The sequence below is a fragment of the Achromobacter sp. MYb9 genome, assembly GCF_002975275.1.
Classification (GTDB): Bacteria; Pseudomonadota; Gammaproteobacteria; order Burkholderiales; family Burkholderiaceae_B; genus Achromobacter.
The window spans coordinates 114,220-226,805 of sequence record NZ_PCOQ01000005.1; the positions used below are offsets into that span (position 1 = coordinate 114,220).

102 protein-coding genes and 1 pseudogene (2 of these 103 only partly in view) are annotated in these 112,586 nt (G+C 66.5%); 52 read left to right on the top strand and 51 right to left on the bottom strand.

From position 1 onward, the window contains the following. Nucleotides 1–415, top strand: the 3' end of a protein-coding gene (locus CQ050_RS10255) for a LysR family transcriptional regulator (protein WP_105556721.1). It extends 470 nt beyond the left edge of the window; only the last 415 of its 885 coding nucleotides appear in the window; the start codon falls outside the window, past its left edge; its stop codon occupies nt 413–415. Here the strand turns inward: CQ050_RS10255 and CQ050_RS10260 are convergent. From CQ050_RS10260 to CQ050_RS10290, 7 genes are all read right to left on the bottom strand, one after another. Then, entirely contained in the window at nt 408–1,094 is a 687-nt protein-coding gene (locus CQ050_RS10260; protein ID WP_105556722.1) for a GntR family transcriptional regulator, read from the bottom strand. The two genes, CQ050_RS10255 and CQ050_RS10260, sit on opposite strands and share 8 nt — an antisense overlap. A 135-nt stretch (nt 1,095–1,229) precedes the next feature. Further along, nucleotides 1,230–2,216: a tripartite tricarboxylate transporter substrate binding protein gene (locus tag CQ050_RS10265; protein ID WP_105556723.1), complete on the bottom strand. Its 987-nt coding sequence runs from the start codon at nt 2,214–2,216 to the stop codon at nt 1,230–1,232. Nucleotides 2,217–2,271: 55 nt separating this feature from the next. After that, entirely contained in the window at nt 2,272–4,203 is a 1,932-nt protein-coding gene (locus tag CQ050_RS10270; RefSeq protein ID WP_105556724.1) for an acyl-CoA synthetase, read from the bottom strand. A 17-nt stretch (nt 4,204–4,220) separates the two neighbouring features. Further along, nucleotides 4,221–5,354 carry an acyl-CoA dehydrogenase family protein gene (locus tag CQ050_RS10275; RefSeq protein WP_105556725.1) on the bottom strand — a complete coding sequence of 378 codons (1,134 nt, stop codon included), beginning with the start codon at nt 5,352–5,354 and terminating at the stop codon, nt 4,221–4,223. Nucleotides 5,355–5,363: 9 nt separating this feature from the next. Continuing rightward, entirely contained in the window at nt 5,364–6,560 is a 1,197-nt protein-coding gene (locus CQ050_RS10280; protein ID WP_105556726.1) for an acyl-CoA dehydrogenase family protein, read from the bottom strand. Nucleotides 6,561–6,568: 8 nt separating this feature from the next. Then, nucleotides 6,569–7,750: an acetyl-CoA C-acyltransferase gene (locus CQ050_RS10285; protein ID WP_105556727.1), complete on the bottom strand. Its 1,182-nt coding sequence runs from the start codon at nt 7,748–7,750 to the stop codon at nt 6,569–6,571. 54 nt (nt 7,751–7,804) lie between these two features. Then, the gene (locus CQ050_RS10290; protein WP_105556728.1) at nt 7,805–9,928 is read right to left on the bottom strand and encodes a 3-hydroxyacyl-CoA dehydrogenase NAD-binding domain-containing protein; all 2,124 of its coding nucleotides are present in this window, start codon (nt 9,926–9,928) and stop codon (nt 7,805–7,807) included. 164 nt (nt 9,929–10,092) lie between these two features. On the opposite strand from CQ050_RS10290, the gene CQ050_RS10295 reads away from it, so the two are divergent. From CQ050_RS10295 to sodC, 6 genes are all read left to right on the top strand, one after another. Then, entirely contained in the window at nt 10,093–11,022 is a 930-nt protein-coding gene (locus tag CQ050_RS10295) for a LysR family transcriptional regulator (RefSeq protein WP_105556729.1), read from the top strand. A 17-nt stretch (nt 11,023–11,039) separates the two neighbouring features. Continuing rightward, complete coding sequence (locus CQ050_RS10300) at nt 11,040–12,284, top strand: AI-2E family transporter (protein WP_233213942.1); 1,245 nt, start codon at nt 11,040–11,042, stop codon at nt 12,282–12,284. A 3-nt stretch (nt 12,285–12,287) separates the two neighbouring features. After that, nucleotides 12,288–12,722 (top strand): cation:proton antiporter, encoded by a 435-nt coding sequence (locus CQ050_RS31300; protein ID WP_369868265.1) that lies wholly within the window; start codon nt 12,288–12,290, stop codon nt 12,720–12,722. 8 nt (nt 12,723–12,730) lie between these two features. Next, complete coding sequence (locus CQ050_RS31305) at nt 12,731–13,483, top strand: cation:proton antiporter (RefSeq protein ID WP_369868266.1); 753 nt, start codon at nt 12,731–12,733, stop codon at nt 13,481–13,483. Between the two features lie 42 nt (nt 13,484–13,525). Then, nucleotides 13,526–14,854, top strand: a complete 1,329-nt coding sequence (locus CQ050_RS10310) for a DUF445 domain-containing protein (protein ID WP_369868267.1) — start codon at nt 13,526–13,528, stop codon at nt 14,852–14,854. A gap of 148 nt (nt 14,855–15,002) precedes the next feature. Beyond that, complete coding sequence (sodC, locus tag CQ050_RS10315) at nt 15,003–15,527, top strand: superoxide dismutase family protein (protein ID WP_105556731.1); 525 nt, start codon at nt 15,003–15,005, stop codon at nt 15,525–15,527. 44 nt (nt 15,528–15,571) lie between these two features. On the opposite strand, the gene CQ050_RS10320 is transcribed toward sodC, so the two are convergent. From CQ050_RS10320 to CQ050_RS10355, 8 genes are all read right to left on the bottom strand, one after another. Beyond that, nucleotides 15,572–16,195, bottom strand: a complete 624-nt coding sequence (locus CQ050_RS10320) for a glutathione S-transferase family protein (protein ID WP_105556732.1) — start codon at nt 16,193–16,195, stop codon at nt 15,572–15,574. A 113-nt stretch (nt 16,196–16,308) separates the two neighbouring features. Beyond that, complete coding sequence (locus tag CQ050_RS10325; RefSeq protein ID WP_105556733.1) at nt 16,309–17,529, bottom strand: MFS transporter; 1,221 nt, start codon at nt 17,527–17,529, stop codon at nt 16,309–16,311. 119 nt (nt 17,530–17,648) lie between these two features. Next, nucleotides 17,649–18,440: a type I methionyl aminopeptidase gene (gene map, locus CQ050_RS10330; protein WP_105556734.1), complete on the bottom strand. Its 792-nt coding sequence runs from the start codon at nt 18,438–18,440 to the stop codon at nt 17,649–17,651. Further along, nucleotides 18,441–18,686: a ParD-like family protein gene (locus CQ050_RS10335; protein WP_105556735.1), complete on the bottom strand. Its 246-nt coding sequence runs from the start codon at nt 18,684–18,686 to the stop codon at nt 18,441–18,443. Nucleotides 18,687–18,786: 100 nt separating this feature from the next. Beyond that, on the bottom strand, nt 18,787–19,521 hold the full coding sequence (locus CQ050_RS10340; RefSeq protein WP_105556736.1) for a DUF2894 domain-containing protein: 735 nt from the start codon (nt 19,519–19,521) through the stop codon (nt 18,787–18,789). Further along, the gene (locus CQ050_RS10345; protein WP_105556737.1) at nt 19,493–20,143 is read right to left on the bottom strand and encodes an OmpA family protein; all 651 of its coding nucleotides are present in this window, start codon (nt 20,141–20,143) and stop codon (nt 19,493–19,495) included. The genes CQ050_RS10340 and CQ050_RS10345 overlap by 29 nt, the downstream gene beginning before the upstream one ends. After that, a complete protein-coding gene (locus tag CQ050_RS10350) occupies nt 20,140–23,742 on the bottom strand; it encodes a DUF802 domain-containing protein (protein WP_105556738.1) in 3,603 nt (1,200 codons plus the stop codon). The genes CQ050_RS10345 and CQ050_RS10350 overlap by 4 nt, the downstream gene beginning before the upstream one ends. A gap of 10 nt (nt 23,743–23,752) precedes the next feature. Continuing rightward, complete coding sequence (locus tag CQ050_RS10355) at nt 23,753–24,490, bottom strand: DUF3348 domain-containing protein (protein WP_105556739.1); 738 nt, start codon at nt 24,488–24,490, stop codon at nt 23,753–23,755. A 202-nt stretch (nt 24,491–24,692) separates the two neighbouring features. On the opposite strand from CQ050_RS10355, the gene CQ050_RS10360 reads away from it, so the two are divergent. The 3 genes from CQ050_RS10360 (at nt 24,693) to CQ050_RS10370 (ending at nt 27,029) form a co-directional block, all read left to right on the top strand. Next, nucleotides 24,693–25,922 carry a helix-turn-helix domain-containing protein gene (locus tag CQ050_RS10360; RefSeq protein ID WP_105556740.1) on the top strand — a complete coding sequence of 410 codons (1,230 nt, stop codon included), beginning with the start codon at nt 24,693–24,695 and terminating at the stop codon, nt 25,920–25,922. A gap of 31 nt (nt 25,923–25,953) precedes the next feature. Beyond that, on the top strand, nt 25,954–26,586 hold the full coding sequence (locus CQ050_RS10365) for a glutamine cyclotransferase (RefSeq protein ID WP_105556741.1): 633 nt from the start codon (nt 25,954–25,956) through the stop codon (nt 26,584–26,586). Nucleotides 26,587–26,657: 71 nt separating this feature from the next. Continuing rightward, nucleotides 26,658–27,029: a hypothetical protein gene (locus tag CQ050_RS10370; RefSeq protein ID WP_146121019.1), complete on the top strand. Its 372-nt coding sequence runs from the start codon at nt 26,658–26,660 to the stop codon at nt 27,027–27,029. A 53-nt stretch (nt 27,030–27,082) separates the two neighbouring features. Here CQ050_RS10370 and CQ050_RS10375 read toward each other — a convergent pair whose 3' ends face one another. Next, the gene (locus CQ050_RS10375; RefSeq protein ID WP_105556743.1) at nt 27,083–28,837 is read right to left on the bottom strand and encodes an NAD(P)H dependent flavin oxidoreductase family protein; all 1,755 of its coding nucleotides are present in this window, start codon (nt 28,835–28,837) and stop codon (nt 27,083–27,085) included. Between the two features lie 119 nt (nt 28,838–28,956). On the opposite strand from CQ050_RS10375, the gene CQ050_RS10380 reads away from it, so the two are divergent. The 4 genes from CQ050_RS10380 (at nt 28,957) to CQ050_RS10395 (ending at nt 34,428) form a co-directional block, all read left to right on the top strand. Further along, nucleotides 28,957–30,426, top strand: coding sequence for a PLP-dependent aminotransferase family protein (locus CQ050_RS10380; protein ID WP_105556744.1), 1,470 nt, complete (start codon nt 28,957–28,959; stop codon nt 30,424–30,426). Between the two features lie 205 nt (nt 30,427–30,631). Next, nucleotides 30,632–31,756 carry a TRAP transporter substrate-binding protein gene (locus CQ050_RS10385; RefSeq protein WP_105556745.1) on the top strand — a complete coding sequence of 375 codons (1,125 nt, stop codon included), beginning with the start codon at nt 30,632–30,634 and terminating at the stop codon, nt 31,754–31,756. 90 nt (nt 31,757–31,846) lie between these two features. Beyond that, the gene (locus tag CQ050_RS10390) at nt 31,847–32,467 is read left to right on the top strand and encodes a TRAP transporter small permease subunit (protein ID WP_105556746.1); all 621 of its coding nucleotides are present in this window, start codon (nt 31,847–31,849) and stop codon (nt 32,465–32,467) included. Next, nucleotides 32,467–34,428 carry a TRAP transporter large permease subunit gene (locus tag CQ050_RS10395; RefSeq protein WP_105556747.1) on the top strand — a complete coding sequence of 654 codons (1,962 nt, stop codon included), beginning with the start codon at nt 32,467–32,469 and terminating at the stop codon, nt 34,426–34,428. Before CQ050_RS10390 ends, CQ050_RS10395 begins: the two co-directional genes overlap by 1 nt. Nucleotides 34,429–34,434: 6 nt before the next feature. Here the strand turns inward: CQ050_RS10395 and CQ050_RS10400 are convergent, their stop codons facing one another. After that, nucleotides 34,435–35,703, bottom strand: a complete 1,269-nt coding sequence (locus CQ050_RS10400; protein WP_105556748.1) for a hypothetical protein — start codon at nt 35,701–35,703, stop codon at nt 34,435–34,437. Between the two features lie 7 nt (nt 35,704–35,710). Next, nucleotides 35,711–36,751 carry a GNAT family N-acetyltransferase gene (locus CQ050_RS31075; RefSeq protein ID WP_233213943.1) on the bottom strand — a complete coding sequence of 347 codons (1,041 nt, stop codon included), beginning with the start codon at nt 36,749–36,751 and terminating at the stop codon, nt 35,711–35,713. A gap of 141 nt (nt 36,752–36,892) precedes the next feature. Here CQ050_RS31075 and CQ050_RS10415 point away from each other — a divergent pair, with 141 nt between their 5' ends. After that, complete coding sequence (locus CQ050_RS10415) at nt 36,893–37,405, top strand: MarR family winged helix-turn-helix transcriptional regulator (RefSeq protein ID WP_233213944.1); 513 nt, start codon at nt 36,893–36,895, stop codon at nt 37,403–37,405. Next, the gene (locus tag CQ050_RS10420) at nt 37,402–38,187 is read left to right on the top strand and encodes a DNA alkylation repair protein (RefSeq protein WP_105556750.1); all 786 of its coding nucleotides are present in this window, start codon (nt 37,402–37,404) and stop codon (nt 38,185–38,187) included. The genes CQ050_RS10415 and CQ050_RS10420 overlap by 4 nt, the downstream gene beginning before the upstream one ends. An 11-nt stretch (nt 38,188–38,198) precedes the next feature. Here CQ050_RS10420 and CQ050_RS10425 read toward each other — a convergent pair whose 3' ends face one another. Continuing rightward, a complete protein-coding gene (locus tag CQ050_RS10425; protein WP_105556751.1) occupies nt 38,199–38,948 on the bottom strand; it encodes an SDR family oxidoreductase in 750 nt (249 codons plus the stop codon). A 103-nt stretch (nt 38,949–39,051) separates the two neighbouring features. Here CQ050_RS10425 and CQ050_RS10430 point away from each other — a divergent pair, with 103 nt between their 5' ends. Beyond that, nucleotides 39,052–39,969: a LysR substrate-binding domain-containing protein gene (locus CQ050_RS10430; protein WP_105556752.1), complete on the top strand. Its 918-nt coding sequence runs from the start codon at nt 39,052–39,054 to the stop codon at nt 39,967–39,969. An 88-nt stretch (nt 39,970–40,057) separates the two neighbouring features. On the opposite strand, the gene gstA is transcribed toward CQ050_RS10430, so the two are convergent. After that, nucleotides 40,058–40,672: a glutathione transferase GstA gene (gene gstA / locus CQ050_RS10435; protein ID WP_105556753.1), complete on the bottom strand. Its 615-nt coding sequence runs from the start codon at nt 40,670–40,672 to the stop codon at nt 40,058–40,060. Between the two features lie 98 nt (nt 40,673–40,770). Between gstA and CQ050_RS10440 the strand changes: the two genes are divergently transcribed. From CQ050_RS10440 to CQ050_RS10450, 3 genes are all read left to right on the top strand, one after another. Further along, the gene (locus tag CQ050_RS10440; protein ID WP_105556754.1) at nt 40,771–41,649 is read left to right on the top strand and encodes a LysR family transcriptional regulator; all 879 of its coding nucleotides are present in this window, start codon (nt 40,771–40,773) and stop codon (nt 41,647–41,649) included. Between the two features lie 91 nt (nt 41,650–41,740). Further along, nucleotides 41,741–42,172, top strand: coding sequence for a GNAT family N-acetyltransferase (locus CQ050_RS10445; RefSeq protein WP_105556755.1), 432 nt, complete (start codon nt 41,741–41,743; stop codon nt 42,170–42,172). A 54-nt stretch (nt 42,173–42,226) separates the two neighbouring features. Then, on the top strand, nt 42,227–43,021 hold the full coding sequence (locus tag CQ050_RS10450) for a DUF169 domain-containing protein (RefSeq protein WP_105556756.1): 795 nt from the start codon (nt 42,227–42,229) through the stop codon (nt 43,019–43,021). Here CQ050_RS10450 and CQ050_RS10455 read toward each other — a convergent pair. Next, a complete protein-coding gene (locus CQ050_RS10455) occupies nt 43,018–43,923 on the bottom strand; it encodes a LysR family transcriptional regulator (protein ID WP_105556757.1) in 906 nt (301 codons plus the stop codon). The two genes, CQ050_RS10450 and CQ050_RS10455, sit on opposite strands and share 4 nt — an antisense overlap. A 106-nt stretch (nt 43,924–44,029) precedes the next feature. Between CQ050_RS10455 and CQ050_RS10460 the strand changes: the two genes are divergently transcribed. Continuing rightward, on the top strand, nt 44,030–45,208 hold the full coding sequence (locus tag CQ050_RS10460; RefSeq protein ID WP_105556758.1) for a CynX/NimT family MFS transporter: 1,179 nt from the start codon (nt 44,030–44,032) through the stop codon (nt 45,206–45,208). A gap of 85 nt (nt 45,209–45,293) precedes the next feature. Continuing rightward, nucleotides 45,294–45,962 carry an HAD family phosphatase gene (locus tag CQ050_RS10465; RefSeq protein ID WP_105556759.1) on the top strand — a complete coding sequence of 223 codons (669 nt, stop codon included), beginning with the start codon at nt 45,294–45,296 and terminating at the stop codon, nt 45,960–45,962. Between the two features lie 53 nt (nt 45,963–46,015). Here CQ050_RS10465 and CQ050_RS10470 read toward each other — a convergent pair whose 3' ends face one another. From CQ050_RS10470 to CQ050_RS10510, 9 genes are all read right to left on the bottom strand, one after another. Continuing rightward, nucleotides 46,016–46,975 carry a DMT family transporter gene (locus CQ050_RS10470; protein ID WP_105556760.1) on the bottom strand — a complete coding sequence of 320 codons (960 nt, stop codon included), beginning with the start codon at nt 46,973–46,975 and terminating at the stop codon, nt 46,016–46,018. Between the two features lie 79 nt (nt 46,976–47,054). Further along, nucleotides 47,055–47,897 carry an AraC family transcriptional regulator gene (locus CQ050_RS10475; RefSeq protein WP_233213945.1) on the bottom strand — a complete coding sequence of 281 codons (843 nt, stop codon included), beginning with the start codon at nt 47,895–47,897 and terminating at the stop codon, nt 47,055–47,057. Nucleotides 47,898–48,011: 114 nt separating this feature from the next. Further along, nucleotides 48,012–49,310 carry an RNA polymerase sigma factor gene (locus CQ050_RS10480; RefSeq protein WP_105556762.1) on the bottom strand — a complete coding sequence of 433 codons (1,299 nt, stop codon included), beginning with the start codon at nt 49,308–49,310 and terminating at the stop codon, nt 48,012–48,014. Beyond that, nucleotides 49,307–49,714 carry a VOC family protein gene (locus CQ050_RS10485; RefSeq protein WP_105556763.1) on the bottom strand — a complete coding sequence of 136 codons (408 nt, stop codon included), beginning with the start codon at nt 49,712–49,714 and terminating at the stop codon, nt 49,307–49,309. The genes CQ050_RS10480 and CQ050_RS10485 overlap by 4 nt, the downstream gene beginning before the upstream one ends. 19 nt (nt 49,715–49,733) lie before the next feature. Then, a complete protein-coding gene (locus tag CQ050_RS10490; protein WP_105556764.1) occupies nt 49,734–50,144 on the bottom strand; it encodes a YciI family protein in 411 nt (136 codons plus the stop codon). Between the two features lie 483 nt (nt 50,145–50,627). Further along, nucleotides 50,628–50,981, bottom strand: a complete 354-nt coding sequence (locus CQ050_RS10495; protein WP_105556765.1) for a YciI family protein — start codon at nt 50,979–50,981, stop codon at nt 50,628–50,630. Between the two features lie 131 nt (nt 50,982–51,112). Further along, a complete protein-coding gene (locus CQ050_RS10500; RefSeq protein WP_105556766.1) occupies nt 51,113–52,057 on the bottom strand; it encodes an OmpA family protein in 945 nt (314 codons plus the stop codon). Further along, nucleotides 52,054–52,926 (bottom strand): motility protein A, encoded by an 873-nt coding sequence (locus CQ050_RS10505; RefSeq protein ID WP_105556767.1) that lies wholly within the window; start codon nt 52,924–52,926, stop codon nt 52,054–52,056. Before CQ050_RS10505 ends, CQ050_RS10500 begins: the two co-directional genes overlap by 4 nt. Before the next feature lie 179 nt (nt 52,927–53,105). Further along, on the bottom strand, nt 53,106–53,663 hold the full coding sequence (locus CQ050_RS10510) for a GNAT family N-acetyltransferase (protein WP_105556768.1): 558 nt from the start codon (nt 53,661–53,663) through the stop codon (nt 53,106–53,108). A gap of 125 nt (nt 53,664–53,788) precedes the next feature. Here CQ050_RS10510 and CQ050_RS10515 point away from each other — a divergent pair, with 125 nt between their 5' ends. Further along, nucleotides 53,789–55,645, top strand: a complete 1,857-nt coding sequence (locus CQ050_RS10515; protein ID WP_105556769.1) for an NYN domain-containing protein — start codon at nt 53,789–53,791, stop codon at nt 55,643–55,645. Between the two features lie 12 nt (nt 55,646–55,657). Here CQ050_RS10515 and CQ050_RS10520 read toward each other — a convergent pair whose 3' ends face one another. Next, a complete protein-coding gene (locus CQ050_RS10520; RefSeq protein WP_199196780.1) occupies nt 55,658–56,452 on the bottom strand; it encodes a helix-turn-helix domain-containing protein in 795 nt (264 codons plus the stop codon). Nucleotides 56,453–56,550: 98 nt separating this feature from the next. Between CQ050_RS10520 and CQ050_RS10525 the strand changes: the two genes are divergently transcribed. The 3 genes from CQ050_RS10525 (at nt 56,551) to CQ050_RS10535 (ending at nt 57,767) form a co-directional block, all read left to right on the top strand. After that, on the top strand, nt 56,551–56,844 hold the full coding sequence (locus CQ050_RS10525; protein ID WP_105556770.1) for a hypothetical protein: 294 nt from the start codon (nt 56,551–56,553) through the stop codon (nt 56,842–56,844). Nucleotides 56,845–56,941: 97 nt separating this feature from the next. Then, the gene (locus tag CQ050_RS10530; protein WP_105556771.1) at nt 56,942–57,448 is read left to right on the top strand and encodes a DUF523 domain-containing protein; all 507 of its coding nucleotides are present in this window, start codon (nt 56,942–56,944) and stop codon (nt 57,446–57,448) included. Continuing rightward, on the top strand, nt 57,438–57,767 hold the full coding sequence (locus tag CQ050_RS10535; protein WP_105556772.1) for a hypothetical protein: 330 nt from the start codon (nt 57,438–57,440) through the stop codon (nt 57,765–57,767). Before CQ050_RS10530 ends, CQ050_RS10535 begins: the two co-directional genes overlap by 11 nt. Before the next feature lie 31 nt (nt 57,768–57,798). Here CQ050_RS10535 and CQ050_RS10540 read toward each other — a convergent pair whose 3' ends face one another. Both CQ050_RS10540 and CQ050_RS10545 read right to left on the bottom strand, forming a co-directional pair. Continuing rightward, nucleotides 57,799–58,776, bottom strand: coding sequence for a tripartite tricarboxylate transporter substrate binding protein (locus CQ050_RS10540; protein WP_105556896.1), 978 nt, complete (start codon nt 58,774–58,776; stop codon nt 57,799–57,801). 130 nt (nt 58,777–58,906) lie between these two features. Continuing rightward, entirely contained in the window at nt 58,907–59,518 is a 612-nt protein-coding gene (locus tag CQ050_RS10545; protein WP_105556773.1) for a hypothetical protein, read from the bottom strand. Between the two features lie 471 nt (nt 59,519–59,989). Between CQ050_RS10545 and CQ050_RS10550 the strand changes: the two genes are divergently transcribed. Further along, complete coding sequence (locus tag CQ050_RS10550; protein ID WP_255410183.1) at nt 59,990–60,571, top strand: TetR/AcrR family transcriptional regulator; 582 nt, start codon at nt 59,990–59,992, stop codon at nt 60,569–60,571. A 49-nt stretch (nt 60,572–60,620) separates the two neighbouring features. Here the strand turns inward: CQ050_RS10550 and CQ050_RS10555 are convergent, their stop codons facing one another. Together CQ050_RS10555 and CQ050_RS10560 are read right to left on the bottom strand one after the other, a co-directional pair. Then, nucleotides 60,621–61,595 (bottom strand): tripartite tricarboxylate transporter substrate binding protein, encoded by a 975-nt coding sequence (locus CQ050_RS10555; RefSeq protein WP_105556775.1) that lies wholly within the window; start codon nt 61,593–61,595, stop codon nt 60,621–60,623. 148 nt (nt 61,596–61,743) lie between these two features. Then, nucleotides 61,744–62,139 carry a hypothetical protein gene (locus CQ050_RS10560; protein ID WP_105556776.1) on the bottom strand — a complete coding sequence of 132 codons (396 nt, stop codon included), beginning with the start codon at nt 62,137–62,139 and terminating at the stop codon, nt 61,744–61,746. A 109-nt stretch (nt 62,140–62,248) separates the two neighbouring features. On the opposite strand from CQ050_RS10560, the gene CQ050_RS10565 reads away from it, so the two are divergent. Beyond that, complete coding sequence (locus tag CQ050_RS10565) at nt 62,249–63,133, top strand: LysR family transcriptional regulator (RefSeq protein ID WP_105556777.1); 885 nt, start codon at nt 62,249–62,251, stop codon at nt 63,131–63,133. On the opposite strand, the gene CQ050_RS10570 is transcribed toward CQ050_RS10565, so the two are convergent. From CQ050_RS10570 to CQ050_RS10600, 7 genes are all read right to left on the bottom strand, one after another. Continuing rightward, on the bottom strand, nt 63,130–64,524 hold the full coding sequence (locus CQ050_RS10570; RefSeq protein WP_105556778.1) for a M20 family metallopeptidase: 1,395 nt from the start codon (nt 64,522–64,524) through the stop codon (nt 63,130–63,132). The two genes, CQ050_RS10565 and CQ050_RS10570, sit on opposite strands and share 4 nt — an antisense overlap. Then, nucleotides 64,521–65,501 carry an ABC transporter ATP-binding protein gene (locus CQ050_RS10575; RefSeq protein ID WP_105556779.1) on the bottom strand — a complete coding sequence of 327 codons (981 nt, stop codon included), beginning with the start codon at nt 65,499–65,501 and terminating at the stop codon, nt 64,521–64,523. Before CQ050_RS10575 ends, CQ050_RS10570 begins: the two co-directional genes overlap by 4 nt. Next, a complete protein-coding gene (locus tag CQ050_RS10580) occupies nt 65,498–66,487 on the bottom strand; it encodes an ABC transporter ATP-binding protein (protein ID WP_105556780.1) in 990 nt (329 codons plus the stop codon). Before CQ050_RS10580 ends, CQ050_RS10575 begins: the two co-directional genes overlap by 4 nt. Nucleotide 66,488: 1 nt before the next feature. After that, nucleotides 66,489–67,406 carry an ABC transporter permease gene (locus CQ050_RS10585; RefSeq protein ID WP_105556781.1) on the bottom strand — a complete coding sequence of 306 codons (918 nt, stop codon included), beginning with the start codon at nt 67,404–67,406 and terminating at the stop codon, nt 66,489–66,491. 1 nt (nt 67,407) lies between these two features. Continuing rightward, on the bottom strand, nt 67,408–68,325 hold the full coding sequence (locus CQ050_RS10590) for an ABC transporter permease (protein ID WP_105556782.1): 918 nt from the start codon (nt 68,323–68,325) through the stop codon (nt 67,408–67,410). A 63-nt stretch (nt 68,326–68,388) separates the two neighbouring features. Continuing rightward, complete coding sequence (locus tag CQ050_RS10595; RefSeq protein WP_105556783.1) at nt 68,389–69,957, bottom strand: ABC transporter substrate-binding protein; 1,569 nt, start codon at nt 69,955–69,957, stop codon at nt 68,389–68,391. A 107-nt stretch (nt 69,958–70,064) separates the two neighbouring features. Continuing rightward, entirely contained in the window at nt 70,065–70,859 is a 795-nt protein-coding gene (locus tag CQ050_RS10600) for a GntR family transcriptional regulator (RefSeq protein WP_233213946.1), read from the bottom strand. A 201-nt stretch (nt 70,860–71,060) separates the two neighbouring features. On the opposite strand from CQ050_RS10600, the gene CQ050_RS10605 reads away from it, so the two are divergent. From CQ050_RS10605 to CQ050_RS10615, 3 genes are read left to right on the top strand one after another with little or no spacing between them, the layout of a single operon-like run. Continuing rightward, nucleotides 71,061–72,257 carry an alanine--glyoxylate aminotransferase family protein gene (locus CQ050_RS10605; protein ID WP_105556784.1) on the top strand — a complete coding sequence of 399 codons (1,197 nt, stop codon included), beginning with the start codon at nt 71,061–71,063 and terminating at the stop codon, nt 72,255–72,257. A gap of 24 nt (nt 72,258–72,281) precedes the next feature. Then, on the top strand, nt 72,282–73,337 hold the full coding sequence (locus CQ050_RS10610; RefSeq protein WP_199196781.1) for a serine hydrolase: 1,056 nt from the start codon (nt 72,282–72,284) through the stop codon (nt 73,335–73,337). A gap of 34 nt (nt 73,338–73,371) precedes the next feature. Continuing rightward, a complete protein-coding gene (locus CQ050_RS10615) occupies nt 73,372–74,382 on the top strand; it encodes an aldo/keto reductase (RefSeq protein ID WP_105556786.1) in 1,011 nt (336 codons plus the stop codon). Nucleotides 74,383–74,412: 30 nt separating this feature from the next. On the opposite strand, the gene CQ050_RS10620 is transcribed toward CQ050_RS10615, so the two are convergent. Then, nucleotides 74,413–74,985 (bottom strand): TetR/AcrR family transcriptional regulator, encoded by a 573-nt coding sequence (locus CQ050_RS10620; RefSeq protein ID WP_105556787.1) that lies wholly within the window; start codon nt 74,983–74,985, stop codon nt 74,413–74,415. Between the two features lie 214 nt (nt 74,986–75,199). On the opposite strand from CQ050_RS10620, the gene CQ050_RS10625 reads away from it, so the two are divergent. The 5 genes from CQ050_RS10625 (at nt 75,200) to CQ050_RS10645 (ending at nt 83,549) form a co-directional block, all read left to right on the top strand. Further along, nucleotides 75,200–76,381: an efflux RND transporter periplasmic adaptor subunit gene (locus CQ050_RS10625; RefSeq protein WP_369868268.1), complete on the top strand. Its 1,182-nt coding sequence runs from the start codon at nt 75,200–75,202 to the stop codon at nt 76,379–76,381. Between the two features lie 40 nt (nt 76,382–76,421). Then, the gene (locus tag CQ050_RS10630) at nt 76,422–79,571 is read left to right on the top strand and encodes an efflux RND transporter permease subunit (protein ID WP_105556788.1); all 3,150 of its coding nucleotides are present in this window, start codon (nt 76,422–76,424) and stop codon (nt 79,569–79,571) included. Between the two features lie 5 nt (nt 79,572–79,576). Then, entirely contained in the window at nt 79,577–81,064 is a 1,488-nt protein-coding gene (locus CQ050_RS10635) for an efflux transporter outer membrane subunit (RefSeq protein ID WP_105556789.1), read from the top strand. A gap of 142 nt (nt 81,065–81,206) precedes the next feature. Continuing rightward, nucleotides 81,207–82,280 carry a tripartite tricarboxylate transporter substrate binding protein gene (locus CQ050_RS10640; RefSeq protein WP_233213947.1) on the top strand — a complete coding sequence of 358 codons (1,074 nt, stop codon included), beginning with the start codon at nt 81,207–81,209 and terminating at the stop codon, nt 82,278–82,280. Nucleotides 82,281–82,349: 69 nt separating this feature from the next. Then, on the top strand, nt 82,350–83,549 hold the full coding sequence (locus tag CQ050_RS10645; RefSeq protein WP_105556790.1) for a M20 aminoacylase family protein: 1,200 nt from the start codon (nt 82,350–82,352) through the stop codon (nt 83,547–83,549). A gap of 76 nt (nt 83,550–83,625) precedes the next feature. Here the strand turns inward: CQ050_RS10645 and CQ050_RS10650 are convergent, their stop codons facing one another. Next, nucleotides 83,626–84,966 carry an MFS transporter gene (locus tag CQ050_RS10650; RefSeq protein WP_105556791.1) on the bottom strand — a complete coding sequence of 447 codons (1,341 nt, stop codon included), beginning with the start codon at nt 84,964–84,966 and terminating at the stop codon, nt 83,626–83,628. A 77-nt stretch (nt 84,967–85,043) separates the two neighbouring features. Then, nucleotides 85,044–86,681: a GMC family oxidoreductase gene (locus CQ050_RS10655; RefSeq protein WP_105556792.1), complete on the bottom strand. Its 1,638-nt coding sequence runs from the start codon at nt 86,679–86,681 to the stop codon at nt 85,044–85,046. Nucleotides 86,682–86,880: 199 nt separating this feature from the next. On the opposite strand from CQ050_RS10655, the gene CQ050_RS10660 reads away from it, so the two are divergent. From CQ050_RS10660 to CQ050_RS10665, 3 genes and pseudogenes are all read left to right on the top strand, one after another. Further along, a complete protein-coding gene (locus tag CQ050_RS10660; RefSeq protein WP_105556793.1) occupies nt 86,881–87,738 on the top strand; it encodes an IclR family transcriptional regulator in 858 nt (285 codons plus the stop codon). Nucleotides 87,739–87,983: 245 nt separating this feature from the next. After that, nucleotides 87,984–88,082 (top strand): annotated as a pseudogene (locus CQ050_RS31310) (ESPR domain-containing protein); the annotation flags it as partial. Nucleotides 88,083–88,292: 210 nt separating this feature from the next. Continuing rightward, nucleotides 88,293–95,450 carry an autotransporter domain-containing protein gene (locus CQ050_RS10665; protein WP_233213948.1) on the top strand — a complete coding sequence of 2,386 codons (7,158 nt, stop codon included), beginning with the start codon at nt 88,293–88,295 and terminating at the stop codon, nt 95,448–95,450. Between the two features lie 104 nt (nt 95,451–95,554). Here the strand turns inward: CQ050_RS10665 and CQ050_RS10670 are convergent, their stop codons facing one another. Beyond that, entirely contained in the window at nt 95,555–96,100 is a 546-nt protein-coding gene (locus CQ050_RS10670; protein WP_105556795.1) for a MarR family winged helix-turn-helix transcriptional regulator, read from the bottom strand. 49 nt (nt 96,101–96,149) lie between these two features. Between CQ050_RS10670 and CQ050_RS10675 the strand changes: the two genes are divergently transcribed. Further along, the gene (locus CQ050_RS10675) at nt 96,150–97,643 is read left to right on the top strand and encodes an FAD-dependent oxidoreductase (RefSeq protein ID WP_105556796.1); all 1,494 of its coding nucleotides are present in this window, start codon (nt 96,150–96,152) and stop codon (nt 97,641–97,643) included. 157 nt (nt 97,644–97,800) lie between these two features. Next, entirely contained in the window at nt 97,801–97,974 is a 174-nt protein-coding gene (locus CQ050_RS30950; protein ID WP_199196786.1) for a hypothetical protein, read from the top strand. A gap of 60 nt (nt 97,975–98,034) precedes the next feature. Here the strand turns inward: CQ050_RS30950 and CQ050_RS10680 are convergent, their stop codons facing one another. The 3 genes from CQ050_RS10680 to CQ050_RS10690 are packed head-to-tail and all read right to left on the bottom strand — an operon-like array spanning nt 98,035 to nt 102,276. Continuing rightward, entirely contained in the window at nt 98,035–99,243 is a 1,209-nt protein-coding gene (locus CQ050_RS10680) for an MFS transporter (protein WP_105556797.1), read from the bottom strand. Further along, nucleotides 99,240–100,268, bottom strand: a complete 1,029-nt coding sequence (locus CQ050_RS10685; RefSeq protein ID WP_105556798.1) for a methyltransferase — start codon at nt 100,266–100,268, stop codon at nt 99,240–99,242. The genes CQ050_RS10680 and CQ050_RS10685 overlap by 4 nt, the downstream gene beginning before the upstream one ends. A 16-nt stretch (nt 100,269–100,284) precedes the next feature. Then, nucleotides 100,285–102,276: a TonB-dependent receptor gene (locus CQ050_RS10690; protein WP_105556799.1), complete on the bottom strand. Its 1,992-nt coding sequence runs from the start codon at nt 102,274–102,276 to the stop codon at nt 100,285–100,287. A 145-nt stretch (nt 102,277–102,421) separates the two neighbouring features. On the opposite strand from CQ050_RS10690, the gene CQ050_RS10695 reads away from it, so the two are divergent. Further along, a complete protein-coding gene (locus tag CQ050_RS10695; protein WP_105556800.1) occupies nt 102,422–103,345 on the top strand; it encodes an AraC family transcriptional regulator in 924 nt (307 codons plus the stop codon). Between the two features lie 13 nt (nt 103,346–103,358). Here CQ050_RS10695 and CQ050_RS10700 read toward each other — a convergent pair whose 3' ends face one another. After that, nucleotides 103,359–104,537 carry a low temperature requirement protein A gene (locus CQ050_RS10700; RefSeq protein ID WP_105556801.1) on the bottom strand — a complete coding sequence of 393 codons (1,179 nt, stop codon included), beginning with the start codon at nt 104,535–104,537 and terminating at the stop codon, nt 103,359–103,361. Between the two features lie 133 nt (nt 104,538–104,670). Beyond that, nucleotides 104,671–105,099 (bottom strand): VOC family protein, encoded by a 429-nt coding sequence (locus CQ050_RS10705; RefSeq protein WP_105556802.1) that lies wholly within the window; start codon nt 105,097–105,099, stop codon nt 104,671–104,673. Nucleotides 105,100–105,386: 287 nt separating this feature from the next. On the opposite strand from CQ050_RS10705, the gene CQ050_RS10715 reads away from it, so the two are divergent. The 10 genes from CQ050_RS10715 to CQ050_RS10760 form a co-directional block, all read left to right on the top strand. Further along, nucleotides 105,387–105,794 (top strand): carboxymuconolactone decarboxylase family protein, encoded by a 408-nt coding sequence (locus CQ050_RS10715; protein ID WP_105556803.1) that lies wholly within the window; start codon nt 105,387–105,389, stop codon nt 105,792–105,794. Between the two features lie 9 nt (nt 105,795–105,803). Beyond that, complete coding sequence (locus CQ050_RS10720; RefSeq protein WP_105556804.1) at nt 105,804–106,415, top strand: LON peptidase substrate-binding domain-containing protein; 612 nt, start codon at nt 105,804–105,806, stop codon at nt 106,413–106,415. Nucleotides 106,416–106,462: 47 nt separating this feature from the next. After that, the gene (locus tag CQ050_RS10725; RefSeq protein WP_105556900.1) at nt 106,463–107,356 is read left to right on the top strand and encodes a hypothetical protein; all 894 of its coding nucleotides are present in this window, start codon (nt 106,463–106,465) and stop codon (nt 107,354–107,356) included. Nucleotides 107,357–107,523: 167 nt separating this feature from the next. Continuing rightward, nucleotides 107,524–108,204 (top strand): RraA family protein, encoded by a 681-nt coding sequence (locus CQ050_RS10730; protein WP_105556805.1) that lies wholly within the window; start codon nt 107,524–107,526, stop codon nt 108,202–108,204. Continuing rightward, complete coding sequence (locus tag CQ050_RS10735) at nt 108,201–109,403, top strand: aminotransferase class I/II-fold pyridoxal phosphate-dependent enzyme (protein ID WP_105556806.1); 1,203 nt, start codon at nt 108,201–108,203, stop codon at nt 109,401–109,403. Before CQ050_RS10730 ends, CQ050_RS10735 begins: the two co-directional genes overlap by 4 nt. 57 nt (nt 109,404–109,460) lie before the next feature. Then, nucleotides 109,461–110,282 carry an ABC transporter substrate-binding protein gene (locus CQ050_RS10740; protein WP_105556807.1) on the top strand — a complete coding sequence of 274 codons (822 nt, stop codon included), beginning with the start codon at nt 109,461–109,463 and terminating at the stop codon, nt 110,280–110,282. A gap of 22 nt (nt 110,283–110,304) precedes the next feature. After that, complete coding sequence (locus CQ050_RS10745; protein WP_105556808.1) at nt 110,305–110,994, top strand: amino acid ABC transporter permease; 690 nt, start codon at nt 110,305–110,307, stop codon at nt 110,992–110,994. Beyond that, nucleotides 110,987–111,676: an amino acid ABC transporter permease gene (locus tag CQ050_RS10750; protein WP_054421595.1), complete on the top strand. Its 690-nt coding sequence runs from the start codon at nt 110,987–110,989 to the stop codon at nt 111,674–111,676. The genes CQ050_RS10745 and CQ050_RS10750 overlap by 8 nt, the downstream gene beginning before the upstream one ends. A gap of 50 nt (nt 111,677–111,726) precedes the next feature. After that, nucleotides 111,727–112,461: an amino acid ABC transporter ATP-binding protein gene (locus CQ050_RS10755; protein WP_105556809.1), complete on the top strand. Its 735-nt coding sequence runs from the start codon at nt 111,727–111,729 to the stop codon at nt 112,459–112,461. 34 nt (nt 112,462–112,495) lie between these two features. After that, nucleotides 112,496–112,586, top strand: the 5' portion of a protein-coding gene (locus CQ050_RS10760) for a LysR family transcriptional regulator (RefSeq protein ID WP_369868269.1). The gene runs 875 nt beyond the window's last position; 91 of the gene's 966 nt are visible here — the first part of the coding sequence; it begins with the start codon at nt 112,496–112,498; the stop codon falls past the right edge of the window.

Genomic DNA, 112,586 nt, shown 5'->3' on the forward strand with positions numbered 1-112,586 from the left:
CTTTGCGCACCGTTATCTGGGCAATGTGGAGCAGGCCGTTTTCGTGGCGTCGGGGCATCCGCTGGCGGCGCTGGCCGAGGTGACGCGCAGCGATCTGGCGCGTTACCGGCAATTGGTCATGCAGATGGAAGGGGTGGACGACGTGGTATTGAGCCCGGCCGTGTGGCGCACCGACAGCTTCTATAGCATCGCGGGCATGGTGGCGGACGGCCTGGGGTGGGCGATCCTGCCCTTGAACATCGCGGAATACGAGAGCTTTCGCACGACGTTGGCACGCGTGCCCTGCACCGGCCTGTCGCTGCCGATGCTGTCGGTGCGGACGCTATGGCTGCAAGGCGCGTCGCTAAGCACGACGCAAACGTGGTTGCAGCAGCGCATGGGCCAACTGCTGGGGGAACCTGGCGCGGCTAGCTGAGCAGGGCGGTGACGAGGTCGCTGCCGGCCTGGCCCTCGTCCGTGAAGTTCAGCGCCGTCTGGACGTGTTCCAGGTGCTCGTCCATCAGCGCGCAGGCGCGTTCGGTGTCGCCCGCGCGGGCGGCCTCGATGAAGGCATGATGCTCTTGCGACGAGCAACTGGCGTCGTGCGAGCTTTGATACAGCACCGTGATCACGGCGCTGCGCGCGGACAGTTCGCGCAGCATGCCCGTCAACACGGAATTGCCGACGGTTTCCGCCAGCAGGATATGGAAATGGCCCAGCAGATGATTGCGCTTTTGCACATCTCCGCTTTCCAGGGCGCGGCGTTCTTCGGCCAGGTGGGCGTCGATGCGGCGGTAGTCGGCGGCGGTGGCGGTGGCCACGAATTGCCGGGCCAAGGCGGCTTCAAGGATGCGGCGCACGGCGTAGACCTCGCGGGCCTCGTTGGCGTCCGGCTTGCTGACGAAGGCGCCCTTGTCGGGCACGATATTGATCAGCTTGTCTTTGGACAGCATCAGCAGCGCCGCGCGGATCTTGGTGCGGCTGACCTTGTAGACCCGTGCCAGCGCCTCTTCGCGCAGCCGGGTGCCGGGCGGAAGCTTGTGCGCCACGATGGCGGCGGCTACTTCGCGGGCGATATCGTCGGCGCTGGGATCTAGCTGGACTTCCTGGGTCATAGGGCGCGGCAGCGGCTGCCGGGGGGGAAAACGATCGGGCCCCCAGTCTATCAAAAAGCCGAACAGGAACGGCAGACATTTTTTGAATACAAAAATGCCATACCGTCCTGCGCGCCGCCGGTCACGCCCCGCGCCTCAGTTCTTGGCCATCAGCCCCAGGTATTCGATCAGGTCCTTTTCCTTGATGTAGGTGGCCTGGGCCCAGTCTTTGTAGTCCTGGCTATTGCGATAGGCGGGCTGCTGGTTCAGCTGTTTCATGACCTCGACGCTGGCGGGGTCGAACAGGGCCTTCTTGAACGCGTCGTGCAGCGTCTTCACCACCGCCGGGTCCATGCCCTTGGGGCCTGCCAGGCCGTAGGGCGAGGTGGACACGACTTTGTAGCCCAGCTCTTTCGCGGTGGGTACGTCGGGCCAGCGGGTGGTGCGCTTTTCGCCGAAGGTCACCAGCAGCCGCATTTTGCCGGCATCCACGAACTGGTCCCAGCCCGTGGCGTCGCTTTGCGCCATGACGTGGCCGCCCAGCAGCGCCTGCTGCATGTCGGCATTGCCCTTGAAGGGCACATGGTTCAGCTTGACCTTGGCATTGATGGCGATTTCTTCGATGAGCAGATGCGGCGACGAGCCGATGCCGGTGGAGCCGTAATCGATCTTGCCGGGGTTCTGGCGCGCGGCCTCGATATATTCGTTGAATGTCTTGTAGGGCGAGTCCGAACGCACCGTGAAGCCGAAGGTGTAGCCCGACAGGCCGATGATGAAGCTGAAGTCGTTGATAGGGTCCCAGCTGCTCTTCTGCATATAAGGCATGCGCAGCATCGCCAGCGTGTACAGGCTGATCGTGTAGCCGTCCGGTTTGGCGGTGCGGGCCATCGTGGCGGTGCCCAGTGTGCCGCCGGCGCCGGGGCGGTTTTCCACGATGACAGGCTGCCCCAGGTATTTCGAGGCGTCCTGGGCCACGATGCGCAGGTGGCGGTCGGTGGAGCCGCCGGCCGGGAACGGCACGATCAGCGTGATGGGCTTGCTGGGAAACGCGGATTCCGCGCCGGCGGCAAGCGGCAGCGCGGCGCCGGCGGCGGCGAACAGCAGGGCGCCCAGGCAGGCGCGTCGCAGAGGCTTCTTGAGCATGGGGTTGTCTCCAGTGATGTTGTTATGGCTTGTGGTGGCGTGGGACGGCGTCGGCTCAGTCGCGCAAGGCGATTTTCACCGGTAGCCGCGCCAGGGCGTCGCGCAGCTGCTCCTTCAGCGGCGCGGGCGTGCCGGGCGCCGCTTCGACGGCGACGTCCGGTTGCGCATCGGCCAGCACGCGGAAGATCTTGCTGTCTTCCGTCAGGCCAGCCGCTTGCAAGGTGCGCGCCACCACGGCCTCTACCGATACGGCGGTGGCCAGGCGGCGCAAATCGGGTTTGTATATTTTGCCCACGTTGGTCATGGGCATGGCGTCCAGCACGATGACGCGCTTGGGCCGTGCCGGCCCCTCGTCCACATGCGCGGCGGCGTAGGCGACCAGCTCGGCTTCGGTCGCCTGGGCGCCCTCGGCGAGGGTCACGAAGGCCACGGGCAATTCGCCCGCATAGGCGTCCGGCGCCCCGACGGCGGCGCACAGTTGCACGGCCGGGTGCGTGGCCAGCGCATCTTCGATGGTCTTGGGGTCGATGTTGTGGCCGCCACGGATGATCAGGTCCTTGGCGCGGCCCTGCAGATGCAGCCGGCCCTGGTCGTCCATGAAACCCACGTCGCCGCTGATCAGCCAGCCGTCTTCGGTGAAGGCCCGCGCCGTGTCTTCGGCGTCGAGGAAGCCGGGGATCACGTTAGGCGCCTTGAACAGCACCATGCCCGCCACGCCCGTGGGCAGGTCGCGCGCCGCCTGGCCCGACGGAACGTCCAGGCCCACGATCCGTACTTGCACATAGGGCAGCGGGAACCCCACGCAGTTCACGGGAAATTCCGAACCCGGGGGCGTGATGGACGAAATGCCGGCCATTTCGGTCATGCCCAGGCTTTCGTTCACATGCAGCCCGAACAGGCGCTTGAAACGCGCGGCAAGCTCGGCGGGCAGTGGCGCCGCGCCGGTGCGGCAATAGCGCAGCGACGAGATGTCGGCGCCGTCCAGCGGCACTTCCGCCAACGCGGCCAGAATGGTCGGCACGCCTTGCAGCGACGTGGCGCGGTGCTTTTCCACCAGCCGCCAGTAATTGCGCAGCACGTCGCGGTTGCGCAGCAGCATCGTGGTCGGAATGACGGTTTCCACGCCCGCCGACAGAGCGGCCAGCGAGGCGGGCAGCACCCCCGCCACGTGAAACAGCGGGTAGCCGTTGATGACCACATCGCCTGGTCCGGCGTTCTGCAGCTGCACGGCGGCCCAGGCCGTGAAGACCTGGTTGGCGTGGGTATGGATGGCAAGCTTGGGGGCGCCGGTGGTGCCGCCCGTGTGGAAGTACGCCGCGACGTCGCTGGCGCGGATCACGCGTTCGCTCACCAGGCGGTCGGCGGGCTGCGCCGAGCGATTGGCGTTGAAGTCCAGGGCATGGTCGGGCAGGGTGGGGCGGGCTGAAACCGGCTCGTCCAGCGGCGCCACGCGCAGCAGCGTCTGCAGCGTGGGGACGCGTTCGCGCAGCCGCAGGGCCTTGGACCACGTGCCGCATTCGGCGTCGGAGCCGTAGGCGATCAGCACTTTGGCGCGCGCCGTCGTCATCAGGGACGCCAGTTTGTCTTCCGTCAGTAGCGGATTCAGCGGCTGAACGATGCCGGCGGCCTCGCCACCCCACAATGCCAGATGGTATTCCAGGCAGCCGGGCAGCATCACGCCGACCGTATCGCCCGCGCGCACACCCAGGTCATGCAGCAGGTTGGCGGTCTGGTGGATACCGGCCAGCAATTGCCGATAGCTCCAGCGCACGGCCTCGTCGTCGGGATCGGCCGTGCGAAGGAACGTCAGCGCGGTCTTGTCGCCGAAGGCCGCGGCCGAATTGCGGAAGATCTCGTAGGTGCTTTGCACCGTCAGGGTTTCAGCCAGCGGCCGCGCTTGCAGCCGTTGGACGTCGGCGGCGCTGCGCACGAGGAAGGGCGCCGCGAAGGGGCGCGACAAGGGCGGGGCGGTTGGGGCCTGCGTCATGTCCTGGCGTCCTCGATTCAAGCCTGTCCCAGCGCGATATAACGGCGCAGGTGGTGGTCCTCGTCGCCCAATTGATGGTCGATCATCACCAGGCGCTTGGCGTAGTGCGCCAGCGGCAGTTCCCAGGTCATGCCGATGCCGCCATGCAATTGGATGCTCTCTTCGGCCACCAGCGTGCCGATGCGGCCGATGGTGTACTTGGCGGCCGACAACGCGCGTTCGCGGGTGACGCGGTCGGCGTGGTCGAGCGCGGCGGCCGCATTGATCACGGCGGAGCGCGCCTGTTCGATTTCCAGCAGCACGTCCGCCATGCGGTGCTGTAGCGCCTGGAAGCTGCCGATGGGCGTGCCGAACTGGCGGCGCGTGCGCAGGTATTCCAGGGTGGCGTCGCGGGCGCATTCCATGGCGCCCACGGCTTCCGCGCATAGGGCCAGGATGCCTCGTCCCGTGGCGCGTTCCAGTAACGCATGGCCCGCGCCGGTTTCGCCCAGCAGCGCCTCGGGGGCGAGCCGAACGTTGTCCAGGGCGACTTCAGCGGCGCGTCCTCCGTCGATCAGGCCGTAGCCGCGCACGGTAAGGCCGGGGGTGCCGGCGCTGACCAGGAACAGGCTGATGCCGGCGGCGTCGTCTTCCGCGCCCGCCGTGCGGGCGGACACCAGGAACAGGTTCGCGTGCTCGCCCGCGGTCACGACCGCTTTGGCGCCATTGAGCACCCAGCCGTCGCCTGCGCGTTCGGCGCGGGTGTCCACGTGGGCCAGCTCATAGCCGGATTCCGGTTCGGCGTGGGCCAGCGCGGCAGTGATGGCGCCCGCGATCAGGCCGTCCAGCGCCTCGCGTTGTGCCGGCGTGCCGACCGCGGCGATGGCGCTGCCCACCATCAGCGCGTCCAGGAAGGGCTCCACGACCAATCCGCGGCCCAGCGCTTCAAAGACCACCGAGATATCGAAACCCGCCCCGCCCAGGCCGCCGTCGGCTTCGGCGAACAATGCGCCGATGGCGCCCAGTTCGGCGTAACGGCGCCAGAAATCCATGCTGTATCCCTGCGGCGATTGTGCGTGCCGTTCGCGGGTGGCGAAGTCGTATTGCTCGGTGACAAAGCGGCGTAGCATGTCGGAAAGCATGCGCCGGTCTTCGGTGTGTTCAAAGTTCATGGCCGGCCCTTACAGTCCCAGGATCATCTTCGAGATGATGTTCTTCTGAATTTCATTGGAGCCGCCGAAGATCGACAGCTTGCGGTTGTTGAAGTACTGCGCCGCGGCGCTGTCGGCGCCTTCCGGGCCGATGGGGGGCGCGTCGTAGCCCTCATGCAGCGCTTCGGGCACGAAGGGGCGCGCGTAAGGGCCCATGGCGCGGCGGTTCAATGCCGTGATCTCTTGCCGGATCTGCGTGCCGCGGATTTTCAGCATCGAGCTCTCGGCGCCGGGCGCGCCGCCGCCGGCCACCGCCGCCACGACACGCAGGTTGGTGGTGCGCATATTGGCCAATTCAATTTCGACGCGTGCAAGGCGGGCCGCAAAATCCGGGTCTTCGGCCAGCGGGCGGCCGTGCTTCTTTTGCCGGGCGGCCACGGCTTTCAGGCGCTCCAGCGCGGCGGTCGATTGGCCCACGCCGGCGATGTTGGTGCGTTCGTACGTCAGCAGGTACTTGGCGCAAGTCCAGCCACGGTTTTCTTCGCCCACCAGGTTTTCGGCCGGCACGCGCACGTCCGAGAAGAACACTTCATTGACTTCGTGCTCGCCGTCCAGCGTGATGATGGGGCGCACTTCGACGCCGGGGCTGTTCATGTCGATGAGCAGGAAGCTGATGCCTTCCTGGCGCCGGCCTTCTTGCGAGGTGCGCACCAGGCAGAAGATCATGTTGGCGTATTGACCCAACGTGGTCCAGGTTTTCTGGCCGTTGACGATGTAGCTGTCGCCATCGCGGACGGCGGTCGTCTTGACGGACGCCAGGTCCGAGCCCGCGCCGGGTTCGGAGTAGCCCTGGCACCACCAGTCGCTGCCGTCCAGGATGCGTGGCAGCCAGTAGCGGCGCTGCGCGTCGCTGCCGTACTTGATCAGGACCGGGCCCAGCATGCTTAGCCCGAAGGGCACGATGCGGGGCGCTGCCGCCAACGCGCATTCATTGTCGAAGATGAACTTCTGGGTGGCGCTCCAGCCGGTGCCGCCGTATTCGACGGGCCAGTGGCTGGCCAGCCAGCCTTGCTGGTTCAGGATGGCGTGCCATTCGACCATGTCGGCGCGCGTCAGCAGTTTTCCCTGGCCGACCTTGTCGGACAGACGCCGGGGCAGCTTGGCCGCCAGGAACGCGCGCACGTCGTCGCGGAAAGCGTTTTCTTCGGGGGTGAATTCCAGGTCCATGTCGGTCCTTAATAGATTTCAAACAGGCCAGCCGCGCCCATGCCGCCGCCGATGCACATCGTGACGACGGCATAGCGGGCGCCGCGGCGGCGGCCTTCGATCAGCACATGGCCGGCCAGTCGCGCGCCGGTGACGCCGAAGGGATGGCCAAGCGCGATGGAGCCGCCGTCCACGTTCAGGCGGTCCATCGGGATGCCCAGTTTTTCCTGGCAGTACAGCGCTTGCGAGGCGAAGGCTTCGTTCAGTTCCCACAGGTCGATGTCCTGCACCTTCAGCCCGTGGCGGGCCAGCAGCTTGGGCACCGCATAGACGGGGCCGATGCCCATTTCGTCGGGCTCGCAACCGGCGATGGCCAGGCCGCGGAAAGCGCCCAGGGGGCGGATCCCGGCGCGCTGCGCATCGGCCGCTTCCATCAGCACGCAGGCCGCGGCGCCGTCGGACAGCTGTGATGCGTTGCCGGCCGTGACGAACTGGCCGTCGCCGCGCACGGGCGCAAGGCCGGCCAGGGCTTCATAAGTGGTGCCGGGACGGTTGCAGGTGTCTTTGTCCACCGTCACTTCGCGTTCGCTGACGGCGCCGGTGGCGCGGTCGGTGACGGACATGGTGGTGGTGACGGCGATGATCTCTTCGCGATAGCGCCCGGCGGCTTGGGCGGCTTCGGTGCGCGCCTGGCTTTGCGCGGCGAAGCGGTCCTGGGCTTCGCGGCTGATGCCGTAGCGGGCCGCCACGATGTCGGCCGTTTCAATCATCGGCAGGTAGAGTTCGGGCTTGTTGGCGACGATCCAGGGGTCCATGCCGCTGACGCCGTCGTCGCGCGTGCGGATCTGCGACACCAGTTCCACGCCGCCTGCGATCGCGGCGGGCGCGCCGTCCAGCACGATGCGCCCGGCGGCCGAAGCGATGGCTTGCAGGCCGGATGCGCAATAGCGGTTGACGGTGGCGCCGCCGACGCTGACGGGCAAGCCTGCGCGGATCACGGCCTGGCGGCCGATGTTGCGGCCGGTGGCGCCTTCGGGGTAACCGCAGCCGATGAAGGCGTCTTCGATCAGGGCGGGGTCGATGCCGGCGCGATCGACCGCGGCGCGCACCGCGTGGGCGGCCAGCGTGGGGCCTGCGATCAGGTTGAATTCACCGCGCCCCGCCTTGGTGATGGGGGTGCGGGCGGTAGAGACGATAACGGCTTCGCGCATGGGATGTCCTGTGGAATTGGGTCGGATCGAAAGCAGGGAAAGCGGGGCCGCGGATCAGTCTGCCTGGTTGAGGCTGGCGAAGTTGCGGCCGGACTCGGCCAACTGCACGAGCAGCGGCGACGGCTTCCAGAATGCGGGGTCTTCGTGGGCGTAGCCGCGGATGTCGGCCAGTACCTGGTCCAGGCCCACGCTGTCGGCGTAATGCATGGGGCCGCCGCGGTAACGCGGGAAGCCGTAGCCGGACAGGAACACCACGTCCACGTCGGAGGGGCGCAGCGCAATGCCCTGGTGCAGCACGTTGGCGGCTTCGTTGATCATGGCGGCCAGGTAGCGGCGCTGGATGTCCTCGTGCGTGAACGGGCGTGGCGTGACGCCGGCGCGGCGGCGCTCTTCGTCGATGATGGCCAGCACTTCCGGGTCGGGCGTGCCGACGCGCGCGCCGTCGGGATACAGGTAGAAGCCGCGCCCCGTCTTCTGGCCGAACCAGCCGCGTTCGCACAGGCGGTCGGGGATCTGTACATAGCGCAACGCCGGATCGCGCGTGGCGGCGCGGCGCTTGCGGGTCGCCCAGCCGATGTCGCCGCCGGCCAGGTCCGCCATCTGGTAAGGCCCCATCGGGTAGCCGAACTCGCGCACGGCGGCATCGATGTCGTAAGGCGATGCGCCGTCTTCCATCATCATGTCCGCGGCCTGGCGGTGCACGGCCAGGATCCGGTTGCCGATGAAGCCGTCGCATACGCCGGCGCGCACCGGCGTCTTGCGCAGCCGCCGCGCCAAGTCGAAGCCGGTGGCCACCGCGTCCGCGGCGGTGTGTTCGCCGACCACGATTTCCAGCAGCTTCATGATGTTGGCGGGCGAAAAGAAGTGCAGCCCCAGCACGTTGCCCGGCACGCGCGTGGCGCAGGCAATGCGGTTCACGTCCAGGTAAGAGGTGTTCGTGGCCAGCACCGCGCCGGGCTTGGCCACGCGGTCCAGCTGCGCGAAGACGGCAAGCTTGACGTCCATGTCTTCGAACACGGCTTCGATGATCAGGTCGGCGTCGTTCAGCGCGTCATACGTGGTCGCGCCCGTGAAACGCGCCATCCGGCCGTTGCGCTCGTCGGTGGTGATGCGGCCTTTCTTGACCAGCAGGTCGTAGACCTGGGCCACGCGCGCGCGGCCACGTTCCAGCGCCGCTTCGTCCTGTTCGACCATCACGACGGGCAGCCCGGCGTCCAGCACCGACACGGCAATGCCCGCGCCCATCGTGCCGCCGCCCACCACGCCGATCTTGTCCAGCCGGCGGGCGCGTGCTTCTTTCAGTTCAGGGATCTTGGTGGTTTCGCGTTCGGCAAAAAAAGCATGCACGAGGCCGGCCCGCTGCGGGCTTTCCAGGCATTGCAGGAACAGGGTGCGCTCGGTGCGCAGGCCTTCATCGAACGGTTGTTCGATGGCGGCGCGCACGGCCTCGACGATCTTCGCGGGCGAGTACAGGCCGCGCAAGGTCTTGGCGACTTGCTCGCCGGCAGCAGACGCTTCCGCCAACGCCGCGGCCTTGTCGGCCAGCGCGGCGGCGGCATCGCGGCTGCGGCGTGGACCGGCGCCCTCGGCCAGCAACCGCCGGGTGTAGGCAAGCCCCGCAGCCAAGGCGTCGTCACCTTCGCCGATGGCGTCGACAAGGCCGGCCTTCAGCGCGGCCTCGGCGGACAAGTGCTTGCCCGACAGCATCAGATCCAGCGCCGCGCGGGCGCCGATCAGGCGGGGCGTGCGCTGCGTGCCGCCCGCGCCCGGCAGCAGGCCCAGATTCACTTCCGGCAGGCCCAGCTTGGCGGTGGACAAAGCCAGCCGGTAATGCGCGGCCAACGCCACTTCCAGTCCGCCGCCCAAGGCCGCGCCGTGCAGCACGGCCACCACGGGTTTGGCGCTGGCTTCAATCTGGTTGCATACGTCTGGCAGGGCGGGCGGCTTGGGAGGTTTGCCGAATTCGCGGATGTCGGCGCCGGCAATGAAATTCTTGCCTGCGCCCACCAGCAGGATGGCGCGCACCTGCGCATCGGACTGCGCGGCCTGGATGCCGGCCGCGAGATCGCGGCGCACATCGGCGCTAAGCGCGTTGACCGGGGGATGATCCAGCGTGATGACCAGGATGTCTTCGTCGCGGCGCGCGTGGGCAGCGCCGGCAGGGCTCTTGTCCGTCATGGGACCTTGTCTCCAGTGGGGCGTCCGCCGTGGCGGCGCCTGGCGGGCCGGGAACGGCTCGTCTCTTATTTCCTTATTCTTTCCCAGTAAAGATGTCTTGACAATGGCATCGGGAATTGACATGGCGGATAATAAAATTTGACAATAACAGTGGAGGACCTGCTATGGACACCAAATCCCTGACATTGCTGGTGGAAATCCTGGATGCCGGCAATCTCAGCGAGGCCGCGCGCCGCCTGAAAATGACGCGCGCCAACGTCAGCTATCACTTGAACCAGCTAGAGCGCTCGGTGGGCATGCAACTGGTGCGGCGCACCACGCGCCACGTTGAAGCCACCGAAATCGGACTGAAGCTGTATCAGCATGGCCGCAGCATCCAGGACGAACTGGTGGCGGCCCGCGAGTCCGTTGAAACCTTGGGCAAGACGCCGCAAGGCAAGGTGCGCCTGAGCGTGCCCAGCGGCTATGGGCAGTTTGTGATGACGCCGTGGCTGCTGGAATTCAAGCTGGCGTATCCGGACATCGTGCTGGACGTGCTGTTCGAGAACAGCGTGGACGATCTGCTGCGCGACGAAGTCGATATTGCGGTGCGCATCATGTCGGAACCGCCGCAGAACCTGGTGGCGCGTGAATTGGGCAAGGTCCGCTACGTGGCGTGCGCGTCCAAGGCCTACGCTGACTGCCGCGGCCTGCCGCAGCGCCCCGAAGATCTGGCGGGTACGCCCGTGATCAGCGCGGCGGTCATCGGACGGCCGCTGCGGCTGTCGGCCTACTACGGCGGCGAGCCGCGTCAGCAGGTGGTGCTGGAACCCACCGTGATATCGCGCAATTACGCGTTCCTGCGCGATGCGATCCGCGCCGGGCTGGGCGTGGGCGTCGTGCCCGACTATGTCGTGCATGACGATATCGCCCGCGGCGACCTGCTGGCGGCGCTGACCGAATGGCGGTTGAGCATCTTCGGCCGCGGCATGTACATGCTCTATATGCCGAACCGGCACCATCCCCGGGCGATTTCCATGATGATCGAGTTCATCCTGGAACGGGCCCAGCGGGGTCACGAGGGCCAGGCGGGTTTGCTGGCACCGGCGGGCTGAGCGGCCAGGCACGCAACTTGCTGTCCCCATCCCATATCGAATGCGGGGGCAAGATGGAGATCACGACACCGGTGCAGCCGGCGCCGGACGCGGCGGAGCGGGCGAGGCCGACGGAAGCCGCCGCCGGGGACACGGCTGTCCCCGATAAGGTGACGGCCCAGGACGCCGGGTTGATCCCGGATTCGCCGCCCGATACGCCCCATGTGTGGGCACGCGGCGCCTGCCTGACCACGCTGACGGTCCTGGCGGTGTTGTTCACGCTCAAGCTGGCGCAGGAATTCATCGTGCCCGTGGTGATGGCGATCGTCATCGCCTATGCGCTGGACCCCATCGTGAGCCTGATGGGACGCGCCCGGGTGCCGCGCGTGATCGGCATACTGATCCTGATGTTCGCGATCGCCACCGGCCTGGCCGGGCTGGCCTACGTGACGCAGAACCAGGTCAGCTCCATCGTGCAGGCGTTGCCGGAGATTTCGGGCAAGCTCTCGCGTATCCTGGCCGGCGTGTCCAGCGGCGACGGCTCCATTTTTGAAAAGATGAAAGGCGCGGTCAGCCTGCTACAGGACAACGGCGGGATCGTGCCCGGCCGGCAGGTGGTCGTGGCCAAGTCCGATTCCGGCCTGAGCGATTTTCTGCTGTGGGGATCGAAGGGCGTGGCCGCCTTTATCGGGCAGGCCACGATGAGCGCATTCCTGGTGTTCTTCCTGCTGTTGTCTGGCAATGCCTTCAAGCGCAAGTTCGTGAAGGTGGCGGGAACGACCTTGTCGCAGAAGAAAATCAGTGTGCACATGCTGGACCAGATAAACAGCGCCATTCACCGGTACATGGCGATGATGCTGGTGACGAACCTGGCGTTGGGCCTGATGTCGTGGATCGCATTCCGCCTGTTGGGCCTGGAGAACGCGACGACCTGGGCGGTGGTGGCTGGCGCATTGCACATCATTCCTTACTTTGGTCCGTTGCTGACGGCGGTGGGGACGGGAATCGCGGCGCTTATCCAGTTCGGCGAGATCGGCCCGGCGCTGGCGGTGGCCGGCAGTTCGGTGGCCATCGCCTTGTTGATGGGCGTGGTGGTCACGACCTGGATGTCGGGGCGCATCGCCAGGATGAACGCCGTGGCGGTGTTCATGCTGCTGTTGTTGTTCACGTGGCTGTGGGGCGTGTGGGGGACGCTGTTGTCGGTGCCTCTTGCCTTCATCGCCAAGGTGGTCGCCGATCACGTCGAAGGGCTGGAAGCCGTGTCGGAGTTTCTGGGCGAATAGGCAATGAATATCGAAGCGGTCTGGTTTCTGCTGATCGGCGCGTTGTTCGTCTTGATGGTGGTGTCGAAGCGGCTGATCGATGCGCTGCCCATGACGGGGGCCATGGTGTATCTGGGGGTCGGCTTCCTGATCGGCCCGGCGGGCTTGGGGCTGCTGAAGCTGGACCTGTACGGCGATAGTCACTTGCTGCGCCTGGCGACCGAAGCGGCGTTGCCCGTTTCACTGTTCGCCGTGGGCATGCACTTGCGCGTGGCGTGCGGGCACGCGTTGTGGCGCTTGCCCTTGCGCCTGGCCGCCCCAGCCATGTTGCTGACCATCGGCTTGATGACGGCGTTCGGGCTGGGCTTCCTGGGTCTGGACCTGGGCGCGGCGCTGCTCATGGCGGCCGCGTTGGCGCCGACGGACCCCGTGCTGGCCAACGAACTGCGGCCGCGCTGATCTGGGGCGTGGCCGGGGCGGTGGCGATCGGGTGGCTGATGGGCACGCTGGGCGAACGTCTGATCGCCATGCTGCGTATCCGTTACGGCAACGCCTTGGGGCTGGACGAATTCCTGGCGCTGGGCCTGATGGCGCTGTGCTATGGGGCGACGTTGCTTGCCCACGGCTACGGCTTTCTTGCGGTCTTCTGCGCCGGGGTGGCGTTGCGCCAGCAGGAATTGCGCGCCACCGGCAGCGCGCGCAAGCCACGGGATGCCTTGCAGGAAGTGACGCTTGCCGAACAGGAACAAAGCGAACAGGACCCGCGTCTGGCGCATGCGCAATTGGCCGAATCGATGATGGCGACCTCGGTGGGGATGGAACGGTTCGCCGAGTTGGCGCTGATGCTGATCATCGGCTGCGTGGTGTCCGCGCATTGGCGCGAACTGCTGGGTTGGACGCCGCTGCTGGTGGCTGCCGTGCTGTTTGTCGTGGTGCGGCCGGCCAGCGTCATGCTGGCGCTGGCCGGCTCCACGCTTGATTGGCGGCAGCGTGGGCTGGCAAGCTGGCTGGGCATTCGCGGCGTCGGCACGTTCTACTATTTGCTGCTGGGGGTGGAGCAGGCGCCCGATGGGGTGGCGAGAGCACTGGCGCCGCTCTTGCTGGCCACCATCGTCGCGTCGGTGCTGGTGCATGGCATATCGGCCTCGCCCTTGATGGGGTGGTACGCGACGCGCCTGTCGGCGCGAACGCGCCGCGGCAAGACATCGCGGCCCACGTAGGCCGGGGTTGGTATGCTGACGGCTTGCTCCGACGGAAACCCTATGCCCGATACGTCCCGATCTCCGACGCCGTCAGCCCCCCATTCCGCCTTGGCGTCCGACGTGCGCCGGACGCAATTGCGGCGCATGAAGCTTGCCGCGCTGGCCTTGCTGGTTGCCATGATCAGCGGCTTCATCACCAGCCACGTGATGGGCGGGCAGGGCGTGTGGGCATGGGTGCGGGCATTTTGCGAAGCCGCGACGGTGGGCGCGCTGGCGGACTGGTTCGCGGTGGTGGCGCTGTTTCGCCGGCCGATGGGCCTGCCGATCCCGCACACCGCCATCATTCCCAGCAACAAGGATCGCATCGGCGACAACCTGGCCGTGTTCGTCCGCGACCATTTCCTGGACCCGGACACCTTGATGGAAAAGCTGCGGGTGTTTGATCCCGCCGCCCGCCTGTCCCGCTGGCTGGTGCGGCCGCGCCAGGCGCATGCGCTGAGCGACGGCGCCCGCCGGGTGGCCCTGCAGACGCTGGACCTGCTGGACGACCACGCCGTGCGCGGCGTCATCCAGGAGTTCGTGGTGAAGAACCTGCGCCGCTGGGACGCGGCCGGGACGGTGGGCGAGATCCTGGGCCTCTTGACCCGCGACGGGCGCCATCAGGAACTGCTGGATGCGGCCATGGAACGGCTGGGCGGGTACCTGGGCGAAGACGACGTAAAGGAACGCGCATCGACGCTGCTGGTGAAATTCGCCCGCAAGGAATGGCCGCGGATCATCGCGGCCGTCGACGTCGTCAAGTCGGTGGACGGCATTGCCGACAACCTTGCCGACCGGCTGGCCCTGGCGCTGGTGCAGGAGGTGCGCGACGTTCTATCCGAACCCGACCATCCCGTCAGGCGCGACTACGAGGCCTGGGTGCTGAACTACATCGAACGCTTGAAGTCCGATCCGGCCCTGTCGGCGCAGGTCGAAGAACTGAAGCAGCGCGCCATCGACCATCCGAAAGTGCAGGAGTACGTGCAGGGCCTGTGGGATGACATTCACGCGGCGTTGCGGCGCGATCTGTCGAACGAGGAGTCGGCGCTGGCCCGCCATCTGGAAAGCGCCTTGCTGGCGCTGGGCCGCAAACTGGGTGAAGACCCGGGGCTGCGCGACGCCATCAACAACCACGTTCTTGGCAGCGCCCGGCGCCTGACCGGCCGCCTGCGGATCGGCGTGACGGAGCATATTTCGCGCACCGTGAAGCACTGGGACGAGCGCCATCTGGTTGACGAACTGGAACTGAGCGTGGGGCGCGACCTGCAATACATCCGCTTCAACGGCACCTTGGTGGGCGGGCTGATCGGCGTGGCGCTGCACGCGCTGGTGCTGCTGGTCAATCGTTAACAAGGCTGATCGCTTGTATCAGGAATGAAGAATGCTGGCCGACGGGGCGGCGCCGGTGCTATTGTCATTGGCGCCCCGGGCGTGGCCGGCGCAGTCCGCGCCGCGCCGGGCACCCGCACTTCGCGTGCATGATTCCAGGAGGCACTTCATGAAGAAAATCTCGATGCTTGTCGCGGCGCTGGCACTGGCGGGCGCTTCGGGCGCGGCGCTGGCCGAAGACGTCTCGATGTCGTTCCTGACGGCCGACGGCATAGGCAAGAGCGCTGGCACGATTTCGCTGAAGGACACCAAAGGCGGCTTGGAGATCACGCCCAACCTGACGGGCCTGCCTCCAGGCGAACATGGCTTTCACGTTCATGAAAAAGGTTCGTGCATGCCGGGTCCGGTGAACGGTCAGACGGCGCCCGGCGGCGCGGCCGGTGGCCATCTGGACCCGAAGGGCACCAAGGCCCACAAAGGCCCGATGGCGACCGATGGCCATCAGGGCGACCTGCCATTCATCGTGGTGGCCGCCGATGGCACCGCGAAGAAAGCGGTCGTGGCGCCCCACTTGAAACTGGCCGACGTGAAGGCGCGCGCGGTCATGGTGCATGTGGGCGGCGACAACTACAGCGACACGCCCGCGCCGTTGGGCGGTGGAGGCGGCCGCCTGGTTTGCGGTGTGGTGAAGTAGTCGAAGCGCCCGCCCAAACGCGTCGGAAAGGCTGCGACGGCCGCTCAGGCCGTGCCGTTGCGGCCATGCAGCCGGTAGCCTTCCCGGCCGGCCAGCCGGTCGTAATAGGCGGAGACCGCGGGCAGGGCGGGCTTGTCGAAAGGCGTGGCGAACCACCGGTTCACCGATAGCCCGACGGGAATGTCCGCCAGTGAAAACGCATCGCCCGCCACATGGGCGCCGGTCTGCGCCAATTGCTGTTCGAGGATGCCCATGAAGTGCGCCCAGCCCTGGCACGACGCCTGGATACTGGCCGCGTCGCGGTGGTCGGGTGATTGCCGCGCCAACGCCATGAAGGCGTAGCTCCAGGACCGATTCAAGTCGGTCGCCTGCCAATCCATCCATTGATCCACGCGGGCGCGCAGCTGGGGCTCGGCGGGATACAAGTATTGGCCGCCGTATTGCGCGGCCAGGTATCGGATGATGCTGTTCGATTCCCACAGCACGAAATCGCCGTCCTGGATCACGGGCACCATGGCATTGGGGTTCAGCGCGAGGAATCGCGGATCGTTGGTCGGCTGAAAGCCCTTGCCCCAGTCCTCACGGGTGAAGGGCAGGTTCAGCTCGGCGCAGGCCCAAAGCACCTTGCGCACGTTGATGGATGACGCTTTACCCAATATTTTCAGCATCTTGTAGCAGAGCCCGTGAAGAGAATCCGGGCAGTCTAGCGGCCGCCGGGACGGTCCGCCAGATACAGATTGGGGCCGCGCCGTGCGTAACAGCCGCGGATGGCGGGGCGAAGTCAGGCGCCCGCCGGCTGGGGCTGATGGCGAAGCCGCCGCACGGGCGACGCGAACAACACCAGGAATTGCACCAGGAAGCCCGCCGTGGACACCCACAGGCAGGCTTCCAACCCGACCCGCGCGGCAAGCGTGGCGCCGATCAGTGCGCCGACGGGACGGGCGCCGAACGTGGCGGTCAGGATCACGGCGGACACGCGGCCCAACAGCGCGTTGGGCGTGACGGCCTGGCGCAAGGTGGTGGTGGTGATCGTCCAGAGGATGGGGCCCGCGCCGAACAGGAAAAAGCCCACGGCCGCCCACACACCGGACGGAAAGACCAGTGTCGACAGCAAGATGCCGCTTGCCGCCAACGCCGACAGCGGGCCCGAGGCGATCATCGCCCCGAACGATAGCCGGCGCGCCAGCCACGGGGCGGCCAATGCGCCCGCCAACATGCCGCCGCCGTACACGCCCAGCGTGACGCCCACGCCGGCGGCCGACAAGCCCAGGCGTTCGATGGCGTAGACGACGTAGACGGCCTGCAGCACGAACCAGGCGGTATTGAAGAACACGGCGGTCGCCAGTACCGGGCGCAATAGCGGATGCGTGCCGACAAAGGCGGCGCCTTCGCGCAGGTCGGCCAGCACGCGACGGCGAGCGGCCGGCTGAGGGGTGTCGGACGGCAGCCCCGCCAGCAGCACCGCCGCCAGCAGAGACAGCGTCGTGGCGATCACATACGCGACGGGGGCGCCGATCCAGCCGACCAGCGCGCCGCCTGCCGCGGGCCCGGCCGAAAACGCGCTGCTGCGCGCCAGCTCCAGCCAGCGGTTGGCGCTCGCCAGCTCGCTGGCAGGCACCAGCCGGGGCACCAGCGCCGGCGCCGCCACGTTGTAGGCGACCGTGCCGACCGCGCCCAGGAAACCCAGCGCGGCCAGCCAGTTCAGGCTCAGACCGCCCATGCCCAGCAGCGCCAGCAAGCCCAGCAGGCTGGCCGCCCGCACGCATTCGGCCGCCGTCATCAGGGCGCGGCGAGACATCCGGTCCGCCAGCACGCCGGCGGGCAGAGACAGCAGCAGGAACGGCAGGGTCTGCGCGGTTTGAAGATAGCCGGTCTGCGATGCCGTGGCGCCCAGCGCCAGCACGGCGACCAACGGCGCCGCCGCCAAGGCCATCTGTTCGGAAAACTGGGCTGCCAGATTTGAGGCGGCCAGACGGCGGAAAGCGGAGGGCAGGGCAGGCATGGGCGACGCCCGTTCGGGGCGCGGTAAACGGCAAGGGCACGATCATGATCGTGCCCTTGGCGGCCTGCACTCCGTTCCTTGCGCCGGCCTCGCGCTTGCGGGGCCGGCGCCCTGGACGGTCAGGGAATCGGCGGATAGTCGCCGTAGCCGTCCGGCCAGGGGGTCAGCACCTCGTACCCGGTTTCGGTCACGACGACCATGTGCTCCCATTGGGCCGACAACGAGCGGTCTTTGGTGACCACCGTCCAACCGTCGGGCAACTGCTTGGTCGCGGGTTTGCCGGCATTGATCATGGGCTCGATGGTGAACATCATGCCGGGTTGCAACACCAGGCCTTCGCCGGGGCGACCGTAGTGGAGCACTTGCGGCTCGTCGTGATAGATCTGGCCGATGCCGTGGCCACAGTATTCGCGCACGATGCTGAAATGCTCGCGATGCGCGACCGTCTGGATGGCATGGCCGATATCGCCCAGCGTGGCGCCGGGCTTGACCGCCATGATGCCCGCTCGCGTGGCTTCGTAGGTGGTGTTGACCAGGCGGCGCGCCAGGGGGCTGGGTTGTCCCACGTAATACATGCGGCTGGTGTCGCCGAACCACCCGTCCTTGATGACGGCCACGTCGATGTTCAGGATGTCGCCGTTCTTCAGCACCTTGGCTGACGGGATGCCGTGGCAGATCACATGGTTGACCGACGCGCAGATCGTCTTGGGAAAGCCGTGATAGCCGACGTTGGCCGGAATCGCTTTCAGCACGTTCACGATGTACTCGTTGCAGATGCGGTCCAGGTCATCGGTGGTGACGCCAGGGCGCACGTGTTCGCCGATCATGTGCAGCACTTCGGCCGCCATGGCGCCCGCCTTGCGGGCCATTTCGATATCGGCGGCGGATTTGATGGAAACCTTCTTCGCCATTTACGCGGCCTCCTGCTGGGCAGCGTCGGGTAAGCGCCGAGACAGCGACGCGATGGTGAAGCCTTCGCCCTGTTCGATGCGGATCAGCAATTGGCAGATGTCCGCGTGGCGCAGTTCGGGATAGAGCTCGGACAGCATGCCGATGCGCATCCAGTGTTCGGCCTGGGAATTGATCGAGCGGCTGAGGGCGCCGCTGGCGACGCGCAGATTCTCATGCATCTGCTCGGAGATTTTGACGAGACCCATGGTGGGAATGATCCGTATATGGTTTGTATATGGATCATATCTTACTGCGGGGCCGCAGACCGTGCAAATCGGGGGCCAACGGGGCGGCTGCGGTCCGCTCTTAGCGTGTCTTGGCGCGTGTCGGTTTTTTGGCCGGCGCCGCCTTGGCCGTGCCTGTCTTTGCCGTTGCCGACTTGCCGGCGCCCGCGCGAGCGGTCTCTTTCGGCGCCGGGGCCGTGACGGCGTGGAGCTGCTCCATCCACATCAGCGCGTCCGTATACGACAGGAACTGCTGCAGATAGCCCGGCGACAGCTCTCGCATCAACGACAGCGCGCGGTGCACCAGTTGATTGGAATTGAGCGGGCCGGCGTTTTTGTGCACCTGTTCCTGCGACTGGCGCACCTGGCGGTCTGCGCTGACCCGTGACCAGACGCCGCGGAAATAATCCAGCATCTGCACGTCGGGATAGGTGGCCCGCAGGCCCAGCGTGTCGCGCGTCCAGCCGCTGACGCCGCCGGGCGGATCCGGGTCGGCCAGGTAATCGATCAGGCCGGCTAGGGCGCCGGCGCTGCGGGCGGCCTCCGAGGCGCCGGCATCGGCGGCCGCGGAATCGGCCAGGGAATCGGCCTCCAGCCGGCCTTCATAAGCATGCAGCAAATCGGCCAGCCTTGCGTCCAGCAACTGCCGCGCCAGGCCGTCCATCGCCGCCGCGCGCCGGGCCATGGCGTCCAGGAAACGGAAACGCACCGGGTCGACGCGGTCCGCCCCGCTGTCGCGCCAGGCGTCCAGCGTAGCCTGCGCGTCGCGCGCGCCGCCAAAGCTGCCGTCACTGCCCACGCGGCTTTTCCGGGTCATTGGACGGCTTGGGAATCGGCGTGATCTCCACACGGCGGTTCTTGGCGCGTCCCGCTTCGTCGGCGTTCGACGCCACCGGCTGTTCGGAGCCGAATGCGGCCGCGAAGACGGTGGAGGCGGGCACGCCTTCGTCGATCAGCGCCCGCGTGACCGTCAGGGCGCGTTGCGCCGACAAGTCCCAGTTGTCCGCGAAGCGGCGGTTGCCTTCGCGCACCTGCTGGTCATCGGTATAGCCGCTGACCATCAGGATTTCGTCGTGCGTCTTCAGATAGGCGGACAGCGGCTCGATCAGGGATTTCAGGACGTCGCGGCCTTCGGGCTGCAATTGGTCGGAATTCAACGCGAACAGCACGCTGCCGCTGATGCCGATGCGCCCGTTGATCAGTGTGACGCGGCCAGCCGCCAGCGGGCCCGCCAGCGCCTGCTCCAGCGTTTCTCGCCGTTGCGTTTCTTCCTGGCGCTGCTTGACCTCTTCTTCCAGCTGTGTCGAGAGTTGCAACTGCACGCCGATCACGCTGACCAGGATCAGCACGAAGGCGCCCAGCAGCACCGACATCAGGTCGCCGAAGACGGCCCAAACCGGTGCGGTTGCCTCGACGCCGCCATCGATGTCCTCGCTCATGCGGCTTCGGCTCCGGCGGTGGCGCGCTGGATCGCCAGTTGCTGCAGATTTTCGATGATCTGCTTTTGCGACATCAGGCTCAGGTCGACCACTTCACGGGCCTGCGCCACGTAATAGGACAGTTGTTCATCGCCGCGCGCGATGGACTTGTCCAGCGCGGCTTCGATGCGTTGCAGGTGGGCGACGAGCTTGTCGTTGGACTCGCCGAACAGCTGCACCGCGACGCCGAACGATTCACCCAGGCTGGCCACTTCCACGGCGCTGCGGGTGACGTGGGCGGCGACGTCCGTGAGCTTGCCGGTTTCGGCTTCGACCCGGTCGGTGAACTGCGTGCCGACGCGTTCCAGTAGTTCGGCCGACGAGGCGACCAACGCGTCCACGGCCGTGCGTTGCTCGGCCGCAGTGTGGTTCACGGCGGTCAGCAACGTGTCCAGCGTGTCGAGCAGGCGGTTGCGTTCTTCCAGCATGTCGTTGTCGCGCACCATGCTGTCGGACAGCTTCTGGCGCAGTTCGCCGATGACCTCGGCAGCCGCCTTCGGGGCCTCGGACGCGGCTTGCACCAGGCGGCCGATCTCGGCGATGGTGTCGCTGGCGTGCGCTTGCGTCTGCGAGGTGATGTCGTGGGCGGTCTGGGCCAGCGTGTCGCAGATCTGCTGCTGTTGGCTCGCGGTGGCGGCGCCGGCCTGTTCCCATTCCTGGCGCAGCGCATCGGCCATGCCGGCCAGCTTTTCGGTCCAGGCGGCCAGGCGCGCGTCGTCGCTGGACGCCAGCGCGGCTTGCAGGCCGGTGTGCGATTGGTCCAACGCTTGCAGCAGCGCCGCCGAGTGTTGCTCGAACGCGGCGGCGGCGGTTTCCAGGGCTTGGCGGTTGCCGGCGGCCAATTGCTCGCCGACCTGTTCCTGGCGCGTCTGCGCATCGGTCCAGGCCTGCGTGACATGGCTTGCCGCCGTTTCCAGACGGGCGGATACGTCTTGCAGCAGGCCGGCCTGCGCCTGGGTCTGCGTGGTGATTTCACGGGTGGCCTGGGTCAGCGTGTCGCTGAGCGCCTGTTGGCGGTCGGCGGCTTGCACGCCGGCCAGTTCCCATTCCTGGCCCAGCGCATCGGCCATCGCGGCCAGCTTGCCGGTCCAGGCGGACAAGCGTTCTTCGTCCTTCGCGGCCAACGCGGCTTGCAGGTCCGCATGCGATTGGTCCAGCGTGCGCAGCAGCGCGGCCGAGTGCTCGCCGAAGGCGGCGGCGGCGCTGGACAGGGCGTGCTGGTTGTCCGCAGCCAGCTTTTCGCCGACCTGTTCCTGGCGCGCTTGCGCGTCGGTCCATGCCTGCGTGACCTCGCGCGCGGCCGACTCAAGGCGGGCCGATACGGTTTCCAGCAGACGGGCTTGCGCCTCGTTCCGGGTGGCGACGTCTTGCGCGGTCAGGGCCAGCGTGTCGCTGATTTCCTGTTGGCGGACCACAGTATGGTCGCCGGCCGCCTTCCATTCCTGGCCCAGCGCCGCGGCCATCGTGGCGAGCGTGCCGGTCCAGGCGGTCAGGCGTTGTTCGTCCTTCGCGGCCAGCGCGGCTTGCAGGTCGGCATGTGACTGATCCAACGTGCGCAAGAGCGACGTTGCGTGCTGCTCGAAGGCCGCCGCGGCAGTGGTCAGGGCCTGCTGGTTGTCGGCAGCCAGCTTTTCGCTGACCTGTTCCTGGCGGGACAACGCGGTGTTCCATTGGTCGGACACGCGGGTGGCCGCCGTTTCCAGGCGGGTGGACACGCTTTCAAGCAGCAGTGCCTGGGCTTCGGTCTGGGACGTGACATCGCGGGCAGTGCGGGCAAGCGCATCCGACCAGGCGGCCAGGCGCTCGTGGTCCTTGGCAGCCAGTGCGGCCTGCAGGTCGGCGTGCGACTGCTCCAGGGTGCGCAGCAGCGACGCCGAATGCTGCTCGAACGCGGCGGCGGCGGTCGTCAGGGCTTGCTGGTTGTCCGTGGCGAGTTTTTCGCCGACCTGTTCCTGGCGGGAAAGCGCGGCTTCCCAGCGGTCGGACACGTTGTTCGCGGCGGCTTCCATGCGCGCCGACACGCCTTCCAGCAGGCTGGCTTGCGTGGCGGCCTGAGCGTTGATGTCGCGCACGGCTTGCGCCAGCGCGTCGCTGATGGCCTGCTGGCGGTCGGCGGCTTGCGCGCCGGACTGCTGCCATTCCTGGCGCAGGGTGGCGCCCATCGCGCCCAGCGTTTCGGTCCATGCGGCCAGGCGTTGCTGGTCGCGCGAGGCCAGCTCGGATTGCAGCAGCGAGTGCGATTGGTTCAAGGTGCGCAGCAGCGAGGCGGAGTGCTGCTCGAAACTGGCGGCGGCTGCGGTCAGGGCTTGCAGGTTGTCGCCCGCCAGCTTTTCACTGACCCGCTCTTGCCGCGACAGCGCGGACGCCCAGGCGTTGGACATGTCGCCCGACGAGGCTTCCAGCCGCGCGGAGACGCCGTCCAGCAGGGCGGACGAGCGTTGTTCAAAGGTCTGCGCAAAGCGGTCCAGCGACGCGCGAAGGTCCTGGGCCAGCGTCTCGCTTGCCCGCTGCTGACCGGCCAGGGCCTGGCTCCAGATGTCGGCAACGGTGGCGGTGGATGCCTGGAAACCCGAGGTCAGGCTGGCCAACTGCTGCTGCACGGCCTGAGTCACCGTGTCTTGCAGGCTGGCGGTTTCGCGTGACAGGCTTTCCATCGTGGCCTGCACCACGGGCTGCAAGGCCACGCCGGCGGAACGCGCGCTTTCCGCCACGCCTTCCTTCATGGACTGTTCCATCACGGCGGCCAGCCGGGCGTACGCCGCCTCGGCCTTGCCCTGGAACACGTCCTGGCTGGCCAGTTGCCGCTCGTTGATGGCGTGCGTCTGCTTTTCCATGTTTTGCATCATGGATTGCAACCGATCGACCAGCGTGGGCATGGCGTCGGCCTGCCGTTGCATCACTTCAGCCTGCCGTTGCAGCAGCTTGAAGGATTCTTCGCGCTGATAGCTTTGCGAGTACACCCGCAGCGTGGTCGCGATCTTCGTGTCCAGCAGTTGCGCGGCCTGCACGCGTTCGCGGCGGCACAGCGCGGCCAGCAGGCCCAGCATGGCGGAGGTCGCCACGCCGGCGATGGACGTGCCGAACGCGAAACCCAGTCCCTTGACCGGCGCGGCCAACGACGCGCGGATCGCGCCCAGGTCGGTGGCGCTTTCCAGCGCCATGCCGGTGCCGCGCAGGGTCACGACCATGCCCAGGAACGTGCCCAGCATGCCCAGCAATACCAACAGGCCCACCAGATAAGGCGTGAGCGCCGGACCAGGCAGGCCGACTCGCTCGCCTTCCACCCGCAGCCGCGCCGCGTTGCGCAGGCTGGGATGCAACTGGTCCAGCCAGGAACCCAGGCTGGCCGGCGCTTCCGACAGACCGGTGGCCGACCGCGTCAGGCTGGCGGTGGCTTGCTGGTAGCGCAGCAGCTCCAGCGTGCCCGCCAGATAGCAGACGCCGATCAGTAGCGTCACGGCCAGCGCCAGCGGGTTGGTGCCCGCATAGCCCGCGCCGATCCAGCCCACGACGGCCAGACCGGCCAGGAAAACCACGAAATTGATCAGATACTTGGACATAGTGTCCCGGTTAGCTGGCGCGAAGGGCGGCAAGCAGCCCTTCGACCGGTTGTAAACGAACATCCAATTCGGCAAGCAGGACGCTCCGCATATCCTTGCGGAACACGTCCAGCCATGCGCCGGGTGTTATCGGCGCGTCCGTGGCTTCGGCGGCTTCCGCCGCTTCGGCCAGGCGCAGCCGTTCAAAATGGCCGGCAAGCAGCTTGGGGATGACGCCCAACAGGGCGCGCTCCTTGGGCAGCAGGGCGCGGTCCATGATGGCATCCACCACCGCCAGACGCGTCATCTCGCCGTTTTTGGCCGCGACCATCCCGCGCAGGCGACTACGCAGATTGCCCACGCTGGTCTCCATCGTGTGCTGCAACGACTGATAACGCTGCCGGAAATTCGAGTAATCCGCTTCGGCTTCCGCGATGGCCGCCGGCTTCTTGGCCGAGGCTTGTCCGGGAAGAGGCCGTTTGGCGGCCGTGGCCGCCGTGTCGCTGGCAATGGCGTCCGCCAGCGTGGTCCGGACGCGCTGGCACTCGCGTTCCTCGGCATTGCTGAACGTCCGCGCGCCGGGAGCGATCACCGGCGGGCGGGTATTCAAGGCCGCGGACAGCGCGATCGCGTCCGTCCAGCCGAGCCATTGGCTCAGATGGTCAGAAAGCGATTGCCTGGATTCCGGAACGTCGACATCCGTCAGGCGAGTCAGCAAGCGAATGAGCGTCGGGCCGCTTAAACCTGTGCGCTGTGGGGCTTGCAACATACCACCAGAGTCAAAAAGGGGGGAGTTTACACGGTGGGGCGAGGGGAAAGGGGGCGCGGCGGCAGGCGCCGGTTAAAAAATGGGGTCGCATCAATGCCCGGGTGCAACAGTGTGACGGGTCGGGCGGGCGCCGGCGAGGCCTGCGGTGGTAGATTAGTTTCCAGGCCCGGGCCAGCAGGAGCGAGCGCATGGCGGCATTCCGATGGATATTCTGATCTTGAACGCGTCACGCGCGTTGGCTGCGGGTGATCCGATCAGCGCGCTGAACCATGTTGCGTTGCGCGACGACGCGCCGGCACTGGCGTTGCGCGGGATCGCGATGGCGCAATTGGGGGACTTTGCACGGGCCAAGGCGCTATTGCGCCGCGCGACGAAAGCCTTCGGCGCGCAGGACGTCATCGCCCGCGCCCGCTGCGTGGTGGCCGAGGCCGAGGTGGCGCTGGCCTCGCGCGACCTAGCCTGGCCCGAAAAGTCGTTGGCCGCCGCCCGCGCGACGCTGCTGGCGCAGGGCGACACGGTCAATGCCGCGCATGCCGCGCAGCTTCAGGCGCGTCGGCAACTGCTGGTCGGACGGCCCGATGACGCCGGCCAGATCTTGGACGGCGTGGATGCGACGGCCCTGCCCGCGGCATCGCGGGCAATCCATGAATTGATCCGGGCCGGCATCGCATTGCGCCGGGTCCAGGCGTCGGCCGCAAGCGCGGCATTGGCGCGTGCCGCGGGCGCGGCGCGGCAGGCAGGCATTCCGGCGTTATTGGCGGAAGTGGACCAGACGTTCCGGGCGCTGCATGCGCCGGCCGGCCGCCGGGTGTCGCAGGACGGGGTCCACGACATGCCGCTGGGCGAGGTGGAAGCGCTGATGGCGTCAGCGGCGTTGATCATCGACGCATGCCGCAACGTCTTGCGGCGCGAGGGCCGAATGGTGTCGCTGGCCAGCCGCCCCGTGCTATTCGCGCTGGCGCGGATGCTGGCCGAGGCATGGCCGCGGGACGTGTCGCGCGAACTGCTGATCGCCCAGGCCTTTCGGACCGGCTTCCAGGACGAGTCACACCGTGTGCGCCTGCGCGTGGAAATCGGGCGTTTGCGCGCGACGATGCACCCCTTGGCCGGCGTCCATGCGACGAAGCACGGCTTTGTCTTGCGTCCGGAGGGCGCGCCCAAGGTGGTCGTGCTGGCCCGCCCGGTGGATGTGGCGGACCGCGATCAGGCCGCCGTGCTGGCCTGTTTGGCCGATGGGCAGGCGTGGTCGAGTTCCGCCTTGGCGCTGGCGCTGGGGGCCAGCCAGCGCACGGTGCAGCGGGCGCTGGATGCGTTGGCGGCGGCCGGGCAGGCGCAGCCGTTGGGGCACGGACGGGCGCGCCGCTGGATGACGCCGCCGGTGCCGGGTTTCACGACAAGCTTGTTACTCCCTGCGTTGTTGTCCGATCAGTAGCATGAAGTCTCCTACTAACCAGGATGCAATCATGAAACGAACCCAAGCCCAGATCCTCCGTGAATACGGCCCGTTCCCCGGCGTCGACAACGTGCACGGCGTCACGTTCGATGGCGATCAGGTGTGGATGGCCGTGGGGGAAAAACTCGTCTCGCTGGATCCGGCCACCGGCGTCACGGCGCGCGCGCTGGACGTCGCGGCCAGCGCCGGCACGGCCTTCGACGGCAAGCACCTCTATCAAATCGCCGACGGGCGCATTCAAAAGCTGGACCCCAAGAGCGGCCGCGTGCTGGCGACGATCCCGGCCCCGGGCGGTGGCGGCGATTCCGGCATGGCCTGGGCCGAGGGCTCGCTGTGGGTGGGCCAGTACCCGCAGCGCAAGATCCATCAGGTGGATCCCGAGACCGGCCGCGTGCTGCGCACGATTGATTCCGACCGCTATGTCACTGGCGTCACGTGGGTGGACGGCCAGCTTTGGCACGGCACCTGGGAGAACGACGCGAGCGAACTGCGGCGCCTGGAGCCCGCGACGGGCGACGTCCTGGAAAGCGTCGAGATGCCTGCGGGTATGGGCGTTTCGGGCCTGGAGTCGGATGGGGCGGACCGCTTTTTTTGCGGTGGCGGCAATAGCGGCAAGGTCAGGGCGGTGCGGCGGCCCGGGTAGAATCGAGAGGGATCGGGGCTTGTTTTAGCAGGCCCGAAGGGCCTGGCCCTGTACCTCTCACTGGGAAACGCATGAAGCTTGCTCCATTTGGCATTTTCGGAATGGCCGTCATCGGCTTTGCGGCGCACGCCGAGCCGCTGGTCATCCCGACACCGGAGCAGGCGCACGCCGCCGTGGTCACGCTGCTGGGCGACGATCTGCCCGGCATGAAGCAGTCTCAACTGGCCATCGGCACCTGCCTGCCGGCGCCCAATCCGTCGCACAAGGGGCGCGTGTCTTGCACCACGATGCTGCTGATGCCGGCGGGCCGCTCGGAAGCGCCGATGGATTTCTACCAGGACGGCGGCAAGTGGGTGGCGTCGCCGCCCACCAACCTGACATTGCCGTTTCCCGACCCCAAGCTGGCGAACCAGCATTGGGTGGAAGGCCAGGCCAAGCCGTAGCGCCATGCTTGTGCGGCCGCGGGCCATGCGCGCGCAGTTGGCCGCTTGGCCGTTCAGGCCGTGAGCGGACGCAGCAGCACATCCTCGTAGAACGCGCCGATGGGCAAGCGCAGGTCGCGCACCTGGATTTCCAGCACCCAGATGCCGTCGCCCGGCACGAAATCGGCATTCGCCAACCGGTGTTTGCCGTATAGCGCATGCGGAAAATCCGACACCCGGTGCCCGGCGATATCGTGCACCAGCGCGCAGCCGTATTCGTGGGCGTAGACATCGGCCAGGTCATATAGCGCTTGCCCGGTCAGACCGTCAAGCCAGGCCAGGCGCGCGCGCTGGAAGACGTCGCGGGCCGCTTGGGCGCAGCGCTGCCGGTCGGCGTCGGCCCCGGTGACGAAGGTGTCGCCGTAGTCGCCTTCGTAGCCGTCCCAGACGGGGCCGATGTCCACGACGAAGATGTCGTCTTCGCCCAGCGTGCGGCGGCGGTCGGTGGGCTGCACGGCAGGCGACTGCGAGTCGGCGCCGAACCTGACGTAGGTGGGATGCCAGTTGTGCGACGCGCCCATGCGGCGCAAATGCTGGTCGGCCAAGGCGATGGCATCGCCGGTGGTGATGCCGGGCGTTATCAGGGCGGCAATCTCGTGCACGGCCGCCATCGAACGCTGGCGGGCTTGCAGGATGCCGTCCAGCGTGAATCTTTCGCCGACGCGTTCCCAAGGGTGCGGTGGCTGGCGCGGTGTCTGGCTCGGGCGAGAGTCGTCGGCAGGCAAGAACGCTTCGGAATGGAATCGACCTTCCGGCAGGCCCACCGCGCGCAGCCGTGCCTGCGCTGCCCGGACCATGGCGCCATTGCCGCAGGCGTAGACCATCGTGCGTGCCCAGTCATGCCCGGCTTGCGCCGCTACGTCCTGCACATGGCGGCCGGGGGCTTGGCCGGTAGCGGGGTGGCGCGACGATGCGCCCAAAGATCCGTCCGAAGGCCCGTCGCAAGCGCCGCCGGACAGCACGGGATGCCACCGCAACACGCCGTCTTTACCTTGCAGCGCATCCAGCAGGCCGCTGGCGTAGCAATCCTCGGGCTTGCGTCCGCCCCAATAGAGCGTCACGCTTTGCAGGCTTCGGCTGTCCAGGGCGGCCATCAGGATCGGGAACACGCCCGCAAAGCCCGTGCCGGTTGCCAGCAGCACCAGGTGGTCGATGCCGGCGGGTGGCGTGGCGGGCCAGACGCAGGCGCCATGCGGCCCGTCCAGCGACAAGGCGTCGCCGGGCATCAGCGCAGGCAGGATCTGACCGGTGAACGTGCCGGCGGGGGTGCGCCGGATGTGGAACGCCAACCGTCGCGGGCCGACGGCGCCGGGCACATTCGCAATCGAAAAGCAGCGGTGGCTGCCGTCCGCAAGGTGCACGCGCACATGCTGCCCGGGCTGGTAGTCAAAGGGCTCGACGCCCTGGATGTCGAGGATCAGTTCGGTCACCTCCGGCGTCAAGGGCCGGCGCGAGACCACGCTTGCGTGCCGGCGCCGCGGCGTGCTGGCGGGGGCGGTCCAATGCGGAAAGCGCAGCGTCATGTCGCTGACCGCGCGGCATTGGCACATCAGCAATTCATCGGCTGCCGGCACATAGGAAGACTCGTTTGGCGGGGTGATGCGCGTGTAGCGTCCCGCCAGCACCTGCGCCCGGCAAGCGCCGCACTCTCCGCGCTGACAGGAAAACGGGACCGGCGTGTCGACGGCCAGCGCGGCGTCCAGGAGGGGCGTCTGGCCGTCGGTGGCGAATTGGCCGGAAGGCAGGGAGATCGTGTAGGACGGGGGCATGGCGGGTCCGGGGTGGAGGGTGGAAAAGAGAAATCCAGACCTGAATTTATCGATAGAATGGCTTATCCAATAGGGCCATATTCGTAAAAATGAACAAGCCACTTTCAAGCCGGAAGAAATTGGAATCCAGCCTGGACTTGCCGCAAGAGTCGCCCCGCGAGGGCGAATCGAAGCAGTCGTGGGTGTATCGGCAGATTCAGGAGCGGATCTTGAAAGGGGCGTTGGCCTCCGGCGCGCGGCTGCCGTCCACGCGCAGCCTGTCGCAGCGTTGGCGCGTGTCGCGCTCGACCGTCGAGGCGGCCTACGACCAACTGCGCGGTGAAGGCTATACGACAGGCGCCGTCGGCTCGGGTACCTACGTGTCGGCGATCATCCCTGATAACTTCTTCCGCCGAGGCTTGCCAGGCGATTCCGGCGGCCATGCCGCGTCGGAGTCCAAGCGACCCGCGCAGCCCGGGCGCGCCGATACGCCGCGGGCTACGCCCGGGCCCGAACCGCTCTTTGCCGCCCGAACCGCCGACGCGTCGCTGTTTCCCATGGCCACATGGCGCAAGGGCTTGATGACCAGCGCGCAGCGCGTGACGCCAGACCAGTTGGCCAACGAGGAATCGCAAGGCTGGCTGCCATTGCGCGAACAGATCGCGCGCTATCTGGGCACGGCCCGCGGCATCTCGTGCCATGCGGACCAGGTCGTCATTCTGACCGGCATCCGGGACGGGCTGGACCTGAGCGCGCGCATTCTGCTGTCGCGGCAGGACAAGGTACTGGTGGAAGACCCGGGCTATTTGAACGCCATGCCGCTGTTCAGCCAGTTCACCTCGCGAGTCGTTCCCATCGCCATCGACGAACACGGCTTTTCGGTGGCGCGCGCGCGTCGTCACCGCGGCGTGAAGCTGGTGCATGTCACGCCCGCGCATCAGTCGCCCACGGGTGTCACGATGCCGGTCTCGCGCCGCCTGGAACTCCTGGCGTGGGCAAAACAAGCGGATTGTTGGATCATCGAAGACGATTACGACAGCGAATTCAACTACGACAGCGCGCCGCTGGCGGCGTTGAAAAGCCTGGATACGGCGGACCGGGTCATCCATTGCGGCAGCTTCAACAAGACGATGTTCAATGCGCTGCGGATCGGGTATGCGGTGGTGCCGAAACGATGGGTCTCGGCATTTTCCCGGGCACGCCATACGACCGGGCGGTCCAACAGCATGATCGAACAGATGACGCTGGCGGGCTTTCTGGAAGACGGCAGCTTTGCGCGCCATGTCCGCAAGGCGCGGGCGGTGTATGCCCAACGGCGCGACGTGGTGATGCGGTTGCTGGCGCAGGCGGCGGCCGGTGAACCCGTGCGAACCAGCGGCGAGCACGCCGGGTTTCATCTGCTGTGGTGGCTGCCGCCTGGGCAGGATGCGCACGTGTTGCGGGACCGGGCGCGGGCAAGGGGCCTGGCGTTGCAGCCGGTTGCGGACTATTGCCGGCGCGTGGACCTGCCTGCGGGCCTGGTGATTGGCTACAGCGGGCTGGACGAACCGGAAATCATGCGCCAAGGCGCATTGCTTCAGGCATTGCTGGCGCGCCCCACGGCTGGTTAGACCAAAGGCCTAATCCGGCGGTCTAGGGTAATTCCTGACAACAAGCTGATTGTCAGCGCTTAGGCGGAAAGGTTTAATCAGCTCAAAGTTGCAAAGCGGTCGCAGTCCCGGCACCGGGAAGCTCGCAGCAGGCGTTTCTCACGTGTCCATGCAGGTGCAGTCACTACAAGCTGTTCCATGTAGTCCACCAAGGAGACAACAAGCCATGCAACAACCCACGAAACCCCGCCGCAAGTTCATTTCCGGCGCTGCCGCCGCGGGCGCCGCCGCATTGGGATTTCCCGCCGTCACCCGGGCGCAGAACGCGCCTGTTTCCCTCAGGTTCCAAAGCACGTGGCCCGCCACGGACATCTTCCACGAGTTCGCGCGCGACTATGCCCAGAAGGTCAACGACATGGCCGGCGGCCAGTTGAAGATCGAAGTGCTGCCTGCCGGCGCGGTCGTGAAGGCGTTCGATCTGCTGGACGCCGTGTCGGCCGGCACGCTGGACGGCGGCCACGGGGTGGTGGCCTACTGGTACGGAAAGAACACGGCCGTGGCGCTGTGGGGATCGGGGCCGTCCTTTGGCATGGACGCCAATATGCTGCTGGCATGGCACGAATACGGCGGTGGCAAGGAACTGCTGGTCGAGATCCAGAAGGCGATGGGCGTGAACGTGGTGTCGCTGATGTATGGGCCGATGCCGACTCAACCCTTTGGCTGGTTCAAGCGGCCCGTGACCAAGGTCGAGGACGTGAAGGGCGTGAAGTTCCGCACCGTGGGGCTGGCAATCGACATGTACACGGCCATGGGCGCGGCGGTGAACGCCTTGCCGGGCGGCGAGATCGTGCCGGCGCTGGACCGTGGCCTGCTGGACGGGGCCGAGTTCAACAACGCGTCGTCCGACCTGGCGCTGGGTTTCCAGGACGTGTCCAAGATCTGCATGCTGCAGAGCTTCCACCAGAGCGCCGAGCAATTCGAAGTGCTGTTCAACAAGGGCAAGTACGACTCTTTGCCACCGCACTTGAAGCACGTCTTGAGTTACGCGGCCCAGGCCTGCAGCGCGGACATGTCCTGGAAAGCGGCCAACCGCTATTCGCAGGACTACATCAAGCTGCAGAAGGACCACAACGTCAAGTTCTACAAAACGCCTGATGCGATCCTGCAGGCGCAGTTGAAGATCTGGGACGAGATGATCGCCAAACGGTCGGCCGAGAACCCGCTGTTCAAGAAGGTGCTGGACTCGCAGCGCGCATTCGCCGAACGGGTGGGGCGCTGGCATGGGGATGTGTCGGTGAACTACCGCATGGCCTACAACCACTACTTCTCGCGCAGCACCAAACCGGCCTGACGCCTGTCTGCCTGGCCGCCCGCTGGCCCCCCGGGGCCAAGCGGGCGGCGTGTGCGCCCACGGCGCCATGCGTCTTGTCCTGGATGCCCGATGATCCGACTTATACGCTTGATTGACCGCATCTCCACTTTCGTCGGGCAGACGTTTGCCTGGTTGATCGTCGTGCTGGCGCTGCATGTGTGCTGGGAAGTGGCGGCGCGCTATGTGTGGAACCAGCCCAGCGCCTGGGCGTTCGATATGCAGATGATGTATTACGGCATCTTGTTCATGATGGCCGGGGCGTACACGTTGGCCAAGAACGGGCACGTGCGCGGCGACATCCTCTATGGCTTTCTGCCGCCGCGAGTGCAGGCGGGCCTGGACCTGATCCTGTTCATCGTGTTCTTTTTCCCCGGCGTCATCGCGCTGGTGTGGGCGGGCTGGTACTACGCCGGCTACTCCATCGCCATCGGTGAACACTCGTCGCTGATGGCGGACGGGCCGCCCATTTATCCCTTCAAGGCGTTCATTCCCGTCGCCGGCGCCGTCCTCCTGTTGCAAGGCGTGGCCGAAGTGCTGCGTTGTGTGCTGTGCCTGCGGCGCGGCGCCTGGCCATCGCGCGAAGAGGACGTCGAGGAAGTCGACGTGGACAAGCTGAAGAAGATGGTCCACGTGAAGGACGAAGACATCGCCCAATTGGACCGCTACGTGACGCCCCGGGAGCCGCACTGATGAAAATCCACAAGGCGTTGTGGTTTGGCCTGTCGTGCATCGGAATCGTGCTGCTGATGATCGCTTTCCTGACCCCGTGGGGCGATCTCACCACGGGGCACATCGGCCTGTTGATGCTGGCGCTGATCGTGGTGGCGATCATGCTGGGGTTTCCGACGGCGTTCACGCTGATGGGCATGGGGGTGCTATTCACCTTCCTGGCGTACTACATGCAGAGCGCGGACGCGGGGCGGTCCATCGGTCAGACGCTGGACCTGATGGTGCAGCGCACGTATGCCACGATGACCAACGATTCCCTGATCTCGATCCCGCTGTTCGTCTTCATGGGGTATCTGGTCGAACGGGCCAACCTGATCGAAAAATTGTTCCGGTCGATGCATCTGGCGCTGGCGCGACTGCCCGGCGCGCTGGCGGTGGCCACGCTGGCCACTTGCGCGATCTTCGCCACGGCGACCGGCATCGTCGGGGCGGTGGTGACGCTGATGGGACTGCTGGCGATGCCCGCGATGCTGAAGGCCGGCTACAGCGTGCGGCTGACGGCGGGCGCGATCACGGCGGGCGGCTGCCTGGGCATCCTGCTGCCGCCGTCGGTGATGTTGATCGTCTATGGCGCGACGACGGGCGTGTCGGTGGTGCAGCTGTATGCGGGCGCGCTGTTTCCGGGAATCATGCTGGCGGCGTTGTACATGATCTACGTGATCATTGTGGCCAAGCTGCGCCCGGATATGGCGCCGCCGCTGCCGGTGAACGAGCGCGGCGTGCCGCTGTCGCCGGAGACCCGGGCGCTGGCCGCAGCGGGCTACACGCGGGCATTGTCGGGCATGGTGGCCGCCCTGTTCAAGGGCCGCCGCAACCGTGATGTGTCTGCTGGCTTCCTGTTGCGCAACATGGCGACGGCGCTTGCGCCGCTGGCCGTGACGCTGCTACTGGTGGCGGTGGTGCACCATGGCGTGACACGGCCGCAGGTGGAATACGACATCCCTGCGGAACTGCGTCTTGGGTCGGGCGGTTTCGATACGGGCGGGGGCTTGAGCGAGCCGGACGCCGGTGGTCTGGCGGAGCCGCCCTCGGGTGAATTGGCCGAACCGCCGTCTTCGGACGCCGGGGCAACGGGCCTGTCCGAACCGCCGGGCACCCCGGAGGCATCGGGCCCGGCCGCTGGCGCCGCCGTTGCTACCCCGCCTGCTGCCGCCGCTGCCGAATCCGTCCCGACGCCAAACGGGTTCTGGATATTCGTCGCGGTGTGCGCGGTGATGCTGGTGGTGTTCTATGCGGCGCTGACCTGGGCGCGGCTGGAAATCTTCAAGATGCTGATGTCGTCGTTCTTTCCGCTGGCGGTCATGATCGCGGCGGTGCTGGGGTCCATCGCCTTTGGCCTGGCCACGCCCAGCGAGGCGGCGGCCATGGGCGCCATGGGCGGGGCGCTGCTGGCGCTGGCGTACCGGCGCCTGAATCTGCCGGTACTGCGGGAATCGGTCTTCCTGACCGCCAAGACCAGCGCGATGGTGTGTTGGCTGTTCGTGGGGTCGTCGATCTTCTCGGCCGCATTCGCCTTGCTGGGAGGCCAGCGCATCATCGAGGACTGGGTGCTATCGCTGGGCCTGACGCCTATCCAGTTCCTGCTGCTGGCGCAGGTCATTATCTTCCTGCTGGGCTGGCCGCTGGAATGGACCGAGATCATCGTGATCTTCATGCCCATCTTCGTGCCGCTCTTGAACGCGTTCGGCATCGACCCGCTGTTTTTCGGCCTGCTGGTGGCGCTGAACCTGCAAACCGCGTTCCTGTCGCCGCCCGTGGCCATGTCGGCGTTCTATCTGAAAGGCGTGTCGCCGCCGCATGTGACGCTAAACCAGATCTTCCTGGGCATGATGCCGTTCATGGGGATCCAGGTGGTGGCCATCTTCCTGCTCTACATGTTCCCGGGGATCGGGATGTGGCTGCCGACGGTGCTGTATCGGTAGGTTCGGTCACTCGGTGACCAGATACGCCTGTCCCCCCGGGGCTAGATAAGGCGCCAGGTCCTTGAAGGGCACCGTCGCATGGGTGCCCAGGCAGACACCCATCGCATGGCCGATGCCGGAAATCGACAACGTGAGCACGCCGGGCGTTTCCGTGCCCAACGCCAGGTAGCTGGGCCACAGGTCCGAACAGCTTTCCAGGGAATCGTCATCCGTCGCGCCCTTTGCGTTCGCGGCGGCCAGCGGCGCGCGCGTTTTTTCCATCAGCGCCAGCAGGGCTGGGCTTTCCTTGCGCCAGCCGTCTTCGCCGGGCACGTAGGCGTCGAAGACGCGGTTCCAGTCCAGATATTCGCCGCGCAGCAAGTCGAAGGTGTAGGGCTCGAAGTGGTTGTCGGGGTGCGCGCCGCCGCAGTACAGGCTGCCGGATTCGGTCACGGTCATCAACGCCTTGGACAGCCACTGGACGGTGACGGCCTCATCGTCGTAGCTGCCGAGCGTGCCGGCGGCCGGGTTGCCGTCTGTGTAGGCCGACGCCATGCAGGCCAGCGCCGCCAGGTTCATTTGCCAGTGGCGCTGTTCAAGCAGTGCGTTGACGCGGTCGAGGACTTGCGGGTTGGGGTGCCGGCTTAGCCTCGGGTAGGTGAATTTCGTCCGAGGGTCGCGCCACATCCGGTAGGCGACCGCGCCATCGCTACTGTCTTTTCCGACAGGCACGGCATGGCCGGCAAGTTTCAAGGTTTCGTAGGGGGCCGTGCGGTCATTGATGCCGACATTTACGTCGATGCCGCTGCCCACGCCGCCGCTGATCGCCGTGGTGACGGCCTGTACGCTGCCGGGCGCGGACGCGTCGGGATCGTATTCGGCCACGCGGCGCAAGGTAAAGCTGCGCTGCTTGCCGGTGCGGGCGTCGGTCCAACGGCCTTGGTAGCCGCCGGCGTCGCGTTTGCCTTGCCAGGTGGCGGCGGCAATCGCGGCCAGTTCGTCCGATTCCGGGTCCGTGCCGGCGTCGGCCAACGCCTGGAAGGTCTTAGGCTCAATCAGGGCCTGCGGGGTGCCTTTCAACGGAATGTCGACACCGTGCTTCGGATAGAAGTAGCGGCCGGTCAGCATGCCGTTGTCCGCCGGCTTGCTGTCCAGTTCCATCACCACATCGCCCGCGCCTTGCAGCGTTCCCGTGTAGACGACACGCGGGGCCGCATGGGCCGGGTTGCCGGCATGCGCAAGAAGCGCCAACGCCATCGCGGCAAGAGGCAAACGGGGCAGATGGAACCGGATCATGGCGCGGTCAGCCCTGGGATTGGCCGGATGCGGCGGACAGCGTGACTTGCCCGAATGTCATCCATACCTGCGCGGTTTCGGACGCCTGGGCCCGATACGTGCCGCTGGCGTCGCCCAGGCGCATCGCCACGGCCGCGAATTCCCAGGCTTGGGCGTCGTCGCACTGGACTTTGCGGTGGGTATAGGCGGCAAGGCCGTGCGCGCGTCCGAATGCCAGCGCGAGTTGTGCGTGCTCGGACAGTTCGGCGGGCACGGAAGGGTGGTCCCAGCCCCACAGGAAGCTGCCGTCGGCGCTGTTGGACGTGCCGATGATCTGCACCGGCGCCGTCGCGGTGATGCCGCCGGGCAGTTGGAAGACAATGCTGGCGCTATCCATGTCCACCGACCATTGCTCGGCGTCGTCCAGATGCCAGGTGGCGCAATGCGCGCTGGTGGCGGCACGCATGCCCTCCACGCTCTGGGCGATGAAGGCGTGGACGTCGAAGGGCTGGGCGGTGTCGGACATGCGGGTCGGTTCCGTGAAAGGGGATCGGGTCAGAATGATAGGGCAAGATCCGCCGGCGGGCCGCGGCAGCGCGTACACGGCGGTAGGGCGGTCGTAGTGCTGTTCGTGGGCGCTGAAAGCGAAGCCCAGCTTCTCCAGGACGCGTATCGAAGCGTGGTTGCCGGGCCAGACCACGGCCACCAGTTCGGGGACGTCCAGCACGCGCCAGGCATGGCCGCACAGCAGCCGGCCCGCCAGCGTGGCGTATCCATGGCCCCAGGCCGCACGGCACAAGCGGTAGGCCAGCTGGATGCGGCCGCCGTCGCCAAGGGGGACCAGGCTGATCCATCCGACGGCGGCGCCATCGGCCAGGACGGTCCAATGGCCGATGTCGGGAAGTGGTTCGCGCAGCCACGCCAACAGTTCCTGGCGCCGCGCTTCGCTGGCGGGCTTGATGCCCGTGCTGTGCCGCATGACCACGGGATCGGACTCCATGGCCAGGATCATGGGCACATCGTCGATCTGTACGCGGCGCAGGGTTACACAGGCAGTGGTGCGGGGCATGGGCGGAATGGATGCTGAGCGATTCCCGATGATACCGGTACGTGTGGCGGTTTGCGTTTAATTGATTAGGCGCCTTACTATATGCCAATGAACTTGGAAAAAGGAAGATCGCCCATGCCCGACGTGATGCGGACGCCGCCCATGCTTGCACCTAAACACCACGCGCTGCTCGACGAAGCGGCGCGGCGCGGGTTGGCCTCGGCTGACGACATCGGCCTGTGTTTCCAGTTGCTGTCGCTGGCCAACGCCATCGACCGCGATTGCGCGGCCCGCCTGGCGCCGAAGCAGTTGTCGGAAGGGAAGTTCGTGGTGCTGTTCCTGCTGCACGAGCAGGCCGGGGGGCTGTCGCCGCATCAGCTTGCGGACGGGGCAGGCGTGACGCGCGCGACCATCACCGGCCTGGTCGACGGGCTGGAGCGCGACGGCTTTGTGCGGCGCGAACCCGGCCCCGGGGATCGCCGCATGGTCCGGGTAACGCTGACCGCCAAGGGCAAGTCGGCGGCGGCCAAGCTGTTCAAGGAGCATACGGACTGGATTGGTTCGTTGTTTGGCGGGCTGGGCGCGGCCGACAAGGCGCGGCTGAGCGACCTGCTGGCGCGGGTGTGGCATGGCACCGACACCGGCCGCGCGGCGTTTCGGAAGGGGGCGCAATGACCCGGACCGCATCGCCCGCCGCGACAGCCACTGGTCGGGGCGTCAAGGACATCGGGCAAGCCAGGCTGGCGCAGTTGAACGCGGGGGCGCCCGCCACCACGCTGACCGAGTGCCTGGCGGTGGACTTTGCGGCGTTGATGCAGGCGGTGGTCCCGCAAGTGGGCGTCGACGCCATCGCGCAGATGCGCGCGCAGGCAGCCACCGGCATTTCCAAACGCATGGTGGCGGCCGCCCGCATCCTGAGCGCCCACCTGGGCCGGGATGCCGACGCGACATTGATGGCGCACGGCTCCGACACCGTGCGCGGCTGGGCCTGCTTCGTGGTGGGCGCGCAGCCGGACCTGCCATTGCAAGCGCGGCTGGACCGTATCCGCCCCTTGGCCGACGACGCCCATTTCGGCGTGCGCGAGTGGGCGTGGCTGGCGGTGCGGCCGCGTTTGGCCGACGAACTGGAAGCGTCGGTGCAAGCGTTACGACCCTGGACGCGGGATCCCTCCGAGCGCGTGCGCCGCTTCGCCAGCGAATCGCTGCGCCCGCGCGGGGTCTGGTGCGCCCATATCGCGGCGTTGAAGTCGGACCCGGCTATTGCGTTGCCGCTACTGGATCCGTTGCGCGCCGATCCGGCGGCCTATGTGCAGGATTCGGTGGCCAACTGGCTGAACGACGCCAGCAAGGACCAGCCGGCATGGGTGCGCGCCGTGTGCGCGCGCTGGCTGGCCGCTGAAACTTCCGCCGCGACCGAACGCATCTGCAAGCGCGCATTGCGTTCGATCGGGGCCTAGCCGCATCGTCGTCAGAGCTGGCTCATTCCGCCGTCCACGACGATCTCGGTGCCGACGATAAAGGCGGATTCCGGCGCGGCCAGGTGCAGCACGGTGGCCGCCAGTTCTTGCGGTGTGCCGAAGCGGCCCAGCGGGACCTGCGCCTGGATGCCCGCCGCGGTCTTTTCCAGGGTCTCGGCGTCCAGGCCGAGTTTGTCGTAGATCGGGGTCGAGATCGGGCCCGGGCTGACCACATTCACGCGGATGCCGCGCGGCAGCAATTCGGCCGACAAAGTCTTGGCCAATGAGATCAGCGCGGCCTTGCTGGCGGAGTAGATCGACGACGCCGGCATGCCGATGTGGGCGTTGATCGATCCGTTCAGCACGATAGAGGCGCCCGGGTTCATCAGCGGGACCAATGCCTGCAACTGGAAGAACACGCCTTTGATGTTGGTGTTGAAGGTTTGGTCCCAGAGGTCCTCGGTGGCCTCGGCCAGCGTGGCGAACTTGGCAATGCCGGCATTTATGAAGACCGCGTCCAAGCGGATGCCCGCGGTCTGTAGCGCGCCGGCCAAGCCCGCCGCCGCGCCCGCCGCGCCGGCCGTGTTCTGGATGGCCACGGCGCGCGCGCCCAGGGTGGCGCGTGCGGTTTCCAGGGTGGTGGCGTCGCGTCCCGTGATGATGACGCGGGCGCCTTCCGCCGCGAAAGCCTGGGCGGCCGCCAAGCCGATGCCGCTCGTGCCGCCGGTGACCAAAACGGTCTTCTGTTCAAAACGGTTCATGGTTATCTCCTTGGGAGTCGTTCGATAAGGTGTAGCCATAGTGCGCCGAAGGCAGCCCTTTGTCGTACGATCTTTTGAACGAACACGTTCGAAGGAATCGCACATGTTGACGGTCAATGAGCTGGCGCTGCTGGAAGCCATACGCGACAGCGGCAGCCTGTCACGCGCGGCGGTGAAACTGGGGCGCGCGCCATCCTCGGTATCGCACGCGGCGCGGCAACTGGAAGAACGGTTCGACGCGCTGTTGTTCGACCGCCGCCGGTACCGCTTGCAATTGACGCCGGCAGGTCGGTTGCTGGCGGACGAGGCCGCCCGGGTGATGCTTGACGTGTCGCGCCTGACGCAACGCGTAAAACAGGTGGCCAGTGGCTGGGAGGACCGGCTGCATATCGTCAGCGACGAGATCCTGGAATTCGAATTGATGTCGCCTTTGATCCAGGCGTTCGATGGGCTGGATTCCGGCGTGACGCTGCGGTTTACGCACGAGGTGCTGGGTGGTACCTGGGAAGCGCTGCGGGAAGGCCGGGCCGACCTGATCGTGGGGGCCACGAATGAACCCCAGTCCATACCGAATCTGCAGTGGGCGGCACTGGGCGAAATGGAATGGCTATTCGCCGTATCGCGCCGCCACCCGCTGGCCAAGGCGAAAGCGCCCTTGCGCCAGGACCAGATCCAGCAGCACCGTGCGATCGTGGTGGCGGACACGTCGCGGGGTGTGTCCGCGCGCGGCTATGGCCGGGTGGGCGGCCAAGCGGTGCTTGCGGTGCCCAGCATGCGCGCCAAGATCCTCTCGCAGCGCGAGGGCCTGGGCGTGGGATGGGTGCCACGCCACCGCGTGGCCTCTTTGCTTGCACGCGGCGAATTGGTGGAAAAGCAGACCGAGACGCCGCGCGAGCCGAACCTGCTGTATTTGGCGTGGCGGGGCGGGCATGAGGGCAGGGCGCTGCAATGGTGGCTGGAGCAACTGCGGCAGCCCAGAATGGCGCAGGCGCTGATGCGCGGGGTCGACGCTTTCGGCTGAACGCGTCGCCCGGGTTGTTGTTTCGCTGCGCGACGACCTGGCGCATCTGTCGTCTTCTCTGTGCGTTCTGGCCGCCAGCGCCTGACCATCACGTACCGCTGGTAGCGCCTTCGGCCGCCAGCGCCGCCTGCACGCTGGGCCGCTCGCCGATCCGGGTCATATAGGCCGCCAGGGCAGGCCAGCGGGCCAGGTCGATGTCGAAGAACACGGCCCAGCGCAGTACGGTGTACAGGTAGGCGTCGGCGACGCTGAAGTGCTCGTCAAGCAGATACCGGCGCGCGTCCAGCTGGCGCGCCGTATAGTCCAGGCGCTTTTCCAGGCGCGCCTGCCACCAGAGCCTGGCGGCGGCCGGCAGCTCGCGGTTGAACAGCGGACCGAAGCCACCATGGATTTCGGCGCTGATGAAGTTCAGCCATTCTTGCAGGCGGCTGCGCGCCCAACTGCCGTTGGGGGGCGCCAGCCCGGCTTCGGGCTTCTGGTCGGCCAGATACTGGACGATGGCGGGGCCTTCGGTCAGCACCTGCCCGTCATCGCGTTCCAGCGCAGCGACGTACCCCTTTGGGTTGATCGCCAGGAAGTCACCGTTATCGGCGGTGCGCTTCGTCTGGTTGTCCACGCGCACCAGCGTGAATGGAAGGCCTAGTTCGCGCAGCACGATATGGGGCGACAGCGAGCAGGTGTGCGGGGCGTAGTACAGCTTCATGGATGGGCTCTTGAGGCAATGGGACGGCCAGCTTGAAGCTATTCCTGTCATGGGTAAAATTACTTTTCAAGAAATAAGCCATAAGCAAAGGTAATGCCATGATGAACCTGATCCATTGGCGGCTGGTGCTGGCGGTGGTGGACGCTGGCAACATCACGCACGCCGCGGCCCAGGTGGGCATGACCCAGTCCGGCGCCAGCCAGGCGATCGCGCAGCTGGAAGACACGTTGGGCGCGCCGCTTTTCACGCGGGAGCGCCGACAGACCGTACCAACCGCGCTGGGCCTGCGGGTGGCGGACGAAGCCCGGACCATGCTGGGCGCGCTGCATCGCATCCAGACGTTGTCGCGCGAGGCGCGGGGCGCCGCGGGCGGCACGCTGCGGTTGGCCAGTTTCCCCATGGTGTTCTCGACCGTGCTGCCGCCGGTGTTGCGCCGTTTCCGGCAACTGCACCCCGAGATCGATGTGATATCGCTGGAAGCCACCGACGATGAAGTCGAAACGCTGCTGGCCGCGGGCACCGTGGACGTGGGCGTCGTGCTGAATGCCGCGCCGGGCCGGCAAGTATGTCCTTTGGGGCAGGACGAATGGATGGCCGTGCTGCCCGCCGCGCATCCCCTGGCGCGCGCCCGCGGCGCCATCGCTTTGGCGGAGCTGGCGGCTGAACCGTTCGTGCTGGCTACCGGCGGATGCAGCGTGCATGCGCAAACCCTGGCCGCCGATGCCGGCTTGGCGATCACGGACGTGCGGGCCTCGGTCCGCGATTGGGCCAGCGCGTTCGCCCTGGTCCGCGACGGCCTGGGCGTGACGCTGGTGCCTGCACTGACCTTGCCGGAAAGCCGGCGCGGCTTGCGGGTGTTGCGGCTGGCGTCACCGCTGTACCGGTCCTTCGGCCTGGCGGCATCCGGGCAGGCGGCCAACAGTGGACCGGTCCGGGCGTTGTTCGCCATGTTGCAGCGGGATGACAAGGCGGGGTAGGCCGCGCCGGTGGGCCGGCGCGCTTGTCATGGCGCGGACACGGTGCTGTCATACGCTTGCCCGCTTTCTTTGACACCGACTGGAAGCTCTTATGCAGATCCGCACCGCCACGACCCAGGACAGCGCCGCCATCGCGGCATTGCTGACGCAATTGGATTACCCCGGCACGGCGTCCTTTGCGCCGCAGAAGATTGCGCAACTGGCGGCCCACCCCGACGCCTGCCTGCTGGTCGCCGAAGACCAGGCGGGCACCTTGCTGGGCTTCATCGGATTGCATTTCATGATCCAGCTGGCGCTGCCCGGCGATTTTTGCCGCATCACGTATTTCTGCGTCGGCGATCAGGCGCGCAGCGCGGGCGTGGGGCGGCAACTGGAAGCCGCGGCCGAAGAGCTGGCCCGCGCGCGCGGCTGCGACCGCATCGAAGTGCATTGCCATGAACGTAGAACCGACGCGCACCGGTTCTACTACCGGCAGGGGTACCAGGAATCGCCGAAGTACCTGATGAAGCGGGTAAATACGTAAAATCGCCAGGCATCCAACGCGGCATTGCCGCGCACAACAGTCCAAAGGACGGAAATGGAAGAGACAACGCACGACACGCCCCTTGACTGGGCGTCGATGGTCGACGACCTGAACAAGCTGCTGCGGCTGAAAACCACGGTCATCGGCATGAAGTTGTTCGAGGACGAAGCCGCCATGGCGGGCGTGCGTGGCTTGCGGCGGCCGCAGGCCACGCACACGACTGACCAGATCGTCGGCATGGCGGCGCGGCTGGGCTGGACGGTGGGCATTACCGGAGACGACCTTGTTGGCTCGCAATGCCGCGCGGTGGTCGGCCTGGGCCCGCAGGACGAAGCCTGGAAAAGCGGCAAGGATTACGTCGGCGTCTGGCATGCGACCGAGGCGGATGCGCGGGCGCGCCAGGAAGCGCTGTCCTGTGTGCCGGCGGGCAAGTACCGGGGGCTGGTGGTGTCGCCGTTGGCCTCGGGGCGGCTGGACCCGCCCGACATCTGCCTGGTGTACGCCACGCCGGGTCAGATGATCATTCTGATCAATGGTTTGCAGTGGAAGAACTATCGGCGATTTGACTGGAGCGTGGTGGGCGAGACGGCCTGTGCGGATTCCTGGGGCCGAGCGCTGGCAACGGGCGAGCCCAGCCTGTCATTGCCCTGTTTCGCCGAGCGCCGCTATGGCGGCGTGCCCGACGAAGAAATGCTGATGGCGCTGCCGCCGCGCTATTTGCCAGTGGCGATCGCGGGCATGAAGGCGTTGGCGGCCAACGGGTTGCGTTATCCGATTGCGCCTTACGGCATTCAGAACGACGTGCGGGCAGGCATGGGCGTGAGCTATGCGCAAGCGCCCAAAACCTAGCCGGCGTGCCGCAACGCCGCCGCCAGGGCGCGTGCCGCGGGCCCTAGCGGCAGATCGACGCGATGCGCCAGGTACGTTTCGGTGGCGACCTGGCTGGCGCGCCCCAGGCTGTCCGTGGGCAGGCGCAGCAGCCGGCCTTCGGCCAGATCGCGTTCCACCAGCCACAATGGCAGGCGGCCCCAACCCACGCCCGCCAGGATCAGCGCATGTTTGGTGTCCTGGCCACTGACGCGGCACGTCTGCGGCGACAACACGGCGAAGTCGCGGCCTTCGGTCAGGGTGGACGGATCCGACTGCACGATCTGCAAGTGATCGGCCAGCTCGGGCGCGCCCAGCGCGGCATCGGCCGGTGGCCAACGGGCCAGGGGATGGGCGGCCCCAACCACGGCGACCATCTGCACCGAGGACAACGCCTGCACGGCGATGCGGGGGTGGCGGAAATGTTCGCCGGCGATGATGCCCAGGGTGTGGCTGCCGCTCAGCAATGCATCGATGGGGCCTCCCAGCGGCAAGACCGACACGCGGGTGGCGACGCTTGGGTAAGCGGCGCGCATGACATTCAGCGCGGCACCGACCGTGGCGATGGGAAACAGCGTGTCGACCACCAGCGACAGCGCAAGCTCGACACCTTCGCCCAGGCCTTGCGCCCGTGCGCGCAGCGCGTCCACGCGCAGCAGGATGTCGCGGGCATTGGCCAGCAGCGCCTGGCCTTCGGACGTCATGACGGGCCGTCGGCCGCTGCGGTCGAACAGCGTCACGCCCAGTTGTCCTTCCATGGTGGCGATGGCGTGGCTGACCGCCGACTGCACGCGAGACAGGCTGCGCCCGGCGGCGCGGAAGCTGCCGGTATCGGCAACGGCGGCGAACACGCGCAGTTGATCCAGCGTCAGGGCGTCTATCATCGTCTGGCTGATCTATTCAATCGATCGGTCTTATCAAAAGATTATCACTTATCAGGATCGGCGCGGGCAGGCATGCTGTCGGCATCGCATGGGAAGAGAGGTCGGGATGAATCAGCGTGAAACCCGTTGGGCCGGGGTGTTGGCTATCGTGGGCGCGGGTGTGGTGGCGTCGTTGCAGGTGGGCAAGGTCATCATCGCCGCGCCACTGCTGCGCCAGGACATGGGGCTGGATCTGGCGTCGATCGGCACGCTGACTGCGGTGTTTTCGATATTGGGCGTGATAGGCGGAATTGCGGCGGGCGGCGTGATCGCCCGCTTCGGCGCTCGGCGCATGCTGCTGCTGGGCCTGGCGGCGACGGCGATGGGCACGGCTGCGGGCGCCACGGTGCCGGGCTACGGCGTCCTGCTGGCATCCCGCGTAGTCGAAGGTTTGGGGTTTCTGATGATTACGGTGGCCGGGCCCGCTGCCTTGCAGCGCATGGTCTCGGCGTCGAACCGGGATTTCGCCTTTGCGCTCTGGAGCTGCTATATGCCCGCCGGCATGGCGGTTGCGATGCTGGCCTCGCAGGCCTTCGACCAGTGGCAGGCGTACTGGTGGTGCGCGGGTGCGGCGGTGCTGGTGGCGCTGACCTGCGTGGCGGCGCTGGCGCCGGCCACCCCAGGCAGCGCCAGCCTGTCGTGGCGCGGCTTGCGGCAAGACACCGCTGATACACTGGGTGCGGCGGGCCCGGTGCTGCTGGCGCTGTCGTTCACGCTGTACAGCGTGATGTTCTTTGCGCTGTTCACCTTCCTGCCGGTGCTGCTGATGGAGCAACTGGGGCTGACGCTGGCGCAGGCGGGCCTGTACAGCGCGATCGCCAGCGCCGCCAACATCATCGGCAATCTGGGCGCGGGCATGCTGCTGGCGCGCGGTTGGCGGCGGTCGACGCTGATCGCCACCGCCAGCGTGACGATGGGCGTGGTGGCGTTGTTGATCTTCCGGTCGGTGTTGCCGGCGATGCCAACCTTCCTGCTGTGCGTGCTGTTTTCCGCGGTGGGCGGCCTGATTCCCGCGACCCTGCTGGGCACTGCGCCGCTGGTGGCGCCGCGCCCCGCGTTGACGGCGGCGTCGGTGGGGCTGGTGATGCAGGGCAGCAACCTGGGGCAGGTCATCGGCCCGGTCACGGTGGGCGGGGTGATCGACCGCTACGGCTGGGCGTCGGCGTCCTACGTCGTGCTGGCGGCGGGCTTGGGCGGCGTGGCCATTGCCGCTTGCTTGCGCAAGGTGCGCGCCGCGCGCTTGTAGCTGGCTTGGCGCCACCCGCCGAAAGGCGGTTGGCGCAGCGTCATGAAGCAGGCCTATCATGGAGGTCGATTCTGTTGGAGCCGCCATGCACACGCCTGCCACCCGCCTCGTGATCTTTGATTGCGACGGCGTACTGATCGATAGCGAAATCATTGCGGCGCGCGCCCAGTCGCGCGCGCTGGCCGAACACGGCATCGCCATCACCCCGGAAGACGCCGCCCGCCGGTTTGCCGGCATTCCCGACGTTGACATGTGGCAGACGCTGCAAGTGGAAAACGCCTGCACCTTGCCCGACGGTTTTGCGCGGCAATACGCCGACCGCCTGGAAACCACGTTCCGGCAAGAGCTGCGCGCGTTGCCCCACGTGCACGAAACCCTGGCGACGCTGCGGGCGCGCGGGCTGGCGCTTTGCGTGGCCTCCAGCAGCACGCCGCCAAAGCTGGAAGCCGCGTTGAAGCTGGTGGGGTTGTGGGACGCCTTCGCGCCCCATGTGTTCAGCACGGCGCAGGTGGCCAAAGGCAAGCCGGCGCCCGACGTCTTTCTGTTCGCGGCGCGCCAGATGCGCACCGCCATCCTGGACTGCGTGGTGGTTGAAGACAGCGTGCCGGGCGTGCGCGCCGCCCGCGCCGCGCGCATGCGGGCCGTGGGCTACGTGGGCGCATCGCACAACGGGCCGGACCAGCGCCAGCGCTTGCTGGCCGAAGGCGCGTCCGTGGTGATCGACGATCTGAGCCAATTGCCCGATTTGCTGTAGCCGGCCGCGGCGGCCGGGCGCTTTGATCGGCCGCTATGATCAGACCGCTTCGATCAGACCGCCAGGGGCACCGGTTCCGGCTTGACGCGCACCGCGCGCAGCACGCCAACCACCAGGCAGGCGATACCCGCCATCGTCAGCGGTTCGGGCATCGTGCCGCGCAGGATGAAGGCGTAGGCCAGCGCCGCCAGCGTTTCGAACACGATCAGTTGGCCGGCCAACGCGGTGGGCAGCCGTTGGCTGGCCTCGTTCCAGCACAGCGTGCCCAGCCAGGACGCAAACAGGCCGATGATGATCATCAGGCCCAGGAACACCTCTGGGCGCGGCCCCAACGGCATGGCGAAACCGCTGCCCGTGGCGGCCATCCCGCCCCACAGCAAGGCGTAGCCCGCAAGCGCAAGGGGCAGGGTGGCCACCCCCTGGGCCGTGGCCCAGGTGCGGGGGCTGCGGTCGGGATGCGCCCGCAGCCAATCGGCGTTGTGCAACGGATACCAGGTCCAGCAGGCGACGGCGCCCAGCGCCAGCAGCGCGCCGACGGCATAGCGCGACAGATCGGCATCGGCGTCCTGGCGCAGCGCTTGCAGCTCGACCTGATTGACGCAGCCGATGCCCAGCGCGATCAGGGCCAGCGACGGCGCCAGCCGCTTCCACGGTAGTTTGCCGTCGCGGCGGGCATTGCGCAGGTTGGCGCAGACGGCGATCACCACGGGCAACGTGCCGATGATCATGGTGGGGACAGGGCCGCCAGCCCGCTGGATGGCGCTGGCCAGGCACAGGTAGTACAGCAGGTTGCCGATGGCGGCCAGCTTCAGGGCCTCGATCCAGTCGGCGCGGGTCAACAGCCGCAGCCGATGGCGATCCAGCCACGCCAGCGGCAGCGCGATCAGGCCGAACGCCAGGTAGCGCGCTACCGATTGCAGCGCGGCCGGATATTCCGGCAACAGCAGGGGCCCCACGAATACCAGCCCCCACATCAAGCCGGCGGCCAGGGCATACAGGGTTCCCGCCCACATACATCGCTCCAGATGATCAATGCAGGCAGTCTAGCCACGCCCGGACGGGCGGGTCTTGTACCAGATTGCGGTGGGGCGGCTAGCTGCGGACTTGCTTCTGGTAGCGGGCGGGCGTGACGCCGTAGCGGCGCGAGAACGCGCGGGTCAGGTGCGCCTGATCGGTCAGGCCTGCGGCCAGCGCCACCTGCGCGGGTTCGACACCGGCCGCCAACAGGCGCTTGGCTTCGAACAGCCGCAGCGCCATCAGCATCTGTTGCGGCGTTGCGTGGTGCTGTGCCTGGAAGCTGCGCAGGAAGTGGAACGGGCTCAGTCCCGCCACGGACGCCAGTTCTTCCAGCGTCAGGCGGCGCGACAGGTGGGCGCGCAGATAGTCGATGACGGGGGCAAAGCGTTGCGCGCCTTCGTCCGGCGTGGCGCGCGGCACTTGCGCGTGGCGGCGGAATTCGGCCAGCAGCAGATACAGGGCGCTGTCGAAGGCCAGCGGTTCGCGTGCTTGCCACAAGGCGTCGAGCAACGCGGTAACCCGTTGCGCGCCGGCGCTGTCATGGCCGACGGCCGTGTCGAACCACCAGCCGGATTCGCCGGTGACCCGCGCCACCACGTCCGGATCGATATAGGCCATGCGGTAGCGCCAGCCCGTTTCGGTTTCCGCGCGGCCGGTGTGCAATTCATCAGGATTCATCAGCACGACCGACCCGGACGGCGCCAAGTGATCCGCGCCCCGGTAGCGGAACCGTTCGACGCCGGATTCGATGGCGCCCAAGCCGTAGGCTTCGTGGGTGTGGGGCTCGAAGGCGTGGCGCACGATGTGCGCGCGGTACAGCTCTACGCCAGGCTGGTGGGCGGCATGGCGAAATTCGGCGCGGTCATTGGGATGATCGAACGCCGCCGGCACGCCCGCCAGGACGGGCGCGCCCGGCATGGAAGCAGCTGCGGGATCGGGGCACATGCCTGTGATTTAAGCATGCGGGATAGCGCCGAGGAAGGTCGGGGCGTCGGCGCCCATGTGCGCCGAATTTCTCGCCACGGGCGCGTGTCACGCTTTGACGGAAGGCGGAGGCTGCGCTTGCATGTCGCGGGCGCGCGCCAGCAGCAGTTCGCGTTCGCGCGCGTTGCGCGTCATGCAGGCGGCGCGTTCGAATTCCGTATAGGCCTCGGCGTGGCGGCCCAGTTTGGCCAGCAGGTCGCCGCGCACGCTGGGCAGCCAATGGTAGTTGGCCAGCGTGGCGTCGGCCGACAGGGCGTCGACCAGGTCCAGCCCGGCCTGCGGGCCGAACGCCATGCCGACGGCGACGGCGCGGTTCAACGCCACCACGGGCGACGGCCTGACCTGCGCCAGCGCGTCGTATAGCGCCACGATGCGCGGCCAATCGGTTTCCTGGGGCGTGCGGGCGCGCGCGTGGCACGCGGCCAGCTCTGCTTGCAACGCATAAGCGCCCAAGGCGCCGCCTTGGGCGGCCGACCGCGCCAGCGCCGCCAGCCCGCGCCGGATCAGCAAGGGATCCCAGCGGCCGCGGTCCTGCTCCATCAGCAGTACGGGCCGGCCTTGCGCGTCGGTGCGTGCAGGCAGGCGGGACGCCTGCAGTTCCATCAGCGCCACCAGGCCATGCACTTCGCTTTCGCCGGGGGCCAGTTCGGCCAGGATGCGGCCCAGGCGCAGCGCTTCATCGCACAGCGCCGGGCGCATCCAGTCGTCGCCCGACGTCGCCGAATAGCCCTCGTTGAAGATCAGGTAGATGACTTCCAGCACGGAAGCCAGGCGGGGGCCACGATCTTGTTCGCGGGGAACTTCAAAGGGCACCTTGGCTGCCGTCAGGCTGCGCTTGGCCCGCACGATGCGCTGGGCGATCGTGGATTCCGAGGCCAGGAAGGCGCGGGCGATTTCGGCCGTGGAAAGCCCGCCCAGCAGCCGCAACGTCAGTGCCACGCGAGCCTCGGTGGACAATACCGGATGGCAGGCGGTGAAGACCAGGCGCAGCAGGTCGTCGCCGATGTCGTCCTGCCGGGCGGCATCCAGCGCATCCACGAAATCGGGCTCTACGTCAGCCTGCAATGCCTCCAGCTCGTGGCCGATCTGATCGTGCTTGCGGGTGTGCAGCGCGTCCAGGCGCAAGCGATCGCGGGCACGGTTCTTCGCGGTGGTCATCAGCCACGCTCCCGGGTTGTCCGGCACACCCGTGTCGGGCCAGCGTTCAAGGGCGGCCACCAGCGCGTCCTGCGCCAGCTCTTCGGCCAGGCCGACGTCTCGCACCAACCGCGCGACGCCGGCAATGACGCTGGCGGCTTCGATCCGCCAGACCGCCTCGATGGCCCGATGGGTCTCCGTCAGGCTCATGCGCCGGCGGCCTCTTCGGGTTCCATGTAAACCAGTTCCCAGATGTGGCCGTCCAGGTCTTCGAAGGCATGGGCGTACATGAATCCATGGTCTTGCGGCGGGCGCGGCGTGGTGGCGCCGGCGGCCAGCGCCCGGGCAATCAGGCCGTCGACTTCGGCACGGCTCTCGCATGACAGGGCGATCAGCACTTCGTTGGCCAGGGCCGCGTCGACCAGCGGCTTGTCGGTGAAGCCCTGGAAAAAGTCCTTGGTCAGCAGCATGGCGTAGATGTTGTCGCCGATGACCATGCAGGCGCCCTGGTCGTTGGTGAATTTTGGATTGAAAGTGAAGCCCAGGCTTTTGAAGAAGGCTTGGGACTTCTGCATGTCGTCGATAGCGAGGTTGATGTAGATTTGCTTGTGCATCGTCGTGCTCCGGTGGGGATCAGTGGCTGGCGCCGGGAATGTCGCGAAAGCGGTCCACGGCTTTGCTGGGCGCGAAATCTTCCAATTCGTACAACTGGCGCACTTCGATGGCGCAAGGCTGGCCGATGAAAGGCTCGGGAAAGCGCAGCGCCCACTGCATGGCTTCTTCGCGCGAGCGCACCTGGATCATGGTGTAGCCGGCGATCAATTCCTTGGTTTCGGCAAAGGGGCCATCCACCACCGTGCGCTGGCCACCGTCGTATTGCACGCGCCACCCATGGGACGAGGGCTTCAATCCGTTGGCGTCCAGCAGCACGCCGGCCTTGGCCAGCGCTTCGTGATAGGTCGCCATCGAGGCAAGCAGGTCTTCTTCCGGCATCAAGCCGGCTTCGCTGTCGGGCGTGGCGCGGACGATGATCATGAATCGCATCTGAGTTTCTCCTGGGGTCTGGACATCGCAGCCTGGGTTCCGGGTTGGGTTCCGGGTTGAGATTCGGGCTTGTACTGGGACGACGAACGGGACGACGCCAGATCGACAAAGAATTTTCAGGTCTAGGGTAAATACCAGGTTCTGGGCCGCCCCGGAACGGTAATGCAGTCTGTTACGAACAACCGGACCTGGTTGCAGGCGCCTCTCCTACACTCGCAGCGTCTTTTTCCAAGCGAGTATTGATATGAGAATGTTGTGTGGTCTGGCCTTGGCGGCCATTTTGCTTTCTGGTTGTGCCGTATATACGCCCAGCGGGTCGGTGGTGATCGATCCCCACGACGGCGGTGGCGGCCGCGGCGGCTTCTGTCCGCCCGGACAGGCCAAGAAAGGGAACTGCTGACCCGGTAAGCCAAGGCCGGCCCGGCATTGTCGGGCGGGTTTGCCCAGGCGTTGCTTGATGGAGCGTTTCGCCGGGCGGGACGCCTACATGAAGCATGGGCCCAGTTCGCGGACCTCGACCGTCGCCCATTGCGCGGCCGGGCATTCGGCGGCCAGGGCCAGCGCCTCTTCGCGGGTGTCGCACGTCAGCAGGAAGAACCCGCCGATCATTTCCTTGGCCTCGGCATAGGGGCCGTCCACCAGCGTGCGTTCGCCATCGCGGATTTGCAGGCGCACGCCTTCGGATTCGGATTTCAGGGACTCGGCCTGTGTCAGCAGGCCGCGCGCTTTCAAGCCTTCGGCGTAGCGCACCATTTGCGCATAGGCGTCGCGGCCTTCCTCGGGCGTGCGTTGCGCGCGCTGGCCCACGGGTTCGACGATCAGCAAGAGGTAGGACATGGGGAGGGTTCCGGTTCGGCTCACGATGGCGGTTCCAGAGAGCTTACGTCAGTCTTCCCGGAAAATCGATCCGGCGGGCCGTGGCGTTCGCGCCGGCGGGGCCGTCCCCGGCCGCCGCCGACTCGCCCTGTTCAGGGCGCCTTGGCAACGGCCTTGACCGCGGCTTGCGCTTCCTGCACGGGGGCTTGTTTCGGCGCGATGTCCATGATCAGCTCGACGCGCCGGTTGGCGGCGCGGCCGGCGGGAGTGTCGTTGGATTCAATGGGCCGGGTTTCGGCGTAGCCCACGGCGCGCAGCCGCTGGGCCGACACCCCGTCGCGCACCAGTTCGCGCAGCACGCTGGTGGCGCGGCTGCTGGACAGTTCCCAGTTGGACGCGAATTGCCGAGTCTGGATCGGCACCGGGTCGCTATGGCCTTCTACCGACACCTGGTACTCGTTCTTGGTCAGGATCGCGGCCAGGCGCTTGATGACATCCAGGCCGGCGGGACTGAGCGTGGCTTGGCCCGAGGCAAACAGCAGTTCGTTGCTGATGCGGAAGCTGACCGACTGCTCATTAATGATCACGTCGACCGATTTGCCCAGGTCGCCCAGGCCCAGGGATTCCTTGGAAGGCGCCTTGAGCGGCGGGGCGGCGTCGGCCACCTTCACGCCCTCGTCGGCGGCCGGGGCCTCGGCGGTGGGCGCTTCGGCGGGCGGTTCCGCCCAGCTGGCCGGGATCGGCGTCGTGTCGAATTCCGCGTATTCGCCGTCATACTTGGGCAGGCCGCTGGTGGCCAGCGTGCCCACCAGTTCCACCGGCGTATCGGACGCGGCGGGGGCCTGGCCGTGCAGACGCGCCACGGCCAGCATCACCACCAGCATGGCCAGCAGCAGGGTGATCAGATCCAGATAGCTCAGCAGCCAGTTTTCGGCATCCTGCTCCACGGTCTCTTCGACGTGCCAGCGGGCGTAGCGGTCCTTGCGGTCGGTCTGGCTGGGGCGCCAGCCGCTGTTGTCCGCCGCTTTCTGGGCGCGCAACTGGGCCTGGCGGGCCTGCTCGATCCGCTGCGCCAGGGAAGGGGAAATCAGGCTCATTGGCGCGCGGCCGCCGGACGGGTGATGGACACGGGCTGAACGGCGGGCTTGACCTGACCTTCGGCCTTGGGCTTGGGCGCGGTCGTAGCGGCCACGCCGCCGTCGTGGATTTCGTCTTCGACGTGCATCACGAAGGAATTCAGCGTTTCGCGCACGACGGCCGGGCCGCGTTTTTCGCACATCATCGAGATGCCTTGCAGCACCATGTTCATCGACTCGATGCGGCGGGCGGTGCGGCGCTCGAGCTTGAGAGCGATCGGCTTGCAGACCAGGTTGGCCAGCAGAATGCCGTAAAAGGTCGTCATCAGGCCCACCGCCAGGTGCTTGCCGATCATCGTCATGCTGCCGTCGCCCAGCACGGCCATCAGGTTGATCAGGGCGACCAGCGTGCCCAGCATGCCGAAGGCTGGGGCGAAGGTGGCCATGACGCGGAACATCTGCGCTTCGGCCTGTTCGCGGGCGCGCAGGCGGGCGACGCGCCATTGCAACACTTCGATGATCTGGTCTTCCGGGGTGTTGTCGATGATCAACTGCACGCCGGTGCGCAGGAACGGGTTCGACACCTTCTTGAGTTCCTGCTCGACCTTGTGGACGTCGGTGTTCATCCACAACTGCGCCATCGCCACCAGTTCTTCGATGTCGCGTTGCTGATCGTGCTGATCGTTACGGAACACGGTGCGCACCAGCTTGAAGATGCGAAGCACTTCGGCAAGCGGGTAGGCAATGAACAGGGCGGCGCAGGTGCCGCCCAGGACGATAGCCAGGCCCGGCAGGTTGAAGTACATGCTGGCGTCGGTGGCGGACAGCGCGACGACGATAAGCAGGGTAAGCAGGCCGACGACGGCGCCGATGACGGAAGACGGATTCATGGATCTTGCCCGAAAGGGAAGGCACTCCGCGCGCGGAATGCTGGATTTTCGGGGAATTCTAGCCAGGAGCCGCCGGGGTCAATCCGTCGGAAAGCAGGGCGAAAGGGCCGGTAAGCGCCGGCTTAACCTGTTAGCCGGCCCTTGCCGCGGGGGCAGGAAATGGGGGCGGATTCAAGGCGTCAGGCTTGGCGCTGACGCCGGGCCAGCCATTCGTCGCGGGTAATCTCCCAGATCTCGGCCGGTTGGCGGCCACTGACGAAACCGCGTTCTTCGACGCCCACGATGCGCATCCCGCTGCGCTCGGAAATCTTGCGCGACCCGGTGTTGGCGATGGCCTTGGGCGCTCGCAGCAACGGTTTGCCCAGCACATTGAACCAATAGGCCGTAACGGCTTCGCTGGCTTCGGTCATGTAGCCCTTGCCGTGGTGGGCGGGGTCCAGCCAGAAGCCGCGGTTGTTGCCCGAGTCGTCGTCCATCAGGCTGACAACACCGATCAGGCGGCCGGGAGCGTCCAGCGTGCGTACGGTCCAATGCCATTGTTCGCCCCGGCGGATGGCGGGCAGCGCCACATGCTCGATGTAGTCGCCGGCGGCGTTTTCCGGATAGGGCCACGGCACCTGATCCGCCAGGAAACGCACGACCTCCCATTGGGGAAAGATGCGCTGGATGGGCTCGGCGTCGTCCATGTCAAGGGGCTGCAACGTCAGGCGGGCGGTGGTCAGGGCGGGGTAGGTCATGGTGTGTGCGGGGCACGCCACGGCAGGGGCCGGCAGGGGCGCTGAAGGTGATGTAGCCGGATATGTATATCATGAGCGGTATCTGGCGGTCAGCCGTTATCGCCGCCGCAGCATTGGAGAACCCCATGAATACCCCCAACGAAAACGTCAGCATGGCGCTTTTCTGCGACTTCGAGAACGTAGCGCTGGGTGTGCGCGACACCAAGTACCAGAAGTTCGACATCCGGCCCGTGCTGGAACGTTTGCTGCTCAAGGGCAGCATCGTGGTCAAGAAGGCCTATTGTGATTGGGAACGCTATAAGGAATTCAAGGCCCCCATGCACGAAGCCAATTTCGAGCTGATCGAGATTCCGCATGTGCGTCAGTCGGGCAAGAATTCGGCCGATATCCGGCTGGTCGTGGACGCGCTGGACTTTTGCTACACCAAGTCGCACGTCAACACGTTCGTGATCATCAGCGGCGATTCCGATTTTTCACCGCTGGTGTCCAAGCTGCGCGAAAACAACAAGAAGGTGATTGGCGTGGGCGTGAAGCAATCCACGTCCGACCTGCTGATCGCCAACTGCGACGAATTCATCTTCTATGACGATCTGGCCCGCGAAGGCCAGCGTACCGCCGACGCGCGGCGCGACACCCGGGGCGGCGCGAATGCCGGCCAGCGCCGGACGCCGGACGAAGAGCGCCGCCGCAAGGAAGAGCTGGAAGCCCGCAAGACCCAGGCCGTGGAAATGGTCGTCGAGACATTCGAAGCGCTGATGGCCGAACGCGGCGACAGCGGCAAGATCTGGGCGTCGGCGCTGAAGGACGCGCTGAAGCGCCGCAAACCGGATTTCAACGAGTCGTACTACGGCTTCCGCGCCTTCGGCAATCTGCTTGACGAGGCGCAGTCGCGCGGCTTTCTGGAAGTCGGCCGTGAAGAGAAGTCCGGCACCTACGTGTATCGCGACAGCGCAGACGGCGCAGACAGCGCCGATAGCGCGCCTGCCGCAGGCCGCGCAGGCCGCAACGGCGGATCGCGATTCGCGCGGGGCCGCCAGGCGGCGGCGCCGGCGGACGCCGATGTCGAGGTCGATGCCGACGACGCGCAAGAGGGCGCGCAAGAGGGCGCGGCGCCCGAGGAAGCCAATCCCCGTCCTTCCCGCAGATCGCGCGGTGGCCGCAAGTCGGGCCGAGGCGCCAGCCAGCATGCCGAGCAGGGCGTTGCCGAAGCCGCCATTGCCGCCACGTCCGACGTGGCATCCGATGAGCCGGTCACGGTGCCCCTGGCGACGCAAGCCGGCGTAGCCATGCCGCCCGCGGCGCCGTCCGGGACCTTTGTTCACGCCGAAAAACAGGCTGAAGCGAACCGGCAGGCCGAAGCGAACAGACAGGCCGAAGCCAACAAACGGGCCGAAGCTGAAAAACAGGCGCAAGCCGATAAGCAAACTGCCGAGGAACTGGCGAAGGAAGCGGCCAAGCTGGAAGCCATGCGCGCGGACGCGTTGGCCCGGGCGCAGGCCCCCAAGCCGGTCCAGGCCTCGCGACTGCCTCCCATGCCCACGCCGTTGCCCCAGGCACGCCAGCCGATTCCGGCCGTGGACATCGCCGAATGGACCTTTGTCGAACCTGCCGTGGAAACCCGCCGCGAGCCCGCCGGGAAGGTGCCCGCCAAGGCAGCGGACCCGTTCGCCGGCGCTCCGGCCAGGACGGTTGAAGAGGCGCCGGCCACCCCGGCGGTCAAGCGCGCCGCCACCCGTAGTCGCAGCGCCACCAAGACGGCTGCGGCCAAGACCGGCGAACGCGAAACGGCCCGGACGTCGAAGGCCGCTGCGGTTGCCGAACCGGCCAAGGCAGGGACGGCGTCCGCGCCGCAAGCTGAAGCGGCTTCCGAGCCCGCCAGCAAGACGGCCACCAAGGCGCCGGCCAAGACGGCCAGCAAGACGGCAGGCAAAACCGCAACGCGCGCGCGCCAGCCGCGCAAGACGGCCGCCTCGGAATCCTGAGGCGCGCTCGGTTCAGATCGCCGGGCCGCGGTAGCGGCCCGGCGTGACGCCTAATTCGCGTTTGAACATGGCGATGAACGCGCTGACGTTGTCGTAGCCCAATTCCAGCGCCACGGTGGTGACCGGTGCGCCGGCGGCCAGCATCTCCTGCGCCCGCATCAGCCGCGCTTGCTGACGCCATGCGCCAAGGGTCATGCCGGTGTCCGCCAGGAAACGGCGCGCCAGCGTCCGCGGCGCCATACCGATCACCTTGGCCCAGGCGTCCAGTTGCCGCGTATCGGACGGTTCGTCCGATAGCGCCAACGCCAGGCGTCGTAACCGGCTATCGCCGGGCAGCACCAGCGCCGTGCCCGCTTGCGGCAAGGTGCGGATTTCTTCCCGGATCAAGGCTTCGATGTGGCGGCGCGCGGTGTCAGGTGCGCCGTCCTCCCACGAGGCGGCGCGGTCCACCGCGGCCACCAGCAGGGCGGAAGCCCGCAGCAGGGTGGGCGACGCCGGCAGGCCGGCGCAGGCGGCCGGACTCAGGTAGGCGCTGTAGCCGGCATACGGGCCATGCGACAGCAGGCCATGCGGCTGATCCGGCGGAATCCAGACGGCATGCAGCGACGGAACCACCCATTGCATGTCCCCCGCGTAGACGGTCAGCAAACCCTGATAGGCGCCCAGCAGTTGCCCTCGCGCATGCCGATGCATGGCCGTGTCGCGCAGTGCGCCGTCCTCGCGGCGGACGGCGATCAGCCGGGGGCCGCGCCGCGACCGCGCTCGTTCGGGCGCAAGCAAGGGCAGGGGGGAAGCCAGGGAAGACATGTGGCAGAAATACCGTATTGATCGTAAGAAACGACGCAGAATTGCCAAGCCGGGACGTCTATCGTAGCGCTTGTGTCCAACACAGTCAGGAGCGACAGATGCAAGCACAAGACGTTTTGCCGGATGGCAGGGATCAAGGAACCTTCAACGGCGTTGCCGTGCGCAAGGGAACGGTGGGCGCCTTTCTGGCGAATGCGCGGGTGTGCCTGGACGCCTCGGCGGCGCCGCAGGCTGTCGCAGCGGCTCGGCGGGATATCCGGGACGCGCTGCCGGCGCTACGCGCGCTGGGCCTGTTCGACATTCTGCAAATCCAGGATGCGGGCCTGCGCGCCTGGGTCCGGGAAGCGGAAGCCGAAAGGAAAGCTGAAGCAGGCCGGCGCCAGGGCGGTTAAGCGCCGGGCAAGCGCGGCCCGGTGGTCTATGATTCCTCGTTTTCCACCTGCGCCGCGGCTTGCCGCCCGCCCTGGGCGTCGTGCCCGTCGGATTTTCATGCAATACGTATTGATCAGTTCCTGCCTGTTGGGCAATCCCGTGCGCTACGACGGACGCGGCGTGCCCCATGGCGATGCCGTGCTGACGCGTTGGCTGGCAGAAGGCCGCGTCGTGCCGGTCTGCCCCGAAGTGGCGGGCGGCATGCCGATTCCCCGGCCGCCTGCAGAGATCGAACCCGGCAGGGCGGCCGCCGCCGTGCTGGACGCGGGGGCGCGGGTCGTGGCGGTGACGGGCGAAGACGTCACGCAGCCCTTCGTGCAGGGCGCGCACGCGGCGCTGGCTGCCGCGCAGGAACACGGCATCCACGTGGCGGTGCTGAAAGAAGGCAGCCCGTCCTGCGGCAGCGGCTATGTGTATGACGGCCATTTCGCGGGCCGGCGCCAGCCGGGCGTCGGCGTGACGGCGGAACTGCTGACCCGAGCGGGCGTACGGGTCTTCAGCGAAAAGCAATGGGCCGAGGCCGCGGCCTGTCTGGCGGCATGGGAGGCGCGGCATGTGGATTAGCGCAGGCGTATTGATGTTGGCGGTGGTGGCTGCGGCCTTCGCCTGGCGCGCGGGCAGGCTTTCCGGACCGTCGGCTGGCGTGGGCGGCGTTCGCCGGTGGCCGGCGCGTATTGCCGCCGCGCTGTTCCTGCCGTTGTCCGCATGCTTCTTCTACGCCTGGTACGCGTTCTACTGGAAGTGGGATTTCAACGAACTGGGCCGCTACTACGACCCCATCGACCAGGTGGTCTACACGTCGTCCGGCTTCGTGTGGGTGGTGCCGGCGGCCTTGCTGCTGGCCGCCGGGCTGCTGTGCGCCTGGCGCGGCTGGCGGCCCTGAATCGGGCTGAACCCGCGCTGCGCCGGGCGGGTCATTCGCTGCGGATATTCGCCGCTTTGACGATCTTGCCGTTGTCGGCATATTCCCGCCGGACCTGTTCCGCGAACTGCTCCACGCTGCCGGGCGACATGATGTTCAACGCATCGGTCAGGGGCTTGCTGATGTCGGGCATGGCGGCCACCTTGTTGATCACCACGTTCATGCGCAGCCGGAAGTCGGCGCTGGAGCTGCCCGGCGCAAAGAAGCCGAAGGTGGACGTCATGTTGGCCATGGGATAACCCAGCTCCGCGAACGTCGGCGTGTCGGGCCTTGCGGGCAGGCGCGCCGGTGACCCTACCGCCAGGAGCTTGAGCTTGCCTTCGTCGATCAGCGTGTTGATGGGGGCAGACGCGTTGACCAGCATCAACGTGAACTGGCCGCCCAGGGCGTCCGGCACCATCTGCGCCATGCCTTTGTACGGGACGTGGGTGATGCGCACCTTGGCCTGGCCGTTGATCTGCTCCAGCATCAGGTGGCCCAGCGACCCGACGCCGGCTGTTGCCAGCGACAGCCCGTCGGGGTCTGCCTTGGCCTGGGTCAGCATGTCCTTGAAATCCTTACCCGTGAATTTCGGCCCGCCCACCAGGTACACCGGCGAATACATGACGGCGGCCACCGGCGCCAGGTCTTTCAACGGCTCGTACAGCGTTTTCATCACGTGGGGCGACAGCGTCACCGGGCTGACGGCGGTAAAGCCCAGGGTGTTCTCGTCGTGCGCGCGCGCCACGGTGTTCATGCCGATCATGCCGCCCGCGCCGCCACGGTTTTCAACGACGGCAGGCCGGCCGAGTTCGACGGCAAGCTTCTGTGCGAAAGCGCGCGCGGTATTGTCGACGATGCCGCCCGCGCCATAGGGCACCACAATGGTCAGCGCGGGCGACTTGGCGTCGGGCTGGGCGTGTACCGCGAATGAGGCGGCGCAGATGGCGCTGAATGCGCACAGGCCGGCGAACCGCTTGAACTTGAGCATGGCTTCCCCTTGATGCCCGGCGCCGCATTGGACGGCCGTGCGTTCCGGCGGCCGTCCAATGCGGCGCGCCGGCATGCAGTGTGTGCAGGCCGGCGCGTTGGGGCAATCGGGAATATCCGGGGTTGCGGCGTCAGTTGGCGCGGTAGCCGCGGCTGGTCATGCAGGAATCCAGGGCGCTGTTGTAGGAATCCACCATGATCTGCGTGGTCCATTGCGAGATGGTGGCCGGGTCGTAGCCGCTTTGGTTCATGGCCCAGCGTTGGCAATCGGCCGTGGCGTTCGCCTGCGCCTGATTGACCTTCGGCGCGGCCTCGTACTCCACCGGCGCGTATTGCGGTTGGGGCTGAGGTTGCGCATAGGCGACGGGGGGCGCGGCATAGACCGGCGGCGTGTCGTAGACCGGTTCGGCATACACGGGAGGGCTGGTATAGCCGACGCCGGGCGAAGCGTAGACGCCCGTCTGCGCATAGGTCGGGCCCGAGTCCGCCGCCAGCAGCAAGCCGACCGCCGCCAGCGCGAATGCGCCACCCACCCACCATCCGGCCGAACTGCTGCCGCCGCCACCATGGTGGCGATATCCGTCGCCGCCGTGATAACCGCCGTGGTAATTGCCGCCGCCATAGCCGCCGTGGCCGCCACCGTAGCCGCCTCCCCAACCGCCGCGTCCGCCCGCCATCGCGGGCGCGCTTGCCATGGCAAGCGCCAACGCCGCGACGAGCATCCGGCCTGTAAACCGTTTCATGATCGTGCTCCTGAACGCCTTGCGCAGGCACATTGCATGGCGCAAAGCGATACCGTTACTTTACTGCCGCGAATGCCCTAAAAGTTGTTGCAAAAGCTACGGGCATTTCAACTCGCTTCAGCGCATGTTGCAGGAACGCGACCCGCCGGCGACAACGGGGGCGGCCCATTTGTCGCCAAATTGCGACGATGCATTGTTCAACGTTTCGTAAGTCACGTAACCGGTCCGTGGGACGGTTTCGTTTCAGAAAACGGACTCCCCACCGTGCCGCCTGCCGGATCGGCCGTGCGGGGCGAACGGCGCCCACCGCAACAAGCGTAACGATCGTGATTTCACGCTGCCGGGCGGGCCGGTGAAACAGTGGCGGAAAGCCATGAACGGTAGTACTTTCTCGCGATGATTACGGCACGACCCACTTCTTTATCGCAAGACAAGCGTCTCACGAAAGGTGAACGCACACGGTTACAGCTTCTGGAGGTTGCTGCGGCGGAGTTCGCCGAGCGCGGATTCCAGCAGACACGGATCAGCGACATCGTCGCCCGCGCCGGCGTGACCCAGCCCGTCTTTTATCAATACTTCCCAAGCAAGCAAGCCGCCTATGATGAATTGGTGGGCATGTTCGCGCAGCGCTTGCGGCAAGCCATCAGCCAGGCGCGCTTGCCTGCCGAACTGGACGGCTCGGAACTGGCGGACCGCATCCGCCGAGGCGTCCGCGCGCTGCTTGCCATCTTGCAGGAAGACCCCAACCTGACCCGCATCGGCTTTTTCCAGGTGGCGGCAGCCGAAGCGCTGAAGGACGAATTGGTGGCGATGATCGCCGACAACGTCCGCGCCGAGCAGCAGGCAGGCCTGTTTCGGACGACGATCCCGGCGGACTGGTTCGCGCAGTCGCTGATGGGCATCATCGAACGCTTCACGCGCCAAATGCCAGACGCCGCGCAGCAGCAGGCCTTGGCGGCGTTCATCACCGACTTGTTGCTGGACGGCATACGGGGACCCGACCCCGGCCCGGATTGTCGCCCCGACCGGCAGCCGCCACGTCAAGCCTCCTAGCCGGAGGCTTTTTTTTGCCTGGGCCGTGCCCAGGCAAAAAGCGCTCGTGTTATTCGACCCGCGCCCCGGATGCCGCCACCAGCTTGCCGGCTGCCTCCCAGTCGGCCTTCAGCAGTTCCTGGAACTGTTCGGGGCTCTTGGCGCCGGTTTCGACACCCAGGGATGCCAGGCGCGCCTGCACCTTGGGGTCGGCCAGCACCTTGTTCACCGCCGCGTTGATCTTGTCGCGTTCGGCCGACGGCAGCCCGGCCGGCGCCAACAAGCCCAGCCAGGAATCGAAGGCATAGCCCGGCAAGCCGCTTTCGGCGACGGTGGGCAGGTCGGGTGCGAAACGCGAACGGGTCTTGCCGGTGTAGGCCAGGAAGGTCACGCGCGGGTCCTGGCGGTAGGCCGTGACGCCGATGGTGGCCGCCGTGACCGCCTGGACGCGGCCGGCCAGCAATTCCGTGACGGCATCGCCCGTGGATTTCATGGGAATGTGCTGCATCTGCGCGCCGGCGGCGGCCAGGAACGACGCCATGCCCAGATGGGAGGCGCTGCCGTTGCCGGCCGAGGCATAGTCGTATGCGCCGGGCTTGGCTTTGATGGCCTGGATGAACTCGGCCGGGTTCTTCACGTTCAAGCTGGCGGACGCCAGGATGATGTAGCCGGTGTTGCCCAGATAGGCCACGCCGGTGAAGTCCTTATAGGGATCGTAGCTGAGGTTCTTGTACAGATAGCCGGCGATGTGATGGCTGGCCGCGGCCAGCACCAGCGTGTTGCCGTCCGGCGCGGCGCGGGCGACTTGCGACGTACCCACGGTGCCGCCCGCGCCTGCGCGGTTTTCCACCACGATGGACGCGTTCAGCGCCTGGCCTAGCTCGTCGCCGATGGCGCGGGCGATGGTGTCCTGGACGGCGCCGGTGCCGTAAGGGACGACGATGCGCACGACGCGTTGCTGGGCTTGGGCGAGGCCGATGCCGGCGACGGCCAGCGTCAGGGCAAGCAGGGTGCTGCGGCGTACCGCGAGAAATCGGAAGGGCATGAAGGCGGCTCGTATCGAAGGCGCGCATCGGCGGAATGCCGACGCGACGGGACGGCGTTGGACTCTAATGATTCCCGCCGCTTGCGCCAACGATTTATTCCCCGCTTGCATATAGCCGCAGGGGATATGGCGAACCGGGCCGCGCGCTTCAGGCCCAGGTCTCGTGCAGATGCGCCCAGAGCGGCGGGCCGTCGGCGCCGGCGATGAACAGGACGGTGGCGCGCCGCTGCGTCGCGCCATTACGCCAGGCGTGCCGTTCGCGGTAGCTCAGCAGCACCGAGGCGGCGTCCGCGTGCCGTACTGCCATCTCATCGATGCCGATCTTCAAGCCGGGGCGCGCACCGCGCAGGCCGGCGAACAAGGCCGGCAGCGCGTCACCGGCCAAGCGCTGGCCATCGGTCGTGATCATGGTGAAGCCAGGCGCGAAGCCGGACAGCAGTTCCGCCAAGGCGTCGTCGGGTGCATCGGGCTGGCCGATCCATTGCTCGATCAAGGCGTGAGCGTCAAGCGTCAGACGCAGGCAGGTGGCGGGCAGATCGGTCATAACTGGCTTCATCGGCGAAAGGGAGGGCCATTCTAGGTGGCGTGTGGTGCCGAAAAAAGACCCTATTGGCAGATATACTGTTCGTGTTTTTTTGACAATGAGGCGCGCCATGATCAACCTGAATCGTCTGTCGATGTTTGTCGCGGTCGTGGAAGCTGGCTCGTTCACGGCGGCGGCCGACACATTGGGCGTCACCAAGGCGGTGGTCAGTTTCAATCTCAAGCAGTTGGAACGAGAGCTGGGCGTGGCGCTGCTGACCCGCAGCACCCGGCGGCTGGCGCTGACCGAGGCAGGCGAAGGCTTCTATGCCGAATGCGCGCGTCTGCTGCGCGAGGCCGAGGCGGCCGTGGACCAGGCGCGGTCGGGGCAGGCCACCCTGTCGGGCAGTTTGCGCGTGACCGCCACGGTGGACTATGGCAACCGGATCGTTGCGCCGGCGTTGGCGGCTTTTGCTCGCCGCCATCCGGCGCTGCGCGTCAGCTATCAGGCCAGCTCCGCGCACGCCGACCTGATCGGCGACCGGCTGGATCTGGCGATCCGCGTGGGCGCCCTGGCGGATTCGAGTTACCGCGCAACGCCGATCGGTGAATTCAAGCTGCTGTTGGTGGCCAGCCCCGCCTTGCTGGCGGCTCATGGCGCGCCGCGCACGCCGCAGGCTCTGGCCGCGATGCCGTGGCTGGCGAACCGTCCTGGCCGCAGCGGCCATTGGCGCCTGACGGACGGCAAGGGCCGCGAGCACGCGCTGCGCGTCGCGCCCGTTGCGCATGCCGACACGGCATCGGCGCTGCTGGCATTTGCCGAGGCGGGCTGCGGCGTGGCCGCGTTGCCCGACTGGCTGCTGGAAGAACCCCTGGCGCGCGGCGTGGTGCAGCGGGTGTTGCCGTCGTACTCGCTGCCGCCGCAACCGGTGTTCGCGGTCTATCCCGACACCCGCCACATCAGCGCCAAGGTCCGGCGCTTCATTGATTTCCTGCGTGCGCCCGAACGGCCTTAGCGTGCCACGGCGGGGGTGCCGCCGGCGCCCAGATCCCAGTACAAGCCCGTCATCAAGCCCAGCGCCTGCCGAAGCAATTCCGGCGGCAGGTGTTCATTGGGCGCGTGCTGCGAGCAGCCGGGATACGAATGCGGCACCCAGATCGTGCGCAGGCCCAGCACATCCGTGAAGATGTCATTGGGCAGCGAGCCGCCCAGGTTGGGCAGCAGGGCGGTCTTTTCGCCGGACGTGCGTTCCAGCGAATTCACCGCCCATTGCACCCAGTCGTCGTCCGGGTCGATACGGGTCGCGCAGAACATGGATTCTCGCGTGAGCGAGATCTTCACCATCGGGAAACCCTGGCGGTCCAGATGCCGGCGCAACGCCGGAATCAGGTCGTCCGGGTTCACGCCCACCACGAAGCGCAGCTGGCAGCGAGCCCATGCTCTTGGCGGGATGGCGTTGACGGGCGTGTCCGGGTTGCCGGTCTTGTAGGCCAGCACCTCGAAAGAACACCAGCCGAACACGCGTTCGGCCGGCGACAGCCCCGGCTCGCCCCATTCCGGTTCGATCTCGGGCCCGTCCGCGCCGCCGTCCACCTGGCAATCGGCCAGCGCCCGGCGCACGGCGGCCGGCAGTTCGGCCGGCACCCATTCGGGGATGCGGATCTGGCCCGTGGGCGAGACGATCGTGGCGATGGCGTGCGCCAGCTGGATGCCCGGGTTGGAGATCAGCCCGCCCCAGTTGCCGGAATGGTGGCCGCCGGCGCGCGCGTCGATGCTCAGGTCGAAGTTCAGGCTGCCGCGCGCGCCCAGGAAAATGGTGGGCCGCCTGGCCGCCAGGCGCGGGCCGTCGGAAGCAATCAGCAGGTCGGCGGCCAGCATGTCGCGATGTTCGGCGCACAGTTCCCGCAGGCCCATCGAGCCGGTCTCTTCGCCCATCTCGATCAGGTACTTGGCGTTGAAGCCAAGCTTGCCGCGGGTTTCCAGCACCAGCCGCAGGGCCTCCATATTGATGGTGTGCTGGCCTTTGTTGTCGGCGATGCCGCGGCCATACCAGCGGCCTTCGGCTTCGGTCAGCGCCCAGGGCGACAGGCCGTCCTTCCATTCCTTTTCCAGACCGCGGATGACGTCGCCGTGTCCATAGCCCAGCACGGTGGGCAGGGCGGGGTCTTCGATGCGTTCGGCATACAGAAAGGGGGCCAGCGCCTTGGGATGGGTCAGCGTGCGGCAGGTGAAGCCCAGGGCTTCGAACGCGGGGCGGATCTCGGATTCCAGATAGTCGGCCAGCACCGCCGCGCGGTCCGGGTTCTGGCTTTCCGTGGGCAGCGCCAGCCGGCGCGCCAGCAGCGCGCGGAAGGCGCCCGAATCAAAACAGTGTTCCGCTTGGGCGATGGCTTGCTCACGGGTCATGATGGTCGGGCTCCGTCGGGATGAGAGGAAGAAGTCGGGTACAGGTGGCAGGCCACCACGGATTCGTCGCGCAACGCCAATGCCGGCCGGTCGGTCTTGCATTGCGCCATCGCGGACTGGCAGCGTGGATGGAAGGGGCAGCCTGGCGGCGGATGCAAGGGGTCGGGAAAAGACAGGCCCAACCCCATGTCGGGGATGCCCAGGCCCGGCTCCGGCGTCAGCACCGAGGCCAGCAGCGCCTGCGTGTAAGGATGGCGGGGGGCGTGAAACAACTGCGCGGTGGGCGAAGATTCCACGACGCGTCCCAGGTACATCACGGCGACGTGCGTGGCGATGTGCTCCACCACCGCCAGGTTGTGGCTGATGAAGACATAGGTCAGGTTGAATTCGCGCCGCAGGTCCATCAGCAGGTTCATGATCTGCGCCTGCACCGAGACGTCCAGCGCCGAAGTGGGTTCGTCGCAGATGACGATCTCGGGGTGCATGACCAGCGCGCGGGCGATGGCCACGCGTTGCCGCTGCCCGCCCGACAGCTGACCCGGCGTGTTGTGCGCCAGGCGCGCGGGCAACCCCACGCGTTCCAGCATCTCGATGGCCTTATGCAGCTTGGGGTTGGGGATGCCGTGCACTTCCAGGGGCAGCGACACGATGGATGCGATGGACCGGCGCGGGTTCAAGGACGAGTACGGGTCCTGGAAAATCGGCTGCACGCGGCGCGCCAGCGCGCGGCGGTCCATTTGGCGGATATCCTGGCCGTCCAGCTTGATCACGCCCTCGGTGGGGGGCGTCAAGCCCAGCAGCATGCGGGCCAGCGTGGATTTACCGCAGCCGGATTCGCCCACGATGCCCAGCACCGCGCCCCGTTCGACGGCCAGGTCCACGCCATTGACGGCATGCAGCGTGCTGCGCGGCTTGAACATGCCCGCGCGGATCGAAAACTGCCGGCTGACGGCATCGGCTTGCAAGAGCGCGCTCATGCCGGGACTCCTTCTTCTTGGCGGATGCAGCGCCATTGCTGTTCGGGCGGGCGGCCATGAACGGGGATCGTGTCGCGGCACTGCGCTTGCGCGTGGCGGCAGCGGTCGGCGAAAGCGCAGCCGCGCAGGTCGCCCACCAGTGACGGCACGACGCCGGGGATGGTGCCCAGCGATTCGCCGGGCGGCGTGCGTCCGGGCACGGGGATACAGCCCAGCAGTCCCTGGGTATAGGGATGGCGTGGCGTGGCGAAGATGCTTTCAACCGGACCTTCCTCGACGATCTGGCCTGCATACATCACGGCGACCTGCCGCGCGATGCGCGCCACCACGCCCAGGTCGTGGGTAATCAGCACCATGGCGATGCCCAGTTCCGCCTGCAAGTCCGCCAGAAGGCGCAGGATCTGCGCCTGGATGGTGACGTCCAGTGCGGTGCTGGGTTCATCGGCGATAAGCAGTTCGGGGCCGCACATCAGCGCCATCGCAATCATCACGCGCTGACGCAGGCCGCCCGACAACTGGTGTGGGTACTGCGTCAGCCGCTGTCCGGCGGACGCAATACCGACTTTCTCCAGCAGTTCAACGGCACGGTCGCGTGCCTGCTGCTTGCTGGCATGGCGGTGGTGGATGTAGTGCTCGGTCAGTTGTTCACCGATGGCGTAGGCGGGATTCAAAGCCGTCATCGGCTCCTGGAAGATCATCGCCATCTTGCTGCCGCGCAGGGCGTTGATGCGGCGGCCGCGCGCGGCGGACAGGTCTTCTCCCAGCACCGACAGCCGGCGCGTGCTGCGCGTGGCGGCCTTGGGCAGCAAGCCCATGATGGCCAGCGACGTCATCGACTTGCCGCAGCCCGATTCGCCCACCAGGCATAGCGTTTCGCCGCGCCGAACCTGAAAGGACACATCACGCACCGCATGCAGCGGGCCGCGTGGCGTGGCGATGTCGACGGTCAGCCCTTGCACGTCCAGGACGATTTCCTTGTCGTTCATGTCAGGCCCTCTCTTCAGGCGTCAGCAGTTGGTGCAGCCCGTCGCCGGCCAGGTTGATCGCGAAGATCAGCAGCGCCAGCGCCGACCCCGGAATGGCGATGAGCCAGAACGAGAAGAACATGTAGGCCTTGGCCTCGGAGATCATCAGGCCCCAGGACGGCAGCGGCGGCTGCACGCCCAAGCCCAGGAATGACAGCGAGGCCTCCAGCAGGATGGCGCTGGCGGCTTCCAGCGTGGCGATCACGATCAACTGCGGCACCACGTTGGGCAGGACTTCGCCCCAGACGATGCGCCAGGTCGATGCGCCGGCGGCCTGCGCCGCGGCCACATATTCCAGCGACCGTACCTGCTGGGTGGCGCTGCGCATCACGACGGCGTAGCGGTCCCATTTGAGCAGGCCCAGCACCAGGATCACCACCCACAGCGACCCGCCGACGATGGCTACGGTGGCCAGCGCCACCAGAATGACGGGCATCGACAGCCGGGTCGTTATCAGGAAGGACACCGCCATGTCGACCTTGCCGCCAAAGTAGCCGGCTGCCATGCCCATTGCCGTGCCGATCAGCCCGGAAATCAGCGCCACGCTGATGCCGATCAAGAGCGAAATGCGAGCACCGTAGAACAGCCGGGACAGGTAATCGCGGCCCAGCTGGTCGGTGCCCAGCGGATGCAGCCAGGTGCCTTTGTCATACCAGACGGGCGGCGCCGTGCGGTAGGCCAGGTCCTGGAAGTAGGGGTCGTGTGGGGCGATCCACGGCGCCAGCAGCGCAATCAGCACGATGATGAGCAGGATGCCGCCGCCGGCCAACAGGGCCTTGTTGCGGCGTAGCCGGCGCCACCGGAGGGTGGAGGCGGACAGTTCCAGCGGGGCCGGCGCGGGGGCGCCGGGCGCGGCGGGAGTCAGGATAGGCGTATTCATGTCAGGACACCCGGATGCGCGGATCCAGCCACGCGTTGGCGATATCGGCGGCAAGCGTCAGCAATACGTACAGTACGGACAGCAGCAGCACGATCAACTGCATGACGGGGTAGTCCTTGTACGTGATGCTCTGGTAGGCCAGGTAACCCAGCCCGTCCAGCGCGTAGATCGTTTCGATGACGACCGAGCCACCCAGCAGGTAGCCCAGCTGCACCGCGGCAAGCGCCACCACCGGCACGATGGCGTTGCGCAGCGCATGCTTGAAGATGATCTTGCGCGCGGGCAGCCCCTTGGCGCGCGCCGTGCGGATATAGTCGGCGCCCAACACTTCGATCATGCCGGCGCGGATCAGCCGCATGAAGGCCGGCGCCACGTAGTAGCCCAGCGCGATGGCCGGCATCACGAAATGCTGCCAGGTGCCGCTGCCCGACACGGGCAGGATGCGCAGCGAGATCGAGAACAGCATGATCAGGATCAGCGCAAAGAAGAAGTTGGGCAGCGCCTGGCCCAGCACGGCGATGGCCAGGCAGATGCGGTCGATCAGGCTACCTTTATAGAGCGCGGCCAGCACGCCCAGCGGAATGGATATCAGCAGTGCGAACCCCAGCGCGCCCATGCCCAGCAACAAGGTGGTCTTGAGCTTGGACAGGATCAGCGGGCCCGCTTCCGTCTTGAAATACACCGACGTGCCGAAATCGCCTTGCAGGATATGCCAGAGCCAGTCGGCGTACTGCACCACAAGGGGGCGGTCCAGGCCGTAGGTCTTGCGGATCATGTCGATGTCCGCCTGGCGCGCGCCTTCGCCCGCCAGGGCCAGGGCCGGGTCGCCGGACAGATGCAGCAGCAGGAACGCCAGGATTGAAACGGTCAGCGCCACCAGCGCCGCCAGGCCCAGGCGCCTGATCGTGAAATAAAGCATAGGACTTCCTCTATCGTTTCACCGCCCCGGGCCGGCGCAAGACCCGCCCGGGGCAACCCTGCGTTACTTCCAGCTCATGTCCCAGAAGCGCACGAGCTCGTCCGAGTAGGGCTTGAAGTTCACGTCCTTGGTGGCGACGTAGTAGGCGGGCAGCGTCCATAGCGGCACCGCGTAGGCCTTCTGCGCGATCAGGTCCAGCGCCTCTTTGTAGGCGGCCTTGCGCGGGGCGGGGTCGATCGTGTGGTCGCCCTTGTTGAGCAAGTCGCGCACCTTCGGGTCGCGCGTGACGTCGTCGTTGCCGAAGGCGAAGTACACCGGCGTGGACGCCGAGACGTCGTTGACCAGGTTGGAGCCCCAGGTCTGGTGAGTCAGCGATGCCTTGTTGGCGCGGATCATGTCGCGCATGGCGGCGTACTGCAGGTAGTTCAGCTTGGCGCGGATGCCCACCGCCTGCAGGTAGTTGATGATGGCTTCGGTCTGGTTGCGCTCTCGGTACGCCACGATGTCGATGTCGAAGCCATTGGCATAACCGGCGTCGGCCAGCAGCTTCTTGGCCAGCGCCGGGTCGTACTTGTAGGTGGGCGCGCCGTCCTGCGTGCAGCCCACTTGCGACGGCGTGCAGATGGTGTTGATCAGCCCGCCGCCTTCGCCCACGATGTTCTTCAGCATGGCGTCGCGGTCGATCGCGTGGATGATGGCTTTGCGGACGCGTTCATCCTTGAGCTGGGGCGCAGGCGTGCCGTCCTGGATGTTCATCTGCATGAACACGATGCGCATCGTGTTGCCCGTGACCATCTGCAGGTTGGGCATCTGGCCCAGTTGTTCCGCCTGGTCCTTGGGCACGCTCATGATCAGGTCTTCGCCGCCCGAGATCACTTCGGCCATCTGGGTCTGGCGGTCGGGGATGAAGCGAATGACCACGCGGCCGATCTTCGGCTGCGCCTTCGGCGAGTCCTTGAAGTAGTCGGCGTTGCGCTCCAGCGTGATCGACTTGCCGGGCTGGTAGTCGGTGACCTTGTAGGGGCCCGAGCCCACCGGCTTGGCGTTCATGCCCTTGGGGCCGACTTCCTGGTAATACTTGGCCGGATGGATGGCGGCGGTGGTCGACAGGTATTCCTTGGCGCCGGGGAAGGGCTCCTTGGTGGTCAGGCGCACCTTGTACTTGTCGATCTTCTCGACCTTGTCGATCCAGGCCACGTTTTGCTGCGTGACGGCCTTGTTCTTGGGATCGGCCACGTAGTTCAGCGTGTACACGACCGAGTCCGCGTCGAATTCCTCGCCGTTATGGAATTTCACGCCTTCGCGCAGCTCGAATTCCATCGTCTTGTCGTCGACCTGCTTCCAGCTCTTGGCCAACTGGCCCTTGTACTCGTTGGTGACGGGATCGCGGTACAGCAGCGTGTCCCAGACGTTGGCGGCGATGATGACGCCGATCCGCACGTTGTTGAAATACGGGTCCACGCTTTCCGGCGCCTGGTCGTAAGCCATGCGCAGGGTGTCGTCCTTCTTGCCGGCCAGCGCGGGCTGGGAGGCAAGCGTGGCGCAGGCCAGCAAGGCGGCGGCCAGCGCGCGAAGGGCAGGGGTGCGGCGGAACGGCAAGGGTGAGACGGGTGTGAAGCGACAATCAGCCATGGTGAAGGCTCCTCTGGAAGGCACTACATGTACTGCGTATCCATCATCTCGCTCCGGGCCGCGCCACCCTGGTTCTTATCGTTATCGTCCGTGCGCCGGGAATCGCTTCAACCGGAATCGGACGACTGCGCGGTCGCGGGGGCCTGCCCTGCGTTCAACGTCTTCAGCGCGGCCTCGCACTTGCGCTGCAAGTGCTGCCGCATGATGCCCGCCAGCCGGTCCGCGTCGCGCGCGTTCAGGGCGTCGGCCATTTCGATGTGTTCCCGCATCGCCAGATCCCATTTCTGGCGGTTTTCGTTCGACACAAAGCGCAGGTTCTGCACACGAGCGTTCTGGGCGTCGTACAGCTGCTTGAGCAGGCTGTTGTGCGAGGCCAGGCTGATGCGTTCGTGGATTTCGCGGTTGGTGCGGAAGTACGTGGGCAGGTCGTGGCGGGCGTGGCTGGCCATCATTTCGTAGGTCAGCGCGCGGATTTCCGCAATTTCGACATCGGTCGCCCGTTCGCAGGCCAGCCGGCATGACATGGCTTCCAGTCCGCCGATAACCTCGAAGGCTTCGCGGATATTCGCCTCGGACAGCGCCACCACCTGGGCGCCCCGGTTCGGCTCGATCTGGACCAGCCCCTCGGCGGCCAGCACCCGGAACGCTTCGCGCATCGGGGTGCGCGACACGCCAAGCAGGTCGCACAGCGCGCGTTCGTTCAGACGGGAGCCGGGCGGAAATTCGCCCTGGATGATGCGTTCGCGCAGCTGGCCTGCCACCGCGCCGGGCAGGGTGCGGCCGTTGCCGGCGGCGCGCGCCGCCGGGCGCGGGGCCACGGCGGTCGGCGTCGCGCCAGCATCGGCGGAACCCGCATGCGCCGGCCCGGCCAGATTCGGCATCAGGCTAGGATTGCTGCTCATTTGTATACCAACTTTTCCCCGTATTTTTCTAGACTATAAACCTGCGGCAAGCGGATCAATCATGGGTGTATACCCTAGGTTATCGATGTAAAAACAATGGGATAGAGTGGCGCATGCCGCAAGTCTGCCTGCGCGGCAAACATCGTTCGCCTGTCGCGCGTCTTTCGTTGGTATACAAAAAATTCCACTCTGGGGCTACGCATGATTACCCTGAACTCCCATCCGTCCGGCCGGCATTTTCTGCAGATTCCGGGGCCGACGAATGTGCCCGACCGCGTGCTGCGCGCTATCGACCAGCCCACCATCGACCATCGCGGGCCGGCGTTCGGGGAGCTGGGGCTGGCGGTGCTGGCCGGCATCAAGCAGGTCTTCCAGACGCAGTCCCCCGTGATCATCTTCCCGTCGTCGGGCACCGGGGCATGGGAAGCGGCGCTGGTCAACACGCTGTCGCCCGGCGACCGTGTGCTGATGGTGGAAACCGGCCATTTCGCCAGCCTGTGGAAGAAGCTGGCGGGACGTCTGGGGCTGGAGGTGGACTACGTGGAAGGCGACTGGCGGCATCCGGTGGATCCCGCCGTGATTGGCGCGCGCCTTGCCGCGGACGCGGAGCACCGCATCAAGGCCGTGTGCGTCGTGCATAACGAGACCTCGACCGGCGTCACCAGCGACATCGCCGCCGTGCGCGCCGCCATCGACGGCGCGTCGCATCCCGCGTTATTGATGGTGGACACGATTTCGTCGCTGGGGTCGGTCGACTACCGGCACGACGAATGGGGGGTGGACGTGACGGTGGCCGGCTCGCAGAAGGGCCTGATGCTGCCGCCGGGCCTGGCGTTCAACGCGGTCAGTGCACGGGCGCTGGCCGCTGCCGACACGGCGCGCCTGCCGCGCGCCTACTGGGACTGGCGCGACATGCTGGCGGCCAACGCCAACGGTTATTTTCCCTACACGCCGTCGACCAACCTGCTGTACGGGCTGCACGAAGCGCTGGCCATGCTGCAAGCCGAGGGGTTGCCGCGCGTGTTCGCCCGGCACGAACGCCATGCGCGCGCCACGCGCCTGGCCGTGGCGGGCTGGGGGCTGGAACTGCTTAGCCTGGAACCGTCGGCGCACAGTCCCGCGCTGACCGCCGTGCTGATGCCGCAAGGCCATGGCGCGGATGCGTTGCGCAAGGTCATCCTGGACCGCTTCGACATGTCGCTGGGGCAGGGGCTGGGCAAATTGACCGACCGCGTCTTTCGCATCGGGCACCTGGGCCATTTCAATGACCTGACCCTGTGCGGCACGCTGGCCGGGGTCGAGATGGGCCTGGCGGCCGCTGGCGTGCCGCACCGCGCCGGCGGGCTGCAGGCCGCGATGGAATTCCTGGCCAGGACGCCCCAGGGCGCCACGGCCTGACCCACCACAATAACGAGGGAAACGATGAACGCGCTTATGCAGCAGGCGATCCAATTCGCCAATGAACACGAATCCACCTGGGACCGCAGCGTCAACGGCAATTTCGGCGTGCACCTGAACGATCCGCCGCCCTGGAACCGCCTGCTGGGCCCGATCCATGACCGTGGGCCGGTGTCGGGCGTGGTGGTGGTTGACGGCAAGACGGTCGCGTCCTGGGGCGAACCCGATCGCGCCGACCTGACCTTCAGCGTCGCCAAGCTATATCTGGCGATATTGGCGGGTGTGGCGCACGACCGGGGCCTGCTGCCCGATGTCGACGAGCCCGTGGGCAAGCGGGTGCCCGGCATCGGCTTTGATGACGGCCAGAACGCCGACATCACCTGGCGTCACCTGTTGCAGCAGACGAGCGAATGGGAAGGCGAGCGCTTCGGCGTGTCGGACCAGGCGGATCGCTATCGCGCCGTCACGTTCGGCGTGCCGCCCGACGGCAAGAAGGGCGACGCACGTCCGTTGCAGCGCCCCGGCACGTACTGGGAATACAACGACGTGCGCATCAACCAGTTGTCCTACGCGTTGCTGCACTTGTTCCGCAAGCCGCTGTCGGACGTGTTTCGCGAAGCCGTCACGCGCCCCATCGGCGCCAGCGAAAACTGGCAATGGGTGGGTTACGACACCGCCTGGGTCGAGATCGACGGCCAGCGCATGCCGTCGGTTCCCGGCGGCTCGCACTGGGGCGGCGGCATGTCCATCAGCGCGCGGGACCAGGCGTTGATCGGCCAGATGCTGCTTGACGACGGCCAGGCCAACGGCAAACAGATCCTGTCGCGCGAGTGGATTCAAGCCATGCGCACGCCGTGCGCCATCGCGCCGTACTACGGCTACCTGATCTGGCTCAACCACGAAGGCCGCGTGTTTCCCAGCGTGCCGGCCACCAGCTTTTTCGGCGTGGGCGCGGGCAGCTCGTTCACGTGGGTGGAACCGGAACGCAAGATGGTGGTGATCGTGCGCTGGCTGAATTCGGCCCATGCGGATGCCTTGTTCGGCAAGATCCTTGCAGCGGTGGACGCGCCACAGGCGTAACATTCTGAGCTCTCACCGACCAAGGAACGATGCCATGAACTACCGCCGACTGGGAACCAGCAATCTGCGCGTGTCGCCGCTATGCCTGGGCACCATGATGTTCGGAGAACAGACGCCTGACGACGAGGCGGCGCGCATTGTCGCGTCGGCGCGCGACCATGGCTTGAATTTCATCGATACGGCCGACGTCTACAACGAAGGCCGTTCGGAACAAGTCGTGGCCAAGCTGCTGCAAGGGCAGCGCCACGACTGGGTGCTGGCCAGCAAGATCGGCAACCCGGTGGGCAAGGGGCCGAACCAGGCGCACTACTCGCGCCAGTGGCTGATGCGTGGGGTGGAACAAAGCCTGTCGCGCCTGGGCACGGATTTCATGGACATCCTGTACCTGCACCGCGACTACCACGAGGAAAATCTCGAAGAGGCGCTGTGGGCGCTGGGCGACCTGATCCGGTCGGGCAAGCTGCGCAGCTTCGGCTTGTCCAATTTCCGCGGCTGGCGCATCGCCGAAGTCATGCGCCTGTGCGAAAAGATGGGCGTGCCGCAACCCGTGGTGTGCCAGCCTTACTACAACATGCTGAACCGCGGACCCGAGGTGGAAATCCTGCCGGCCTGCAAGCATTACGGTCTGGGCGTGGTGCCGTACAGCCCCATCGCGCGGGGCGTGCTGACGGGCAAGTATCTGCCCGGCCAGGCGCCTGCCGCCGACACCCGCGCCGGGCGCGGCGACCGCCGCATCCTGGCCACGGAGTTTCGCGAAGAATCGCTGCAGATCGCGCAACAGCTGGTGCGGCACAGCGCGGCGCGGGGCGTGCAGCCGGGCCATTTCGCCACGGCCTGGGTGTTGGCCAATCCGGTCATTACGAGCGTGATCGCGGGCCCGCGCACGCTGGCGCAGATGGACGACTACTACGCCGCGCTGGACGTGACGATCACGGCCGAAGACGAAGCCGTCGTGGACGGCTGGGTGACGCCGGGCCATGCGTCCACGCACGGCTACAACGACCCCAACTACCCGTTCCACGGGCGGCCCGTGGCAGTTGCATAACGGCTCGCGCCCGGGTTTCCGGGGCGCGCCTCAGGCCGAGGCGCGGACCGGTTCTGCTGCGATACCGTGCAGCATCATCTGTTCGACCGCGGTGGCGATGCCTAGCCGGGCGACGCGTCCGCGTCGTTCGGCGTCCATCATGCTGGTCAACACCCCGAAGAACATTTCCGCCAGCGCCGCCGCCGTGATGTCCACGCGGAAGGCGCCTTCACGCTGTCCGCGCAGGAAGAACGCATCCATGGATTCCAGGTAACCCGACCAGCTGTTCATGATGTCGGGTTGCTGCTCGTTATCGGGCTTCCAGTTGTACATCAGGAAAGCCGTCAATTCCTTGTGAGCCAGGTTCTGATGAATCAGGTTCCGCAACGCCTCGCGCGGGGGGGCCGTGTCCAGATGCGAGTCCGCCAGCGCCTTCTTCATCACATGAGCGCAATGGGTCGTCAAGCGCAGGACCAGTTGGTCCCGCGTCTGACAGAACCGGTACAGCGTCGCCTTGCTGACGCCGACTGCCTTCGCCAGTTCCTGCAAGGTGGCCCGCGGCTGGTCGACCATTGCCATGGCCAACGCCACTAGTAGCTTCTCGTGCCCCGCCTCGTCAGACATGTTCCGTCCCTGTTCTTGTCTCGAACTTGATAGGCGCTATTGAATCACGGGCGATTCACTTTGTACAAATTCTGGCTGAATTGGCAAGTAAAAACTTGTTAAGTCCAGTGCAACGAACTTCACAGAATCATATGAATCATTATTGATTCAAAATGAACTCCAAGGTACCATCAGCGGCTTATTGAATTCAGGTCGCCGCGGGCGGGGGGTATCGATGATGAAGAATCAAACCAGGTGGCAGTGGCCCCTGACAGCGTTGTTGGCGTCCATCGCATTGGCGGGATGCGGCGGAGACCAGGATGCGCATTCGCAGGCGTCGGCGCCGCGCCCGGTGCAAGTGCTGTCGGTACAACCCGAGCGCTACGCGCTTACCAGCGCGCTGCCGGGGCGGGTAGAACCGATGCGCGTGGCCGAAGTTCGCGCCCGCGTCGCGGGCATCGTGCTTAGCCGCAATTTCGAGGAAGGCGCCGACGTGAAGGCGGGCGACGTGCTGTTCCGCATCGATCCGGCGCCATTCAAGGCGGCGTTGTCGCGTGCCCTGGGAGACCTGGCCAAGGCGGATGCCGCCGTGTCGGATGCGCAGGCCATCGTCAAACGCTACACGCCGCTCGTCAAGATCGAGGCCGTCAGCCAGCAGGATTTCGATACTGCCACCACCACGCTAAAGAGCGCCCTGGCCGCGCGCCGGTCCGCGCAGGCGGATGTGGAAACCGCGCAATTGAACTTGGACTACGCCACGGTCAAGGCGCCGATTTCGGGCCGCATCGGCCGGGCCCAGGTCACCGAGGGCGCGCTGGTGGGCCAGAACGAGGCCACGGTCATGGCCAAGATCCAGCAGTTGGACCCTGTCTACGTGGACTTCACCCAGCCCGTGGCGGACATGCTGCGCATGCGCGCCGCGTTGCAGGATGGCAGCCTGGGGCAGGGCGAGGGCGCCAATATCTCCATCACCATCGACGGCACCGACCAGCGTCGCAGCGGCCGTCTGCTGTTTTCCGACATTGCGGTCGACCGCGGCACGGGGCAGGTGTCCGTGCGCGGCGAATTCGCCAACCCCGATGTGCTGCTGCTGCCCGGCATGTATGTGCGCGTGCAGACGCGGCAAGGCGTGGACCCCGAAGCCATCCTGGTGCCGCAGCGCGCGGTGTTGCGCAGCACCGATGGCAAGCCGCAGGTCATGGTGGTGGGCAAGGACGAGGTCGTGGAATCGCGTCTGGTGCAAACCGGCACGATGCGCGGCAGCGATTGGCACATCGTCGATGGCCTGAGCGCCGGCGACCGCGTCATCGTGGGCGGCGTCAACGCCGCCGTGCCTGGCCAGAAAGTCAGCGTGACGCCAGCGGCGCAGCCGAAGGTCGCCGCCGCCACCGAGGCCGCGGCCCCGGTTGCGAACTGACCGGCAGCCCGTGCCCTGCATGCATTCCCAAGGATAGATCATGTCCAAGTTTTTCATTGGCCGCCCCAATTTCGCGTGGGTGGTGGCCATCTTCATTTCGCTGGCGGGCCTGCTGGCGATCCCGTCGCTGCCGGTGTCGCAGTTTCCGGTGGTGGCGCCGCCCCAGGTGACGATCTCTGCCGTCTATCCGGGCGCATCCGCATCGGTGCTGGTCGATTCGGTGACGAGCGTCATCGAGGAGGAATTGAACGGCGCCAAGCACATGCTGTATTACGAGTCGTCCAGCAGCTCGAGTGGCAGCGCGGAAATCACCGTCACGTTCGAACCCGGCACGGACCCCGACCTGGCCCAGGTGGACGTGCAGAACCGCATCAAGAAGGCGGAAGCGCGCCTGCCGTCCGCCGTGACGCAGCAGGGGCTGCAAGTCGAGCAGGCCAGCTCCAACTTCCTGATGATCTACGCCCTGACCTACAAGGGCGATGACGCGCACAAGGACGTAGTGGGCCTGTCCGACTACGCGGCGCGCAACATCAACAACGAGATCCGCCGCGTCGACGGCGTGGGCAAGGTGCAGTTCTTCGGGGCCGAAGCGGCCATGCGAGTCTGGATCGATCCGCAAAAGCTGCTGGGCCTGGGCCTGTCGGTGGCCGATGTCAACGCCGCCATTGCCGCACAGAACGTGCAGGTGCCCGCCGGCAGTTTCGGCAGCCGCCCCGGTTCGCCCGAACAGGAACTGACGGCCACGCTGGCCGTGAAGGGCATGCTGGATTCGCCGGAAGAATTTGGCCGGATCGTGCTGCGCGCCAATGCCGACGGCTCTTCCGTCCACTTGGCTGATGTGGCGCGGCTGGAAGTGGGCCGCCAGAGCTACGACTTCGAAACGCGCCTGAACGGCAAGAAGTCGGTCGGCGCCGCCGTACAGCTGGCCCCGGGCGCCAACGCGATCGATACGGTCAAGGCCGTGAAGGCGCGCTTGCAGGAGCTGTCGGCCTCGTTCCCGGAAGACGTTGCGTTTTCGGTGCCGTTCGACACGTCGCGCTTCGTCAGCGTGGCAATCGAAAAGGTGGTGCACACCTTGCTCGAGGCAATGGTGCTGGTCTTCCTGGTGATGTTCCTGTTCCTGCAGAACATCCGCTATACGCTGATCCCGACGATCGTGGTGCCGGTGTGCCTGTTGGGCACCTTCGCGGTGATGTCGGTGCTGGGTTTCTCGGTGAACATGATGACGATGTTCGGCATGGTGCTGGCAATCGGCATCCTGGTGGACGACGCGATCGTGGTGGTCGAAAACGTGGAACGCATCATGGCCGAAGAGGGCCTGCCGCCGCGCGAAGCGACCATCAAGGCGATGGAGCAGGTGTCGGGCGCCATCGTCGGCATCACGCTGGTGCTGGCCGCCGTGTTCCTGCCGCTGGCGTTCATGAGCGGTTCGGTCGGCGTTATCTATCAGCAGTTTTCGCTGTCGCTGGCGGTGTCGATCCTGTTCTCGGGCTTCCTGGCGCTGACCTTCACGCCGGCGCTGTGCGCCACGTTCCTCAAGCCCATTCCCAAGGGGCACCATGATGAAAAGAAAGGCTTTTTCGGCTGGTTCAATCGTCGCTTCAACCACCTGACCACGCGCTTCGAGGCGCTGAATTCGCGGCTGGTCAAGCGCACCGGACGCTACATGGTGATCTACGTGGCGATCGTGGCGGTGCTGGCCGTGCTGTACGTGCGCGTGCCGGAGTCCTTCGTGCCGCCTGAAGACCAGGGCTATGTCATCGTCGACATGCAGTTGCCGCCGGGCGCCACCCATACCCGCACCGACAAGGTCGTGGCCGATGTTGAGCAGCACCTGATGTCGCTGGATGCCATGGGCGACGCTTTCACGGTGATGGGCTTCAGTTTTTCGGGCACGGGCCAGAATGCGGGCATCGCCTTCCCGTCGCTGAAGGACTGGTCCGAGCGCGGCAAGGGCCAGGCCGCCACCGACGTGGCCAATAGCGTGAACGCGCGGTTTGCCGCCATCGATGACGGCACGGTCATGGCGGTCAACCCGCCGCCCATCGAGGGTCTGGGCAACTCAGGCGGCTTTGCACTGCGTTTGCAGGACCGCGGCGGCCTCGGGCGCGCGGCCCTCACGGACGCCCGCAACCAGTTGCTGGCCAAGGCCAACAGCTCGCCGATGATCGCCTACGCCATGATGGAAGGGCTGGCCGACGCGCCGCAGTTGCGCCTGGACATCGACCGCCAGAAGGCGGAAGCGCTGGGCATCGGCTTCGACACCATCAGCACGGCGATCTCGTCGGCCTACGGGTCGGCCACCATCAACGACTTCGCCAACGCCGGGCGCTTGCAGCGGGTGGTGGTGCAGGCGGACGTGCGCGACCGCATGACGCCCGAGAGCATCCTGATGTTGAACGTGCGCAACAAGTCGGGCGGGATGGTGCCGCTAAGCGCCTTCGTGCAGACGGGCTGGGAGACCGGGCCCGTGCAGATCTCGCGCTACAACGGCTATCCGGCGTTCAAGATCGCGGGCGACGCCATGCCCGGAAGCAGTACCGGTGAAGCGATGGCTGAAATCGAGCGCATCGTGTCGGAGCTGCCCAGCGGCATCGGCTATGAATGGACGGGCTTGTCCTATCAGGAAAAGTTCGCGGGAGCCCAGGCGCCGATGTTGTTCGCGCTGGCCTTCCTGGTCGTGTTCCTGCTGATGGTCGCGCTGTATGAAAGCTGGGCCATTCCCGCGTCGGTCATGCTGATCGTGCCGATCGGCGCGCTGGGTTCGGTTCTGGCGGTGACGGTGCTGGGTATGTCGAATGATGTGTATTTCAAGGTCGGCCTGATCACCATCATCGGCCTGGCTGCCAAGAACGCGATCCTGATCGTGGAGTTCGCCAAGAGCCTGCGCGAACAAGGCCATTCACTGATGGACTCCGCCATCCAGGCCGCCAAGCTGCGCTTCCGGCCCATCGTGATGACGTCGCTGGCGTTCATCCTGGGGGTGGTGCCGTTGGCGTTGGCCAGTGGCGCGGGCGCGGCTAGCCAGCGCGCGCTGGGCGTCGGGGTGATTGGCGGCATGCTGACCGCCACGTTGCTGGGCGTGATCTTCGTGCCCATCTTTTTCGTGTGGGTGCTGTCGCGGGTGTCGAAGCAGGGCGGCCAGCCCGCATCCGACGTCTTGCCGTCCCCGCGCACGGCCCAGGAATGACACTCATGATGCAAACCTATTTCCCTTTGCGCCTTGGCGCCCTGACCCTGAGCGCCGCGCTGGCGGGATGTTCGCTGGCGCCGGTCCATCAACGGCCTGACGCGCCCATCCCGGCGCAGTATCCGGCGTCGTTGAATCAATCGGCCGCGCCCGCCGGGCCGTCGGCGGCCACCACGCTGGACTGGCAGTCGTTCGTGACCGATGCGCCGCTGCGCCAGTTGGTGGCGCTGGCGCTTGAAAACAATCGGGACTTGCGCCAGGCCGTGTTGAACATCGAAGCGGCGCGGGCGCAGTACCGGATCGAGCGCGCGGACCGCTTGCCGGGATTCAACGCCCAGGGCAGCGGTACGCGCCAACGGGTGCCGGGCGACTTGAGCAGCACGGGCAGCGCTGGCGTGCAAAGCACCTATCAGGCAGGGATCGGGCTGACGGCGTTCGAGATCGACCTGTTCGGGCGCGTGCGCAGCCTGTCGGACGCCGCGCTCCAGGAATACCTGGCCACCGAAGAAACCGCCCATGGCACCCGGATCAGCCTGGTCGCCGAGGTGATCCAGGCGTATCTGACCCGCGACAGCGCGCAGCGCCGTCTTCAAGTTACGCGCCAGACGCTGGCCAGCCGCGAATCGTCGCTTGAACTGATCGTCAAACGGCGTCAGGCCGGGGCGGCCACGGCGCTGGACTACCAGGAAGCGCTGGGCTTGGCCGAGCAGGCGCGGGCGGAGCTGGAACGAATGGACCGGGAGGTGCGCCAGGCGGGCAACGCGCTGGCGCTGCTGGTGGGCGTCAACGACCTGGGCCCGTACCTGCCTCGGGACCTGGCGGCGTCACCCGTGCTGCTGCAGGAAATCGCGGCGGGCGCGCCGTCCGAACTGCTGGAACGCCGGCCAGACATCCTGGCTGCCGAACACCAGCTGCAGTCGCGCAACGCCAGCATCGGTGCGGCCCGCGCGGCGTTCTTTCCCAGCATTTCGCTGACCGGCCTGTTCGGCTCTTCCAGCGCCGACCTGTCCAACCTGTTCGACGGGGGGCAGCGCGCCTGGTCCTTCGCGCCACAGATCACGCTGCCGATCTTCGCGGGCGGACGCAACACCGCCAACCTGGACTTGTCGCACGTGCGCAAGGACATCGCGGTGGCGGCGTATGAAAAGACCATCCAGACGGCGTTCAAGGAAGTGGCCGATGCGCTTGCCGCGACCGATACGCTTCGGCGCGAAGAGGCGTCGCGCCGCGCGCTGGCCGAATCCAGCCAGGAAGCCATGCGCCTGTCCGAAGCCCGCTACCGCGGCGGCGTGGACAGCCACCTGCGCTACCTGGACGCCCAACGCAGCGCATTCACCGACCAGTTGAGCTACATCGAGGTCAGCACCCAGCGCCAGATCGCGTTGGCGACCTTGTTCAAGGCGCTGGGCGGGGGATGGCCGGGGGCGCGGCCTGCGGAACAGGCGGCGGAGCGGGGCGCAGCGCCTGCGGCGGACGGGGCGGGGAAGGGATGATGTAGCCCCATTTTCCATAAATCTCGATAAAAATAGTTGACGTCGAGATTTGTGCTGCTTATCGTAGAAAAAAAGCGCTGCCAGATAGCCGGCTGCCACTTCCTGGCCTTGCGCCGGCGGCAGGCGCACGAGGAGACAAGCAGTGATACGTCCATGCGACAGCCGGCCCTGCCGGCAGTTATCCCGCGCGGCGTCGCCGCGTGCGGGGCGGATGCGGGCGGTGTGTTTCGGCACGCCGCGCCGTGGCTTGCAGTGGGTGTGGGCCGGCCTGGTCGCCTGCGCCGCTTTGGCGGCAGGCACGCCGGCCCAGGCGGCGGATTGGCCTGCGCGGCCGATAACCATCGTGGTCAACGGCGGCCCGGGCAGCTTGCCCGACCTGTTCGCGCGGCCGTTGGCCGAGCGGCTGCATCACGCCTTTGGGCAGCCTGTCGTCGTCGAGAACAAGCCTGGCGCCGGCGGCCTGCTGGCCATGCAGCAGCTTAAGTCGGCACCGCCCGACGGGTACACGCTGGCGCTGGTCACCAACGCCCACCTGGTGTGGAACCCCTACATATTTCCCGCGCTGACGTATGACCCCGTCCGCGACGTGGTGCCGGTCAGCCCGCTGGCCGTCATCCCGATGGCGCTGACGGTCAACGACAAGGTGCCCGCGCAGTCGTTGGCGCAGTTGTTCGGGCTGGCCCGCCAGCAGCCGGGCCGGTTGAACTATGCGTCTTCGGGCAATGGCAGCCCGCCCCACGTGCTGTTTGAAATGCTGCGCGAACAGGCGGGCGTCGACATCATGCACGTGCCGTTCAAGACGGGCACCGGCGCGCTGAATTCGGTGCTGGCGGGCGACACGCAGATGTACTTCGGCGGTACCGCGTTGGTCGAGCCCATGGTCAAGGAAGGGCGCCTGCGCGTGCTGGCCATCAGCGATGCCGTGCCCGATGCGGCCTTCGGCCGCGCGCCGACGCTGGCGCAGCAGGACTTCCGCGGCTTCGAAGGCGCGGTGTGGCTGGGGGTGGCGGCGCGCGCCGGCACGCCCGACGCTATCGTCCAACGCCTGAACGCCCAGATCGGCCGCGCGCAGCAGGACGGCGCCATGCGGCAGATGTACGCCAGTCACGGCTCGCTGCCGTACCATCTGGACGCGGCCGCCTTCGCGCAGCGCGTCGCCGATGAGCGCAAGGCGTCCGGCCCCGTGCTGCGCAAGCTGGGCATCAAGCCCGATTGACCTTTCCTCTTTCCCTTTTTCCTCGAACCTGGAATCAACGGCGCCGTGCGCGGCGCCGAACCCGCAGCCATGAACCTGATTGAAGAGATTGTTGAACACGCGCCCGCCATTCGCGACATCCGGCGTGATATCCATGCGCATCCTGAACTGGCGTTCGAAGAGAACCGCACGGCGCAACGGGTGGCCGAACTGCTGGAGGGCTGGGGCATCCCGCTGCACCGTGGTTTCGGCAAGACCGGGCTGGTGGGCGTGATCCGCAACGGCACCTCGTCGCGCACGCTGGGGTTGCGCGCCGACATGGACGCGTTGCCGATGCAGGAGGCGAACCAGTTCGCGCATGCCAGCAAACATGCGGGCGTGATGCACGCGTGCGGGCACGACGGCCACACCGCCATGTTGTTGGGCGCTGCCCAGTATCTGGCCCAGCATCGCAATTTCGACGGCACCGTGTACCTGATCTTCCAGCCGGCCGAAGAACGCGGCGGCGGCGCGCGCGAGATGATGCGCGACGGCCTGTTCGAGAAATTTCCCATGGAGGCCGTGTTCGGCATGCACAACATGCCAGGCATCCCGGAGGGCTGTTTCGCGTCGTCGCCCGGCCCGGTGCTGGCGTCCAATAGCGAATTCCACGTGACGATACGCGGCAAGGGCGGCCACGCGGCCATGCCGCACCTGGCGGTCGATCCGATCCCGGCGGCGGGCCAGATGATCGAGGCTTTCCAGACCATCATCAGCCGCAACAAGAAGCCGCTGGAGACGGCCGTCATTTCCGTGACCACGCTGCGGGCGGGCGAGGCCGTCAACGTCATTCCGGATACCTGCGAACTGGGAGGAACGGTGCGGGCCTACACGGCCGAAACGCTGGATCTGATCGAGAGGCGCATGGGCGAGGTGGCGCGGCACGTGGCCGCCATGTTTGGTGCGGAATGCGATTTCGTCTTCACCCGCCACTATCCGTCGACCATCAACCACGAGGCCGAGACGGCCTTCATGCGGGAGGCGCTGGCGCAGGTGGTCGGCGCCGAGCGGGTGATGGCCCAGACGCCCATCATGGCGGCGGAAGACTTTTCCTTCATGCTGGAAGCCGTGCCCGGCAGCTACTGCTTCATCGGCAACGGCGACGGCGGCCATCGTGAGTTGGGCCATGGCGAGGGGCCGTGCCTGGTTCACAACACCAGTTATGACTTCAACGACGCGCTGTTGCCCATCGGCGCCAGCGCGTTCGTGAAGCTGGCCGAGGCCTGGTTCGCGCAGCCCCGGCGCGGTTGAACCGGCGGGGCAGCGATGCTGCGGCGACCCGGAGCCTGTGGCCGCCGCGCGCTTGATCCGTCGGCGCGGGGCCGCCTCAGGCCTTGCGCAGGCCGGGGCGGGCCAGCGGCGGCGCGGCATGGCTGACGGGTTCGTCCGCCGGCCGGCCGCGCCCGATCAACCACGCGCACAGCGCCGATACCAATCCCGCGAACAGCACGTACAAGCAGATCAGCCACGGCTGGCCATTACCGGTCTTGAGCAGCGCGGTGGCGATGATGGGCGTGATGCCGGACGCGAAGATGCCCGAGAACTGGTAGACGAAAGAGATGCCGGTGTAGCGCACCTTGGCGTCGAATAGCTCGCAGAAGAGGGCGGCCTCGGGCCCATAGATGGCTGCGTAGAAGATGCCAAAGGGGATGATGATAGCCAGCCAGATCAGCATCACGCTGCCTTCGCTATGCAGCATCAGCCAGAACCCGGGGAACGAGGCCGCGGCCGTGATCAGCGAGCCCCAGAAATAGACGCGCGTGCGGCCGATGCGGTCGGACAGCCGACCAAAGAACGGGATGAAAAAGCACATCACCAGGGCTGCCGCCATCACGCCCGTCAACGCCTCGGTGCGGGTGATCTGCACCGTCTGCGTCAGGTACGAGATCGAGAACACGCCGAACACATTGAAGAACACGCCGTCGATATAGCGGGCCCCCATGCCCTTGAAGACATTGCCGGGGTAGCGCTTGAGCATGTCGAAAAAAGGGATGCGGCTTTCGGCGTTGCTTTCCTTGACGGCAGTGAATTCCGGGGTTTCCTTGATGTTCAGCCGGATGTACATGCCCACCAGCACCATCGCGGCCGACGCCAGGAAGGCGATGCGCCAGCCCCAGGCCATGAATTGCGCATCCGTCAGCAAGGTGGACAGCAGCGCGACGGTGCCGGAGGCCAGGCACAAGCCGATCGCCAGCCCGATCTGCGGCAACGATGCATAGAAGCCTTTCTTGCCCGGCGGCGCGTATTCATAGGCCATCAGCACGGCGCCGCCCCATTCGCCGCCCAGGCCGATGCCCTGGAACACGCGCAGCAGCAGCAACAGGATGGGCGCCCAGACGCCGATGGTGTCGTAGGTGGGCACCAGGCCGATCAGGAACGTGGACACGCCCATGATCATCAGCGTCATGACCAGCATGCTTTTGCGGCCGATGCGGTCGCCGAAATGGCCGAAGATCAGGCCCCCCAGGGGCCGCGTCACGAAGCCGACCGCGAATGTCGTGTAGGCCAGCATGGTCGAGACCAGCGGGTCGCCGGTGGGGAAGTACAGCTTATTGAATACGATGCCCGCCACGACACCGTAGAGGAAAAAGTCGTACCACTCGATCGTGGCGCCGATCAGCGACGCGGTAACGACACGGCGTACTGCGGCTTCGTTTTGCTTGGCCATTTCAGTCTCCTTTGATGGGGGGGCGGGGCACTCTGCGTTGCCGTTCGCCATGCTTTCCTGCGGGGTTTTCCTGCGCGTTACGCGGCGACCAGTTCGGTCTGCCGCGGCGTTGCCTTCAGATCCTCCAGCATGAAGCCGGCCGCGCGTTCGGCCAGCATCACGACGGGCGCGTTGGTGTTGCCCGAAACCAGTGTCGGCATGATGGAGCAATCCACCACCCGCAAGCCGGCCACGCCATGCACGCGCAAGCGTTCGTCCACCACGGCCATCGGATCGCTGCGCGGCCCCATCTTGGCCGTGCCGGAAGGGTGAAAGATCGTGGCGCCGTATTCGCGGCAGAAGTGGAGGATCTCGTCGTCCGTGCGCACATCGGGTCCCGGGCGGAACTCCCGCTTCATCAATCCGGCCAACGGTTCGGACGCGGCCAGCCGGCGGGCATAGTTCACGGCGGCGACCGTCATGCGGCGATCCCGCTCCGTCGACAGATAGTTGGGCTGCATGGACGGCGCATCGAACGGATCGGCGCTGCGCAGGCGGACCTGGCCGCGCGACGACGGGCGCAGCTGGCAGACCGAATACGTGCAACCCGAGAACGGGTGCACCTTGCCCCCGGCCAGATCCGCCGACAGGGTCGCGAAGTGGAACTGGGTGTCGGGGGTGCGGCTGGCGGGGTCCACCCGGCAGAACAGACCGCCCTGGTTGATGCCGACGGCCAGCGGCCCGCTGCGGAACAGCAGCCATTGCAGCCCCATGCGGGCGCGGCCGGAGAGCGTGCGCAACTGGTCGTTGGTGGTGATGGGCCGCGTCGTCTCGTAGATCAGCCTTATCTGCAAATGGTCTTGCAGGTTTTCGCCGACGCCGGGCAGATCGCGCACCACGCCGATGCCGAACTGGCGCAGCAGCGCCGCCGGCCCGACGCCGGACAATTGCAGAAGTTGCGGCGACTGCAGCGCACCCGCGCACAGGACCACCTCGCGCCGTGCCCGCAGGGTGCGGACCTGGCCGTCCTGCCGATACCGCACGCCGCAAGCGCGGCTGCCTTCGAACAGGATGGCCATGGTGTGGGCGCCGGTTTCCACGCGCAGGTTGGGGCGCCCTTCGGCCGGGCGCAGATAGGCGACCGCGGTCGAGCAGCGGCGGCCATTGCGCGTGGTCAACTGGTAGTAGCCGACGCCTTCCTGGTCGCCCGTGTTGAAGTCCTGGACGTGCGGAACGCCTTGGGCACCGGCGGCCGCGATCATCGCCTCGACCAGGGGATGCGGCGTCTTGATCGACGTGGCGTTCAAGGGGCCGTCCACGCCCCGGGTGGGGCCTGCACCCAAGTCGTTGTTTTCCAGTTTTCGGAAGGCGGGCAGGCAATCGTCCCAGCTCCAGCCGGGATTGCCGGCGCGGGCCCAGGCGTCGTAGTCCTGCCGCTGGCCGCGGATATAGATCAGGCCGTTGATCGCGCTGGATCCGCCCAGGGTGCGGCCACGCGGCCAGTAGATGCGCCGGCCCAGCATGTTGGGATCGGGGTCGGTGTAATAGCCCCAGTTCACGACCTTGTGGAACATCGTCTTGCCGTAGCCGATGGGAATGTGTATCCAGGGATAGCGATCCCGGGGGCCCGCCTCCAGCAGGCAGACGGAAAGCGCGCCATCGGCGCTCAGCCGGTTGGCCATTACGCATCCGGCCGAGCCGGCGCCAACCACGATGACATCCACGGTGTCGGTCATGTTGCCTTGCCTCCCTGTTGCCGTCCGCCTTCGCCACGTCGGCGGACGGCGCGTTTTCCCTGCTTGCCGCGGCGGGGCGCACTTATATACTGGTTCGGTTCCGGCATCCGTTCGCAACGCGGCGCGCGGGCCGGGGATCTGTGGCGATTCTAGAAAGCTGTCGCGTCGCGCAAAGCACAACACGCGTGGAGGCGGACAAATGGAACGGAACATGCAACTTCGGTTTCAAAATCGCAGTGCAGCATCGGTGCAGGCTTCGGCTGAAGCGTCGGCCGACGCGCCTGGCGCGCAGCAGGAGGCCGCGCGATCGCTGCGTGCCCTGGTGGTGCTGGAACATTTGGCGCGGGCCCAGCATCCGCCCACGCTCGCGCAGTTGGCGCAGCGCTTGGACATGCCCAAGACGACGCTCATGCGCTTGCTGGCTGCCATGCAGCGCGCCGGCTTCGTCGCGGCAACACCCACCGAACACGGCTTCGTACCCGGGCCGCAGGCCACATCGCTGGCGTTGTCCACGTTGCGTGCCTCGGCGTTTACGCGGGCGTGCCGGGCCGTGTTGGCGCAATTGGCCGGTACGCTGGGCGAAACCTGCAACCTGACCGCGCCGGACGGCGACCGCGTGATCTACATGGAGCGTGTGGAAACCACCGAACCGCTGCGCCTGTTCTTTGCGGTGGGCAGCCATGTGCCGATGCACTGCACGGCCAGCGGCAAGCTGTTCCTGGCATCGATGAACCGGCTGGAACGCGGCCGCGTGCTGGCGCGCCTGCCGCTGACGCGCAACACGCCGCGCACGCTGACCGATCCCATGCAACTGGAAGAAGAACTGGAACGGCTGGCGGCCCGCGGCATCGGCATCGACAACGAGGAGTTCGTGCGCGGCATGAGCGCGGTGGCGGTGCCCGTCAAAGATGCGGAAGACCGGGTGGTGGCGGCTGTGGCCTGCCATGCGCCCACGGCGCGCGTCATGCTGGATGACTTGTTGCGTGCGGTGCCCGTGTTGCAGCGCGCCGCGCAATCGCTGCATGACGTGCTGGCCCAGCATCGGCCGGGCGGCTAGGGCAGCAGTAGCAACCTGTTCGCCTTCGCCGCCGACGGCAAATCCGAGCGCGGCTGAACTCACCCGCTTCACACGGGCCACCACGCGGAGGTGGCCAAGCACGGAAATACCAAGAATGAGGGATATGCAAAGCTAGACGCAATCTTTCTAATTGTAATTCCCGGGCTAGCCTTCTTGCGCCAGCGCGAATTTCAATTGCTGCTTGCAGAGGTTTTCCTGCGGGCAACCACAACATAGAACCGCCCATGAACCGCACTTATCGCATTGTCTTCAACCGTAGCGTGGGTTTATGGCAGGTGGCAAGTGAGCATGCAAGAGGGCAGGGCAAAAGCGGCAGCCAGACCCGGCGCGTGAACGACACGGGTTCGGGGGCGATAGACACCCATCGTGCGGGCATCTCTCAGCGATACGCACCGGCGTTCATACCCAGAGTCCTTGCGGCCGCCACGGTGTTTGCCGCTTGCGGGATGCCTCCAGCCGCGATAGCGCAAACCATCGTCGGCTCGGGCGACATTTTTCCCGATCACCCGGCGAACTGGGAAAGAGCTGTCGACATGGTCATCGGCGACACGGCTTCCGGCACACTGCGAATATCGGATGGAGCGCCCCTGAACAACACCCACGGCGTGGTGGGCAAGGAGGCGACCGCCAGCGGCACGGTCTATGTTTCGGGGTCAGGCAGCCGCTGGTCACTGGGTCAGACGCTGTCCATCGGCTACGGCGGTACGGGCACGTTGAACCTCTGGAACTATGGGCGAGTGCAGGTCTTGGGCTCAGGAACCGTGTCGCTGGCTAAAGCGGCAACGGCGACCGGCACCATCAATATCGGCGCGACGCCCGGCGCGGCGCCAGCGGCCCCGGGCCAGCTACTGGCGAAAGAGGTCTTCTTTGGTGCGGGCACGGCCAAGTTGAATTTCAATACGAATTCGGTTGTTGATTTCGCTGCCAGCCTGAGAAGCGACAGCTCAGGCATCCACGAACTCAATCAGTACAGCGGTACCACGCGCCTGCTTGCCAACAGCACCGATTTTCTAGGCAAAATCAACGTGACCGGCGGCGAGCTGCAGATTCTGGACAAGCTGGGTTCCGGTGAAAGCACTATTTCGGGAGCGGCCATCCCCGCGACGGTCACGGTGGATGGCCTGAATGCCGTCTGGGCGAATTCCGGCAATTTGTTCGTCGGCAAGACGAGTACGGGTGCATTGGCGGTGACCAATGGCGCCCAGGTCAATAATCTGTTTGGCACGGTCAGTGCGCTGCAGAACGGCCCGGCGCAAGTCACGGTGTCGGGCGGGGGGGCAGTCTGGCGCAATAGTCATGCGCTTAGCGTCGGTACGCAGGGCGGACAGGGCAAGGTATCCGTCGAGGCGGGCGGTAGTCTGTTCAGCGCCGACGCGTATCTTGGCAGCAACACAAGCGGCGTAGGCACTGTGTCGGTGGCAGGTTCCGGCTCGTCCTGGCATAACGACGGCGCTCTGCGAGTGGGCGACCTCTCTGGTCAGGGCAGCCTGTCTGTTTCGGCAGGAGGCGTCGTGAGCAACCGCGGCGCCTTCATCGCAAGCATGGGCGGCACCGGCAAGGTGACCGTCACCGGAACAGGTTCCGAGTGGTCCAGCACGGCACCCGTGTATATCGGCTATGGCGTGGGCGCAGCCAACGGCACGTTGACCATCGCGGACGGTGGCACGGTCACAGCTGGCGTGGCAGGCTCGCTGGCCGCCGTGGAGTTGGTGAGCAATGCGTTCCCGTTCCCGCCCAGCACCGCCACCCTCAATATCGGTGGTGAAGTCGGCTCGGCTGCGGTTCGAGCCGGCACGCTCAATGCGGCCGAGATCACATTTGGCGCAGGCATCGCCAGCTTGAACTTCAACCACACCGACACGGAGCTTAAATTCGCGCCAGGCGTGCGCAGCGTGGGCGCTGGCCAGCATCGCCTGAATCAAGTGGCCGGAACAACGGTATTGACGGGTAACAGCGCCGGTTTCACGGGTAAGACGACGGTGTCGGGCGGCAAGCTGGTCGTGCTGGACACGCTGGGCGGGTGGGCCGACGTGTCAGGGGGCACCTTGCAGTATGGCGACGGCATCATCGGCGCGGCGAACCTTCTCTCCGGCAACCTGAGCGTCGCCGGTAACCTGGGCACGCTGTCCATCCAGGGGCCTGCGACGCTGCAGGTGATGGGCGACCTTGCGATGGCCGACAACACCCTGTTGGCGGTCGGGACAGGCACGGCCGGCCCCGCTTTGCAGGCCGTTTCGATGTCACTGGGCGCCGGCACGGTGCTCAACCTGAGCGGCATTGCCGACGAAAGCCAGCTAGGGAAGGTGCTGATCGCTACCCAAGGCGGTATTCAGGGCGATTTCACGACGGTGAACGTCAGCGGCTTCACGAGCGCGGTGGACTACCTGACCATTCATACGGGCAAGTCGGTCGACAACCGGCAATACCTCGCCACCTACGACCTCAGCTGGACCGCCAAGAACAATCTGCGGCACGGCACCTTCACGCTGGCTCAGTCGACCGACCTCTTCAATGTGGGCGCAGCGCTTGGCGATCAGACGGCCAACGCGGCGACGGGCTGGAACGGCACGACCTTGACCAAGGCCGGCGCGGGCACGTTGGCGCTGGACGGTGACAATACGTACACGGGTGGCACCGAGATTCGCCAGGGGACGCTGTTGGTGTCAAAGGACGCCAACCTGGGCGCGGCGAGCACCGCGCTGGCCATGACGGGCGGGACCTTGGCGACGCGGGGGAGCTTCAGCTCGAACCGGCAGATCAGCCTGTTGCAGAACGGCACGCTTGACGTTGCCAGTGGCACGAAACTGGATTGGACCGGTGTGATCACGGGCGGCGGGGACCTGATCAAACAAGGCGCGGGCACGCTGGTACTGACCGGCGCCAATACCTACGGCACCACCCGCGTGCAAGCCGGCGGGCTCATCGGCAACAGCACGTCGATCCGTGGCGATCTACATAACGACGGCACGGTCATTTTCGATCAAACGTGGAACGGCAGCGTGTCCGGCGCGCTGATCGGCGCCGGCGCCACCGTGAAACGCGGCGCGGGCATCCTGACCCTGAATGGCCTGAACACGCTGAACTGGAACATCGAAGCCGGCACGCTCGCAAGCGACGTGACCCGCTACACCGCCAACGCCACGATCGGCGCCGCAGGCACGTTGCGTTTTGATCAAGCCACCGATGCGGACTATGCCGGCAAAATCTCCGGCAGCGGCACGTTCGAGAAAACCGGCGCGGGCGCATTGCGCCTGAATGCGGACAACAACGCCTTTACCGGCACGACGCGCGTCTCGAGCGGCACACTGGTCGTGGCCAACAAACTGGGTGGCAACGCGGAGGTGTCCAGCGGCCGCCTGCACGTGACCGGCATCTTGAGCGGCAATGCCGCCATCGGCAACAACGTCATCCTGTCGGGCACCGGCACCATTGGCCAGAACGTCACGCTAGCGGGCGGCGTGCTGCAAGGCACGCAAGGCAGCACGCTGAAGATTGGCGGCAACCTTACCCTGGATAACGCCAGCCGGGTCAACGTGGCGCTGGGCCGCGCCGCGTCCAATACGTTGTTCGATGTGGGCGGCAACCTGGCCTTGGCCGGCACGCTGAACATCACCGACCAAGGCGCATTCGGCGCAGGCGTCTATCGCTTGTTCGACTATCGCGGCGCACTGACGTCCAACACGCTGGCCATCGGTACCGCGCCCACAGGCATCACGGCCAATGACCTGCGAATCCAGACCGCCGTCAACGGGCAGGTCAACCTGATGTCCACCGCGGGCGCCACGCTCAGTTTCTGGGACGGCAGCGATCCCGCGCGGCGCGATGACGGCGTCATCGATGGCGGTTCGGGCACATGGCGCACCGACGGGCTGAACTGGACCAACGAGGACGGCACGCTGAACGGCCGCTTCCAGCCCAACCCGACTTACGCCGTATTCCAGGGCGCGTCCGGCATCGTGACGGTGGACGCGGCGGCGGGCGGCGTGGGCGTGACGGGCATGCAGATCACGTCGAACGGCTATCGCGTTGAAGGGGATTCGATTGAACTTGCCGGCGGCGCGGAAACCATTCTGCGCGTGGGATCGGGCAATGCGTCGGGCGCGGCGACCTCCGGCACCATTGCATCCAGCCTGACGGGCGCCAGCAAGCTCGTGAAGGCCGACTTCGGCACGCTGGTGCTGGCGGGCAACAACACCTATACGGGCGGCACCGAAATCCGCACGGGCACGTTGTTCGTGTCGTCGGACGCCAACCTGGGGGCATCAGCAGGCGCATTGACGTTGAACGGCGGCGCGCTCGCCACCACGGCCAGCTTTGATTCGGCGCGTGCCGTGACGCTGGCGCAAACCGCTGATATCAACGTCGCGGCAGGCACCACGTTGGGTTTGCAAGGGGACATCGGCGGCACGGGCAACCTGCAAAAGTTCGGCACCGGCACGTTGACGCTGACCGGCGCCAACAGCTACGGCAACACGCAAGTGCTGGCCGGCACGCTGGTGGGCAATGCGGCCTCGATCCGCGGGGATCTGCTGAACCACGGCGCGGTCGTGTTCAACCAGGCCACCGACGCGACCTACGCGGGTTATGTGTCGGGCACGGGCACGATGGTCAAGCAAGGCACGGGCGTGTTGACGCTGACCGGCGTCAACGCGCAAGACTGGCGCATCGATGCCGGCACGCTGGCCGTCAGCGCCGGCCGCTACACCAGCAATACCACGATCGCCTCGGGCGCCGAGGTGCGCTTCAATCAAGCCAGCAGCACGTCGTTCAGTGGCATGCTGGCGGGCGCAGGCCAGGTCACCAAGACCGGCGCGGGCATGCTGCAACTGCTGGGCGACAACAGCGGCTTTGCGGGCCGGACGCAGGTTCAATCCGGCATGCTGTGGGTGTCGGACAAGCTGGGCGGCTCGGCGTCGGTCACGGGCGGGCGTCTGCATACCGATGGCGTTCTGGGTGGTGACGTCACGGCAAGCGGCGCGGGCATACTCTCGGGCGCGGGCCGTATCAACGGCAACGCCACGCTGACTGGCGGCGTACTGGAAGGCGTGCAAGGTCAGACGCTGGCATTTGGCGGCGACCTGACCCTGTCCAGCGCCAGCCAAGTGAATGTGGAACTGGGCAATGCGCCCGGCACCGCCTTGTTCACGGTGGCAGACAACCTGACGTTGGCCGGCAGCCTGAACATCAAAGATCAAGGCGGCTTCGGCGCGGGGGTTTATCGCCTGTTCGACTACGGCGGCAGCCTGACGAACCATGGCTTGGCCATCGGCACCACGCCCGCCGGCGTCTCCGCCAGCGCGTTGACCCTGCAAACCGCAGTTGGCGGCCAGGTCAACCTGGCCTCGACCTCCGGCGCAACGCTGAGCTTCTGGGATGGCGGCAACACCGCCGGCCACGACAACGGCGCCATCGACGGCGGGTCGGGCACGTGGCGCGCGGATGGCCGCAACTGGGCCAACGTGGACGGCACGTTGAACGGCGTCTTCCAACCCAATCCGACGTTTGCCGTTTTCCAGGGCATGGCCGGCACGGTCACGGTGGACACCTCGGCCGGGGCCATCGGGGTCACGGGCATGCAGATTGCCACCGATGGCTACCGCATTGAAGGCGATGCCATTGCCCTGCAAGGCGCGGGCGGCGAGAGCATCATCCGCGTGGGATCGGGATCGACGGCGGATGCAGGCATGGTCGGCACCATCGCCGCCCGTCTGACGGGCGCCAGCAAACTGGTCAAAACCGACTTCGGCACGCTGGTGCTGGCAGGCGACAACACCTACTCCGGCGGTACGGAGGTGCGCGCGGGAGTCTTGTCGGTCGCCCGCGACGCCAACCTGGGCGCCGCGGCAGGCGGTCTTACGTTGAATGGTGGCACGCTGTCCACCAGCGCCAGCTTCGAGACCGCCCGCAGCGTCATGCTGGCCCAATCCAGCCGTATCGCGGTGGCATCCGGTACGGACTTCGGCCTGACCGGATCCGTCACGGGCAACGGCGATCTGGCCAAGACGGGCGCCGGCACGCTGACGGTGTCGGGTGACGGCAGCGCCTACACCGGTAGCCTGCTGGTGCAGGCAGGGGCGTTGAACGTCGCGTCGACGGGCAAGCTGGGCGGTACGTTGACGCTGGCCAGCGGCGCGCTGTTGCAAGGCGCGGGCCAAGTGGGTTCGACCACGCTGCAAAACGGCGCCACCCTGGCGCCGGGCAATGTCGCGGGCGCCTTGAACGTGGCGGGCGACCTGACGTTCATGCCGGGTTCCGTCTATCAAGTGGCGGCCGACCCGGCATCGTCTGCCAGCGCCCGCGTGGCCGTCAGCGGCGTCGCCAATCTGGCGGGCTCCGTCGTGCATGTCGGACCGGAAGGCGGTTTTGACACCACGCGCCAGTACACGATCCTGAGCGCGGGCGCCATCAACGGTCAGTTCGACAACGTGTCGTCGAACTACGCGTATCTGGATCCCGCATTGCGCTACGGCGCACAGGACGTCATGTTGCAACTGGGTCGCAAGCAGGTTCCCGTCAACCCCGCGGACCCGGGCACGCGCCCGATCACCTTTGCAGACGCTGCGCAAACCGCCAATCAGCGCGCCGTCGCCAATGCGCTGGAAACGCTGCCCTTGGGCAATGCGCTGCAAGAGTTCATCCTGACCTTGCCCAATGGCGCACCGCCTGCGGTGTTCAACAACCTGTCCGGTGAAGCGCATGCCAGCGTCGCCTCCAGCCTGATGGGCGCCAGCACCACCACGCGTACGCTGCCGCTGTCATACCTGCGCGCCAATCTGAACGCGGGCATGCGCCCCGGCGCACCGACGGCGCAGGCGGGCGGCAGACTGTCCGCGTCTGCCTTGCCGTCGTCGAACGCGCAGCCCGCCTGGGCAGAGCTCGTCGGCAATTGGCAAACGCAGAAAGCCACTGGCAACACCGCGCAAGTTCGTCAGCACATCGGCGGCGTCTTCGCTGGCGCCGACCATGCGGTGGGCGATGGCTGGCGGGTAGGCGGGGCCGTCGGCTACACCGACAGCAAGATCCGGGTGGATGACCGCGCGTCGCAGGCCGATGTGTCCGGCTACAGCGCAGCCATCTATGGCGGCAAGGCCTTCGAAGCGGGCGCAGGGAAGTTGAACTGGCTGGTCGGCACCTCGTACACCTGGCACGACGTGAGCACCGAGCGCTCCGCCACGGTGGCGGGCGTCTCGCAAAAGCTGACCGCCGACTACGGCGCCAGCACCACCCAGCTCTTCACCGAACTAGGCTATGCCTTGCCCTTGGCCGACCGTGCGACGATCGAGCCTTTCGCGGGCCTGGCCTGGAGCGACCTGCGCACGCGCAGTTTCTCCGAGTCAGGCGGCTCGGCGGCGCTGCGCGGTCAAAGCAGCAACAACCAGCAAACCACCAGCACACTGGGCGTGCGTGCGCAGACGGACTTCACGCTGGCGGGCGCCGAAGGGCGCTTGCAGGCGACGCTGGGCTGGCGCCATGCGTTTGGCGACGTGCTGCCGCAAACCCGCATGGCGTTTGACGGCGGCCAGGCATTCACCGTGTCGGGCTCGCCCATCGCCCGCAATGCGGCGTTGGCCGAGTTGGGGGCCGAAGTGGCGGTGTCGCGCAACGCGTCCGTGGGCGTGAACTACAGCGGGCAGTACGGCGGGGGTAACCGCGAACACGCGGGGTCGTTGAACGTGCGCTGGCGGTACTGAGGGCGGTTGGATGAGCGCGCGCGGACAACGGCACTTCGATGAATTTTCAGTTTGTCGTCCGCCAGCGCACTGCGGATGGTGTTCGTCATCGTTGCCGTCGAGCATTACTCAGTGACAACCACGCTGTTCCCGGCGGCCGGAACCTTGGCCGTGCCGGGCTCGACACCTCCCGCCCGTGTGCCCAGCTCCAGCGCTTCTGCGAACTTGCGCATCAAACGCACCAGATCCGTGATGTCTTCTGCGGGCCATTCCTGGAAGATCCCTCGTGCCAGGCGCTCGCGGGCCTGGTCAATCTTGTCGGTCACGGCCTTGCCTTTGGAAGACACCACCGTTTCGCGCATCCGGCGATCACCCGAGTTTTCGTGCCGCGTCACCATCTCCATCCGTTCGAGCTTGGCGACCTGGCGGCTGATCGTCGTGTAATCCCTGCCCAGGCGATCTGCCAGATCCACCACGCCGATCGGGCCCACCCGTTCAATCACCACCAAGAGGCGAAAGAGCGCCTGGTTCAGCTGCACGCCGGCTTCCGCGATCAGCCGTTCGTCGTTGCGAGGGCGGTTCATCACGCTGACGATCGAGATCAAGGACCGATGGAGATCCTTCATCTGCGCCGAGATATGTGTATCTTGCACTTTCTTTTTGCTGGCCATAGACTGTGCTCCTGATATGTGCATCTTACACATAATTTGGAGAAGTGATATGCGTGAGCCCGTTGATGTGCTGATCTGCGGTGCCGGTGCGGCTGGCCTGACTCTGGCAATAGAACTGGCGCGGCGCGGCGTGCGCTTTGCCCTCATTGAAAAACTCGCTTCTCCTTTCCTGGGCTCGCGCGGCAAAGGGATTCAACCGCGCACCCAGGAGGTCTTTGAAGACCTGGGGATCCTGGACCGAGCCATGGCCGCGGGTGGTATCTACCCCATGGTTCGCAAATACTCGGCGGACGGCAGCCATGAGGACCAGGAAGTGACGCGTGCTGCCGAACCTACGCCTGCCGAGCCCTATCCGCTTCCGCTGATGGTGCCGCAGTTCAAGACCGAAGCGGTCATGCGAGAGCGCCTGGTCGAACTGGGCCATGCGCCGGAGTTTGGTGTCGAGCTGATCGGGATGGTGGTCGACGCCGACGGGATAGAGGCCATGCTTGCCACCCCGGAGGGCAAGCAGACGCTGCGCGCCCGCTACCTGGTGGGTGCCGACGGCGGGCGCAGCCTGGTGCGCCGCACCCTGGGGATCGGCTTCCCCGGCAAGACCCTGGGCGTGCGGGCAATCGTGGCGGATGTCGTGCTGGAAGGGCTATCGCGCGACAGGTGGCACCAGTTCGACGGCAACGGCGCAGGTCCCCTGGCGATCTGCCCGCTCGCGGGCACTGACCTGTTCCAGATCCAGGCGCCGGTTCCTCTTGAGGGCGACATCGACCTTTCCGCTGCCGCGCTGACCGAACGCGTTGCCCTGCACGCCGCGCGCACGGACGTCACGGTTCATTCGGTTGCCTGGTCTTCGACCTACAACATGAATGCCAGGCTCGCCGATCGTTACCGGGAAGGCCCCGTGTTCCTGGTCGGCGATGCGGCGCATGTCCATCCCCCCACGGGCGGACAAGGCCTCAACACCAGCGTGCAGGACGCCTACAACCTGGGCTGGAAGCTGGCGGCCGTGCTCGCCGGCGCGCCCGAGGCGCTTCTGGAGACCTACGAAGCCGAACGCCGACCCGTGGCCGCGGACGTGCTGGGCCTGTCCACGCGGCTGCTTGCGGGTTTCAAGACCGGGGACAACAGGCGGACCCGTGAAGTCCAGCAACTGGACATCGGTTATCCCGCCTCGCCGCTGTCGCTTCCGTCGCCGGCCGACAGCAGACTTGTCCCGGGCCATCGCGCGCCCGATGCCATTGTGCGTGGCGCAGGTGGCAGCCCAACGCGGCTGTTCAACCTGTTCAAGGGCACGCACTGGACCTTGCTGGTCAACGGCCGTTCGACCTTTGCGCCAAGCGCCGGCCTGCACATCCACAGCATTGGACCCGGCATGGAGATCGAAGATTGCCTGGACCAGTTCGCCAGGTTCTACGGCCTTGCCGAGGGCGCTGCCGTGCTGGTCAGGCCGGACGGGTATCTGGCGGGCATCTCTGCCGGGGATGGGGCGGCAGTCCTGCGAGCGCACCTCGACCCTTACTGCAAATTAGGTGGAAACCCGCGTTTGTAAGGAACTTGGCGGTAAAATCTGGATGCAGAGAGCCGGTGCGTTTTAACCGCAGAGCGCAAGATGGAATCGAGCATCACGCTCGTCGGAAGCGGGCTGGTGGTTTTCGTGGCCGTCACGGCTATCGTTCGTTTGTCTTTGCCTGGCCCAGGTGTAGTAAATGAAGCTGCTGAAGCAGCGTTTTGAGGAAATGATGAATTTTTGGGTCCCTGTAGTCTTCGGTACGTTCAAACTTCTGGTGTTGGGTACGGGCATGTTTTTCGCCATTAAGTCTCACTACGATGGAGAAAAAAAGGATAAAGCGAAGAAGGAAAAGGAGATGAAAGCACCGTAGGGAAGACCTCGTTGGCGGGAGTCGTAACCAGCGCCGATGCACGCCAAGGGTTGTCGTCGGCTACAAGTTCAACATCCGCGCCGTGCGCAACGCCAGCAGCCACACGCCCGCCGCCGCCACACCCAGGGCGGTCAGCATCCATGCCTGGCCCGCGGCATCCATCAGCACGCCGGCGGCCAGGGGCGCAAGGATCCGGGTCAGCGAGAACACGCTGGACTGGATGCCGTAGTCCAGCGCCTGCAAGCCAGGGCGCGCATGCGACATCATCAGACTGAAGGCCAGCGCCGCCATGGCGCCCATCGCCGCGGCGATGCCCAGGGCGCAAGCGATCAGCACGGGCGGCGGGGCCTGCAGCCAGACGGCAGCGGCCAGGCCAAGCAATGCGGCGCAACTCGCCGCCGCATGCCACGGTACCGTCAGGGCGGGACGCAAGCGCTTGCTGGCGCGCGCGGACAAGGCGCTGGCCGCCGCGCCGACAGCGCCGCCCGCTACGCCCACCAGCCAGGCCACGCGTTCGGGCGCCAGCCCCTGATCCAGCAGTAAGGGCTTCAGATAGAACCAGCCAGATCCAATGAAGGGGAACAACAGCGCCAGCAAGGGCAACCAGCGGCGAGTGCTGTCCAGGCGGAAGTAGGCCATGAGCGACGCGGTGGCGAGCGGGGCGCAGGTCGCCGAAGGCGTATCGGGTTCGCGGCGTTCTGTCACGAACGCGGTCAGTGCCGCGCCCAATATGAGCGCGCCGGCCATGATCAGAAAGGGCGCCTGCCAGCCCCAGCGCGCATGGGCGACCAGCATCAGGCCGCCGCCGGCAATGGCGCCCAGGCACAGGGCCATGGATCGGATGCCGCCGGCCCATGCACGTTCGGATGCGGGCAGGACGCGGATTGCCAGCGCATTGACGGGCACGTCGGCCCAGGTGCCCGCTAACGCGGCAGAGGCGGCCAGGGCGAACAAGATCCGCTTGTCGTCCAGCAAGTCGCGCCAAGCCAGCGCGCCCAGCACCGCCGCATAGGCCAGCAGCAGGCAGACCGCCCAGGCGCGATAGTTGCCGCGTGGCCGTCCCGGGCGGTCCAGGGGCAGGGCGAACAGGAATTTAAAGACGGTGGGCAGACTGGCCAGCTGGAACAGCCCGATGGCGGTGCCCGACCAACCGTGCTGGCGCAACACCAGCGGCAGGCCCAGCCACAAGTAGACGCCCGGCGCCGTCAACGCCAGGTTGAGCCAGCCGAACAGCGCCTGACGCAAGCCGTTGCGGACGGCGGGGCTCATGCGGCGGCCTTGCGAGCCGTCAATACATGCACCGGGGCCATCGGAAAACGGTCGGAATCAAAGCCGCGTACGTCGCGGTAGCCGCCGTCTTGCAGCATTCGGGCCAAGTCGCCCGCGCGGGTGACGCGCCGGCCCAGCAGCAGCATCGGCAGGTAATAGGGCAGAACGCGCGCCGCGGCATGCGCGTCGGCGGGAATCTCGGCATGCGCCATCACCAACTGCCCGCCGGGCGCCAATGCATCAAGCATCTTGCGCAACGTGGCGGCCGGGTCCGGCAGGAAATGCAGGACCGACGAGCACCAGATCAGGTCATAGTCCTGGCCAATCGGGTCCGCTGCCAGGTCTCCGCCCATCACCGTCATGCGGCCGGCCAAGCCGGCCTGCGCGATGTTCTCCTGCGCGACCGCGGCGGTCTCGGGCCAATCGAACACCACGCCGGTGGCGTCGGGGCTGTCCTGGACGAGCGCGATGCCGATCAGGCCGGGGCCGCCGCCCAGGTCCAGGATGCGGCGGGCCTGGGCCGCGTCCGGGACGCAGGCGATGGCGTCGCGCGCCGCCGCGACGGCGATGGCGCGCTGTTCCTGCCCGATCTGTACGCGCGCCGCGTTGGCCCAGCCAGTGGCGTTGGTCTGGACGTAGGGATCGGGCGGTGGGCTGTCCAGGTCCAGGAGTCCGTTCAGTTGTTCGCTGAAGTCCAATAGCGAACGGCGCCGGTAGCGCCAGGCATCCGCGCAATAGCCGGGCTGGCGCTGGCAGAAATACGCCTGTGCGTGGGGCCGGCACCGGTAGCGCACGGGGTCGCCATCGATACGATGCAGCAAGTCCAGGCTCCACAGCATATCCAGCAGGTGCGCGGTCTGCTCGGGACGCAGGGCCAGTGCCTGGGCCACTTCCTCGGCGCTGGCGGGATCGGCCAATTGTTCCAGCACGCCGCGGTCAAGCGCGGCATCCAGCGCCGCGGCCTGGACGGATGCGGCGGCCAGGTTCCAATAGCGTTGCAGGGGTAGGGAATGGTCGGTATGCATGGTGGGCGGGTCCTTGTCAGATGCGCCAGGTGAATCGCACGCCGGCTTCGCGCGGCGGGCTGTAGACGGTGACGATGCCGTTTTGATAGCCGACGGCGTCGTAGCGGCGGTTGGCCAGGTTATTGACGTAAGCGGTGATCTCGACCTGCTGCACGGTGACGCCGGCGGCCAGATTGACCAAGCCGTAGCCATTGCGGGCATAACGGTTGGCAGCGTCCAGGTAAACGCGGCCGGTGCCGGTCAGCGACGCTTGCGCGTACCAGCCGGCGGGTGCGTCATAGCGGGCGCTGACGTAGCCGTTGACACGCGGCGCAAAGGGATTCTGATTGCCGCGGTAGTCTGCCGCGCCGTCCATGAAGCGCGAGAACCGCGTGCGGTTCAGGCCCAGCCCGGCCTGCATCGACCAGCCGTCTCCCAGCAGGTATTCCAGTTCGAACTCGGCGCCGACGGAGCGTGCCGATGCGGCATTGGTTACGTAGACCAGCCCGGGCAAGGGCATTTGCTGCACTTGCATGTTCTTGACCGTCATTACGTAGACCGCGCCGGAATAGCGCAGGCGGGTGCCCGGTAGCCAGCCCTTGGCGCCGACTTCGTAAGCGCGCAGCGTTTCGGGCTGGTAGGGGGCGTAGTTGGCGGCGGGCGAAAAGACGTTGAAGCCGCCCGCACGGAATCCGTCCGACACGGACGCGTAGACCTGCTGGCGCGGTGCGAACGCGTATTGCAGCGCGATGCGCGGAGTGGTGCGGGTCCAGTCGGCCCGGCGCGGCGAATTGCCTTCCGGGCGGAAGCGGATCCGGTCGCGTTCGACGCGGGCGCCGGCTTCGATCGTCCAGCGTTCCGCCAGCGGTACGGTCCAATGGGTGAATGCGGCGGCGGAATCGCCGCGCAAGTTGACGATGCTCTCCGTCAGGCCCCGCGGCATTTTCTGCGTGTTGCGCAGGTCGTGGTCATCGCTATCCGCATATAACCCGGCCAGCCAATGCGCGCGCTTCCAATCGCCTTCCAGCCGCAGTTCTTGCGACAGGTTGCGCAACTGATGGTCGCGCTGAATGTGCAACAGATCGGCCGGTTGGAAATCGGTGTCTTGCTGCACTCTGTCGCGGAAGTCGTTCCACGCCGTCACGGACGACAGGCGCAGGCCCGAATCGAAATCATGGCGCACGGCCAGCGACGCGCTGCGGCCGATGGATCGGTTCCAGCTGGGTGTGCCCGAGGCCACCGTGTCGCGCGGCGCGGCCGGCGCTCCCCATCGGGCCGCGCCGTCGCGGTAGTCCGCCTGCGCATAGCGTAGCGTGGCGTCGGTGCGGGTCGAAGGCGTCCACCGCAACGCGATTTTGCCGTTGCGTAGCTCGCGGTCATCTTCGCGCCGGCCGGTGTAGGTGTTGTTGATGAAGCCGTTCTGGCTGCGCCAGGCGCCGGCTACGCTCGCGTATAGCCTGTCTTCGATCACGGACCCGCTCAGGTCGAAACGCATCACACGCAGGTCGCGGCTGCCGACTTCGGCCGACACCTGGCCGCGCAACGTGTTGTCCGGCTGACGGGTGTAGACGTTGATGACGCCGGCCTCGGCGTTGCGGCCATATAGCGTGGACTGCGGGCCGCGCAGCACCTCCACGCGGTCAATCGCCAGCAACGGGTCGTCATACCCTTGCGCGGTCAGCGTGGGTACGCCGTCCACCACCAGCAGGGTCGATGTGGAGAACGAAAAGAAGTTGGCCGACAGCCCGCGCATGACGGGCGAGTTCACGCCCGCCTGGCCGAAGGGCTGAAAGCTGAGCCCGGGCGTGATGGTTTGCAGGGATTCGACGTTTTGTATGCCCTGCGCCTCGAGCGTGTCGCCGTCGAACACCGAGAGACTGCCCGGCACATCTTCCAGCGTTCGTTCCTGTTTGTCGGCGGTAACGGTGATGGCGGGAAGTTCGGCGGCGGGCGTCGCCAGGGCGGCAGGCGAGGCGGCCAGGCAGAGCAGCGCCCAGGCTGCGGGCATGAAAGAAGAGGGCTGGATCATCGGTTTCCTGTGCGGACTTCGCGGCCGCTATCCTTGTGCGGCCGTCCCGAAGATGGTATTTCTTTATGCGAACAACTATCATTCACATTTATGTGCATTCCGGATCCATCCGTATGCAAAACGGCACCGGCGCGGGAAATTCTTCATGGTCATGCGTGTTTCGTCTTTGCTTGCCCAACCGGGCAAGAGTCCCCGTCCAGGCTGGCAGCGCGTTGCGTTGCCGCAAGAACTGGGCGATTGCCGCGTGGACCGGCTGGAGCTGGATGACGGCTTGACGTTGGTGCATTCGCAGTACACCCCGCTGCGCGACCTGGTCGAAGAGAACGCCGCCGGTTACGGCGGCCGTACGCTAGTGATCACGCTGGCGATGCAGGGCGTGTCGGCCTATCGGGGCGCGGATGGCGCCAGCCTGGATTTCCGCGGCGGCCACACAACCGTGACGGCATTCCGACGCAGCCAGGGGGAACGTTGCTATGCAGGCGGCGCCACCGTGTCGCAATTGCGTTTGCTGGTCGGCGAACCGGTGCTGCGCCGCTACGCGGGGCATGAACGCGCCGAATACCTGATGGGCGGAGGGGAGCTGCGGCGCCTGGCGCATGGCAGGACCTCGCCGGATCTGGTCGCCGCGTCCAAGGAACTGGCCTCAGGCGCTGACCCCTTGGACGCCCATATCCGTGCATTGACATTGTTGTCCCGGCAACTGCGCGGCTTGGCGCCCGAACCCGAGCCGGGGGGACTCAGCCAGGCGGACATCGGCCGGCTGGAAGCGGCGCGGGCATTGATGCAGGATCAGATGGACCGCGACCTGACGGTGCAATACCTGTGCCTGGCCACGGGGTTGAACGAGTTCAAGCTGAAGGAGGGGTTTCGCAAGCTCTACGGCACCAGCCCGCACCGGCTGCTGACCGAATTGCGGATGCGCCGCGCCTGGGAACTGCTGGAGACCGGCTGCCAGGTGGCGCAGGCCGCGTATCGCGTGGGCTACCGGCATCCTGCCAACTTCAGCGCGGCATTTGCGCGTTTCCATGGCCGTGCGCCGAAGTCGGTGTTCGGCAAGCGGCGGGGGTGACGCCGCGCCAGGCTCAATGTACGGCGTGCACCGCGCGGCGCCGGGACACGCTTTCCCAGACGGCCACCAATATCATGATCAGCGTGGTCAGGCCGCCCACCATCAGGTTGTCGGTCACGTAGGCCACGGGCGCCAGTACCGCCAGCAGCGCAAGGCCCACCACGTGCGACAGCGGAAAGCGGGCGTACACCACCGTCTTGTAGATGCCGTTGCCCAGCAGGTATAGCGCCGGACCGCCTATCAGCGCCGCGGCCGCCGGCGTGGCGATGCGGCCGTCGGGGTGCAGGATGACCAGTTCATTGGCCACCGCCGACACAATGACGCCTGCGATCAGGATCACATGCACATAGTGGAAATAGGCGCCGATGCGGCCCGGGTCGGAAGCATGCACGATGGCTTCGCTGCCGTCCTTGCTGCTGGTGTCGAAATACACCCACCACATCGCCGCCGTGCCCAGGAAGGCAACCAGCAGCGCGATCAGCGTGGGGGCGTCCCAGTGGGGATGCTCGCCCAGCGTGGCGCCCGTGATCAGCAGGGTTTCGCCCAGCGCCACGATCACGAACAATTGGCACCGTTCCGCCAGGTGGCCGCCTTCGATCGTCCAGTCGCCGGTGTAAGACCGCCCCATGCCAGGCAGGCGGAAGCCAAACATCGGCGAGATGTATTCGCAGGCCACGGCCAGCGCCCACAGCGCCAGGCGCGCGTCACTCGATGCCAGGCCGCCCGCGATCCAGAGTACGGCGGAAATGCAGAGCCACCCCAGCATGCGCCGGAAATTGTCCGCCAGCGGATGGTTCGGCCCCAGGTGCAGCACGATGAACACGGTGCGCCCGACCTGGAGCAGCGCATAGCAGACGGCGAAGATCAGGCCGTTGTCGCCAAACGCGCTGGGCAGGACGGCGGCGGCGATCAGGCCCACCAGCATCACGGCGAACAGCATGATCCGCATCGGGATGGCGTCCGGATCGAACCAATTGGTGACCCAACAGGTGTACTGCCACCCCAGCCAGACCGCGAACCACAACACCAGCGTATGCATCGCGCCCATCAGCGTCAGGTCGTGCAGCAGGCTGTGCGACAGCTGCGTCACGGCAAAGACGTAGACCAGGTCGAAGAACAGTTCCACATAAGTGACGCGGGCTTCGTGGCCGTCCCGGCGGCGAAGCAGCGTGGCGGTGGCAAGGAAGTTCATGGCGGGCGCGTCCGGTAGGGGGGGCGCTGCCAGATTACTGCAAGGCGCGGGCGAGGCAATGTCAATGATTCAAAAGCGGTGCCGGGCGTCGCGCGGACGCGACGGCGGGCGCGCCGTCCGGCGGATACCGGCCTTAATGGGTCTGCCGGCCGCCGCTGACCATCCATCGCGTTCCGAACCGGTCCACAAGCGCCCCATACGCCTCGGCCCAGAATGTCTTTTGCAACGGCATGGTGACCGTGCCGCCGTCGGACAATTGGTCGAACACGCGTTGCGCATCTGACACGGTGGGGTAGGCCAGCGACAGCGCCATGCCTTTCTTGCCGGGATAGGGGTGTCCGGCCGTGGCATCGCTGCCCATCAGGGTCTGCTCGTCCAGCGCCAGCCGGGCGTACATGATGCGTTCGGCGTCTTCGGCGGACAGGGCAGGCATGGCGGCGTCGGCTGGGGCGTCGGCGTAGCGGATCATGGCTTCGATCCGGCCGCCCAGGACGCGTTCGTAGAAATGCAGGGCGTCGGCGCAGTTGCCGTCGAAGCTGAGGTAGGCGGAGAGTTGGGGCATGATGTCTTCCTGGTGGGGCAGGGCAGGCGCCGGGGCAGCCGTTGCCGATCTATGATGGAAGGCCCGGCTCGTGATACCGAAGGAGCCCGTCCATGCAACAAGGTAGCTGCCACTGCGGACAGATCAGGTTCGAAGTCGATGGCGATGTGTCGCGGGTTCTGAAGTGCAACTGTACGCACTGTAGCCGCAAAGGCTATTTGTTGTGGTTCGTGCCGCGCGCAGTCGCGCATCACGTCGCCCACGCACAGCCTTTTGTCTGAACCTTGAACGATTTTAAGGAACCACGCATGAGCACGGTCAAATTGCTGTCGGACGAAGAGGTCCGCAAAAGCCCCGAGGCGTGGGCGGTGTTCGAAGACATCCGCGCCACGCGTAAATCCGATTTCGTGAACAATTTCTGGCGTGCCCTGGCCAACGATCCGGCGCAGTTGCAGCGCGTGTGGGCGCAGTTGAAGCAGGTGATGATGGCTGAGGGCGAACTGTCGCCGCTGGTGCGCGAAATGATCTACATCGCCGTGTCCACCGCCAACGGGTGCTCATACTGCGTGCATTCGCACACGGCGGCGGCCAAGGCCAAGGGCATGACCAACGGCCAGCATGCCGAACTGCTATCGGTGATTGGCATGGCGGCGCAAACCAACGCGATGGTGACCGCCATGCAGGTGCCGGTGGACGCCGCTTTCGAGGTCAAGTAGGAGGCGGCCATGGCGCTGATCCCGTTGTTCCCCTTATCCAACGCGCTGTTTCCCGCCGGGGTGCTGCACCTGCGGATCTTCGAGGTGCGCTATCTGGATATGATCCGCCGCTGTATCGCGGAAGGCAGCGAGTTCGGCGTGGTCGGGCTGTTGGCGGGCAGCGAGGTCCGATCGCCGGAAGGCGTCGAGACCCTGGCGCCCGTGGGCACGATGGCGCGCATCGCGTCATGGGATGCGCCAATGCCGGCGTTGCTGCAGCTGCGCTGCATCGGCACCGGGCGTTTCCGGCTGCTTTCCAGCGAGGTGGCAAAATACGGTCTTTGGATGGGCAGCACCGAGCCCATCGCCGACGATCCGCCCACGCCCGTGCCGGCGGCCATGCAGTCCAGCGCCGATGCGCTGGGCCGTCTGGTGGCGCAATGGCAGCAAGACGGCGTGCCCACCGAAAGAATGCCTTTGGCGCCACCGTACCGGCTGGACGACTGCGGCTGGGTGGCGGACCGCTGGTGCGAACTGCTGCCGTTGCCGCCGGACGACAAGGCCAGGCTGTTGGGCCTGACCGACCCGGTGGCGCGGTTGGCGGCCATTCAGGACCTGCTGCGCGGCCAAGGGCTGGCATAGCAGGTGGTTTTTTTGGAAACGCCGGGCGAGTAACCTTTTTGGACATCATGGATATCAGGATTGACGAGGGCCTGCGCGCCTATATAGACCCTTTGACCGAAGACGAGCACGAGGCGCTGGAACGCAGTCTGCTGGCCGAGGGGTGTCGCGACGCGCTGGTGCTGTGGGGCGACCTGCTGGTGGATGGGCACAACCGCTACGCCATCTGCCAGAAACACGGCATCGAATTCCAGACCCGCCAGAACACCACGTTCAAATCGATCGAAGACGTGCACCTTTGGATGATCGAAAACCACCTGGGCCGGCGCAGCGTGTCGGACTTCCAGCGGGGCGTGCTGGCGTTGCGCAAGAAGGAAATCCTGCTGGCGCGCACGCCTCCAGAAGGCAGCGCGCCGCCCGACGCCGGGTCGGCTGACGCCGCATCGTCTGATGGTTCACCGCCTTGGGACGAGGATGCTGCTGGCGCCGACGGCGCGCCACGCCTGCCGCCGAATATCTCCTGGACGCCGCCCGTGCCCAGCCGCCAGGCGCTGGCGCGCGCGGCGCGCATCAGCAGCAATACGCTGGGCCAGATCGAAAAGATCCAGAAAGACGCCGCGCCGGAATTGGTGCGCGCAGTGAAAGAGGGCGCGATTTCGATCAATGCCGCCGCAGCGGTGGCGTCTTTGCCCGCCGAACGCCAGGCGGCGGCCGTGGCCGGCGGCAAGAAAGAACTGCAGCAGGCCGCGCGCGAAGTGCGCCTGGCCAAGGCGCCGCCGCCCCGCGAGGCCCCGCCCGAGGTGCCTATTGAAAGTATCGCGGACCTGCCGGCCGAAGTGGCGCGGCTGCGCGGTGTGCTGGCGCGTTTGACGGACGAGCGCGACCAACTGAAGAAGAAGGTGATGCACCTGACGGTGGCGCTGGCGGAAGCCCGCAACGGCAGCAGCGGCGGCGACGATTAAGACCAGGCGCGGGAAGGAATGCACGAATAAGGGATAACCCTTATCGATATTATGTGCGAAAAAAATTCCTGGATCACTGGGAATTTATATCGTTTTGAGGAAAGGCATGGCGGGCTTTGTAATGCATGTTCGCTTAATCGCTTCACGCATTCATTCCTGACTTCCTTATGACTCCCATCGGTTACCGCATTCTTTCCCGGCCCGCTCCGGCCGTCGACGCTGACGTGCTGGCGGGCTTTGCCGGCATCGGCTCGGCTCAGATCAGCGACTGCATGAATCGCCTTTATGGCGTCTCGGGCCTGCGCCCGTTGCATGCCGGCACGCGTCGCACCGTGGGCCTGGCGCTGACCGTCAAGACCCGTCCCGGCGATAACCTGATGATCCACAAGGCGATTTCGCTGGGTGGCGCGGGTGACGTGATCGTTGTCGACGGCGCTGGCGACACCAGCAACGCGCTGGTCGGCGAACTGATGATGATGGATGCGCAATCGCGCGGCATCGAAGGCTTCGTGATCGACGGCGCCGTGCGCGACCTGGACGTCTTCGCCCAGGGGGAATTCGGCTGCTTTGCGCGCGCCGTGTCGCACAAGGGACCGTACAAGGATGGCCCCGGCGAAATCAATGTGCCCGTGTCCGTGGGCGGACAGGTGGTCAACCCCGGCGACGTGGTCGTGGGCGATGCCGACGGCGTCGTGGTGATCCCGGCCGAATTCGCGGTGGCCGTGCTGGCGCTGGCGCAGAAGAAGGAAGCCGACGAAGCCGTGGCCAAGGAAAAGCTGCGCGCCGGCACCTACACCAAGCCGTGGCTGGAAAAGACCCTGGCCGAGAAGATGGGGGCCGCCAAATGAGCATCGTCGCCGACCGTATCAAGCGCATCAAGCTGTCGCCCAGCGTCGCCGCGCGCGCCATCATCGCCGAACTGCGCGAACAAGGCCGCCGCATCATCGACCTGACAATCGGCGAGCCGGATTTCTCGACGCCCGAGCATATCCGTGTGGCGGCAACCGCGGCCATGAACCGTGGCGAAACCAAGTATCCGCCCGCCCAGGGCACGGTCGCCCTGCGCCGCGCCGCTGGCGTCCATCTGCAAGAAGCGACGGGGGTGGACTACCCCGCCGCGCGGATCATCGTCAGCACCGGCGCCAAGCAGGTGATCTTCAATGGGCTGGCCGCCACCTTGAACGAGGGCGACGAGGTGTTGATCCCCGCGCCGTTCTGGGTGTCGTACCCGGACATGGTGCTGGTCAACGGCGGTGTTCCGGTCGCCGTGCAGACGTCGCCCGCCACCGATTACAAGGTCACCCCGGAAGCACTGGAGCGCGCGATCACGCCGCGCACCAAATGGCTGATGATGAATGCGCCCAGCAACCCCACGGGATCGGTCTACACGGCCGATGAGCTGCGCGGCCTGACCGACGTGCTCAAGCGCCATCCGCACGTCTGGCTGATGACCGACGACATCTACGCCCGCTTGAACTTCACGGGCGAAGCCACCGTCCACCCCTTGCAGGTCGCGCCCGAGCTGGCCGCCCGCACGCTGGTGGTCAATGGCGTGTCCAAGGCTTATGCCATGACGGGCTGGCGCATCGGCTACGGCGCGGGCCCGGATGAACTGATCAAGGCAATGGCCATCCTGCAGTCGCAAAGCACGTCGGGCGCATCGTCCGTCAGCCAGGCGGCGGCGCTGGAGGCGCTGTCGGGTCCGCAGGACTGCGTGGCCGAATTCGCCCGCATATTCCGCGAACGCCGCGACCTGGCGATCGCCGAATTGTCCGGCGCGCCGGGTTTGGCGATTGTCGTGCCGCAAGGCGCGTTCTACGTCTTTCCGGATTGCTCGGGCCTGCTGGGCAAGAAGACGCCCGCGGGCGATGTGATCGCCACCGACACCGACCTGACGCACTACCTGCTGCGCGAGGCCGGCGTGGCCGTCATCGATGGCCACGCGTATGGCGCGCCGGGCACCTTCCGGCTGTCGTTCGCCGCGTCCCTGGACGATATCAAGCAGGGATGCGCCGCTATCCGCGAAGCCTGCGCCAAGCTGGCCTGAGGCTCGCGTCTTTCATTCCAGTACGACCACCACACAAACAGACAAGGGGAATCAACCATGAAACGTCACTCTCTCTTCGCGGCCTGCCTGGGGCTGGCCACGTTGGCGCTGGGCGCCGCTGCCCAGGCCGACCAGGTCGACGACATCAAGGCGCGCGGCGAGCTCGTCTGCGGCACGCTTGGCACCTCGCAGCCGTTCAGCTTCCAGGACGGCGCCACGCGCCAATTGGTGGGCTATGACGTGGACGTGTGCAAGCTCGTTGCCGACAAGCTTGGCGTCAAGGTCAACTACAAGCTGCTGTCGGTGGCGGCGCGCGTGCCGGAACTGAACGAAGGCCGTGTGGACATCCTGGCGGCCAACCTGGGCTATTCGCCCGACCGCGCCGAGCAGATCGCCTTCAGCCACGCCTACTACGTCAGCCCGCAGAAGCTGTTGGTGCGCAAGGACTCGGGCCTGGATTCGGTTGAAGCCCTGAACGGCCGCCGCATCGGCGCCACCAAGGGATCGAGCTCGGAGCGCGAGATCAAGCGCATCCTGAATAAGTCGCAGGTCATCGGCTACGGCGACAGCTCGGCCACCTATCTGGCCTTGCAGCAAAAGAAAGTGGACGCGCAGTTCGCCTCGGAACTGGTGCTGGTGCGCCTGGTGCTGCAAAGCCCGCCGACCGCACCGGTCAGCGTGATCCCCAAGTCGGTGTTCGACGAGCCCTGGGGCCTGGGCGTGCGCAAGTCCGAACCGCGTTTCCTGCAAACGGTGAACCAGGCGCTGGACGAAGCGGAAACCTCCGGCGCGGCCGCCAAGCTGTTCAACAAGTGGTTCGGCCCCGATACGCCGTACAAGCTGGAGCGCAGCTTCAAGATCGGCCCCATCGCCGGCTAGGCTGTCGGAGATCGATCGCTTTATGAGCCTACTTGACGCTTCCCAATACCAGCTGCTGCTAAGCGGCATGGTGGTCACCGTGCAGCTGTTCCTGGTTGCCTGGGTCATGGCCTTCACCATCGCGGTGACACTGGTGGTGGTGCGCGCCACCAACCTGGCGCCGTGTCGCTGGGTGGTGGACGCCTATGTGGAATATCACCGTAACGTGCCGCTGCTGGTGCAGGTGTTGTTCTGGTATTTCGGCATGCCCGAATTGCTGCCCGAGGGCTTCCGGATGTGGCTGTACGACCACAACGCCGAGATGTCGCTGGCCGCGATCGCGCTGGCGCTGGGGTCGGCCGCCTATATCGCGGAAGACATCCGCAGCGGGCTGCGCGCCATTCCCGGCACGCAGTTCGAGGCGGCCCGCGCGCTGGGCGCCAGCTACCTGCAATGCATGCGCTTCGTGATCGTGCCGCAGGCCGTTCGCATTTCGATACCGCCGCTGGTGGGACGTGCGCTGCTGCTGTTCAAGAACACCAGCGTGGCAATGGCGATCGGCGTGATGGAGCTGACTTATCAGGCCCGCGAGATCGAAAACGAAACCTATCGCACTTTCGCCACGTTCGGCGCGGCGACGATCATGTACCTGCTGGGATCTTTCCTGATCATGGCGGTGGGATCGCGCATCTACGCCCGTTATCGTCTGAACCGCGGAGGCCACGGTGCTTGATCTGCTCTTGCAATACTGGCCGACGCTGCTGGTCGGGCAATATCCCAACGGTCCGCTGGGCGGACTGGCGCTGACGCTTATCCTGGCGGCGCTGGGCCTGGCGATGTCGATGCCGCTTGCGCTCTTGATCGCGCTGGCCCGGGTCAGCCCGTTTGGCTGGCTGCGCGTGGCCAGCAAGGCACTGGTCAACGTCGTGCGCGGCATGCCGTTGCTGATGCTGATCTTCTGGGCCTATTTCGTGGTGCCCAAGCTGACCGGGCAGGTCGTCAGCGGCTTCTGGACGCTGATCTTCGCACTGGTGGTCTATGAAAGCGCGTACCTGTCGGAAGTGATCCGTTCGGGTATCGAGGCGGTGCCGCGCGGCCAGATCGAGGCGTCGCGCTCGCTGGGCGTGGGTTACTGGACGACGATGCGCAAGGTGGTCTTGCCGCAGGCGCTGTTCAACGTGCTGCCCAGCATGACCAGCCAGTTCGTGTCGACCATCAAGGAAACGTCGTTGGGCTACGTCATCAGCGTGAACGAACTGACCTTTGCGGCCAATCAGGTCAACAACCTGGTGCTGACCCAGCCGCTGCAGGTGTTCGGCATCCTGGCCATTATCTATTTCCTGGTGTGCTTCAGCCTGAGCCGCGGCTTGAGCTGGCTGGACTTGCGTATCCGCCGCTCGCGCGCCATGGCTTAGGGGCCTGTGCGAGGCTCCTTTTAGTGTTATCAGGCCCTACGGGAACAAACATGATCAATCTTGAAAAAGTGAACAAGTGGTACGGCGCGCATCATGTGCTGAAGGACGTGGACCTGTCGGTGGCGCGTGGCGAAGTGCTGGTGGTGTGCGGGCCGTCGGGGTCGGGCAAGTCCACCATGATCCGCACGATCAACCGTCTGGAACCGATTGAAAAAGGCCGCATCCTGATCGACGGCGCGGACATCTACGCCAAGGGCGCCAACCTGAACGCGCTGCGCCAGAAGATTGGCTTCGTGTTCCAGCAGTTCAATCTGTTTCCGCACATGAGCGTGCTGGAAAACGTGATTTTCGCGCCGGTCAACATCCGCAAGCAGCCGCGCAAGCAGGCGATGGAGCTGGCGCGCGCCCTGCTCGAGCGGGTGGGCCTGGAACACAAGATCGACGCCTATCCGGGCGCCTTGTCCGGCGGCCAGCAGCAGCGCGTGGCGATCGCCCGCGCGCTGGCCCTGCAACCGCCGGTGATGCTGTTCGACGAGCCCACCAGCGCGCTGGACCCGGAGATGGTGGGCGAGGTGCTGCAGGTGATGAAGGGGCTGGCCAAGGACGGCATGACGATGGTGTGCGTAACCCACGAAATGGGCTTCGCGCGCGACGTCTGCGACCGGGTCGTCTTCATGGATGGCGGCGAGATCCTGGAAATGGATACGCCCGAGCGCTTCTTCAGCGCGCCGTCCCATCCGCGCGCGCAGCGCTTCCTGGCCGACATCCTGCATCCGCGCGGCTGAGGTCGCGGCGGCGATGGTAAGGTTGGGGGTTTCCATGCGTTTCGCCTCGACCGCCGCGATGTACACCCTTAAACAGCTAGAGGCTTTCTACTGGAGCTCCGAATTGGGCAGCTTCAGCGCGTCGT

Excerpts from the sequence above, each read along its gene's own strand:
- CQ050_RS10260 (WP_105556722.1), bottom strand. The coding sequence starts at position 1,094 with ATGACCCAGGAAGTCCAGCTAGATCCCAGCGCCGACGATATCGCCCGC.
- CQ050_RS10265 (WP_105556723.1), bottom strand. The coding sequence starts at position 2,216 with ATGCTCAAGAAGCCTCTGCGACGCGCCTGCCTGGGCGCCCTGCTGTTC.
- CQ050_RS10270 (WP_105556724.1), bottom strand. The coding sequence starts at position 4,203 with ATGACGCAGGCCCCAACCGCCCCGCCCTTGTCGCGCCCCTTCGCGGCG.
- CQ050_RS10275 (WP_105556725.1), bottom strand. The coding sequence starts at position 5,354 with ATGAACTTTGAACACACCGAAGACCGGCGCATGCTTTCCGACATGCTA.
- CQ050_RS10280 (WP_105556726.1), bottom strand. The coding sequence starts at position 6,560 with ATGGACCTGGAATTCACCCCCGAAGAAAACGCTTTCCGCGACGACGTG.
- CQ050_RS10285 (WP_105556727.1), bottom strand. The coding sequence starts at position 7,750 with ATGCGCGAAGCCGTTATCGTCTCTACCGCCCGCACCCCCATCACCAAG.
- CQ050_RS10290 (WP_105556728.1), bottom strand. The coding sequence starts at position 9,928 with ATGACGGACAAGAGCCCTGCCGGCGCTGCCCACGCGCGCCGCGACGAA.
- CQ050_RS10295 (WP_105556729.1), top strand. The coding sequence starts at position 10,093 with ATGGACACCAAATCCCTGACATTGCTGGTGGAAATCCTGGATGCCGGC.
- CQ050_RS31300 (WP_369868265.1), top strand. The coding sequence starts at position 12,288 with ATGAATATCGAAGCGGTCTGGTTTCTGCTGATCGGCGCGTTGTTCGTC.
- CQ050_RS10310 (WP_369868267.1), top strand. The coding sequence starts at position 13,526 with ATGCCCGATACGTCCCGATCTCCGACGCCGTCAGCCCCCCATTCCGCC.
- sodC (WP_105556731.1), top strand. The coding sequence starts at position 15,003 with ATGAAGAAAATCTCGATGCTTGTCGCGGCGCTGGCACTGGCGGGCGCT.
- CQ050_RS10320 (WP_105556732.1), bottom strand. The coding sequence starts at position 16,195 with ATGCTGAAAATATTGGGTAAAGCGTCATCCATCAACGTGCGCAAGGTG.
- CQ050_RS10325 (WP_105556733.1), bottom strand. The coding sequence starts at position 17,529 with ATGCCTGCCCTGCCCTCCGCTTTCCGCCGTCTGGCCGCCTCAAATCTG.
- map (WP_105556734.1), bottom strand. The coding sequence starts at position 18,440 with ATGGCGAAGAAGGTTTCCATCAAATCCGCCGCCGATATCGAAATGGCC.
- CQ050_RS10335 (WP_105556735.1), bottom strand. The coding sequence starts at position 18,686 with ATGGGTCTCGTCAAAATCTCCGAGCAGATGCATGAGAATCTGCGCGTC.
- CQ050_RS10340 (WP_105556736.1), bottom strand. The coding sequence starts at position 19,521 with ATGACCCGGAAAAGCCGCGTGGGCAGTGACGGCAGCTTTGGCGGCGCG.
- CQ050_RS10345 (WP_105556737.1), bottom strand. The coding sequence starts at position 20,143 with ATGAGCGAGGACATCGATGGCGGCGTCGAGGCAACCGCACCGGTTTGG.
- CQ050_RS10350 (WP_105556738.1), bottom strand. The coding sequence starts at position 23,742 with ATGTCCAAGTATCTGATCAATTTCGTGGTTTTCCTGGCCGGTCTGGCC.
- CQ050_RS10355 (WP_105556739.1), bottom strand. The coding sequence starts at position 24,490 with ATGTTGCAAGCCCCACAGCGCACAGGTTTAAGCGGCCCGACGCTCATT.
- CQ050_RS10360 (WP_105556740.1), top strand. The coding sequence starts at position 24,693 with ATGGATATTCTGATCTTGAACGCGTCACGCGCGTTGGCTGCGGGTGAT.
- CQ050_RS10365 (WP_105556741.1), top strand. The coding sequence starts at position 25,954 with ATGAAACGAACCCAAGCCCAGATCCTCCGTGAATACGGCCCGTTCCCC.
- CQ050_RS10370 (WP_146121019.1), top strand. The coding sequence starts at position 26,658 with ATGAAGCTTGCTCCATTTGGCATTTTCGGAATGGCCGTCATCGGCTTT.
- CQ050_RS10375 (WP_105556743.1), bottom strand. The coding sequence starts at position 28,837 with ATGCCCCCGTCCTACACGATCTCCCTGCCTTCCGGCCAATTCGCCACC.
- CQ050_RS10385 (WP_105556745.1), top strand. The coding sequence starts at position 30,632 with ATGCAACAACCCACGAAACCCCGCCGCAAGTTCATTTCCGGCGCTGCC.
- CQ050_RS10390 (WP_105556746.1), top strand. The coding sequence starts at position 31,847 with ATGATCCGACTTATACGCTTGATTGACCGCATCTCCACTTTCGTCGGG.
- CQ050_RS10395 (WP_105556747.1), top strand. The coding sequence starts at position 32,467 with ATGAAAATCCACAAGGCGTTGTGGTTTGGCCTGTCGTGCATCGGAATC.
- CQ050_RS10400 (WP_105556748.1), bottom strand. The coding sequence starts at position 35,703 with ATGATCCGGTTCCATCTGCCCCGTTTGCCTCTTGCCGCGATGGCGTTG.
- CQ050_RS31075 (WP_233213943.1), bottom strand. The coding sequence starts at position 36,751 with ATGCCCCGCACCACTGCCTGTGTAACCCTGCGCCGCGTACAGATCGAC.
- CQ050_RS10415 (WP_233213944.1), top strand. The coding sequence starts at position 36,893 with ATGCTTGCACCTAAACACCACGCGCTGCTCGACGAAGCGGCGCGGCGC.
- CQ050_RS10420 (WP_105556750.1), top strand. The coding sequence starts at position 37,402 with ATGACCCGGACCGCATCGCCCGCCGCGACAGCCACTGGTCGGGGCGTC.
- CQ050_RS10425 (WP_105556751.1), bottom strand. The coding sequence starts at position 38,948 with ATGAACCGTTTTGAACAGAAGACCGTTTTGGTCACCGGCGGCACGAGC.
- CQ050_RS10430 (WP_105556752.1), top strand. The coding sequence starts at position 39,052 with ATGTTGACGGTCAATGAGCTGGCGCTGCTGGAAGCCATACGCGACAGC.
- gstA (WP_105556753.1), bottom strand. The coding sequence starts at position 40,672 with ATGAAGCTGTACTACGCCCCGCACACCTGCTCGCTGTCGCCCCATATC.
- CQ050_RS10440 (WP_105556754.1), top strand. The coding sequence starts at position 40,771 with ATGATGAACCTGATCCATTGGCGGCTGGTGCTGGCGGTGGTGGACGCT.
- CQ050_RS10445 (WP_105556755.1), top strand. The coding sequence starts at position 41,741 with ATGCAGATCCGCACCGCCACGACCCAGGACAGCGCCGCCATCGCGGCA.
- CQ050_RS10450 (WP_105556756.1), top strand. The coding sequence starts at position 42,227 with ATGGAAGAGACAACGCACGACACGCCCCTTGACTGGGCGTCGATGGTC.
- CQ050_RS10455 (WP_105556757.1), bottom strand. The coding sequence starts at position 43,923 with ATGATAGACGCCCTGACGCTGGATCAACTGCGCGTGTTCGCCGCCGTT.
- CQ050_RS10460 (WP_105556758.1), top strand. The coding sequence starts at position 44,030 with ATGAATCAGCGTGAAACCCGTTGGGCCGGGGTGTTGGCTATCGTGGGC.
- CQ050_RS10465 (WP_105556759.1), top strand. The coding sequence starts at position 45,294 with ATGCACACGCCTGCCACCCGCCTCGTGATCTTTGATTGCGACGGCGTA.
- CQ050_RS10470 (WP_105556760.1), bottom strand. The coding sequence starts at position 46,975 with ATGTGGGCGGGAACCCTGTATGCCCTGGCCGCCGGCTTGATGTGGGGG.
- CQ050_RS10475 (WP_233213945.1), bottom strand. The coding sequence starts at position 47,897 with ATGCCGGGCGCGCCCGTCCTGGCGGGCGTGCCGGCGGCGTTCGATCAT.
- CQ050_RS10480 (WP_105556762.1), bottom strand. The coding sequence starts at position 49,310 with ATGAGCCTGACGGAGACCCATCGGGCCATCGAGGCGGTCTGGCGGATC.
- CQ050_RS10485 (WP_105556763.1), bottom strand. The coding sequence starts at position 49,714 with ATGCACAAGCAAATCTACATCAACCTCGCTATCGACGACATGCAGAAG.
- CQ050_RS10490 (WP_105556764.1), bottom strand. The coding sequence starts at position 50,144 with ATGCGATTCATGATCATCGTCCGCGCCACGCCCGACAGCGAAGCCGGC.
- CQ050_RS10495 (WP_105556765.1), bottom strand. The coding sequence starts at position 50,981 with ATGTCCTACCTCTTGCTGATCGTCGAACCCGTGGGCCAGCGCGCGCAA.
- CQ050_RS10500 (WP_105556766.1), bottom strand. The coding sequence starts at position 52,057 with ATGAGCCTGATTTCCCCTTCCCTGGCGCAGCGGATCGAGCAGGCCCGC.
- CQ050_RS10505 (WP_105556767.1), bottom strand. The coding sequence starts at position 52,926 with ATGAATCCGTCTTCCGTCATCGGCGCCGTCGTCGGCCTGCTTACCCTG.
- CQ050_RS10510 (WP_105556768.1), bottom strand. The coding sequence starts at position 53,663 with ATGACCTACCCCGCCCTGACCACCGCCCGCCTGACGTTGCAGCCCCTT.
- CQ050_RS10515 (WP_105556769.1), top strand. The coding sequence starts at position 53,789 with ATGAATACCCCCAACGAAAACGTCAGCATGGCGCTTTTCTGCGACTTC.
- CQ050_RS10520 (WP_199196780.1), bottom strand. The coding sequence starts at position 56,452 with ATGTCTTCCCTGGCTTCCCCCCTGCCCTTGCTTGCGCCCGAACGAGCG.
- CQ050_RS10525 (WP_105556770.1), top strand. The coding sequence starts at position 56,551 with ATGCAAGCACAAGACGTTTTGCCGGATGGCAGGGATCAAGGAACCTTC.
- CQ050_RS10530 (WP_105556771.1), top strand. The coding sequence starts at position 56,942 with ATGCAATACGTATTGATCAGTTCCTGCCTGTTGGGCAATCCCGTGCGC.
- CQ050_RS10535 (WP_105556772.1), top strand. The coding sequence starts at position 57,438 with ATGTGGATTAGCGCAGGCGTATTGATGTTGGCGGTGGTGGCTGCGGCC.
- CQ050_RS10540 (WP_105556896.1), bottom strand. The coding sequence starts at position 58,776 with ATGCTCAAGTTCAAGCGGTTCGCCGGCCTGTGCGCATTCAGCGCCATC.
- CQ050_RS10545 (WP_105556773.1), bottom strand. The coding sequence starts at position 59,518 with ATGAAACGGTTTACAGGCCGGATGCTCGTCGCGGCGTTGGCGCTTGCC.
- CQ050_RS10555 (WP_105556775.1), bottom strand. The coding sequence starts at position 61,595 with ATGCCCTTCCGATTTCTCGCGGTACGCCGCAGCACCCTGCTTGCCCTG.
- CQ050_RS10560 (WP_105556776.1), bottom strand. The coding sequence starts at position 62,139 with ATGACCGATCTGCCCGCCACCTGCCTGCGTCTGACGCTTGACGCTCAC.
- CQ050_RS10565 (WP_105556777.1), top strand. The coding sequence starts at position 62,249 with ATGATCAACCTGAATCGTCTGTCGATGTTTGTCGCGGTCGTGGAAGCT.
- CQ050_RS10570 (WP_105556778.1), bottom strand. The coding sequence starts at position 64,524 with ATGACCCGTGAGCAAGCCATCGCCCAAGCGGAACACTGTTTTGATTCG.
- CQ050_RS10575 (WP_105556779.1), bottom strand. The coding sequence starts at position 65,501 with ATGAGCGCGCTCTTGCAAGCCGATGCCGTCAGCCGGCAGTTTTCGATC.
- CQ050_RS10580 (WP_105556780.1), bottom strand. The coding sequence starts at position 66,487 with ATGAACGACAAGGAAATCGTCCTGGACGTGCAAGGGCTGACCGTCGAC.
- CQ050_RS10585 (WP_105556781.1), bottom strand. The coding sequence starts at position 67,406 with ATGAATACGCCTATCCTGACTCCCGCCGCGCCCGGCGCCCCCGCGCCG.
- CQ050_RS10590 (WP_105556782.1), bottom strand. The coding sequence starts at position 68,325 with ATGCTTTATTTCACGATCAGGCGCCTGGGCCTGGCGGCGCTGGTGGCG.
- CQ050_RS10595 (WP_105556783.1), bottom strand. The coding sequence starts at position 69,957 with ATGGCTGATTGTCGCTTCACACCCGTCTCACCCTTGCCGTTCCGCCGC.
- CQ050_RS10600 (WP_233213946.1), bottom strand. The coding sequence starts at position 70,859 with ATGAGCAGCAATCCTAGCCTGATGCCGAATCTGGCCGGGCCGGCGCAT.
- CQ050_RS10605 (WP_105556784.1), top strand. The coding sequence starts at position 71,061 with ATGATTACCCTGAACTCCCATCCGTCCGGCCGGCATTTTCTGCAGATT.
- CQ050_RS10610 (WP_199196781.1), top strand. The coding sequence starts at position 72,282 with ATGAACGCGCTTATGCAGCAGGCGATCCAATTCGCCAATGAACACGAA.
- CQ050_RS10615 (WP_105556786.1), top strand. The coding sequence starts at position 73,372 with ATGAACTACCGCCGACTGGGAACCAGCAATCTGCGCGTGTCGCCGCTA.
- CQ050_RS10620 (WP_105556787.1), bottom strand. The coding sequence starts at position 74,985 with ATGTCTGACGAGGCGGGGCACGAGAAGCTACTAGTGGCGTTGGCCATG.
- CQ050_RS10625 (WP_369868268.1), top strand. The coding sequence starts at position 75,200 with ATGATGAAGAATCAAACCAGGTGGCAGTGGCCCCTGACAGCGTTGTTG.
- CQ050_RS10630 (WP_105556788.1), top strand. The coding sequence starts at position 76,422 with ATGTCCAAGTTTTTCATTGGCCGCCCCAATTTCGCGTGGGTGGTGGCC.
- CQ050_RS10635 (WP_105556789.1), top strand. The coding sequence starts at position 79,577 with ATGATGCAAACCTATTTCCCTTTGCGCCTTGGCGCCCTGACCCTGAGC.
- CQ050_RS10645 (WP_105556790.1), top strand. The coding sequence starts at position 82,350 with ATGAACCTGATTGAAGAGATTGTTGAACACGCGCCCGCCATTCGCGAC.
- CQ050_RS10650 (WP_105556791.1), bottom strand. The coding sequence starts at position 84,966 with ATGGCCAAGCAAAACGAAGCCGCAGTACGCCGTGTCGTTACCGCGTCG.
- CQ050_RS10655 (WP_105556792.1), bottom strand. The coding sequence starts at position 86,681 with ATGACCGACACCGTGGATGTCATCGTGGTTGGCGCCGGCTCGGCCGGA.
- CQ050_RS10660 (WP_105556793.1), top strand. The coding sequence starts at position 86,881 with ATGGAACGGAACATGCAACTTCGGTTTCAAAATCGCAGTGCAGCATCG.
- CQ050_RS10665 (WP_233213948.1), top strand. The coding sequence starts at position 88,293 with ATGGTCATCGGCGACACGGCTTCCGGCACACTGCGAATATCGGATGGA.
- CQ050_RS10670 (WP_105556795.1), bottom strand. The coding sequence starts at position 96,100 with ATGGCCAGCAAAAAGAAAGTGCAAGATACACATATCTCGGCGCAGATG.
- CQ050_RS10675 (WP_105556796.1), top strand. The coding sequence starts at position 96,150 with ATGCGTGAGCCCGTTGATGTGCTGATCTGCGGTGCCGGTGCGGCTGGC.
- CQ050_RS30950 (WP_199196786.1), top strand. The coding sequence starts at position 97,801 with ATGAAGCTGCTGAAGCAGCGTTTTGAGGAAATGATGAATTTTTGGGTC.
- CQ050_RS10680 (WP_105556797.1), bottom strand. The coding sequence starts at position 99,243 with ATGAGCCCCGCCGTCCGCAACGGCTTGCGTCAGGCGCTGTTCGGCTGG.
- CQ050_RS10685 (WP_105556798.1), bottom strand. The coding sequence starts at position 100,268 with ATGCATACCGACCATTCCCTACCCCTGCAACGCTATTGGAACCTGGCC.
- CQ050_RS10690 (WP_105556799.1), bottom strand. The coding sequence starts at position 102,276 with ATGATCCAGCCCTCTTCTTTCATGCCCGCAGCCTGGGCGCTGCTCTGC.
- CQ050_RS10695 (WP_105556800.1), top strand. The coding sequence starts at position 102,422 with ATGGTCATGCGTGTTTCGTCTTTGCTTGCCCAACCGGGCAAGAGTCCC.
- CQ050_RS10700 (WP_105556801.1), bottom strand. The coding sequence starts at position 104,537 with ATGAACTTCCTTGCCACCGCCACGCTGCTTCGCCGCCGGGACGGCCAC.
- CQ050_RS10705 (WP_105556802.1), bottom strand. The coding sequence starts at position 105,099 with ATGCCCCAACTCTCCGCCTACCTCAGCTTCGACGGCAACTGCGCCGAC.
- CQ050_RS10715 (WP_105556803.1), top strand. The coding sequence starts at position 105,387 with ATGAGCACGGTCAAATTGCTGTCGGACGAAGAGGTCCGCAAAAGCCCC.
- CQ050_RS10720 (WP_105556804.1), top strand. The coding sequence starts at position 105,804 with ATGGCGCTGATCCCGTTGTTCCCCTTATCCAACGCGCTGTTTCCCGCC.
- CQ050_RS10725 (WP_105556900.1), top strand. The coding sequence starts at position 106,463 with ATGGATATCAGGATTGACGAGGGCCTGCGCGCCTATATAGACCCTTTG.
- CQ050_RS10730 (WP_105556805.1), top strand. The coding sequence starts at position 107,524 with ATGACTCCCATCGGTTACCGCATTCTTTCCCGGCCCGCTCCGGCCGTC.
- CQ050_RS10735 (WP_105556806.1), top strand. The coding sequence starts at position 108,201 with ATGAGCATCGTCGCCGACCGTATCAAGCGCATCAAGCTGTCGCCCAGC.
- CQ050_RS10740 (WP_105556807.1), top strand. The coding sequence starts at position 109,461 with ATGAAACGTCACTCTCTCTTCGCGGCCTGCCTGGGGCTGGCCACGTTG.
- CQ050_RS10745 (WP_105556808.1), top strand. The coding sequence starts at position 110,305 with ATGAGCCTACTTGACGCTTCCCAATACCAGCTGCTGCTAAGCGGCATG.
- CQ050_RS10755 (WP_105556809.1), top strand. The coding sequence starts at position 111,727 with ATGATCAATCTTGAAAAAGTGAACAAGTGGTACGGCGCGCATCATGTG.